Annotated in this window: 130 protein-coding genes, 4 pseudogenes and 1 riboswitch (2 of these 135 cut by a window edge); of the genes and pseudogenes, 20 read left to right on the forward strand and 114 right to left on the reverse strand. The window is 44.0% G+C overall.

Going from position 1 to position 113,721, the window contains the following annotated elements; translation table 11 throughout:
- The 18 genes from ACYQ3Q_RS01290 to ACYQ3Q_RS01375 all read right to left on the reverse strand — a co-directional run.
- Positions 1–818: the 5' portion of a permease gene (locus ACYQ3Q_RS01290; RefSeq protein ID WP_459926868.1), read on the reverse strand. The gene continues 187 nt to the left of window position 1, outside the view; only the first 818 of its 1,005 coding nucleotides appear in the window; it begins with the start codon at positions 816–818; its stop codon lies beyond the left edge, outside the window.
- Between the two features lie 138 nt (positions 819–956).
- Complete coding sequence (locus ACYQ3Q_RS01295; RefSeq protein ID WP_459926869.1) at positions 957–2,126, reverse strand: MFS transporter; 1,170 nt, start codon at positions 2,124–2,126, stop codon at positions 957–959.
- Between the two features lie 57 nt (positions 2,127–2,183).
- Positions 2,184–2,498, reverse strand: coding sequence for an ArsR/SmtB family transcription factor (locus tag ACYQ3Q_RS01300; RefSeq protein ID WP_459926870.1), 315 nt, complete (start codon positions 2,496–2,498; stop codon positions 2,184–2,186).
- Positions 2,499–3,134: 636 nt separating this feature from the next.
- Entirely contained in the window at positions 3,135–3,323 is a 189-nt protein-coding gene (gene tatA / locus ACYQ3Q_RS01305) for a twin-arginine translocase TatA/TatE family subunit (protein ID WP_459926871.1), read from the reverse strand.
- A 75-nt stretch (positions 3,324–3,398) separates the two neighbouring features.
- The gene (locus ACYQ3Q_RS01310; protein ID WP_459926872.1) at positions 3,399–4,592 is read right to left on the reverse strand and encodes a molybdopterin molybdotransferase MoeA; all 1,194 of its coding nucleotides are present in this window, start codon (positions 4,590–4,592) and stop codon (positions 3,399–3,401) included.
- Positions 4,593–4,608: 16 nt separating this feature from the next.
- Positions 4,609–5,628: a molybdopterin-binding protein gene (locus ACYQ3Q_RS01315; protein ID WP_459926873.1), complete on the reverse strand. Its 1,020-nt coding sequence runs from the start codon at positions 5,626–5,628 to the stop codon at positions 4,609–4,611.
- A gap of 546 nt (positions 5,629–6,174) precedes the next feature.
- Positions 6,175–6,783, reverse strand: coding sequence for a TorD/DmsD family molecular chaperone (locus ACYQ3Q_RS01320; RefSeq protein ID WP_459926874.1), 609 nt, complete (start codon positions 6,781–6,783; stop codon positions 6,175–6,177).
- A 93-nt stretch (positions 6,784–6,876) separates the two neighbouring features.
- A complete protein-coding gene (locus tag ACYQ3Q_RS01325) occupies positions 6,877–9,693 on the reverse strand; it encodes a molybdopterin-containing oxidoreductase family protein (protein WP_459926875.1) in 2,817 nt (938 codons plus the stop codon).
- Positions 9,694–9,712: 19 nt separating this feature from the next.
- On the reverse strand, positions 9,713–10,645 hold the full coding sequence (nrfD, locus tag ACYQ3Q_RS01330) for an NrfD/PsrC family molybdoenzyme membrane anchor subunit (RefSeq protein ID WP_459926876.1): 933 nt from the start codon (positions 10,643–10,645) through the stop codon (positions 9,713–9,715).
- Positions 10,646–10,647: 2 nt separating this feature from the next.
- Positions 10,648–11,235: a 4Fe-4S dicluster domain-containing protein gene (locus ACYQ3Q_RS01335; protein ID WP_459926877.1), complete on the reverse strand. Its 588-nt coding sequence runs from the start codon at positions 11,233–11,235 to the stop codon at positions 10,648–10,650.
- A gap of 139 nt (positions 11,236–11,374) precedes the next feature.
- Positions 11,375–12,004 carry a response regulator gene (locus tag ACYQ3Q_RS01340; protein WP_459926878.1) on the reverse strand — a complete coding sequence of 210 codons (630 nt, stop codon included), beginning with the start codon at positions 12,002–12,004 and terminating at the stop codon, positions 11,375–11,377.
- Positions 11,991–13,880 carry a HAMP domain-containing protein gene (locus ACYQ3Q_RS01345; protein WP_459926879.1) on the reverse strand — a complete coding sequence of 630 codons (1,890 nt, stop codon included), beginning with the start codon at positions 13,878–13,880 and terminating at the stop codon, positions 11,991–11,993. Before ACYQ3Q_RS01345 ends, ACYQ3Q_RS01340 begins: the two co-directional genes overlap by 14 nt.
- The gene (phnD, locus tag ACYQ3Q_RS01350; protein WP_459926880.1) at positions 13,877–14,812 is read right to left on the reverse strand and encodes a phosphate/phosphite/phosphonate ABC transporter substrate-binding protein; all 936 of its coding nucleotides are present in this window, start codon (positions 14,810–14,812) and stop codon (positions 13,877–13,879) included. Before phnD ends, ACYQ3Q_RS01345 begins: the two co-directional genes overlap by 4 nt.
- 705 nt (positions 14,813–15,517) lie before the next feature.
- The gene (locus ACYQ3Q_RS01355; RefSeq protein ID WP_459926881.1) at positions 15,518–15,775 is read right to left on the reverse strand and encodes a helix-turn-helix domain-containing protein; all 258 of its coding nucleotides are present in this window, start codon (positions 15,773–15,775) and stop codon (positions 15,518–15,520) included.
- 67 nt (positions 15,776–15,842) lie between these two features.
- Positions 15,843–16,892, reverse strand: coding sequence for a hypothetical protein (locus tag ACYQ3Q_RS01360; RefSeq protein WP_459926882.1), 1,050 nt, complete (start codon positions 16,890–16,892; stop codon positions 15,843–15,845).
- Positions 16,870–17,019, reverse strand: a complete 150-nt coding sequence (locus ACYQ3Q_RS01365) for a hypothetical protein (RefSeq protein WP_459926883.1) — start codon at positions 17,017–17,019, stop codon at positions 16,870–16,872. Before ACYQ3Q_RS01365 ends, ACYQ3Q_RS01360 begins: the two co-directional genes overlap by 23 nt.
- 44 nt (positions 17,020–17,063) lie before the next feature.
- Positions 17,064–17,882 (reverse strand): C39 family peptidase, encoded by an 819-nt coding sequence (locus ACYQ3Q_RS01370; RefSeq protein WP_459926884.1) that lies wholly within the window; start codon positions 17,880–17,882, stop codon positions 17,064–17,066.
- 69 nt (positions 17,883–17,951) lie between these two features.
- The gene (locus ACYQ3Q_RS01375; RefSeq protein ID WP_459926885.1) at positions 17,952–18,509 is read right to left on the reverse strand and encodes an SLOG family protein; all 558 of its coding nucleotides are present in this window, start codon (positions 18,507–18,509) and stop codon (positions 17,952–17,954) included.
- A gap of 160 nt (positions 18,510–18,669) precedes the next feature.
- Here ACYQ3Q_RS01375 and ACYQ3Q_RS01380 point away from each other — a divergent pair, with 160 nt between their 5' ends.
- Positions 18,670–18,981, forward strand: coding sequence for a helix-turn-helix domain-containing protein (locus tag ACYQ3Q_RS01380; RefSeq protein ID WP_068962301.1), 312 nt, complete (start codon positions 18,670–18,672; stop codon positions 18,979–18,981).
- 39 nt (positions 18,982–19,020) lie between these two features.
- Here the strand turns inward: ACYQ3Q_RS01380 and ACYQ3Q_RS01385 are convergent, their stop codons facing one another.
- The 7 genes from ACYQ3Q_RS01385 to ACYQ3Q_RS01415 all read right to left on the reverse strand — a co-directional run bounded on the left by ACYQ3Q_RS01385 (position 19,021) and on the right by ACYQ3Q_RS01415 (position 26,671).
- A complete protein-coding gene (locus ACYQ3Q_RS01385; protein WP_459926886.1) occupies positions 19,021–20,862 on the reverse strand; it encodes a VirB4 family type IV secretion system protein in 1,842 nt (613 codons plus the stop codon).
- Positions 20,859–21,548, reverse strand: coding sequence for a TraC-like domain-containing protein (locus ACYQ3Q_RS01390; protein ID WP_459926887.1), 690 nt, complete (start codon positions 21,546–21,548; stop codon positions 20,859–20,861). The genes ACYQ3Q_RS01385 and ACYQ3Q_RS01390 overlap by 4 nt, the downstream gene beginning before the upstream one ends.
- Before the next feature lie 370 nt (positions 21,549–21,918).
- The gene (locus ACYQ3Q_RS01395; protein WP_459926888.1) at positions 21,919–22,890 is read right to left on the reverse strand and encodes a DUF4928 family protein; all 972 of its coding nucleotides are present in this window, start codon (positions 22,888–22,890) and stop codon (positions 21,919–21,921) included.
- Complete coding sequence (locus ACYQ3Q_RS01400) at positions 22,887–24,101, reverse strand: DNA cytosine methyltransferase (RefSeq protein WP_459926889.1); 1,215 nt, start codon at positions 24,099–24,101, stop codon at positions 22,887–22,889. The genes ACYQ3Q_RS01395 and ACYQ3Q_RS01400 overlap by 4 nt, the downstream gene beginning before the upstream one ends.
- Before the next feature lie 243 nt (positions 24,102–24,344).
- The gene (locus ACYQ3Q_RS01405; protein WP_459926890.1) at positions 24,345–25,184 is read right to left on the reverse strand and encodes a hypothetical protein; all 840 of its coding nucleotides are present in this window, start codon (positions 25,182–25,184) and stop codon (positions 24,345–24,347) included.
- 67 nt (positions 25,185–25,251) lie between these two features.
- Entirely contained in the window at positions 25,252–25,872 is a 621-nt protein-coding gene (locus ACYQ3Q_RS01410) for a hypothetical protein (RefSeq protein ID WP_459926891.1), read from the reverse strand.
- A gap of 103 nt (positions 25,873–25,975) precedes the next feature.
- Positions 25,976–26,671: a hypothetical protein gene (locus ACYQ3Q_RS01415; protein ID WP_459926892.1), complete on the reverse strand. Its 696-nt coding sequence runs from the start codon at positions 26,669–26,671 to the stop codon at positions 25,976–25,978.
- 254 nt (positions 26,672–26,925) lie between these two features.
- On the opposite strand from ACYQ3Q_RS01415, the gene ACYQ3Q_RS01420 reads away from it, so the two are divergent.
- The gene (locus tag ACYQ3Q_RS01420; protein WP_459926893.1) at positions 26,926–27,087 is read left to right on the forward strand and encodes a hypothetical protein; all 162 of its coding nucleotides are present in this window, start codon (positions 26,926–26,928) and stop codon (positions 27,085–27,087) included.
- Between the two features lie 237 nt (positions 27,088–27,324).
- Here the strand turns inward: ACYQ3Q_RS01420 and ACYQ3Q_RS01425 are convergent, their stop codons facing one another.
- The 41 genes from ACYQ3Q_RS01425 to ACYQ3Q_RS01625 all read right to left on the reverse strand — a co-directional run bounded on the left by ACYQ3Q_RS01425 (position 27,325) and on the right by ACYQ3Q_RS01625 (position 55,273).
- On the reverse strand, positions 27,325–27,777 hold the full coding sequence (locus tag ACYQ3Q_RS01425; RefSeq protein WP_459926894.1) for a DUF3846 domain-containing protein: 453 nt from the start codon (positions 27,775–27,777) through the stop codon (positions 27,325–27,327).
- 24 nt (positions 27,778–27,801) lie between these two features.
- Positions 27,802–29,529, reverse strand: a complete 1,728-nt coding sequence (locus ACYQ3Q_RS01430) for a DUF8193 domain-containing protein (protein WP_459926895.1) — start codon at positions 29,527–29,529, stop codon at positions 27,802–27,804.
- 74 nt (positions 29,530–29,603) lie between these two features.
- Complete coding sequence (locus ACYQ3Q_RS01435; protein ID WP_459926896.1) at positions 29,604–30,164, reverse strand: DUF6550 family protein; 561 nt, start codon at positions 30,162–30,164, stop codon at positions 29,604–29,606.
- A gap of 142 nt (positions 30,165–30,306) precedes the next feature.
- Positions 30,307–30,852, reverse strand: coding sequence for a hypothetical protein (locus ACYQ3Q_RS01440; protein ID WP_459926897.1), 546 nt, complete (start codon positions 30,850–30,852; stop codon positions 30,307–30,309).
- Positions 30,852–31,247 carry a DUF4320 family protein gene (locus tag ACYQ3Q_RS01445; RefSeq protein WP_459926898.1) on the reverse strand — a complete coding sequence of 132 codons (396 nt, stop codon included), beginning with the start codon at positions 31,245–31,247 and terminating at the stop codon, positions 30,852–30,854. Before ACYQ3Q_RS01445 ends, ACYQ3Q_RS01440 begins: the two co-directional genes overlap by 1 nt.
- 11 nt (positions 31,248–31,258) lie before the next feature.
- Positions 31,259–32,131 (reverse strand): secretion protein F, encoded by an 873-nt coding sequence (locus ACYQ3Q_RS01450; protein WP_459926899.1) that lies wholly within the window; start codon positions 32,129–32,131, stop codon positions 31,259–31,261.
- Between the two features lie 26 nt (positions 32,132–32,157).
- Positions 32,158–33,087: a type II secretion system F family protein gene (locus ACYQ3Q_RS01455; protein WP_459926900.1), complete on the reverse strand. Its 930-nt coding sequence runs from the start codon at positions 33,085–33,087 to the stop codon at positions 32,158–32,160.
- Positions 33,084–34,436 carry an ATPase, T2SS/T4P/T4SS family gene (locus ACYQ3Q_RS01460; RefSeq protein ID WP_459926901.1) on the reverse strand — a complete coding sequence of 451 codons (1,353 nt, stop codon included), beginning with the start codon at positions 34,434–34,436 and terminating at the stop codon, positions 33,084–33,086. The genes ACYQ3Q_RS01455 and ACYQ3Q_RS01460 overlap by 4 nt, the downstream gene beginning before the upstream one ends.
- Positions 34,429–35,181 (reverse strand): CpaE/TadZ family protein, encoded by a 753-nt coding sequence (locus ACYQ3Q_RS01465; protein ID WP_459926902.1) that lies wholly within the window; start codon positions 35,179–35,181, stop codon positions 34,429–34,431. The genes ACYQ3Q_RS01460 and ACYQ3Q_RS01465 overlap by 8 nt, the downstream gene beginning before the upstream one ends.
- The gene (gene cpaB, locus ACYQ3Q_RS01470) at positions 35,171–35,995 is read right to left on the reverse strand and encodes a Flp pilus assembly protein CpaB (RefSeq protein WP_459926903.1); all 825 of its coding nucleotides are present in this window, start codon (positions 35,993–35,995) and stop codon (positions 35,171–35,173) included. The genes ACYQ3Q_RS01465 and cpaB overlap by 11 nt, the downstream gene beginning before the upstream one ends.
- A gap of 21 nt (positions 35,996–36,016) precedes the next feature.
- Positions 36,017–36,472 (reverse strand): prepilin peptidase, encoded by a 456-nt coding sequence (locus ACYQ3Q_RS01475; protein ID WP_459926904.1) that lies wholly within the window; start codon positions 36,470–36,472, stop codon positions 36,017–36,019.
- 22 nt (positions 36,473–36,494) lie between these two features.
- Positions 36,495–36,716: a hypothetical protein gene (locus ACYQ3Q_RS01480; protein WP_459926905.1), complete on the reverse strand. Its 222-nt coding sequence runs from the start codon at positions 36,714–36,716 to the stop codon at positions 36,495–36,497.
- A gap of 46 nt (positions 36,717–36,762) precedes the next feature.
- Complete coding sequence (locus tag ACYQ3Q_RS01485) at positions 36,763–38,226, reverse strand: DNA cytosine methyltransferase (RefSeq protein WP_459926906.1); 1,464 nt, start codon at positions 38,224–38,226, stop codon at positions 36,763–36,765.
- A gap of 8 nt (positions 38,227–38,234) precedes the next feature.
- Positions 38,235–38,396, reverse strand: a complete 162-nt coding sequence (locus ACYQ3Q_RS01490; RefSeq protein WP_459926907.1) for a hypothetical protein — start codon at positions 38,394–38,396, stop codon at positions 38,235–38,237.
- Complete coding sequence (locus ACYQ3Q_RS01495; RefSeq protein WP_034106312.1) at positions 38,396–38,716, reverse strand: hypothetical protein; 321 nt, start codon at positions 38,714–38,716, stop codon at positions 38,396–38,398. The genes ACYQ3Q_RS01490 and ACYQ3Q_RS01495 overlap by 1 nt, the downstream gene beginning before the upstream one ends.
- Positions 38,717–38,768: 52 nt before the next feature.
- Positions 38,769–38,984 carry a mercury transporter gene (locus tag ACYQ3Q_RS01500; protein ID WP_459927181.1) on the reverse strand — a complete coding sequence of 72 codons (216 nt, stop codon included), beginning with the start codon at positions 38,982–38,984 and terminating at the stop codon, positions 38,769–38,771.
- 13 nt (positions 38,985–38,997) lie between these two features.
- Positions 38,998–39,825 (reverse strand): conjugal transfer protein TrbL family protein, encoded by an 828-nt coding sequence (locus tag ACYQ3Q_RS01505; RefSeq protein ID WP_459927182.1) that lies wholly within the window; start codon positions 39,823–39,825, stop codon positions 38,998–39,000.
- Between the two features lie 69 nt (positions 39,826–39,894).
- On the reverse strand, positions 39,895–40,194 hold the full coding sequence (locus tag ACYQ3Q_RS01510; protein WP_459926908.1) for a septation protein SpoVG family protein: 300 nt from the start codon (positions 40,192–40,194) through the stop codon (positions 39,895–39,897).
- 79 nt (positions 40,195–40,273) lie between these two features.
- Positions 40,274–40,504 carry a DUF6133 family protein gene (locus ACYQ3Q_RS01515; RefSeq protein WP_459926909.1) on the reverse strand — a complete coding sequence of 77 codons (231 nt, stop codon included), beginning with the start codon at positions 40,502–40,504 and terminating at the stop codon, positions 40,274–40,276.
- Positions 40,505–40,576: 72 nt separating this feature from the next.
- Positions 40,577–40,936: an Mbov_0395 family pilin-like conjugal transfer protein gene (locus ACYQ3Q_RS01520; protein WP_459926910.1), complete on the reverse strand. Its 360-nt coding sequence runs from the start codon at positions 40,934–40,936 to the stop codon at positions 40,577–40,579.
- A 15-nt stretch (positions 40,937–40,951) separates the two neighbouring features.
- Entirely contained in the window at positions 40,952–42,541 is a 1,590-nt protein-coding gene (locus ACYQ3Q_RS01525; protein WP_459926911.1) for a VirD4-like conjugal transfer protein, CD1115 family, read from the reverse strand.
- Positions 42,507–43,007: a TRAG family protein gene (locus tag ACYQ3Q_RS01530; protein WP_459926912.1), complete on the reverse strand. Its 501-nt coding sequence runs from the start codon at positions 43,005–43,007 to the stop codon at positions 42,507–42,509. Before ACYQ3Q_RS01530 ends, ACYQ3Q_RS01525 begins: the two co-directional genes overlap by 35 nt.
- A gap of 9 nt (positions 43,008–43,016) precedes the next feature.
- Positions 43,017–43,373, reverse strand: coding sequence for a hypothetical protein (locus ACYQ3Q_RS01535; protein ID WP_459926913.1), 357 nt, complete (start codon positions 43,371–43,373; stop codon positions 43,017–43,019).
- Positions 43,348–43,647, reverse strand: a complete 300-nt coding sequence (locus tag ACYQ3Q_RS01540; RefSeq protein ID WP_459926914.1) for a hypothetical protein — start codon at positions 43,645–43,647, stop codon at positions 43,348–43,350. The genes ACYQ3Q_RS01535 and ACYQ3Q_RS01540 overlap by 26 nt, the downstream gene beginning before the upstream one ends.
- 3 nt (positions 43,648–43,650) lie before the next feature.
- On the reverse strand, positions 43,651–44,334 hold the full coding sequence (locus tag ACYQ3Q_RS01545; RefSeq protein ID WP_459926915.1) for a hypothetical protein: 684 nt from the start codon (positions 44,332–44,334) through the stop codon (positions 43,651–43,653).
- Positions 44,318–44,503 carry a hypothetical protein gene (locus ACYQ3Q_RS01550; protein WP_009613747.1) on the reverse strand — a complete coding sequence of 62 codons (186 nt, stop codon included), beginning with the start codon at positions 44,501–44,503 and terminating at the stop codon, positions 44,318–44,320. The genes ACYQ3Q_RS01545 and ACYQ3Q_RS01550 overlap by 17 nt, the downstream gene beginning before the upstream one ends.
- A gap of 217 nt (positions 44,504–44,720) precedes the next feature.
- Positions 44,721–45,170 (reverse strand): HEPN domain-containing protein, encoded by a 450-nt coding sequence (locus tag ACYQ3Q_RS01555; RefSeq protein WP_459926916.1) that lies wholly within the window; start codon positions 45,168–45,170, stop codon positions 44,721–44,723.
- Positions 45,163–45,504: a nucleotidyltransferase domain-containing protein gene (locus ACYQ3Q_RS01560; RefSeq protein WP_009613742.1), complete on the reverse strand. Its 342-nt coding sequence runs from the start codon at positions 45,502–45,504 to the stop codon at positions 45,163–45,165. The genes ACYQ3Q_RS01555 and ACYQ3Q_RS01560 overlap by 8 nt, the downstream gene beginning before the upstream one ends.
- Before the next feature lie 77 nt (positions 45,505–45,581).
- Complete coding sequence (locus tag ACYQ3Q_RS01565) at positions 45,582–45,884, reverse strand: hypothetical protein (RefSeq protein WP_459926917.1); 303 nt, start codon at positions 45,882–45,884, stop codon at positions 45,582–45,584.
- Positions 45,856–46,563 (reverse strand): DUF6710 family protein, encoded by a 708-nt coding sequence (locus ACYQ3Q_RS01570; protein WP_459926918.1) that lies wholly within the window; start codon positions 46,561–46,563, stop codon positions 45,856–45,858. The genes ACYQ3Q_RS01565 and ACYQ3Q_RS01570 overlap by 29 nt, the downstream gene beginning before the upstream one ends.
- Positions 46,557–46,997, reverse strand: a complete 441-nt coding sequence (locus tag ACYQ3Q_RS01575; protein WP_459926919.1) for a hypothetical protein — start codon at positions 46,995–46,997, stop codon at positions 46,557–46,559. Before ACYQ3Q_RS01575 ends, ACYQ3Q_RS01570 begins: the two co-directional genes overlap by 7 nt.
- Before the next feature lie 10 nt (positions 46,998–47,007).
- Entirely contained in the window at positions 47,008–48,243 is a 1,236-nt protein-coding gene (gene mobP3, locus ACYQ3Q_RS01580) for a MobP3 family relaxase (RefSeq protein WP_459926920.1), read from the reverse strand.
- On the reverse strand, positions 48,224–48,721 hold the full coding sequence (locus tag ACYQ3Q_RS01585) for a ribbon-helix-helix protein, CopG family (RefSeq protein WP_459926921.1): 498 nt from the start codon (positions 48,719–48,721) through the stop codon (positions 48,224–48,226). Before ACYQ3Q_RS01585 ends, mobP3 begins: the two co-directional genes overlap by 20 nt.
- Before the next feature lie 31 nt (positions 48,722–48,752).
- Complete coding sequence (locus tag ACYQ3Q_RS01590) at positions 48,753–49,538, reverse strand: JAB domain-containing protein (protein ID WP_459926922.1); 786 nt, start codon at positions 49,536–49,538, stop codon at positions 48,753–48,755.
- Positions 49,539–49,540: 2 nt separating this feature from the next.
- Complete coding sequence (locus ACYQ3Q_RS01595) at positions 49,541–49,816, reverse strand: hypothetical protein (RefSeq protein ID WP_459926923.1); 276 nt, start codon at positions 49,814–49,816, stop codon at positions 49,541–49,543.
- An 18-nt stretch (positions 49,817–49,834) separates the two neighbouring features.
- Positions 49,835–50,800: a phosphoadenosine phosphosulfate reductase domain-containing protein gene (locus tag ACYQ3Q_RS01600; RefSeq protein WP_459926924.1), complete on the reverse strand. Its 966-nt coding sequence runs from the start codon at positions 50,798–50,800 to the stop codon at positions 49,835–49,837.
- 208 nt (positions 50,801–51,008) lie between these two features.
- Entirely contained in the window at positions 51,009–52,070 is a 1,062-nt protein-coding gene (locus tag ACYQ3Q_RS01605; RefSeq protein WP_459926925.1) for a DUF3991 domain-containing protein, read from the reverse strand.
- A gap of 8 nt (positions 52,071–52,078) precedes the next feature.
- Entirely contained in the window at positions 52,079–53,131 is a 1,053-nt protein-coding gene (locus ACYQ3Q_RS01610; RefSeq protein ID WP_459926926.1) for a hypothetical protein, read from the reverse strand.
- Positions 53,109–53,948 (reverse strand): hypothetical protein, encoded by an 840-nt coding sequence (locus tag ACYQ3Q_RS01615; protein ID WP_459926927.1) that lies wholly within the window; start codon positions 53,946–53,948, stop codon positions 53,109–53,111. The genes ACYQ3Q_RS01610 and ACYQ3Q_RS01615 overlap by 23 nt, the downstream gene beginning before the upstream one ends.
- A gap of 48 nt (positions 53,949–53,996) precedes the next feature.
- Positions 53,997–54,365, reverse strand: a complete 369-nt coding sequence (locus ACYQ3Q_RS01620) for a hypothetical protein (RefSeq protein WP_459926928.1) — start codon at positions 54,363–54,365, stop codon at positions 53,997–53,999.
- A gap of 14 nt (positions 54,366–54,379) precedes the next feature.
- Entirely contained in the window at positions 54,380–55,273 is an 894-nt protein-coding gene (locus ACYQ3Q_RS01625; protein ID WP_459926929.1) for a hypothetical protein, read from the reverse strand.
- A gap of 589 nt (positions 55,274–55,862) precedes the next feature.
- Between ACYQ3Q_RS01625 and ACYQ3Q_RS01630 the strand changes: the two genes are divergently transcribed.
- The 10 genes from ACYQ3Q_RS01630 (at position 55,863) to ACYQ3Q_RS01675 (ending at position 64,706) form a co-directional block, all read left to right on the forward strand.
- The gene (locus ACYQ3Q_RS01630; protein ID WP_459926930.1) at positions 55,863–57,356 is read left to right on the forward strand and encodes a metallophosphoesterase family protein; all 1,494 of its coding nucleotides are present in this window, start codon (positions 55,863–55,865) and stop codon (positions 57,354–57,356) included.
- A gap of 399 nt (positions 57,357–57,755) precedes the next feature.
- The gene (locus ACYQ3Q_RS01635) at positions 57,756–59,039 is read left to right on the forward strand and encodes a VTT domain-containing protein (RefSeq protein ID WP_459926931.1); all 1,284 of its coding nucleotides are present in this window, start codon (positions 57,756–57,758) and stop codon (positions 59,037–59,039) included.
- 46 nt (positions 59,040–59,085) lie between these two features.
- The gene (locus ACYQ3Q_RS01640; protein WP_459926932.1) at positions 59,086–59,637 is read left to right on the forward strand and encodes an RNA polymerase sigma factor; all 552 of its coding nucleotides are present in this window, start codon (positions 59,086–59,088) and stop codon (positions 59,635–59,637) included.
- Positions 59,634–59,921 (forward strand): hypothetical protein, encoded by a 288-nt coding sequence (locus ACYQ3Q_RS01645; protein WP_459926933.1) that lies wholly within the window; start codon positions 59,634–59,636, stop codon positions 59,919–59,921. The genes ACYQ3Q_RS01640 and ACYQ3Q_RS01645 overlap by 4 nt, the downstream gene beginning before the upstream one ends.
- On the forward strand, positions 59,918–60,847 hold the full coding sequence (locus ACYQ3Q_RS01650; protein ID WP_459926934.1) for a zinc ribbon domain-containing protein: 930 nt from the start codon (positions 59,918–59,920) through the stop codon (positions 60,845–60,847). Before ACYQ3Q_RS01645 ends, ACYQ3Q_RS01650 begins: the two co-directional genes overlap by 4 nt.
- A gap of 14 nt (positions 60,848–60,861) precedes the next feature.
- Positions 60,862–61,515, forward strand: coding sequence for a DedA family protein (locus tag ACYQ3Q_RS01655; protein WP_459926935.1), 654 nt, complete (start codon positions 60,862–60,864; stop codon positions 61,513–61,515).
- Positions 61,512–62,084 (forward strand): phosphatase PAP2 family protein, encoded by a 573-nt coding sequence (locus tag ACYQ3Q_RS01660; protein ID WP_459926936.1) that lies wholly within the window; start codon positions 61,512–61,514, stop codon positions 62,082–62,084. Before ACYQ3Q_RS01655 ends, ACYQ3Q_RS01660 begins: the two co-directional genes overlap by 4 nt.
- A 172-nt stretch (positions 62,085–62,256) precedes the next feature.
- Complete coding sequence (locus ACYQ3Q_RS01665; RefSeq protein ID WP_459926937.1) at positions 62,257–62,832, forward strand: undecaprenyl-diphosphatase; 576 nt, start codon at positions 62,257–62,259, stop codon at positions 62,830–62,832.
- A gap of 103 nt (positions 62,833–62,935) precedes the next feature.
- Complete coding sequence (locus tag ACYQ3Q_RS01670) at positions 62,936–63,478, forward strand: Chromate resistance protein ChrB (RefSeq protein WP_459926938.1); 543 nt, start codon at positions 62,936–62,938, stop codon at positions 63,476–63,478.
- A gap of 22 nt (positions 63,479–63,500) precedes the next feature.
- The gene (locus tag ACYQ3Q_RS01675; protein WP_459926939.1) at positions 63,501–64,706 is read left to right on the forward strand and encodes an MFS transporter; all 1,206 of its coding nucleotides are present in this window, start codon (positions 63,501–63,503) and stop codon (positions 64,704–64,706) included.
- A gap of 557 nt (positions 64,707–65,263) precedes the next feature.
- Here ACYQ3Q_RS01675 and ACYQ3Q_RS01680 read toward each other — a convergent pair.
- From ACYQ3Q_RS01680 to ACYQ3Q_RS01705, 6 genes are all read right to left on the reverse strand, one after another.
- Positions 65,264–74,161, reverse strand: coding sequence for a GNAT family N-acetyltransferase (locus ACYQ3Q_RS01680; RefSeq protein ID WP_459926940.1), 8,898 nt, complete (start codon positions 74,159–74,161; stop codon positions 65,264–65,266).
- Between the two features lie 206 nt (positions 74,162–74,367).
- The gene (locus ACYQ3Q_RS01685) at positions 74,368–75,378 is read right to left on the reverse strand and encodes a ParB N-terminal domain-containing protein (RefSeq protein ID WP_459926941.1); all 1,011 of its coding nucleotides are present in this window, start codon (positions 75,376–75,378) and stop codon (positions 74,368–74,370) included.
- Positions 75,368–76,165: a ParA family protein gene (locus tag ACYQ3Q_RS01690; RefSeq protein ID WP_459926942.1), complete on the reverse strand. Its 798-nt coding sequence runs from the start codon at positions 76,163–76,165 to the stop codon at positions 75,368–75,370. The genes ACYQ3Q_RS01685 and ACYQ3Q_RS01690 overlap by 11 nt, the downstream gene beginning before the upstream one ends.
- Before the next feature lie 164 nt (positions 76,166–76,329).
- Positions 76,330–76,491, reverse strand: a complete 162-nt coding sequence (locus ACYQ3Q_RS01695) for a recombinase family protein (RefSeq protein ID WP_459926943.1) — start codon at positions 76,489–76,491, stop codon at positions 76,330–76,332.
- Positions 76,484–77,065: a recombinase family protein gene (locus tag ACYQ3Q_RS01700; protein ID WP_459926944.1), complete on the reverse strand. Its 582-nt coding sequence runs from the start codon at positions 77,063–77,065 to the stop codon at positions 76,484–76,486. The genes ACYQ3Q_RS01695 and ACYQ3Q_RS01700 overlap by 8 nt, the downstream gene beginning before the upstream one ends.
- A 68-nt stretch (positions 77,066–77,133) precedes the next feature.
- The gene (locus ACYQ3Q_RS01705) at positions 77,134–77,235 is read right to left on the reverse strand and encodes an SHOCT domain-containing protein (protein WP_459926945.1); all 102 of its coding nucleotides are present in this window, start codon (positions 77,233–77,235) and stop codon (positions 77,134–77,136) included.
- 205 nt (positions 77,236–77,440) lie between these two features.
- Between ACYQ3Q_RS01705 and ACYQ3Q_RS01710 the strand changes: the two genes are divergently transcribed.
- Positions 77,441–77,908, forward strand: a complete 468-nt coding sequence (locus tag ACYQ3Q_RS01710; protein ID WP_459926946.1) for a DUF6789 family protein — start codon at positions 77,441–77,443, stop codon at positions 77,906–77,908.
- Between the two features lies 1 nt (position 77,909).
- Here the strand turns inward: ACYQ3Q_RS01710 and ACYQ3Q_RS01715 are convergent, their stop codons facing one another.
- The 14 genes and pseudogenes from ACYQ3Q_RS01715 to ACYQ3Q_RS01780 all read right to left on the reverse strand — a co-directional run bounded on the left by ACYQ3Q_RS01715 (position 77,910) and on the right by ACYQ3Q_RS01780 (position 83,749).
- Positions 77,910–78,071: a hypothetical protein gene (locus ACYQ3Q_RS01715; RefSeq protein ID WP_459926947.1), complete on the reverse strand. Its 162-nt coding sequence runs from the start codon at positions 78,069–78,071 to the stop codon at positions 77,910–77,912.
- 28 nt (positions 78,072–78,099) lie between these two features.
- A complete protein-coding gene (locus tag ACYQ3Q_RS01720; RefSeq protein ID WP_459926948.1) occupies positions 78,100–78,975 on the reverse strand; it encodes an N-acetylmuramoyl-L-alanine amidase in 876 nt (291 codons plus the stop codon).
- Between the two features lie 15 nt (positions 78,976–78,990).
- Positions 78,991–79,215, reverse strand: coding sequence for a hypothetical protein (locus ACYQ3Q_RS01725; RefSeq protein WP_459926949.1), 225 nt, complete (start codon positions 79,213–79,215; stop codon positions 78,991–78,993).
- Between the two features lie 87 nt (positions 79,216–79,302).
- On the reverse strand, positions 79,303–79,470 hold the full coding sequence (locus tag ACYQ3Q_RS01730) for a hypothetical protein (RefSeq protein WP_459926950.1): 168 nt from the start codon (positions 79,468–79,470) through the stop codon (positions 79,303–79,305).
- Between the two features lie 17 nt (positions 79,471–79,487).
- Entirely contained in the window at positions 79,488–79,763 is a 276-nt protein-coding gene (locus tag ACYQ3Q_RS01735; RefSeq protein WP_459926951.1) for a hypothetical protein, read from the reverse strand.
- Positions 79,764–79,778: 15 nt separating this feature from the next.
- Positions 79,779–79,904, reverse strand: a complete 126-nt coding sequence (locus ACYQ3Q_RS01740) for a hypothetical protein (protein ID WP_459926952.1) — start codon at positions 79,902–79,904, stop codon at positions 79,779–79,781.
- A 31-nt stretch (positions 79,905–79,935) separates the two neighbouring features.
- Positions 79,936–80,664: a hypothetical protein gene (locus ACYQ3Q_RS01745; RefSeq protein ID WP_459926953.1), complete on the reverse strand. Its 729-nt coding sequence runs from the start codon at positions 80,662–80,664 to the stop codon at positions 79,936–79,938.
- A complete protein-coding gene (locus tag ACYQ3Q_RS01750) occupies positions 80,583–80,984 on the reverse strand; it encodes a hypothetical protein (protein ID WP_459926954.1) in 402 nt (133 codons plus the stop codon). The genes ACYQ3Q_RS01745 and ACYQ3Q_RS01750 overlap by 82 nt, the downstream gene beginning before the upstream one ends.
- On the reverse strand, positions 80,968–81,900 hold the full coding sequence (locus tag ACYQ3Q_RS01755) for a DNA polymerase (protein WP_459926955.1): 933 nt from the start codon (positions 81,898–81,900) through the stop codon (positions 80,968–80,970). The genes ACYQ3Q_RS01750 and ACYQ3Q_RS01755 overlap by 17 nt, the downstream gene beginning before the upstream one ends.
- On the reverse strand, positions 81,900–82,376 hold the full coding sequence (locus ACYQ3Q_RS01760; protein ID WP_459926956.1) for an ssDNA-binding protein: 477 nt from the start codon (positions 82,374–82,376) through the stop codon (positions 81,900–81,902). The genes ACYQ3Q_RS01755 and ACYQ3Q_RS01760 overlap by 1 nt, the downstream gene beginning before the upstream one ends.
- A gap of 85 nt (positions 82,377–82,461) precedes the next feature.
- Positions 82,462–82,611: a hypothetical protein gene (locus ACYQ3Q_RS01765; protein WP_459926957.1), complete on the reverse strand. Its 150-nt coding sequence runs from the start codon at positions 82,609–82,611 to the stop codon at positions 82,462–82,464.
- Positions 82,601–83,188: pseudogene (locus ACYQ3Q_RS01770) on the reverse strand (DUF2800 domain-containing protein). The gene ACYQ3Q_RS01765 and the pseudogene ACYQ3Q_RS01770 overlap by 11 nt, the downstream one beginning before the upstream one ends.
- Positions 83,173–83,661, reverse strand: coding sequence for a DUF2800 domain-containing protein (locus ACYQ3Q_RS01775; protein ID WP_459926958.1), 489 nt, complete (start codon positions 83,659–83,661; stop codon positions 83,173–83,175). Before ACYQ3Q_RS01775 ends, ACYQ3Q_RS01770 begins: the two are co-directional and overlap by 16 nt.
- Positions 83,597–83,749 (reverse strand): DUF2800 domain-containing protein, encoded by a 153-nt coding sequence (locus tag ACYQ3Q_RS01780; RefSeq protein WP_459927183.1) that lies wholly within the window; start codon positions 83,747–83,749, stop codon positions 83,597–83,599. Before ACYQ3Q_RS01780 ends, ACYQ3Q_RS01775 begins: the two co-directional genes overlap by 65 nt.
- On the opposite strand from ACYQ3Q_RS01780, the gene ACYQ3Q_RS01785 reads away from it, so the two are divergent.
- Entirely contained in the window at positions 83,702–84,052 is a 351-nt protein-coding gene (locus ACYQ3Q_RS01785; RefSeq protein ID WP_459927194.1) for a hypothetical protein, read from the forward strand. The two genes, ACYQ3Q_RS01780 and ACYQ3Q_RS01785, sit on opposite strands and share 48 nt — an antisense overlap.
- 285 nt (positions 84,053–84,337) lie before the next feature.
- Here the strand turns inward: ACYQ3Q_RS01785 and ACYQ3Q_RS01790 are convergent, their stop codons facing one another.
- From ACYQ3Q_RS01790 to ACYQ3Q_RS01815, 6 genes and pseudogenes are all read right to left on the reverse strand, one after another.
- Positions 84,338–84,862, reverse strand: coding sequence for a hypothetical protein (locus ACYQ3Q_RS01790; protein WP_459926959.1), 525 nt, complete (start codon positions 84,860–84,862; stop codon positions 84,338–84,340).
- Positions 84,863–84,938: 76 nt separating this feature from the next.
- Positions 84,939–85,118, reverse strand: a complete 180-nt coding sequence (locus tag ACYQ3Q_RS01795; RefSeq protein WP_459926960.1) for a hypothetical protein — start codon at positions 85,116–85,118, stop codon at positions 84,939–84,941.
- A 169-nt stretch (positions 85,119–85,287) separates the two neighbouring features.
- Positions 85,288–85,635 carry a thioredoxin family protein gene (locus ACYQ3Q_RS01800; protein WP_459926961.1) on the reverse strand — a complete coding sequence of 116 codons (348 nt, stop codon included), beginning with the start codon at positions 85,633–85,635 and terminating at the stop codon, positions 85,288–85,290.
- Between the two features lie 37 nt (positions 85,636–85,672).
- Positions 85,673–85,969: pseudogene (locus ACYQ3Q_RS01805) on the reverse strand (arsenate reductase family protein); the annotation flags it as partial.
- 384 nt (positions 85,970–86,353) lie between these two features.
- Positions 86,354–86,749 (reverse strand): annotated as a pseudogene (locus tag ACYQ3Q_RS01810) (type I restriction enzyme endonuclease domain-containing protein); the annotation flags it as partial.
- 296 nt (positions 86,750–87,045) lie between these two features.
- Positions 87,046–87,564, reverse strand: a complete 519-nt coding sequence (locus tag ACYQ3Q_RS01815; RefSeq protein ID WP_459926962.1) for a hypothetical protein — start codon at positions 87,562–87,564, stop codon at positions 87,046–87,048.
- A gap of 75 nt (positions 87,565–87,639) precedes the next feature.
- Between ACYQ3Q_RS01815 and ACYQ3Q_RS01820 the strand changes: the two genes are divergently transcribed.
- The gene (locus tag ACYQ3Q_RS01820) at positions 87,640–88,590 is read left to right on the forward strand and encodes a ParB/RepB/Spo0J family partition protein (protein WP_459926963.1); all 951 of its coding nucleotides are present in this window, start codon (positions 87,640–87,642) and stop codon (positions 88,588–88,590) included.
- Positions 88,591–89,435: 845 nt separating this feature from the next.
- On the opposite strand, the gene dapA is transcribed toward ACYQ3Q_RS01820, so the two are convergent.
- Positions 89,436–90,311, reverse strand: a complete 876-nt coding sequence (gene dapA, locus ACYQ3Q_RS01825) for a 4-hydroxy-tetrahydrodipicolinate synthase (RefSeq protein WP_459926964.1) — start codon at positions 90,309–90,311, stop codon at positions 89,436–89,438.
- Between the two features lie 261 nt (positions 90,312–90,572).
- A riboswitch (Lysine riboswitch) is annotated at positions 90,573–90,747 on the reverse strand.
- A gap of 430 nt (positions 90,748–91,177) precedes the next feature.
- Here dapA and sfsA point away from each other — a divergent pair.
- The gene (gene sfsA, locus ACYQ3Q_RS01830) at positions 91,178–91,864 is read left to right on the forward strand and encodes a DNA/RNA nuclease SfsA (RefSeq protein ID WP_459926965.1); all 687 of its coding nucleotides are present in this window, start codon (positions 91,178–91,180) and stop codon (positions 91,862–91,864) included.
- Between the two features lie 356 nt (positions 91,865–92,220).
- Here the strand turns inward: sfsA and ACYQ3Q_RS01835 are convergent, their stop codons facing one another.
- The 4 genes and pseudogenes from ACYQ3Q_RS01835 to ACYQ3Q_RS01850 form a co-directional block, all read right to left on the reverse strand.
- Entirely contained in the window at positions 92,221–92,607 is a 387-nt protein-coding gene (locus ACYQ3Q_RS01835; RefSeq protein WP_459926966.1) for a MerR family transcriptional regulator, read from the reverse strand.
- 323 nt (positions 92,608–92,930) lie between these two features.
- On the reverse strand, positions 92,931–94,097 hold the full coding sequence (locus ACYQ3Q_RS01840) for an iron-containing alcohol dehydrogenase (RefSeq protein ID WP_459926967.1): 1,167 nt from the start codon (positions 94,095–94,097) through the stop codon (positions 92,931–92,933).
- Positions 94,098–94,582: 485 nt separating this feature from the next.
- On the reverse strand, positions 94,583–95,056 hold the full coding sequence (locus ACYQ3Q_RS01845; protein ID WP_459926968.1) for a (2Fe-2S)-binding protein: 474 nt from the start codon (positions 95,054–95,056) through the stop codon (positions 94,583–94,585).
- A gap of 30 nt (positions 95,057–95,086) precedes the next feature.
- Positions 95,087–95,731 (reverse strand): annotated as a pseudogene (locus tag ACYQ3Q_RS01850) (arsenic resistance protein); the annotation flags it as partial.
- Positions 95,732–95,928: 197 nt separating this feature from the next.
- On the opposite strand from ACYQ3Q_RS01850, the gene ACYQ3Q_RS01855 reads away from it, so the two are divergent.
- The 3 genes from ACYQ3Q_RS01855 to ACYQ3Q_RS01865 are packed head-to-tail and all read left to right on the forward strand — an operon-like array spanning position 95,929 to position 97,561.
- A complete protein-coding gene (locus ACYQ3Q_RS01855) occupies positions 95,929–96,135 on the forward strand; it encodes a DUF2703 domain-containing protein (RefSeq protein WP_459927184.1) in 207 nt (68 codons plus the stop codon).
- A 44-nt stretch (positions 96,136–96,179) separates the two neighbouring features.
- On the forward strand, positions 96,180–96,530 hold the full coding sequence (locus tag ACYQ3Q_RS01860; protein WP_459926969.1) for an ArsR/SmtB family transcription factor: 351 nt from the start codon (positions 96,180–96,182) through the stop codon (positions 96,528–96,530).
- A gap of 26 nt (positions 96,531–96,556) precedes the next feature.
- Positions 96,557–97,561 carry a permease gene (locus tag ACYQ3Q_RS01865; protein WP_459926970.1) on the forward strand — a complete coding sequence of 335 codons (1,005 nt, stop codon included), beginning with the start codon at positions 96,557–96,559 and terminating at the stop codon, positions 97,559–97,561.
- Positions 97,562–97,638: 77 nt separating this feature from the next.
- Here ACYQ3Q_RS01865 and ACYQ3Q_RS01870 read toward each other — a convergent pair whose 3' ends face one another.
- From ACYQ3Q_RS01870 to ACYQ3Q_RS01910, 9 genes are all read right to left on the reverse strand, one after another.
- Positions 97,639–98,172 (reverse strand): permease, encoded by a 534-nt coding sequence (locus ACYQ3Q_RS01870; protein WP_459926971.1) that lies wholly within the window; start codon positions 98,170–98,172, stop codon positions 97,639–97,641.
- Complete coding sequence (locus tag ACYQ3Q_RS01875) at positions 98,169–98,648, reverse strand: permease (protein ID WP_459926972.1); 480 nt, start codon at positions 98,646–98,648, stop codon at positions 98,169–98,171. Before ACYQ3Q_RS01875 ends, ACYQ3Q_RS01870 begins: the two co-directional genes overlap by 4 nt.
- A gap of 278 nt (positions 98,649–98,926) precedes the next feature.
- A complete protein-coding gene (locus ACYQ3Q_RS01880) occupies positions 98,927–100,039 on the reverse strand; it encodes a two-component system sensor histidine kinase NtrB (protein WP_459926973.1) in 1,113 nt (370 codons plus the stop codon).
- Between the two features lie 151 nt (positions 100,040–100,190).
- The gene (locus ACYQ3Q_RS01885; protein ID WP_459926974.1) at positions 100,191–100,445 is read right to left on the reverse strand and encodes a RidA family protein; all 255 of its coding nucleotides are present in this window, start codon (positions 100,443–100,445) and stop codon (positions 100,191–100,193) included.
- A gap of 148 nt (positions 100,446–100,593) precedes the next feature.
- Positions 100,594–100,851: a M24 family metallopeptidase gene (locus ACYQ3Q_RS01890; RefSeq protein ID WP_459926975.1), complete on the reverse strand. Its 258-nt coding sequence runs from the start codon at positions 100,849–100,851 to the stop codon at positions 100,594–100,596.
- Positions 100,848–100,955 carry an aminopeptidase P family N-terminal domain-containing protein gene (locus ACYQ3Q_RS01895; protein ID WP_459927185.1) on the reverse strand — a complete coding sequence of 36 codons (108 nt, stop codon included), beginning with the start codon at positions 100,953–100,955 and terminating at the stop codon, positions 100,848–100,850. The genes ACYQ3Q_RS01890 and ACYQ3Q_RS01895 overlap by 4 nt, the downstream gene beginning before the upstream one ends.
- Before the next feature lie 549 nt (positions 100,956–101,504).
- Positions 101,505–101,687 carry a hypothetical protein gene (locus tag ACYQ3Q_RS01900; protein WP_459926976.1) on the reverse strand — a complete coding sequence of 61 codons (183 nt, stop codon included), beginning with the start codon at positions 101,685–101,687 and terminating at the stop codon, positions 101,505–101,507.
- Positions 101,688–101,727: 40 nt separating this feature from the next.
- Entirely contained in the window at positions 101,728–102,795 is a 1,068-nt protein-coding gene (locus tag ACYQ3Q_RS01905; protein WP_459926977.1) for a D-alanyl-D-alanine carboxypeptidase family protein, read from the reverse strand.
- Positions 102,796–103,109: 314 nt separating this feature from the next.
- Entirely contained in the window at positions 103,110–103,898 is a 789-nt protein-coding gene (locus ACYQ3Q_RS01910) for a M23 family metallopeptidase (protein ID WP_459926978.1), read from the reverse strand.
- Positions 103,899–104,040: 142 nt separating this feature from the next.
- On the opposite strand from ACYQ3Q_RS01910, the gene lexA reads away from it, so the two are divergent.
- Positions 104,041–104,655, forward strand: a complete 615-nt coding sequence (lexA, locus tag ACYQ3Q_RS01915; RefSeq protein ID WP_459926979.1) for a transcriptional repressor LexA — start codon at positions 104,041–104,043, stop codon at positions 104,653–104,655.
- Between the two features lie 212 nt (positions 104,656–104,867).
- Here lexA and ACYQ3Q_RS01920 read toward each other — a convergent pair whose 3' ends face one another.
- From ACYQ3Q_RS01920 to miaA, 8 genes are all read right to left on the reverse strand, one after another.
- A complete protein-coding gene (locus ACYQ3Q_RS01920) occupies positions 104,868–105,971 on the reverse strand; it encodes a D-alanine--D-alanine ligase family protein (RefSeq protein WP_459926980.1) in 1,104 nt (367 codons plus the stop codon).
- 132 nt (positions 105,972–106,103) lie between these two features.
- A complete protein-coding gene (gene lepB, locus ACYQ3Q_RS01925) occupies positions 106,104–106,649 on the reverse strand; it encodes a signal peptidase I (RefSeq protein ID WP_459926981.1) in 546 nt (181 codons plus the stop codon).
- A 135-nt stretch (positions 106,650–106,784) separates the two neighbouring features.
- Positions 106,785–108,050, reverse strand: coding sequence for a methionine gamma-lyase family protein (locus ACYQ3Q_RS01930; protein ID WP_459926982.1), 1,266 nt, complete (start codon positions 108,048–108,050; stop codon positions 106,785–106,787).
- A gap of 88 nt (positions 108,051–108,138) precedes the next feature.
- Entirely contained in the window at positions 108,139–109,749 is a 1,611-nt protein-coding gene (gene hflX, locus ACYQ3Q_RS01935) for a GTPase HflX (RefSeq protein ID WP_459927186.1), read from the reverse strand.
- Positions 109,750–109,828: 79 nt separating this feature from the next.
- Positions 109,829–110,806 (reverse strand): AAA family ATPase, encoded by a 978-nt coding sequence (locus ACYQ3Q_RS01940; RefSeq protein ID WP_459926983.1) that lies wholly within the window; start codon positions 110,804–110,806, stop codon positions 109,829–109,831.
- A gap of 74 nt (positions 110,807–110,880) precedes the next feature.
- The gene (gene typA, locus ACYQ3Q_RS01945) at positions 110,881–112,704 is read right to left on the reverse strand and encodes a translational GTPase TypA (RefSeq protein ID WP_459926984.1); all 1,824 of its coding nucleotides are present in this window, start codon (positions 112,702–112,704) and stop codon (positions 110,881–110,883) included.
- 154 nt (positions 112,705–112,858) lie between these two features.
- The gene (hfq, locus tag ACYQ3Q_RS01950) at positions 112,859–113,107 is read right to left on the reverse strand and encodes an RNA chaperone Hfq (RefSeq protein ID WP_034142241.1); all 249 of its coding nucleotides are present in this window, start codon (positions 113,105–113,107) and stop codon (positions 112,859–112,861) included.
- Positions 113,108–113,142: 35 nt separating this feature from the next.
- Positions 113,143–113,721, reverse strand: partial view of a tRNA (adenosine(37)-N6)-dimethylallyltransferase MiaA gene (miaA, locus tag ACYQ3Q_RS01955; protein WP_459926985.1) — the 3' portion only. It continues 363 nt past the right edge of the window; the window shows 579 of its 942 coding nt (coding positions 364–942); its start codon lies beyond the right edge, outside the window — the gene reads right to left on this strand; the stop codon is at positions 113,143–113,145.

Raw genomic sequence — 113,721 nt, forward strand, 5'->3', positions numbered from 1 at the left:
AATACTAAGGCTTCAGCGATGGGCAAGGTTCCAAAGATATCCGCATACATTGGCACACCAACAAGGGTGGCTAATAAAACCGAATACCATTTATCCTGGCCAAGTACAGCTGAAATGATGTTTTCAGGAATCCAATTGTGGATGGCAGCACCTATTCCAACGCCGATGAGAATATATAGCCATACTTTTTTAATGATCTCTAAGACCTGGTCTCTTGCATATTCCATTCTTTCCCGAGTCGTCAGCTCTTCTTGTTCAACTTCAAGTACCTTATTGCCAAAAACAAACGATTCGACATACTTTTCAAGCTTTGCTTTACTAATGATTGTACCGCCAATAACTGCAAGGACAATCCCAACAACCACATAGGCTATGGCTATTTTCCAGTTAAAGATACTGGCAAGTAAAATAACCGATGCTAAATCGACAAGAGGAGACGATATTAAAAATGAAAATGTCACACCAATCGGCAGACCTGCACTGGTAAAGCCTATAAACAATGGTATGGAAGAGCATGAACAAAATGGTGTAACAGTTCCAAGTAAAGCACCTAATATATTTGCTGAAACTCCCTTGTATCTACCTAATATTTTTCTCGTTCTCTCCGGTGGGAAAAAACTTTGGATGCATGAAATCGTATAGATTAAGACTGAAAGCAATATGAAGATTTTTATGACGTCATAAATATAAAAATGAATGCTTCCACCTAATCGATCCTGAATGCTTAACCCAAAAACGTTTTCTACCAAAAGCTTTACTAAATTATAAAGCCACTCCATTCTAAGTAATTGATTATTTAACCATTCAAAAATAAACAAACGCACATCTCCTTGAGATTAATCACAACCTTTTGGGGCCTCCTCATACAACATCGTTCATTCTCTCCTAAAGTTCTTGTAGACTCATTTTTGTGATATTCCATTCCAATATTCATAATTGCTCCTCCAATTCTGCTTTTATCCTTGAATGCTTGCTTTAAAGCTGCTTTTTACGAGGAATGTACTAATTGTTACGAGCAATAGGCCTATACCGTAAATTATAAACAGGGTTTCAAAGCTGGACGCAGCTACAATGCTACCACCAATAGCAGTTCCAATTCCACCACCACCCATAAAGCAGAAAGCAACTAGCGACATGGCTATACCCCTTGCTTTAGCGGCAAACTCTGTAGCAATCGTCAAGAATGTAGAATGAGCCATCATGAAACCAAGTCCCATTAAGCCAACAGCAATTACTACAATAGGAAGAAAACCTCCCATAGAAGCCAATAATATATCTGCTAAAAAGGCAAAACTTAATCCAATTGCAGCAGTTTTTTTACGGCCTATCTTTGCAGCAGTAGTACCGGATTTTCTACCTGCAAGCAGGGCCATAATACCAAAAGCTGTCATAACCATACCTACAGCAAAATTATTAAGATTAAATGTTGTCTTTATAAAACCCCCGAGAAATGAAAAAGAACCTAGCAGAAAAAAACCTTCAAATACAACTAAAACATAAATGATAAGACTGGAAGGATTCCTTAATAAGTTTATGTATGGCATTAATGCTTTACTTTCTTTATTCTTTGTAGATGGTATCTTTCTACCTATGGTAAACAGCGATACTGAAGAAATGACAGCTAGACCTGCATAAACTGCAAATACCCCTCTCCAATTGAGGAAATGAGCAATTGAGCCACCAATTGCCATACTAAGACCTTGACCAAGGAAAGAGATCCCCATAAAAGAGCCAATAGCAGACTGTCTTTCCTCCATAGGGAAAATGTCTCCGATAAGTGCAAGAGAGACTGGCATGACAGCAGCAGCAAACATTCCAGTCAATGCCCTATATACTGCTAGGTCAGTAATGGAAAATGCAAATGCGCATAGTGCAGTGGCTATCGTAAACACTGAAATTGAAACGGTTATAACCTGTCTCTTTCCTAGGCGCTCTGCAAGATACCCATAAAGTAACTGAAAAAGACCAAAAGGTAGCATATACGCAGTAATAACAATTGACGCTGAAGCAACATCCACATTTAAGTCCTGTGCGATGGATGGAAGTATTGGAGAAACCACCCAATTATCTGCCATTGCTACAAACCCTGCAAAACCAAGTATCAGAATAATTGTTCTCTTATCCATACAATCCTCCCCAAATTACAATAGTTAGAAATACTATAGCATCCAAAACAACCTCATTTATTTAGATAATGAAGTCTTTGTTTCTTCTATTTGACGTAGAATAATTGCTTCGACGAGATCAATCATCTCGTAAACTTCCTTGTTTTTTATTGAATAGATAACCTTAGATCCATCTTTTCTGCTTTCAACAACACCCTGATTTTTTAACACTGTAAGATGCTGAGAAGTATTCGATTGTTCAGAATCAAGATTAGGTAGTATATCACAAACGCACAGTTCACCTTTTCTTAAGAGCTTAATTATTTGGATTCTTGTAGGATGACCCAAAGCCTTAAATACATTTGAAATAAGTTGGTTACCCATATTTGACATTTTAACACCTCATATAATTATTATATTAGAAATTTCTAATATAATAATTATATGAGGTGAGTCTATTTTTGTCAATGAAAACAACAAAAAACTCTCAGATCAATTCTGAGAATTAAAATCAGTTATTTACAGCAATTATTGAGCCTGAGGCCATTTTCCGTATATTGAAAAAGGAATTAAACCACATTAAAAGTATCAAATAAGATAAATCATTAATTAAAAATTATTCTAAATTCCTAACATAATTATATATCCCCATATGTAGTACAAAATTTCCAGCACTTCATTTTTGAATAAGGGATTTAGTAATTATATTCATCTATTTACTGTGAATCAATTAGTCTTTGCTCGCTCCTCAGAAATGACAGACTGCACTACTTTTCGATCTGAGTGATTATCCTATCTACGTTAACTATTAATAACGAAAAAGTTTAGTGCCTGTTCAAATGGACAAGCATTAAACTTTTTTTATTTACGTAGAAGTTCCGCCAGAAGAGCAATAAAAAGCCAGAGTGAAGAACAATCCACAAACTGGTTTTAGCATTTATAACGGTTACGATAAGGATACCAGACACCCCGCCCCACCCATACGCCTCTGCAGTTATGCTTTCAATGACCCTCTCTGACTATATTATCCTAACCTTTATTTAAATCCTTGGTACTTTCAACATGCTCCAGATCAGTAGTCGCTGATCTGAACTCCTTAATCCCCCGGCCTAAGGACTTACCCAACTCTGGTAATTTTCCAGGTCCAAAAATAACGACAGCAACAACTAGCAGGACCACGGCAGTCGTCGGTGTGAGTAATCCAAACGTTGTTAACATACTAATCGCTTCCTTTCACGTTGAACGTAAGAAGATACTTTTATCATGGTTTTCTGCCCTTGAAGATGCTTCAAGTTAAAACAGAATCACTTTATGCTGTTCCCCATCTTTAACTAATTCATTAGGGCCCAGATCCAAAACCCCATTACATTCGGCAAGGGACTTCAAGATACCGGATTTTTGTTTTAAAGCAAGAATAGCGATCCTACCCGATGATGTTTCCTCGACTCGTACACGTATCATTCTACGAATCCCACATGCCTTGTGAACTTCTCCGCTAGCCACTGCGTTCACTATTTTTAAGTTTGTATTGGTATGACCAAGCATTTTTCTTAGGAGTGGGGCCACAAGTAATTCAGCTCCAATCAATGCAGCAGCCGGATTCCCAGATAGCCCAATAACTAGTTTATTTTTACAGTTACCAGCGATTATCGGTGTCCCAGGTTTAATGGCTACTCGCCAAAATAGAAGCTTTCCGCCGATATGGGTTATTGCGTCTGTGATAACATCATAGTCTCCAACGGATGCTCCACCGGTCGTTATTACCAAATCAACTTGTTCTAAAGCTTTATCCAAGGTTGCAGAAATTGTATCAATCGAATCTGTTACTATCCTCAGAGGTACAGCTTCTGCCCCTAATTCTTCGACCAGAGCAACAATTGAATACAAATTACTGTTATATATTTTACCTGGTCCTAGCGGTTCACCCGGTATTACTAGTTCATCGCCTGTCGATAAAATTCCAACCTTGGGCCGTCGAAATACAGGTATTTTCGTGAAACCTTGACAAGCGAGCAACCCTACACACGCTGGTGTAATGACGGTTCCTTGATTAAGCAACTGTTCGCCTTCATGAATATCTTCTCCACATAAAGCAATATTGTCGCCCAAGGACCAGGGCTTCTTAAGCATTATATTACTGCCTAGAACCTCGACATCTTCCTGACGAACGACTGCTGTTATTTCAGGGGGGACGTGCGCTCCCGTAAAAATTCTAATACCTTTGCCACTGGTGACAAACCTAGTATAAACATGACCTGCAGGGATTTCGCCCTCGATTGAGAATTGCCTGTCCCCAGTATCGTTGGAGTTTACTGCGTAACCGTCAACTGCCGCTCGATTAAAAGGGGGAATGTTAAGTTTAGCTATCAAATTTTCTGCTAGTACCCTCCCCCGAGAGTGTTGCAAAAGGACAACATCAATTTCTGATAACTTATAGTTTTTCATGATAATGCGATTTGCCTCTTCAAGTGAAATGAATTCTAGCATCTTGTACACTCCTTCTTTAGGCCTTCCCTAATGGGCAAACTGGATATCTGCACTCTGAACATTGCAGACAAAGTCCACCATGTGCTAGTTCAAGCAAATCTTGCTTCTCTAATTTCTCTCCAACTAAAATTCGGGGGAGAATGATATCAAAGGCTGAAGCTTTACTGTACATCACACATCCAGGAAGACCCATGATAGGAATCTCGCCATAGTAAGCTAATAAAAACATTGAACCGGGCAAGACTGGTAACCCGTACGTAATCAAGTTTGCACCAGTTTGTCTAATTCCAACAGGTGTTACATCATCAGGATCTACAGACATTCCACCAGTTACTGCGATAGCTTCTGCACCTTTGGCTATGAGAGTTTGAATTGCCTTAGAGATTTCCGTTGAATCGTCAGGAACACATATTTGTTCAATAATCTGACTTCCTAACGCCTCAAACTTTTTACTTACAACAGGTCCAAAACCGTCAACAATTCTTTGATGGAAAACTTCACTCCCAGTAACTACCAAGCCAACTTTATAGTGTTTCAGTGGTAGTATGGACATTAAATCTGATCGTTGAAGTAACTCTTCAGCCTGAATAATCTTCTTTTCTTCAATAACTAACGGTATTACCCGTGTACCCGCAACGACATCACCCTTACCAACTAAACTGTTGTTATGTCTAGTTGCAAAGCTAATTTGATCAATCGAATTCAGCGAATAAAGAAGGTCCTTATTAACTTTTAGCAAACCTACTGTCTCAGAAATTAGATTTACTTTTCCTTCTGAAGGCTCAGATAAGGTTAGATTTTTCCCGCATGCACCCTCTGCTAATCGATATGCGGCTTCATTTTCATGAATTTCATCTTCTTTTTGCTCCCAGACATAGATATTTTCTTTACCAATCCTAAGAAGTTCATCAACATCTTCCACTCTGATGATGTGTCCTTTCTTAAAAGCTCTTCCTTTGAACTTACCTGGAACAATTTTGGTTATATCATGAAACAGTATTGTCCCCACGGCTTCAGTCACTTGAATCATTCTCATTTATGTCGACCTCCAAACACTATTTATTCTTTAAATTGAGAGACCCTTACAATACTCATATGAAAACTGCCCTTGCTTAAACAATTTAAAAAGCAAAAAAGTGCAAGTAATATTAGCTGTATTTGTATCCCGGCGGATATTGTTACCATAAATAAATAATACACTTAAACTTGTCCGAAATATCTAGTATATTGGAGGAGATTATGGATATAAAGCCTAAGCTTGAGAATCCAGAAAGAGTCCCATTACTCAGGCAATTAGATGCTGGACAGCATCTAAAAGATCAAGATACCACCTTCATGCGGATGAAAAAGATCCCATGAACAGAAGATACCTAAGCCGGGTTACAACGTTGAAATCGAGACAGAAAATCAACTTATGGTTGTTTTCAAGATCAATGACTACAACCTTTTATAACAAAGACAAGAAGGGGGCGTAGTGAAACAAAAGTTTAGTTACGTCCCCTTGATACTATAAGCTTTATAAGTGGGGACACGCTGAAACCTGAATCGCGTTTGTTACAGATACTATCGTTTTAATGATCTACTACTCTTCCACTAGGGATTCCAGTCCAATACTTATGAGTTGGAAAAAAGGTTCCGTTGAGTATGCCCTCATAGTTTCAGCTAACGTCGGAATCCATTGCTGAAGGTGTTCACTTATGAACTCATTTTGCCAGACCATAATTTCCTTAATATCATCTTCAGCGCCATCTTGTTGAACAAGCCCTAATATCCTTTGTGCGAGAAACTGCATAAACTCTAACTCTGTAGAGACATGATCATCAGGAATGGAATACAAAGATTTCACGACCAGACCCGCTCGAAGATAGTGTTGCCGGACATTAACGGTGGTTTCTTGCATGAGCAAACCACTTCCACAGTAAACCGACTCATAAAGATTAACAGGCACCTGCCCAGGAGCAAAAAAGAGTCGTTCATACTCCTGCGTTAAACTATTAAGGTAATGATCAAGACCAGTCTTCTGAACGTTCTCAATTAATTGCTGATGGAGCGGAGAGTTCGTGTCACCCCAACTGCCCACAAGTTCAAGGGCGGATTTTAGCCACTCCTTGCTCGGTTTTTCTCGAAAGAACGTAGAAAAGAAATTATAGAAATTAATTTGAGCTTTCAAGTCCTGGATCGACAAATCCATACAGAGTCCTCCTTTGAGCTAAGTCGAAACAGTATCAACATCTAAAAAGAAGCGTCTAGAGGCTGACGAATCAGCCCCTTTTCGTTTGGTAATTTAGATCTTTTTAATCTTGACGATCATATCTGCATAGGTAGGCATTCCCATAAGCGGGCTTAAGCTATCCGGGTCTACTAACATATTATGGCTCGGTGTGTAATCCTTATGCTTATAAGTCCCACCAAGTCCAGGACTGAACCGACCACCCGTACCGAAGCCCATTTTTACGACTCCAGGCCGGATACCTTCACTGACGTAGACCTTACTCTTAACAGACCGCTTTAAGGGATTCTCAATTTCGATCATATCCCCAGTTTTCAGTCCCAGCTTCTCTGCATCTTGCGAGTGCATGAGCAGGGTTCCGACACACCAGGTATTGGCTTTAAACTTTTTGTTCTTAAGCTCAAAGCCTTCTTTTTTCGCAGGGTTTGCCTCGAGAATTTCATGTTCAAACGCATTGTTGAGCGGCATATAAATACCTTCGCAGGGGGTTTGGGCTAACCACGGGATCATTTGAGTTCCGCTCATTGCCTGATGTACCCGGCCGACAATGAGTTGGAACGGAAATTCTTCGGCATACTTTTTATATTTCGGGTTCGTATGGGGGTTCCAGGTGGTTTCGAACCAATAGAAGGTTGATGGCAGATGATCCCAACCAATCTCCTTCATTCCTCTCGGTAGATCCAATCCCTCCTGAATCTTTTTATCAATGCCAGAGTACAAATTAAACTTAAACTCAATAAGCTTGGTTTTTGTATTCGGGAAGGCTTTGTTCGCTACATAGTCCATACTCGTTGCATCAAACTTACGATAACGGTACCAGCTCATCGGCCAAACAGCAACACCCTTGTTTTTCCTGAGCCACTCGACAGTCACCGCGTCTCCTTTAATTTCTTTCTTTTCATTGTCAATGGTAACTCGACCAGCCTCTAGCGAATCGGGAGTTCCGATCAGCTTGTAGCCTTCTGGAAGCTTTGGATAAGGAAGCGGTTGTCCGACATTATACTTGCCCGGAGAGGGTTTTAGCATTTCATTGACAAAGTCCTCTTGACTCTTGTATTTCTCCCAGAAGTCTTTGGGTTGAATATCCTTATCTCCAAGCTCATACAGCTTTTTGGCAATGAGATTCATAATCTCTGTCGGGGGTTTAGATTCGTGAAGTGGCTTAATCACTTCATCCCTTAAATAAATCATAGGATGGGGCGGATAAATGTCACTTAGACTCATTCGTTCTGCGTAACTAGCCTCAGGTAGAATGACATCCGCATAAAGAGCACTTTCCAGATAGATGGTATCAATCGTCACCATGAGCTCGACCTTATAAACACCAGAAGGCTCTTTGGCGGTCAGTGCTTCTTGCCAACGATAGGGCGCGCTTCCTGTAACCACCGCATTTCCCGTACGCTGCAGAAACGCTTTGATGGGATATTTATGGCCTTTGAACGCTCCGTATTTTAACGAAACTCCTTCCATGAAAAGCTTTGGAAAGTCCCCAACGACATCATCCCAAGCAACAGGCCAGTCACCAAAAAGATCCATGTGGAGCTGCTCAACGTCGCCCTCTACCTCAACACCATTCACTGTGCGCATAATTTTTTTCTTTTTAAAGTCTTTACCGGTTGCACTTCCGCCCTTATCGGACTTGGTGATTTCAGTATCGACAACGCCTCCAGGCACATCGAAATTTCCAGTAATCACGTTAAGCGTTGCCATCAAGATTGAGGCCACATAACCGTTGTAATGATGTCCCGGACTTTGCATACCACAAACCAGGGCAGCCGGTTTCGTGCTGCCATACATATGGCTAAGCTCAATAATTTGTTCCTTTTCAATACCTGTTCGTGCCGCACACCACTCAAGACTGAAATAAGGCAAGTTTGTGATCGGATCAATTTTGGTCCACCAAGCTTTGAAGGCTTCTAAATACTCGTCCCATCCTTCGCTGTACTTTTTGAAGTCCCAATCAATATAACGGCGATCAATACTATTAGGGTTATCGTTTTCTAAGATATAACGTAACATCCCAGCAAAAAGCTCACCATCTGTTCCCGGACGAATCGGCAACCACAGATCAGCTTGAGAGCCGGTATTTGTTAAAGCTGGGTCAACGACAACGATTTTACACCCATTGTCCACTTTTGCGGCGAGTGTTCCCCGACTTTCATAGTTAATCCGGGTCGCCACAAAGGGGTTCCAGCCGACATAGATTATCAACTTATTTTTGTAAGTCAGGTCCTTTTTCAGGCTTCCGTCAGGTTGACGGACAAATACGGGACGCATGACATCGGGCTCAACTCGTTTCCCTCCAAACATCAACTTGGGTCCGTGGCGGCGAGGAGTATCACAAATGGCACCATGTTCCACAACATTAGGTGTCCCAAAGGCAAAGAATAGGCGCCAATACTGGTCTCGGTCTGTGACATCCCCAGCATCCATAATGACACTTTCCGGGCCATGCTCTTTTTTAATCTTGGTTAATTTATTACCAATATAGTCAATGGCCTCATCCCAAGTGGCTTTGCGGAACTTACCTTCGCCTCTTTCTCCTTCACGGATCATGGGGTACTTGATGCGATCAGGCGAGTAGACCAGCTGGACTCCAGAAGCACCCTTAGCACAACACGTGCCATCATTAAACGGTACCGCCTTATTGCCATATATCTTGGTCAGACGACCATCCTTCACCCACATTTCCAGGCCACATTCACTCGGACACATTACGTCTGCTGTATATTTAACGTCTACACCTTGGTTTTTTAGACTTTCTAGTTCATCTGCTTTGACTGGGCGTAGTTGAAAGAGCCCAGCCGATCCTAATGTCACTGCCGCAGCCCCTGCGCCAGTCCATTTTAAGAACGAACGTCTGTTCATCATACCTTTAACCTCCTTCATTTTAGTTCCACAAGCCCGCCGCTTGGATTCCAACTCCAACAATGCTAAAGCGCAGCAAGAGTCCTCCCAGTATTACGAGTAGAGCTCCAATCATTAACACAGGTTTTTTGTTGAGTGAGGGTTTATTTAACAAGACTAAGGGAACCAGAATCCCGAGCAGAATATCTCCGACCAAATACACGGGATCTTTCCATAAAAGTTCTAAGGCTTTTTGTCCTTGCAAGCTCGTAGCACCGAGTGTAATCCACTGAGAGATCACGAAGAAGATTTCTAAGGCTAAGGCACCTTGGATAATTCTCACTATCGTGCGAACAGTCTTCTCTTCAGGCTTCTTGTTCAAATACACGATCAGCACGAGCGCTGCGCCCGTGACAATAGCCGAGGTCAGGAAATAACCGGGTAATAGCGCACTGTTCCACAAGACATTTCCTTTCACAACTCCCAGCAGGAAAGCCGTGTAGATATCAGCAAGTAACGCTAAACTTAAGGTTAGGATCGATAGCCCACGGAACCCAAATCCCGAAGTGCTTTGACTTGCGCTGGCACTTTCTTGTACTCCTTTGAGAATTGGAATTGAGATTCCTTGACTCATTGCCAAACGGGCAATATACCATAGTAAGCAGAGCGGATAGAGAATGATCAGCCAAGTCCCCCAAGAAATGACGGACATAGGATTAAAATTAACTAACAAATGCCAAAACCTTAACGGCTGATGCAAATCAGCGAGCAATAAAAAAGGTACAGGGATAAAAGCTAATAAACTTGTGATAGCGGCAGGAAAAGCAAGAGTTTTAAACCGTTCCGATCGAAAAACTGTGTAAAGTGCTGATATGCACAAAGCGCCGACGCTTAACCCTTTGAAGAATATATATAAGGGAACCAAATAATTCCACGGACTAGCATTCACAACAACATATACATCATGTGTGCTCACTCTTATTTACCCCCTTTATTAGGCAGTTTGTTAATTTCCGCATCAATATAGAAGACATGCGGGTTCGTACCTAAGTCTGGTCGGAGGGTTTGAACCCCATTTAGAGTAATATACTGAGAAATTTCACTCAATGGATCATTGAGATCTCCGAATATGCGTGCCTTTCCCATACAGTTATGGACACAGGCCGGTTCTAATCCCATTTCCACGCGGTGGTCACAAAACGTACACTTATCCGCAACTTTTAACCCCTCATGTAAGTAACGAGCAGAATAAGGACAAGCTACGATGCAGTATCCGCACCCAATACATCGTTTTTGATTCACCAGCACAATTCCATCCTCATTCTTGTAACTGGCTTTAACCGGACAGACAGTAACACAAGGCGCATTTTCACAATGGTTACATAGCTTTGGAATAAAATTGCGTTTGACCTTCGGAAACACTCCCCGTTCCGTCATGTCAACCCAAGACCGGAATCCATCATAAGTGACTCCATTTTCCATTTTGCAGCTAATGGTACAAGACATGCAGCCAACACACTTCCGTGTGTCAATAACCATACCATAGCGCTTTTTCTCTGTTGGCATCTTGGCATCTCCTCCTTAAGAAAATACTTTGTTTCACATATAAGTATATGAAAAAGGAATCTCCTCGTATATCAAGGAGATTCCTAGTCTTCTTTCCTAAATCCCTAGTATTACTTCTAGGGATTTCCCTAGTTAATACCTATACCAGACCTTGCTTAATAGCATAAGCTACCAACTCCGATTTATTCTTCAGTCCTAGCTTTTGGGTTAAACGAGCACGATGAAATTCAACTGTTTTAGGGCTAATATTTAATAACTCCGCGATTATCTTCATCGTTTTCCCTTGAGCAGTTAAGATGAGAACCTCCGTTTCACGATCAGTCAATGATTCTTCCCCTTGTTCGCCTGCCTGCCAGGCGTCCATTAAGACTTGGGTAACGGTTGCATCTAAATATTTGCGTCCGCTATGAACCGCTCTTATAGCGGTTACTAATTCGTCAGCCGCAGCACTCTTCAGGAGATACCCCGCAACGCCTACCTTGGTGGCGCGCAGGATATATTCCCGGTTTTCATGCTGAGTCACCATTAAGAGTTTAGCGTTCGGCAAGCGATCGAGTACGCTACGAGCCACAGTAATGCCATCAAGACCAGGCATAGATATATCAAGGACGACCACATCTGGTCTACATTTGAGGATTAATTCTAAGGCTAGATGCCCATCACTAGCCTCTCCTACGACCTGCATATCCGACTCCATTTGTAATAACATGGTGACTCCGGCCCTAAAGAGGGTATGATCATCCACCAGCATAACCTTAATTTTCTCCATTACTGTTATCCTCCTTATTCAGCGGAATAACCGCTACAATGGTAGTGCCGCGCTCAACTTCAGAATGAATTTCCACACGTCCACCGATTAAGGATGCCCTCTCCATCATGCCAATTAACCCTAAAGGTTTCTTCCCTTGCTCAAATTCAAACATATTTTCGTCCCAAATGAACCCTTTTCCATTGTCCTGTATTTTTAGTATTGCTTTAGTCTCTTCAACCCTAAATTCTATAACTAGGTGAGTTGCTTGCGAGTATTTTGCAGCGTTGGTAATCGCCTCTTGCCCAATGCGATATAAGGTCGTTTCCACTTGGGAATCGATTCTTTCTTTAGACCAGCTTCCCTGAACATCGACTTCGAGCGGTTCTTTCCAATCCCGACTTTCAGCGAGCCATCTTAAGGCTGGAACAAGCCCTAAATCATCCAACAAGGTGGGACGTAAATGAAAGACGATATTATGCAGTTCTCTCATAATCCGCACTGCTTCATCCTTGGATTCCTCTAATAAAGCTTCTGCTTTGCGGGTGTCTTTGTGAATCCAACCCATTGAGACTTTTAAACGCATGGCTAAAGCAGCAAGGGACTGGCTTGTTTCGTCATGTAACTCTCTGGCAATCCGTTTACGTTCATCCTCTTGCGCCACAATGACTTTTTCTAGCAGTTGGCTCACTTTGGCTTCCCGAGCCTTTAGTTCTTGCCAAAGGTTTACATTTTCAATCATGGTTCCAAGCTGACCGCCAATCATTTGCAGAGTTTCCAAATCAGCGGCAATGAGCTCTTTGTCACTGAGGAGATATATCGCTCCTAAAATACGATCACTGACAAAGATCGGGACCCCTGTAACCTGGTAGTTTCGCCCGTCCTTAAGTAAGGAACTTTTTGATAGGCATTGACCTTGCTTAATCCTTGAAAGGTCACATCCACAGAATTCACATTCCGCACAAGGGATGATATGTTCTTCGATTCCAAGGGTAATTATGTTCTCAATCCCTGTTGTCTCTCTAACACGCAGCTGAACCCAGCCTCCACTTAAAGCGAGGTTTTCTACAATCTGAACGAGTGCGTCTTTGAGGACTGTGTTGATATCTTGCCCCAATCGAATCGTTTCCGCGACTCCGTTGAGTGCCGAAAGCTCTCGGTTTTTAATGCGTTGCTCTTCCTCGGCAACTCTGATTTTCGACATACTTTCTTCTAGAGCAGTCAGCATTCGATTGAAACTATGAGCTAATTCTCCGACTTCATCCTTGGTAGTAATGTCTACTCGGTGATCCAGTTGACCATTCGTAATTTTACGGGTTAAAGTCGTCAGTGTTTCAATCGGGGACGAGAGATATTTACCTAAAAAGCCTGCGGCTAAACTACCAAAAATTACTCCAACCAGAGTTAGCGCTATGATCGTTTTAAAAATACGTGTTAAGGTTGCCTGGATATAGTCCTCTTTATACCCTATATGGAGTTCACTCTTTAAGCCATCAAGGAGAAATACTCCCACATCTTCGACTCTTTCTTCGTCAGCGGAGAAGGACTTTATGGCATGGGATTGATTAGGCGTCAGGCGATTGAGTTCTACAAGTTCGGAGGAGATGTTGCCCTTAAAGGTATGTAATATACTGCCATCCGGTAGTATGAGAAAGGCATACAACAATTGTCGATCTTCTTTTAATCCCTCCAAATTTCTTTGGACGGTTAAATAATTCCCAGTCAACACTGGGTTCGCGAGGTTACTGGCAACGACTTTAGCCAAGGAGATTTCCTTGTCTTGCACAGTCTCGTGCAAGGTATTTCCGACAAAATGACTGATCAGGGGTACGGTCGTCAAACCCAGCACTGCTATAATGGCGACAATAACTATGGATATCTTTTTGCTAAGTTTCATTCTGGCCCTCCGTCAAATAAGCCGAGACGAACAGCCCACGTTCTTGCTTTTTCGAAGTCTTGATCATCCGTTGAAACAAAGCCAAGTGGCATTTCAGTTTGATCCCAATGGTATAGTATTCCCTTATCCTTACCTTCGGGTGCAAACTCTAACAAGGCTTCCTGGACCTTTTTTACTACATCCGCTGGAAGAGAAGGCGAGACTGAAATGGTACTGCTGGGAAATTCATCAGACTCCGCCAGGATCCGAACCAGTCCTTTGTTTGCTAATTCTCGTCCCAAGGTATCTTGTATTCCGCCTGCGGCGTATCGTCCACTAATAACCGCATTGGCTGTGTCGAAATGAGAACCGGCAAACGTATAGCCTGTAAGGTCTGTTAAGTTAACCCCCGCTTCGGTAAGCATGATCAGCGGAATGAGGTAACCTTGCGTAGAGGTATCTGAACCGAAGGTAAAGGTTTTCCCCTGTAAATCATGAAGGGAGCGGAGTTTGCTATTGGACGAAGTAATAATTAGAGCTCTGTACTCAGCTTTACCTTGTTCCGTTATGCCTCGAACAACAGCACGAACTCCATACTTTTGATGAGCTTTTAAGTAACTAAGCGTACCTATTGCCGCAATATCCACCCGTCCTGCTCCCAGTTCCTCAATTAGGTTTTGGTTTGGAGCCATGGGTCGAAGTTCGAAATTATAACCTGTTGCTGTTTCTAAGTACTTCAGGAAAGTCGCATACATTTTCACATCCTCTGCTGGATCCATCCTACGGTCATAGCTAAACGTATAGACTGGTGAAGTCACATCCATCTTGGCAGTAACCGGGTTTTGATCTTCCTGAGTGAGAGGAATGACGTTTTCTTTTGTTAATGTTGAACATCCCGTTATAGGCCAGAGAAAAAGAATCGCACTAAAGATTATTAATAGTGCCTTTGGCATGTGTGTTTGCTCCTAACCATTAATCTAAGTCTCTTTATCCTTACTAGTTCACTCCATGATTGTGCATAAATGACCTAAAGTCACGTATGGTTATCTTGTCAGTGAGTGTAGTGCTTACACTCTAGTTTATCTAATTTGTAGTCGTTTGCAATCTTTGCCACTTGTTCAATAAAAATAAACCTTAACAAAGATGGAAACAAACCCCTCCTCTGCGCCACAATTGCAATTTCGCCTAATAATATCATCCTTTCAATTTTCATCTAGGAAAACACAAAAACCAGTAACCTCCTCAACATTCGTTGAAGGAGCGTTGGGTTATTCCCTTCGCCAAAATTTTCCATATCTACTATAAAAATAACGTTATTACTGATACTAATCAAATACTTTTGTAAAATTAGTTTAATACATGTTCAATCTTTGAGTATTCCCGACGCTGTGTTCAAATGTTCCCTTTATATGTTCGCCCATCAATTACTTTAATCCAAAGTTATCTCTAGAAAGTCGCATAAAACTAGCTTTTATAGCCAATTATCCGTTTTGATCCCTTAGCCAATAGTTATATGACTTAGTAATATGACTATTGTTTCTTTTTCTGATGTTAAGTTATATCTTCGAGTGGGTGGTTCACTGCATAGCTCACTGTGAACTGTACTATAGTTCATCAAATGAGCAGACCACGCCCTTGGTTTATAAAAGTAAGTTTTTTTAGAGCTTCACATAATACATGTTACTGCTTCTGCCGCCGTTTTCCCGCCATCTATTTTCCTTGCGAAGATGTCCCGTCCTTTCAAGATCTGTGATGGCTCGTTTTACGGTACTTCTTGACAGCTTCAGCTCCTTGGCGATGGTACCAATCGCCGGATAACACTTGCCGTCCTTGTCAGCCCGATCATGCAAGTACATATAAACAGCAACAGCTCGATGTGGAAGCTCTGATGCATAAAGTGATGAAAAGTATCCCATTTCATCCCTCCTTAGTCTGTGCGCAGCGGTGGTTCCTATTCCTGTAGATCCCGAAATCGTGAACCCTTTATACTCGAACAGCGGGGGGATGAGCAGTAACTTGGTGCCATTCAGTATACCGCTCCACCATCGGCAGATAGATATGTCCGTTAATATTGTTCTCATACAGGTCATGGGAGGATTCTGCTATCAGAATATCCTTGTTTAACGATTCTCTGCAAAATTCCTGCAAAGGCTTCGGCACACACAAACCTAATTTATGGATGTCCATATCCTTACAGGCATTTAACACTTGCAGATAGTCTTTTGCCTCATGGGGCAGGATGCTTCCGCAGAGCAGACGGATGTCCGCCTCCCTGAATATCGTGGGTGGTTCTTTGATTTCCCCGCAGTCGTAGATGATAAAGTTGTAATCCTTATCCAGCTCATTGGTAAAATAGCAGTCGATACCGCCGACGGGATAAGCTTCTCCGTCTTTTTCTGCATCATAGATATTGACGATCCAGTTCAAATGCCGGTTGGTATTGGCCTCTACATAGCAGGCGGAAGCCCCACGCGCAATGAGCCAGGCCGCTAGGTTAAAGGCGGTGACGGTAACGCCGCTGCGCCGCTGTGTGCCGGCAACGGCAATCTTCACATTCCGGGCGTCCCACTTGTATTTGACTATCTCTTTCGGCTTCGGGGCTTCTTCAAAGGCGGTATCCTGCTTAAAGCTTTCCGGTGGCCGCTTATAACTCTGCATACCGTCCTCCGAGAGACACTCGGCAAGCTCATCCCTGATGCCGTCCAGGCTGTCGGCGGTCACAATATCCGTCACTCCGATATCCACCAGCCTGCCGGTATAGGCGTCTGCATTTGCCATATCTGAAAGGATGGGGATGATTCTCACATTGAGCATCATTTGCATGGATTGGAGGGCAACGATGAAATCATCAAGCTGTTCCTCTATACAGGAAACATCCACAAGGAAATACTTGCAGCCTATATAATTCCGCATGTCCTTTGCGGCAAAAAGCTTCAAGGAAAACCTGCCGATGAGCTTCTTTATCACAAGCTCCTGCCCCTCCATAAAGTCTGTCAGTCCGCTTTTCCCATTACTTGAAAGATACAGCAGCAACGCTAACACCTCCGTCATAGGGCTTGTTTTCCCGCTCTTTGAGATTTGCAGTAAGGAGCAGGATGATCCCGATCACCACAATCAGTACATAGATAAACAGTTCCATCAGTTTTTTGCGGTTATTCATGTTCTACCTCCGCTCTATAATGCTCACTCAAAATAAAGGGCTTTTTATTGTGATATAATCCAGAATGGGCCGCTCGCTCCGGCGCTTTTATGGGCTTCGTTCAGTATGATAGATAAATCCCACGCCTGTTCGCTGCGTTTTTTGCTGGCCGGGTCGGCCACTAGGATTTTTCCCCCGGCGATCACGCCCCTAAGTACGATGAAATGCCCGCTGGACGTAAAATGCCCCTTGCCCATCAGGGCGACCACCAGCTTGCCGGAAGACAGCGCGTCAACAATTTTTTGCGGTTCCTTTGCTGGGCAGCCTTCCACCTGCAAGCCAAAGGCTTTCGCTGCGCCCGGAATAAGGGAATGATAGGAACCGCCGCCGGGAGCCCAATACCCATTATCATAAGACCATTCTGCCATTTCCACCGGGTCAACCGTTTTATCCGTCAGGCTGGATACTACTATAGCCATTGCGGTGGGACCGCAGCCATACCCGCCGATGTTATCTGTCCCGTAAGGCACGTCTTTATATCGTTCATCTCTCTGGTTGTAGTACACCACCGCCGTGGCTCCATCGGTGAAGATCACGCCCTCATAGGAGGTTACGCCGCTTTCATAATTCGTTGCCGCAAGGTATTGGTACATCCCGTAGTCGTTTTGCAGTCGCTCTACCTCGGTAATGGCCCGGCTATCGAAAAACTCACCCAAAAATTCCAGCGGGTGAGTAAGGATATAAACGAAGGCCGTCAGGATAAGAATTACACACAGCAAGGGTGTAAGAATAATAATCAGCAGCCTTTTTCTTGCTTCCTCATCGGATGCAAGCTTTAAGGCCGCCTGTGCAAGAAGCTTTGCCGATGCCGGATCAATTGCCATAAAATCAAATCACCTCCATTTAAAGGCGCTCCTGTCAGGAGCGCCTTTACGGTTCATTGGGCTGTGTCGCTAGTGTTTATTAGAATCAGTTCGCACTTCAAAGGTATTGGGGTCAATCAGAATCACAGTCTTTCCCAAGGTGCGGGCAAAAGAAAGGATGTTGCCCGCGCCGCCGGGCTTGCCGTTCCATACCGCAAGCACATAATTACTTTGCTTGACCATGTATTCCTTTTTCTTTTTGATGCAATCCTTAGTATAATGACGCTGCAAAAGGGTTTCCTTATCGCATCGTTCCACAATAGAGAAGTACCTGTCACGCTGCGCTATCGTCCATTTTGCCGCCTGATCCTCACAGGGAATAACGCACTCCAGGGTAATTTCGGGATAGTCTCTTTTGAGGTTAAGGACGATTTCTGCGGTAAACTGGCCGACACCTAAATCGACACCGCTGATGAAATGGGTAACTCCCAAAGCTTCAATCAAATAGACCGCCTGTTCCTTCAGTACCTGCTTCAACCGCAGGCAACCGGCGTTTTCTTCGTCAAACCCAAGGGGAAGGCTTTGAGGGCGGGGTCCCGCAAAGCAGCAAGCAGGCCTTATATTGGCTTCTTTAATAAGCATCGTCATTTTAGGCAACCACCTTTCTCATAATAATAAGGAATTAAGGCATATATTTTCTTACATTATATGGAATACGTTTCCCTATGTCAATAGAAACATATACTGTAATTCCGTATAATGAACCGATGTATTGTCTATAATCATATATACAAGGTGGTGAATTGTAATGTATGAGGATTTGTTTTACGAAAGATTAACTAGGCTCCGCACACAAAAAGGGGTTTCCGCAAGGGATATGAGCCTGTCTTTAGGTCAAAGCGAAAGCTATATCAATAAAATTGAGAACAAAAAGTCGCTGCCGTCCATGACAGGATTTTTTTATATCTGCGAATATCTGAATGTCCCTCCAAAGGATTTCTTTGATGACGAAGTAAGCTTTCCGACAAAATTAAATAGCTTGATGGGTGAGTTAAAGAAGCTAAACGATGGCCAGTTGGAGCATCTTCTGGCTATCATTAAGGACTTAAAGACAAAGTGAGAAAAGCAGGCTGCATGAGATATACAGCCTGCTTCTTTTTTATCTTCCTCCAGCCTTACCCATATAGTCAAACTTGTATTCAGGTATCTCAAAATTGACGTGCAGACGCTTGGAACCGATCACAAATAAGGCGTGGCCTCGTTTCTTGCTTTCCAGCAATTCTTCCTCCGCTTCGGTAAGATTGTAAAGTTCCTTTGTTTCCTGCAAATTCTTTCCGTCCGTACCCATAATGATTTTGATACAGGGGATGTCCAGCAGGGCCTGCCCATACATCTTGATTTCAGGGGAAAGAAAATCCACGACGCTGTGGGAGATGATGATTAGTCCTGCTTCATATTTTCTGGCCCGTTTTTCCACATTGCGCAAAAACACAAGGCTCTGCGGCACCTGGGGGTCGATCATCAGGTAGGCTTCATCGCAAATGAGCAGTACCCGCTCGCTTCTGTCTTTGGACATCTGCTCCCAGCACCAGGTCAACAGGTTGAAGTATTGCGTCCTTTTGATGTTTTCGCTTGTGTTTTGCAGGGAATGGGTGTCCAAACAAATGCAGCGGGAATGGGTTTCAACGGCAGTGTGGCCGTTCCACAAAAAGCTGTCGCTGCCGTTGGCTACATCATAGAGCAACAAGGCCAGGTCACGATAGTCGGGATTGTTGCTGTCCTTCTCCGCTTTTTCGGAAATCAGCTTGTGCAGATTACTGAAGGTGGGAAACTGTGTGTTGGACAGGGTGGTGATATCCGTGTTCCAATAGATGCCGAAGCGGTTGTAAAGCTCGATGACGCTCTGTTTCAGGATGGCCTTCTGCATGTCCGTGAGGCTGGGCAGGTAGAGATTGAAGAAGATCTCCAGATTCTTAACGTGGAGCGCCATGTCCGACATGCCGTTGCCCTCGTCCCGATACAGCTTACCGCCCTTTTCGTCCGGCTCATCCTCACTGTCCCTCGGCGCTGGCCGGATTTGCAGAGGATTGATTTTGCCGTTGGCACCGCCTCCTGCGTTAATCCAGTCGCCATTCAAATTCAGGCACAGGTCCCGGTATTCCGATTCGGGGTCGATGAAAATCAGCTTGGTGCCTTTCATGTATTCGGCCAGGGCAATATGCTTGACGGCGGTGGACTTACCCACACCGGCAACACCCATGATGACCATATTGGAATTGGTGCGGTCATTGCCGCGCTTCCAGGTGTCTACTATGATCAATCCGCCGTTGTTGTCCTTCGCAAAATAGTACCCGGTGCCGTCATTAAAGCCGCTGGACGCAAACGGAAAGCCGCCCACAAAGGTGCTCATGGGGATAATCCTCTGTACAATGCTCTCCACAACCGGATTGGAGGGATAGGTGGGGGAAATGCTCTGCAAGCCCTCTTTTTGCAGGTTGGCAAGGGTTCTGACCTTGCATTTCATCACGTTGACGACACTCTCCACCCTTCGGCACCCCTTGACAAAGCTTTTTTCGTCATGGGCCACTGGCATGATGACAAGGCTCATCAACGCCACAGTTTCGCCGTTTTGGTCGATCTGGAGCATAATCCGCTCCCCGTCCTCTGCGGCTTTTTCGCTTCTCTGTCGGGTCAAGGGGTCCTTGGCGCCGTCGGCGGCAGCCCGGTTTTGAATAATGCTCTTGGATATGGCTGAAATCAAAGCACTGTTGTCCACCGGCTGGATGCTGATGGAAACAAGGGTACCCGGTATGTTGGTGATTTTACTCAGCCAACCCGTATCCACCTTTTGCGGATAGCGAACAACGCCGTAAATCTTTCCTGTGTTTTCACCGATCACCAGGCTATTTCTCTTGATTTCAAGCCCCATCGGAGAAATGACGTTTAACAGGGCCTCATTAACCGGTACAAACTCGGTCTTTTTTCTTGAGATTCCTATCAAAATACCACACCTCCGCCTAAAATGGGAATGGAAGGCGTAAAGTCCGTGTCCTCCAAGTGCATGTAGGCGGGGTTGTTGATGAGGTTGCAGAGCCGTACAATATTCTGCTGTTCCAGGATTTCGCTGCCAATCCCGCAGTCGTCGAGGTTTCCCGCAAAATCCTTGGCCTTCACCAGCAACTCCTTTTCTGCGCCCTCGTCGGCTTTTTCCCAGAGAACGATGTAAAATTGTCGCTCCACCACCTCGCCGGACAGGGCAAAGGTGGTCATCTCCAGGATTTCCTGTTTGAGAAGTTCTTTTTGCTTGGGGTCGGAGGTGGCAAGCGCCGCCGACAGCTCGGAGATCAGGGGCGTAATGTCCACCGGACGGGATACGGCAAGAAATTTAAAGGGGTGCTGTATGCCGGACATATTCGCTGTGAGCTGCTTGATCAACTGCTGTTTTTCGCCCTTGCTGAACAGGTCGATGGTGATGGGGTTTATTTTCAGATAACAGAGGACAAGCTGGTCTCTTGTGTAGAGATATTTGCCTTTGATGTCCTTGACGTTGACAAACTCATTGGCTGTCTTTTGCTGGCCGTCCGCTGCCGCAACCTGTTTTTTCCTTTTGTCCGACAGCCTGATGAAAAGAAAAGCGCCGCCCCCCAGGGCAGCGCACACCATAATCATAATGATTGGGAAAATCAAGCCATTTCCACCTCGCTTTCTTCGATTTCCTGAATGCCTTCGCAATCTACAGATTTGAATAGGCAGTTGTACCCCAGGCGTAACCGCCTCCAGATAAAAAAAGAGCGGCACCCGTTTAGGTACAGCCCCGAAAGCCCTGCTAATTATAGCTCCATTTCGTCTTCCTCCTCATCTTCGTCATTAAAAAGAGCCTTAAAGAAGTCGTCACTGCTATGGTAAAATTTAACGCTGTTGTACCTTTAGAAGAACCAGCTACTACTGATCAACCAGCAAAATAGTACGGTTTAATGACAACGCCCTCCTACGCAACAACGTGGGAGGGCATCTTTCTTCATTCTGTATACATGCTTTGTTTAAATGGCACTTAACACTATTGAAGATTTGCCGGAATTTCTATCAATAGGGAACGATCCGTTTCTACTGCTAATACGCGCTCATTGTACATTTCTAAGAGGTTACGCCAGCCATGGGATAATGAAATCCTACCAAATTCGTTCATTTCTTCTATGTTTTGTCCGACAAACGCTTCTATCGCATATAGACCAATACGATTCAATATCCCTCTCATTTCTGCCATTTGTTTAGCTGCTTGAGTTTTAGAATCAGTTACTAACAAAATAGCTCTATAATTGTTTCGCAAGTTTTGGTCACATTTCTCGACAACTGCAGGCATAGGAGCCACAGTCACATGAAACACCGTATCCCCAACAACAAAATCTCCTGGTCTACCTAACTGAATATCAGCAGTTGTATATGAATGGTTTTCAATTTCCATATGGGGATAACGCAAGGCAAGTTTTGCTCCTATAATATGCTGTGCAACGGCTCCAGCAACTCCTTTTTCATTTGCTGCATCTAGAATGTCTGCAACAATTTGTTGTCCAGATCGGTCTAAAGAAATTTCAACTTCAATTTTTCTCCGCTCAAAATATTCTCTTACTCGTTGAACCAACCATCGTTGAAGACTTTCCATAACATCCTGTCGTTCAGAATTGGAAAGCCTAGAGAGAACTTCAAGTGAATTCAATCGCCTGACCAATTCTTCTGCAGAGGTTCTGGTTCCTCTTGTTGTCCTACCACCTTCCCGAGCATATTCGCGTGTTTCACCAAATCTCAGCAATAGAGCCTTTATAGTTGGCCCCCCGGTTTTACGAACTTGATTCTTCTCTGTTATGTAATCTCCTAACGACAGAGGAAAGGTGTCCTTTATTAGCTCAGTAATAGCAAGTCCAGCACAAACTACATAACGTTTTGGTTCCTGGTCTGGGCTAGGTTTTTGACTCTCATACCAAGACCTGAGTGCTTCTAAAGCCACTTCCATATGAGAATTTGTCGTATTCAACCTGTTCTCCACCTTTCTACAAGTCGTTGCGTAGAACGATACGAAGCAATAACATCCTGTCTCTCGATCATTTGACTACCTCCGCGAGCAAGACTTCCTAATGCATTACATGCTGACTGTAATGGTTCAAGTAATTGTCGTGACAACCAAGATACGACTGGTACAACGAGACCATCACCCATAGCTTCATAGGCATGGTTGTAAGCATCTGGTAACCAAAACGTGTCTTCGACCCCCATTAGCCTTGCTGCCTCCCGAGGTGAAAGTAAACGTGTACGAATTACCCCATTCTCAACAACGACAACAGTTTGTCTACTTGAACCTCCTCTGGGTGTCCGTAGACATCCCGCGATACCGTCAAAACGAACCTCAGCTCGCTGTACCCCTTGCCTAATACGTTTATAAAGAAAGCCGACTTGAACACCACCAGCTAAACGTGCAGCTTCAACTTTATTACGATTTCGATCCGTCATCATCGAGAGCAATCGTTGCGTTTCTTCATCCGAATTCCATGATACCCCGGTTGGTTCACGTTCGATAATTTCGGTGATATTTGGTATATAATTGTTCTCTGGAACTGGTACATTCCACCATCTCCATACAGCTTGAAGATGGGCTGGAAGCTTTGATTTTGCCTTTAATAAAGCTTCCGGGAACCAAATTGAGTTTGCAGCTCCGTTAATTGTAAAGTTGTCAACAGGAACAGTTAGATCTACAGCAACAAGAAATACTCTTTGGCGAGATTGAGGCACAAAGTGTGATGCGTCAATTACCAATGTTCCAAACTGCATTCCTAATGAAAGCAAAGATTCACATAGACCTTCAAAATCACCGCTGTGAATCAACCCAACCACATTCTCAATAACTATTAGTGGTGGTCTATTACCCAACTGTAAAAGACAAAACATATGGTTCCAGAAAGGCCAAAATGCTCCACTTCGACGTGCTAGCATTCCACTTCGCCAACCGGCTAGAGATAGGTCTTGACAAGGGAAAGAAGCCCAAGCCATATCAGCATTTATCGGAATGTTTGATACGTCAGCAACATCTCCAAGTACAAAATGACTTGCTTCGTGGTTCATTCGATAGATTTCTGCTTTTTTGGAGCTGATGTCATTAGCCCAAATACATTCCCAATTATGGCCTAATCCCAATTTGGCTAAGCCTACTCCGGCAAAGAATTCAAGAAATTTATATTTTTGCCGAATCAAATAAAAACCCCCATTTGCGAAATTATATATCATTTTCTTGCCAAGAAACCCTAATTGTTTTTATTATAGCATAGTAGTTAAACGTAGCAATTTTTTTGTATGAGGTGTACGTAAGATGTAGGGCCGATTGTCCGAATCTAATTCCACTAAACCACTCCCATTCTTAATTCTCTGTACAACTAACTTGATAAGAAAAAGCCATTCTAACCCATGTGCTTGAATTATTACAAAAAATCCTATTTCTTATAATCCGAGTCTTTTGACCTCAAGGTTATGTCTAGATTTCATAGACTCCAATATAACTTTTCCATTCTTGTCGGGGTAACCAATTGATCTGTTCAATAACATATCAATAGAACTATTGGGGTCATGAAACAATAAACTGTATTTACCACATAGTTCTGGTTCCCGTGTTTTTTCTGCATATACAACACGAATTAAAGTATGCCAATCAGCAATTTTTGCAGAGAGAAACTTTACATCTTCCTTTTTTGATACTGGTAATTCTAAGAGTTCTCCATTTAGGCTTTTGTCGAAAATCGTTATATCTGCAATAAAATAGAATACCGATAAGCTAACTCTTGAAACGAAATCGTCATAATTAACCCCTCTTGGCAAAACAAAGAAGTCAATTCTCACGTTACATTCTTTATTTACCTCTACGACAAAATTGTCTTCTCTATTTGAAATTGTTGGGATATATGATAGCTCCATATTAGCTGGGATATAACAACTACAAATTGGAAATAGAAAAACATTTTTCTTCTGAACTACCCCCGCATGACGAGGGCACCAAACTTTATTCTTATTATCCTTGAAATTAATGACCGGTAGTTTTATTCGCTCTTCACTTTCGTCATAGAAACCGTGCCATGATACAGCGTTAATATGTCTATCACAGTAAATTCGGCCTTGTTTTGTTTGTAAACATGCGATATCAAAATATGTGTTTTTAGCTGCATCAAATAATATATCTACCTCACCCATATGTGAATTGTATCGTTTATGAGTTTCCTTTAACTTAATTCTCAAAATCTTATGACCATTTTTACTTATGATAATGAACTTATTGTGTTTTTCCAATAAATTTAGTCTCCCCTTACCGAGCCAACTTATTGCCTTCCATGTTATTAATTGAGACTCTAGGTTATCATCCAATACGTTCATCAACATATTTCTTGAGAACCTTTATAAACTTCTTCCATGCGGGTGGATATTCATTGCTTCCAGATTTATAAATTTCATGCCCTTCGGGAAGCCCAATTTCAATATGCCACTGCGTCCCGTCTAAAATCGTACTATTAAAATAGTTATTATTCCAGTATTCAACTTCACAAGCGACAATCTCATCAATCAAGTTATACCATTGTTCATTTGACAACTCTTTTTCAGTTAGAACGACATCTTCCATAGCATAATACTCGGAAGGGATTTCATTTTTCAAGTCCAATAGATTATATCCATTGGATGTTTGTCCGTATCTAAGCCACTTCTTCTCACGTCTGCCGTCTATGTAAACATGGTACGATGTACCGAAATAACCGCCAACATAAAAGTCAAAGGAACACATATTTTTTAGTTCAGAGTTATTACCACCAAACCGTTGTCCGCAATTCTTACAAGCTCGGTTTGGACTGTTAGGAGAGATACAGCACCCGCCAAGCATAATTTCCCTACGCTGCTCATCCCGATAAGCCTCTTGATTCGGCATACCGTATAATAACTTAACAGTTTCTGTTGACCCGCAAGCAGGGCATTTGCGTTTTGCCATATATTATCCCCCTATTACAGCCAAAATCCGAAAGCCTATTTTATCCATTCTTCTCAAAAATCAACGTAAATTTCCTTCATGTAAATATGTTGCACGGTTATGGTTATTTTCTGTTGATTACGTCCCTTAATGTGACAGCCCTGGAACCACACTTAGGGCAACGTTCCAGATCGCGAATTTGTTCATTTGGTATAAGTGCCAACGGTAGAAATCCTAATGCCAATAGATCTTTTCCCGTATCTTTCATTCGTTTTCCTTTTTCTCTTAGTATATCGGCCATATTAAAATACCAGTTGTGTTTACATACGCTGCAAGTACCCTGAGTTTCTCTCACATATCTGTTTAATTCGAAATAAATTTGTTCAAATTGAGATAGATTTTGTTTGCTAAAATAAGTGAAAAATTCCTTCTTTTTATTATCAATCAAACAGATAATCCTCATTTTTCCTGGTTGCAGCAGTCCGGGTTTGTTATACTCACTTATAAACAGGTCGGGTATTCCTACTAATATTTCTTTTTTAACTAATCCTTTCTTCTTGATAAGTACGTCTCCGGGATGAAGTTCAATATCAAATGAGTTCCCATGTGCAATGATGTTTATAACAGGTATACCAGGAGAAAGGCTCTTTGCAACGCCATTAATTAGATTAAATTCCTGACCGCAGACACATTTACGAGTGTTCTTAGTCTTCAAGCCCTCTGTAGTTTGCACACAGATATCTTTTGGTACTTTTACGACTTTTTCACAAAATTTGCATTCAGCCAAAACATAGGTCTCGTCTTCACCAAAATAATCCAAGAGTATATCACCTCCTACCGAGTCCAAGCCAATCTCAAGTAACATTCTACATGTTTCCTGAATATTCCTCCCAAAACAAACAGGCTGACATTCGATATTCTTATTAGGACAGAGAAGTAAGTGATTTCATGCGTGAAAATGATTGTGATATTGAAGACGCATGCAATGCTCTGGGAATTAACTATACCGAAGCTTATGACTATCACTTTAGTAAATGATAATTAAATTGTAGGATTATGGAGGGAGAAATGTATATGTTTGACCCTAAAGTAAATCTTGATTTAGACCATTTGGATGATAAAACTATAAGCAATATTTACGAGGATAGTGTATTCACAAGGGATTGGGATACTGTTTCAGATATTGAAGATTATGTAAGGGATAATGACAAGTGGGATATCCTGAATGATAATTGATTAGATTACCGGAAGCTTTTTATAGCTTCCTTTTTTTATCAACATTCTAGCCCCCCCTTTTGATTCACCGTAAGGGGGTAAAATAAAAAAGACAAGTGCCGGAATACTGATAGAACTTGCCTTTTATGCTTCAGCTCTGACCCATTTTATCTCAGGATCTTTGGCAAAAAATCATAACCACCTCCAGATAAAAGAAGAGCTGCACCCGTTTAGGTACAGCCCCGAAAGCCCTGCTTATTATAGCTCCATTTCGTCTTCGTCCTCATCTTCGTCATTAAAAAGAGCCTTAAAGAAGTCGTCACTGCTATTGTAAGATTTAACGCTGACATAGCTCGTGTCCTCGACCTCTTGGACTGTATATAATTCCGGCTCCCAAAATCGTCTCATGTATTTTTCGATTTGTTCATCCGTAAGAGAAGCTTCTTCACCTGTTCCATCTTCACGGCAGATGATAAAAGTCCCCGCCACAATATCACCGTTATCCAGCTTGCGATTTCCTGGAAGCCCCAACAGCTTGCCTTCCTCATTGCAGTAGAAGAAGGTGTCCCTGTCAAGTCCGACATACTGTATATTTCCGCCCACCATCTCCTGCAAGGACCGGAGATTGTTTTCAATTTCAGCAACATAAGGCGGCTTTTCAGGCTCTACAATCAAAACACGAAGTTTTTTCAGATCCGTTTCGTTTTCCATAAAAATATAAACCTCCTTCCGTACTTATGGGTTAAGGGGCGCAAGGTGCCAATCGTCATAGAGTGAGCCGGAAATGCTTACATCATCCCTTATGCTGATTGACAGCATACCGGCAGGGGTCCAGGCGTCCTGAATGTAGGTATCCACTGTGTATTGTCCGTTGGGATACCAAATCGGAAGAAAATGCACCCTGCGGTTGTAGGTGGAATACCTGTTTGTCTTAAACTGAAACTGCGCGGAGTATCCGTTGGCCGTCCGGTCCAGCAAGCGCCAGTAATCCTTGTAATGGAATTCGGGAAAATAGGCTGTCGCCGTCTGCGCACCCGTCACATGGGAGGGCGGCGCGTTGGTTGTAAACTGTGCATTGACGGTGGTTTTTAGCCCATAGCCCGATTTCATGGTGCTGCCGCTGGCGGTGGGTACTTTATCATCCGGCAAAAGGCTCATGCTGCCGGAAAGGGATGTAGAATAGTTGTCTCTGAAAAAATCATACCAGCCGTGGTCCTCCCACCGGCCATGATCTTCCCAGCTTCCATCCTCACCGCCAACCCACACCCAATGAGATATCCAGACCCAATAGGGATGCCACTGCGCCCACCAAACTCCCCAGGAGGCCGAGGCTTTTACTGTCCTTGATGGAATACCGACTGTCGAAAAACCGTCATTTCTGTCCGTTGCCGTCGGATTCGGCGGTTCATTTTCGTCCAGACGGATAATCTTTGCATGAATTGACGTTTGGCTTAATGTGCCTTTTGAACTGCTTACCGTAATGGTGATTTCCTCAGGGCTGGAGGGTGTGTGCCATTTGCACCACACAAGCTGGCTTTCGCCTGCGGGTATGACGATATTGCTGACGGTGTACGTACTGCCCTTGATCGTAAAAGTCACTTTTGCAGGACTGTCGGGATTAATTTCCCCGGAAGCGTAGAGCGTGACCGGAGTGATTACGTCCGTATCAACCCTGTATTGATAATCATAGCTTGTCACAGGAGGCGGGGTTGGCGGTTGTCCGGCAAACCGTACGATACCCATTCCGAGACAGGCGATAATGGTATCGTTAGACTGGCTTTGGCCCGTCACCCCGGAGTAGACGGTAAAACCCAAATCCGAGGTTTCCAGGAACATCGATAAAGGCAGGTTTTTATGGGTCAGAGAGCCCATCTTGGAGCCCAGACCACCGCTTATCAAATTGTCGTACATGGCGGCTTCCGTTGCAGTCATGGCTACTTTCTGCCCTTGAAAAGTAAAATAGGCAATAGGCTCTAAGAAGAGTTTGTATTCTCCGCTAATGAGTGTGTCATAGGAAATTCCTGTTGTTTCTGCAATAGTTTGTACTGCATATTCAGAACAGAAATATGCTTTAATTGCGTCAATATTTACGCTACCGTCTGCGCTGACAATTCTTGGCATAGTTATATCGGGATTTTTATAGTTGTATGTCCCGGTAATGACAGATAGTGATGTTCCACTTAGGTATTGGATTTTGCTGACTTTCCCGAAATGATATTGTACTGTCGGCGTTATATTGGTAATGTCAATAGACGTTGTCACTGGTGAGCCTGTGTTCGCATTGACAACCGTTACACGAACCCCGTCATTACCGCCGTTCCAATAGTTTTCACCGCTTCCTCCTCCAAGGCCGCCGCCACCGCCATCCAGGTTCCCACTGCCACCCGTATCGGCAAGAGCAGCAGTTGGCAAAAGGCTGCACAGCAGCACAAGGCAAAGCATGAAGGACATAATTCTTTTCAAATGAGCACCTCCAGTCAAAATAAAAAGGAGTACGGTTTTTTACACCATACTCCTTGCACTTTATTCATTTCTTATCAATTCATTTGGCCTACCTGTTTATTGATGTCACCATTAGAGCCAATTATTTCGCCCTGACTGCCGCCGCCTTCATCCTTCACCCATCCAAAGCCGGGGATATATACCTGGCCGTCCTTTTTGTCCCCGCTTTTGGGCTCACTGCTTTTTTTCTCCACAGTGGTCTGCTCTTTATCATATACAGGCGGCATATCGGGATTTTTCAGGGCACCTGCATCCTTGACCACAGGTTTTTCCGGTTCAGCCGGTTTTTGTGGGGTTTCGGCAATCGGTACTTCAACGTTCTGCTGCTTGCTTATATCAAGGGCTACATTGCTTGATGTTTGGCTTTCCGTCCCGTTGGTGGGGGCCGTAATATTAGGGACGGATACCCCGGCCTTGTCGTCGGTTTTTATATCATCTACTGTTACGTTATTGCTTATGTTATTTGCGACATTTGATTTATCCTTTTCACCGCTACCTCCGACAAGGGAGAAAACGGCAACGGCCAGAACGACACATATGGCGGCAAGTCCTGAAATCAGCAGCCTCTTTTGGGTTTTGGCACTTAGTTTGCTCATAAGATCAACCTCCTTTATAGGGTTTATCAATAAAAAACGAAGTATATTTTCATACATATTATACCATTACAATTTGGGCCGCGTCCAGCGGCCATTAGTCCTATAATTTTTTAATTCCTCCGGGATAAAATGCATAATGTTTTTAGAATTTTGGTGTAAATCCTCCTTTCAGCTTCATGGTAATTTTTAAGGGTGGAAGATGTCCCCACCCAAAGGATAGGGGCACTTCCACATCCACCGTCCCCGTCGCGGATAGCTGCGGAATGCCGCTGGTACTGGTCGGGGCAAGGGGCGCGTTCTGCATACTGACGGAAAGGTCGGACAGGGTGTATTCCACATCGGGGCCTGTGTATTTTACATATTTTCCGCTTTCCGTTTTTACGCCCAAGGTGCTCTCCAGGCGGGAGTATACATCCCCGCTGTCCAGCTTGACCACCCAATTCGTCCCGCTTAAGGTATAGCCTCCGCTGTAGCCCTCGCGCAGTCCGTTGTAGGCGTCGTCCCAATTCTCGGTGGCAACGTCAATCATTGCGGATTGAACCGCGTCCCGCACACCGCTCGCTATGACCATCAGCCGCATATATTCAAAGACCGTGCAGGACAGGATAATCACGACAAGGACAATCGCCAGAGTCAAAGGGGCAGAATTGCCGGAGGTGTGCCGGAGGATTTTCTTGATTCCTACCATTATTTGTAATACACCTCCGATACACCTGTCGCCTTTGCGATCAGGGTAATGGGAAAGGAGGAAAAATCACCGAACAGGCCGATATTGACCGTATTGGAAAGGGTTACTGAAAATTCTTCATTAAGCTGGATGTCGCCGGTTTTCGACCAACTGATGGCCGGGTCCAAGCCGGTCTCATCTTTCAGCCGGTTGGCTCTTGCCGTGGTTTCGCTCCCCACGCGCCCGGCGATTTCAGCCGTGCGGCAAAGCTCCGCCGCAAAGGTGTCAAGTTGCTGTTTGGCGACAAACACCGGCGCAACCCTGACCACCAGAGCAAGTACCATCATTACCGCAAGGACCACCACGACCGCATCAATATATCCTTTTCCGCTTCTGGATTTAAGCACTTTTAGCATGACTCCACCTCCTAGAACAGCTTTCCAAAGGCGTTCATAATTTCATATCCGAGAACGCCGAGATACATCAGGAGAAAGCAGCCCAGCAAAAAGAAGGAATACTTCCGCACCTTGCCCGGCTGCTTCATGGCGATGAGCTTCAGCCGCTGCAATTCCAGCAGCTTAAAATCGTGGCTCAACATTTCAAAGTAGACTGCGCCGTTGTCGCCGCGCTTGACGGAAATAAGCCCCCGAACCACATCGGACAGCATGGTGCTCCCGATTCTTGCCTCCAATCTTGTCAGCGCCGTTTCCTCATTGCCTGATTTCATGTCGGCGATGGTGATTTCAAGCTCCTGACGAAAGCTCTCCCCCGAATTCTTTTGATAGGAATTCAAAATGGACAGCACATCGCGGGAAACCTTTAGCTCCTGGGATACAGTAGAAACGAACCTCGGCAGCTCATATTCTATCCTTTCACGTTTCTGCCTCACAATTTCGTCGGCCACCTGCTGTTCTCTGAAAAAGACCGCCACCGCCAAAAACAAAATGACAGGGCACAAAAGCGGGAAGATAGGCAGCAGGGGGAAAATCAAAAGCGCTATCAGCCCCGCCTTTAACCAGGCCCTGGCGATATAGGTTTCGGGAGTCAGCTTCATCCCCGCGGATTTCAAAGCGGCCTCCAGCTTGCGGCGCTTGTAGCCATCCAGTCTGATAAGCCCGGAAAACCTGGATGAAAGCTCAAAGACAACTGTTTCAAGGTTCATGGTCTGTTTTTTATCCTGCCTTGCCACCGTCAAGACCGCCTTTGTAGTTGCAAGGGTCGGCAGCTTCAATACGTCGGCAAGGACAAGATACGCCCCTGTCGCGAAGAACAGGACGAAGAAAAATAGAATGGCGTACAAGGGTTTCACCTCATTTCAGAATTCTATTATCGCTTATACTCAACCGGCTTTGTCAATCGGATCACCGCGGCCAGGGACACGAAGATCACCGCGCCGCAGACCGCCAGGATCGCCTTGCCGAAGGACGTGTCCACCAGCACGGAATACCAGTCCTTGTTCAAGAAATAAATCAGCGGTATGTTGCCGACCAGCAGCAGCACCATCGTGATAAACTCCTTTAAGGGCTCATACATCATATAATCCAGCTCCCCCGATACCACCCGCACGTCTGACAGCTTGGAAATTATAGGGGTCAATGTGGTTTTCAAGGTTTTATCCTCCTGGCAGGCGGTCATGGCGTCCAGCCACTCATGGAACACATCGTTGTTCAGCCGGGACTTCATGGCTTGAAGGGCCTGCTTCACATTGACGCTGATCAATTTGGTGTCGGCGAGAAAGCCCTGGAAAACATCCGCGACCGGCGGGTTCAAATAGCTGAGGTTTTCCTCCACCGCCGTGATGACGCTCTCATTTCGGATATAGGAGGTCGTAATAATCGACAGCGCCGTTTCAAGCTCGGCGTTCATCTGCTTTTTATAGGAGTGAGACGTGAACAGGATGTACCAGAAAGGCAGCAGCGCCATCCCCGCCGCCGCCACGGGCACCATAAAGAAATTTTCCATCAGCAGGGAAACCAGTACGCCAACCACAAGCAGGAAAAAGGAAAGGACGCACAACGCTCCAAATTTTGTGCTTTTGCCTGTGAGCGCCAGCACTTCTTTGGTTTCCTGGATGGTCTTACGAATGCCCCGTGCCTGCCTGGGGAATTTTGCTTCCTCAATCTGCTTTCCGATGGGTTTTTTCCGGCTTTGCAGCGGCTTGATGATGCTTTCGGCAAACTCAAAGGGGGAAAGCCTTAGAAGCAGGAAACTACCGGCGATCAGGCCGATGAACGCCACCATAATGAGAAAGGTCATGCAGCATCGTCTCCTTTCGTGATTTTGTTCAGAAGGCTCACCGGCATCCCGTTTTCCAGCAGCCTTTTCTGCAAGCTCTCGGACAGGGTGTTCACCCTCTGGAATTCCCCGCGGACGCTTACCTTGCCGCCCACCACCGCATTTTCCTCAACATGAAAACGGAAAAGCGTATGAATCTTTCTTTCTCCGTCCGGCAAAATCTCACATTCGGTTATTTCCATGCACTTCCTTGAGCTGTCCTCCAGCTTTTTTACAAACAGGACAATGGGGAACGCCTCGGTGACAAGGTTATACAGTGTCCGATCGCCCAGGTCGTATTTTTGCGTGCAAAGCGTCACCATGCGGTAGTAGGTGGCATTGCAGCTATTGGCGTGGGTAGTGGTAATGACGGCGTGACCGGTCCGGGCCGCCTCCTGCGCGGCAAACGCTTCGGCTGATTTCATTTCGCCCACGCACACCACGTCAGGGTTGCAGGTCAGGGCATACTCCAGCAGTTTTTCCTGGTCGATATTCTGCCTTTTGTCCTCGGAATACCGGGTGACGGTATGCACCACGTTATTGACCACATGGCCGTTTTCGTCCTCTTTAACAAGGTCGAATTCACGGCAGCCGTTTTCAATCGTAAACACACGCTTATCATTGGGAATGGTGGACAAAAGCCAGCTCATCAGCGTGGTTTTTCCGCTGCCCGTGGAGCCAGTGACGCACATGGAAAGTCCGTACCGCAGGCAGACGCTTAAAAAGTCCAGCATTTCGACGGTCGAGGTCCCATTGCGGATAAAGTCCTCCCGCGCCAGTTTCTGCGGGTTGACAATCCGGATGGAAGCCGCAACCCCCTTGCCTTGGTCGGTCAGCGGGTTACCCAGGACGGTGATGCGGATTTTGTTGCTCAAATGCCCCACGACGGCAGGCTGCGAATGGTCCAGAATCATGCCGGATTTATGCAGCAGGCGCCGCACCACATCAACGGCATGTTCAGGACTGTTGAATTTTTCATCGGAGGGAACCACCCTGCCGTCGGCATAGGTGATTTTTACGTCCTTCCAGGAATTGATGTTAATTTCCTCAATATTTGTGGCAAAAAGGTAGGGAGTCAAAAACGAAAACTCTGCCATTTCACTGTAGAGCCTTTCCATAAGCTCATCCGGCGTCAAGCCCTCCACACCCAGGCAGTAATCGGTCAGATACTTGGAGATGTAGGCGATGATCTGCTGTTTTTGCTCCGCCGGATTGCCCGCAATCACAGTGGCATACTTGCTGGAGATGTATTCCTGCACCTCCTGTAGAATCTCGGAAAACAGCTTTTGGTGCTTTGCCGTGTTGAAGAAAAGACCGATGTTCTTAGCCATTTCCAAACACCCCCTCTGCAATTTCCCGGATAACGAGCTCATACTCTTTTGCCTCTTTGCCGGGAAGACCGTCCAGCAGGGAAAGAGAATAAAACTGTTCCTCGATGGCATCCACATGGGGCAGTTTGTAGGAAACGCCACCGTAGGCGTTTTCGTACCCGCCCGAATCCTGCCGGCACTTTACATTGGACAGCACCCTGATGTGCTTCTCCGGTTTGAACCGGCGGTCAGCAATGAGGGGCAGGCTGGACATGAAGTAGGACACGCCTTTTAAATCACAGCTTCCCAACCGCAGTACCGCGTCGGCCACCTCCAGGGCTGCCGTGGACAGGATGCTGTCGGTGAGGCTGCTTGCGCAGTCTACCACCACACAGTCGGCAATGTGGCGCAGCAGCACCAGCAGGTCCACCGCGCGTTCCTTCGCATAGTCCGCGTAGGTAAAGACATTTTCTCCCGCCTTGTAGCCGAGAAAGCTGATATATGGATTTTTGGCGGGGCATACACAGTTTTTCAAGATAAGCTCCTGCGTTACGCTGGGTGCGGCCAGCACTTCGCCGATGGAGCCCTCCACCGGCTTTTTGGTTTTCAGCACCGTGGGCAGGGCGGGGCACACCCCGTCACAGAAAACCACCGCCACATTTTTTCTGTTCATGGATAGCTCCCTTGCGATTTTCACAGCCGTTACAGTTTTGCCGCTGGACGGGCTGCCCCAGACCGCCAGAATCTGCTTTCCCTTATTTGGCATTGCTGTTATCCTCCTGGGCTGCGTTTTCTGCTTTTTCCGGCTGCGGGCTGCTTTCAATGATGGCGGCAGCCGCGATTTTACCCGTTTCAAAGTACCGGTCCTGCGCCGTTAAAAATTTATCCGCATTGGCCTTTGCCCCGCGATAGACAAGGGTTACATGGAGGTTGCCGTTTTGCTCAAGTCCGGCCAGCACCTTTGTCTGGGCGGAATTTACCAGCAGGGTCAGGGTGGCGGGGAGTTTCTTTTCCTCGTCGCCGCTCTTTTCCTCAACCGCCTTGTATTCCCTGTCCACCCCCGTGCCCAACGTGACCGCCAGCACCTCGACATATTTTAGCTCCGGTGGCGTCACGATAATCCCCGTATTGCCGGAACTCGCGGAAATCAGAGATATGATGTCGCCCGGTTCCAGCTTGCCGGACAGTCCCGCCGCAAAGGATTTGATGGTGATGGACATAGCCTGTTTTGCACCGTCAAGTCCGGTCAGGTATTCAAATTCGGCAAGGGGCGTCCCGGATAATTTGGTGGAAAGGATGTAATCCCCCTTTTGCAAGTCAGTGGAGGCATATTTGCCGATGGCCTCATTTTTGTTTTTCACCAGGTTGCTCGGCAGGTTGTATGCGCCAACCTGTACCGTTTCCAGCTTGTTGGCGGTGAGCACCTCGCCCTTTTTAACGGTATCCGTAATCCGCACGATTTCCGTTTGGGCGCGTACTGCGCTGCCCCAAAGCGGTGTCAGACCAAAACAAATGATCAGGGAAAGGATGATGCAGCCCAGGCCGATCACGGTCCTGTTTTTGAAAATGCTTAATTTCATAATCGCTAGTCCTCCTGTTTTTTAGATTGAGGCGCTAATGAGAAGCGCACAGTAAACAAAGATACCCCCTGCACAGAAAAACGGTGCAAGGGGCAGTGTAACGGTATTCAGCTTTTTTGTTCCCCGGTAAAGGCAGATGCTGATACCGACGGCAAGGGAAAGGGTCAGGGCTGCAATGCTTTGAAGGATACCACCCCAAACACCCAAAACAAAGCCGCAGGCGGCCATCAGCTTGATGTCGCCGCCGCCTATGGAAAAGTCTTCTCCTTTATAGGAAAGAACTGCCGCAAGCAGATACGGCAGCCCTGTTACCACAAGCCCGGAAAAAGCGTCCAGCGGATTCATTTGTGGAATACCTGTTAGAAAGATGAGCAGCGGTATCCAATCAGGGATCTCACGCCTGCGGATATCCCAAACCGCCGCTGTAAGGAGCAAAGCCGAAAACAGCGCGCCTTTCCATATCAGTCCGTCCATCATGGCTCCGTATATACACCCCCTGTCACTTTAAAATATACTTGTTCGCAAGCTTGCCGCCGTCATCGGTAAATTGGGGCACGATTTCAATCAGCCCGTTTTGCCGCTGAAGGTGCTTATTGCGGCTGACAGCGGTTCTTGAAATGCCGACGGCGGCCCCTGTTTTTTTAGATGACCTGGCAAGCCCCCACTTGCGGCCTACGGTATCCGTAAGATAGCAGTAAAGGAGCTTTGCCGTGCTCGTCATAGGAAGCCTGCCGTACAGCATGTATTTAGCCGTCTAAACCATTTTTTTACCCTCCCATCTTATTTTGTGCTTCCAAAATCCTCATGCCGATGGTGTATACCACCGTTACGGTGACGGAGTTTCCAGCCTGCTTATAAAGCTGGCTGTCTGAATTGACCGCCTTGGCCCTGTCAAACATCCCGTCCGAAAAGCCCTGCAAGCGCCAGCATTCCCTTGGCGTCAGGCGTCGTATCCGTCCGCAGACTAGGACAATCCCCTGACTGCAACTTGTATCCAGGGTTTGCGCCAATCCTTTGCCGTCCCGTCCGCGCCGTGTTTTGCTGCCGGGGAAGGCAAGGCTGATACTGTCGCCGTAGCCCTCTGTTTGATCCTCCCGTATTTTTAATTTCGGGCAGCAGTCGGCCGCCTTGCAGTCCATGAGCAAAACTCCGTGCCTGTCCTGTGCCGTAAGGGTAAAGCTTGGCTGACCGCACGCCTTGTTGCTGGGACTGTTCTGCCGATTTTCCGCACGGTCCGGCGTTAAAACCGCCCTTGCGCACAAATGCAGAACGCCGGAGTTATCCGAGCCTCTGCTGGTAACTCCGGCGTTATAATGGGCCTTGATGCACCGGGCAATGTTGGTCAGCTTCGGGTTTTTATTCAGGTCGATAAAAGAGAAGGGGCAGCCGTTTTTATCCTCCGGCTGCATGCAGGCTTCACAGCCCTCCAGCACAGCGTTTTGCGTCTGGTTCCGGTCCAGTCCCCGGTAGTCTCCGGCAGTGATGGTATGGGCAAACTCCAGCCTTTCTTTGATGCCGTTAATGCGGTTTACGCCCACACACATGCAGTAAAGGCCCGTTTTGGTGCCACCACCGCCGCCCTGTGCGGTGAGGGTGGCGCTGATGCCTTCGGGACAGTAAACCCTCCGTCCCTGCATCCCGCCTATGATTTGGATAAGAGCTTTTCCATTGCCGCTTGGGAGAGGAAATATCCTTCCGGTACATCCGTCTCCAGTATGTCGATGAGCGACAATGTAGACCCGTTCTCTGTTTTGGGGGACTCCGAAATCCCGTGAATTAACAAGTCCGTACTGCAAATCATAGCCGAGTGAGGCCATTTCAAAGAGAACGGTCGCAAAGTCCCATCCTCCATGAACGGAAAACAGGTTTTTAACATTTTCAAGGATAACCCATTGGGGGCGATCTTCGGCAGCTTTGCCTTCGATGAGCCTAACAATCTCAAAAAAGAGGCTGCTTCGTTCTCCGGCAAGCCCCCGCTGGCTGCCAGCGATGCTGATATCCTGGCAAGGGAAGCCGGCAGTCCAGAGATGGGCGCAGGGCACATCTCCCGGTTGGATTTTGGTGATGTCGCTTGCAAACCATTCATCCTCCTTCACATCAAATATAGCCCGATAGCTTTTATCCGCATATTTGTTGATTTCACAATGTCCGATGCATTTCATGCCGCAGGCTTCAAGTCCCGCGCGAAAGCCCCCGATACCTGAGAAATAGTCTATGAAGGTCGTCTGCATGGGCGGCCTCACATTTCCTGTCCGATACCCTCATTAAGCTCCATATTCAGCTCGTTTTCTTCCTCAATATTTTTTTGCTTTTCTATTTTCATCAGCTCTTTGAAAATATCGTTAACACTACAGGGGGGTACCTCGATAGACGGGTAATATACGGGTATCATTGCGTACATCAGCCCAACCTCCATTCATCGCCGTACCGGTACGGATAAATCTTCTGGCTTTTCGCAAACCGGGTCATATTCTGCACCTGATCCACCACCGATAGATTGGTCTGGTCCTTGGTGGTCATCATCACCGAGCCGACAATTCCGACCAGCACGCCGATGACGGTGAAGGTGACGCTTTGCGAAAGCAGCCATACAAAAGCAGAAACAACTCCCGCACCCAGCGAACCAATCACCGATTGCAGGAGCTGCTTTTTTCCGAAGCCGGGGAAAAGCTCGGCTTCAGCCTTTACCCCCATGGGGATATACAGCTTTTCATCCTCCATAAAAACCTCCTTTTCCAATAATCATCATTATGCCGTTACGTTGCATAATGCGTCATGGGGTATAGTAATACAGCACCAGGTCCTTAATCTGCCAAATACACTCTACCAGCACATAGAAAATGACGGTGTTTTTCGCCCGCTTCTTATACTGCGTCTGTTCTTCCTCTGCACCTGAGAGCCTGATCATGCAGTAAATAAACCTTGCGACGGCGCCCAGGCGAACAAGGATGATAATCGCCTCGGAAATGTCGTCCATCGTAACCAATATCCATCCACCGCCTTTACTTCGCTAATTTTTGCGCCATGCCGATCAGCCTTACGGAATGGTACACATTGTTGATAACCCCACCACCACCGCCGCCCGTCGTGATGAGGAAGTCCTGCAAGAAGCGCGGTGTCCGTATAGCAAGCATCATGCAGGCCAGGCCCCAAAAGACGTGCATGTTGAGCATTAGCCCCACACCGAGCTTGGAGAGGACAATCTGCACCACCACGGCCAGCATGGACTGGAAAAACTTGTTGAGATACGCCTTGAAAACGCCTTTGTCGTTGTCCAGGAGTCCCACGCAGGCAAGGGGAACGCCCACCCGCAGGATAAAGATTTCAAGGCCCCGCATGAGAAACTGGAAGTACAGCATGAAATAGCAGATGATAAAAATCAGCCCGAAGATGGCTGTCACAAGCCCCATCGAGGAAATACCATTCACCCATGCCTGCCAGCCATAATCCGTTGTCACCCCGATGGCGGTCAGCAGTTGGTTGGTCATATCCTCCACAATGTCTGCCATCCACTGATACAGAGTGGGAAAGCAGACGGCCACCGCCAGCGCCTTAAAAAAGTTGGTCAGCAAAGAAAGGGGTTCTTCGTCCGCGTCTCCGTCGCTCCAAAGTATATAGGTTTCAAAGCCTTTTTTAAGAAACTTCAATACGATGAGAGACACGCCGAAGCCGAACAGGATGTTAAAAAGCGTAGCCGCGATATTGGAGCCGGACACGGTGGTCATGTACTGCTCCGCATACAGGGTCATGGGCACAATCCCGGTCAAAAGGTCGTTGATATAGGCAATGGCTCCGTTTAACAGCGCGACGATAAGCAATACCAGGAGCACTTCCAAATTGGTTTCACCTCCCTTTCGGGGGAGTACCACACAGCGCGGTACTCCCTCCAGGATTTTGCTTTACGAAGCGTCGCTGTCCGACCTGTCCCCGTCCTGTTTGCCTTTGGCAAGCGCCTCCTGGTAGGCGTCCAGCACTTCTTTTTCGATTTGCTCCCGCACCTCGGATCGGATGGGGAAGCAGATGTCGGAATATTTTCCGTCGGCATTTTGACGGCTCGGCATGGACACAAACAGGCCGTTTTTGCCGTCGATCACCCGCACGTTTTTCACGACAAAGCAATCCTCGATCACAAGGTTGGATACGGCTTTCAACTTGCCGCTGTCCTGAAAAATGCTCCTGATTTCAGCTTTAATCTTCATTTTCAAAATCCTCCGTAAAATAAAATAAGCAGGAGCAACGTGCCCCTGCGATCAGATACAATAATTCTACTGCTGGTAATCATCCATGATAGTTAAACATATCCTTGATGCGGTCCGTGATGGTGGGGAGCACCGTAGCATTTAAAATGAGATACAGGCCGCCAAGGATAAGGGCTCCCAATACAATCGAAATTAAAACTTGGATAGCCGTGTCAAGGGCTCCCTGGCCGCTCTGGTTGGAAAGGGCGGTCTTCGCCCTGTCAAGAGCCACCGCCGTTTTTACCTGTACCTTATAAATAAGGTTTTGCATAGAAAAATCCTCCTTCAATATGTTTGATAAAAGCAGTGTACAAAACACTGCTTTTTCAGATTTCTGCCTGGACTACTTATAGTAACCGATAATCAGGTTCAGGGTGGCCGAGCCGAGTACGGCACCTATGCAGGAAACAATGGCTACCACAATACGGTTGTTCCATTTTTTCGTGTCCATCTCGTCGGCGGCGCTACGGCGGATGAAGAAATAAATGATAAGCAGGCCTGCCACCACCGGAGCTAGCACCATCAGCCAGGTGGTGACATCGCCGATCAGCTTTTCCGTCCCCGTGACAATCTTGCTGCCCTGAACGCCGTCAGCGGCGTAAGCCGGCACCGCCATCATTGCCTTTGCCGCTAAGACGGCAGCGGAGAGCCGGACTTTCTTTAAATGCCTTGCGGCTCTTTGGGTTGCGTTTTTCGGTTTCATAAAGTCCTCCTTTCCTCAATCCATATCCGCTTCACTGGCCACTGATTGTCCTTTACCCTCCACGGCCTTTTGCTGGAGCTTGCGCATGATGTCCTTCTGGTAGTAGACCCAGATATTCCACAGGGCGATTTCCTTGCCCACGTCGGTGATGACCGGGCGTTTCTGCTCCCGTTCCACCCGCAGCTTCCGGTTATGCTCCTTGTCCCCCAGGCCCAGCATCTTGTTGAAATACCACTCCGACAGGTCGGGGGAAAACATGATAGCGGGATGGGTCCGGGACGTGACGATCTGGTAGGGACGGGAAACCCGCCGCACTTCGTCCACATTCAAAAGCTTGCGCTCAATCAGGCTGATGCTTTGGGAGCTTGACGGAGTGGTATACTTCGCGTGATTGGCCGATAGCTGATAGCTGGAAACGGTGTAGGTCCCCAGCTTTTCGCTGATCTCCCGCAGAGTGTCCATGTCATCAGCCTGTAGATAAGCCCAGGTCTGGCAGTTGGCCTTGATGGTATCCGAGATGTTCTCATCGTACTTTTCTTTCAGTTGGGAGAAGGACTGGATAAACAGGTTGAACCGCATCCCGCGCCCGCCGCCGACTGTGAGTTTGTTCGTAAAATCACTTATGGTGGTGAAATTTCCGAATTCGTCCAGCATGAAGTTGACCCGCTGCTTGAGCCGTCCACCTCTTGTATCTGCCAGATTCGCCAAAAGCTCATACTGCTGCGACACGATGAGGGAGGCAACTGGATAAAAGGTGGTCTTTTCGTCCGGCAATATGATGAACAATGCCTGCTTTTCCTGCCCGATGTCCTGCAATTCAAAGTCGCTGGCATGAGTGACGGAATAGATGGATCTTGAAGTGAACAATCTGAGGGTTGTCAAGGCGGAGGTGTAGAAGCTGCCCCTTGTCCTTGACGGTGCCACATCGGAAATGGAAAGCAGCGCCTTGGCGGGATGGGAGGGCGGCAGTTTTTTGACGTACTCTAAGAGGGGCATTTTGTTCCCGATCATCTTTACCATTTCAGCGATAAACCAGTAGACATTGGTGAGGTTCTGGTAATCGGGCCGGCGTTTGTTGTCGCACACCACGCAAAGGATAGCAGCGGCAATAATGGAACATTCGCCGTTTGTCCAGATTTTTTCGCCCTCCGGCTTGCCGACAAAGTTGTTGGTCAGATCCCAGGCCAGCATTTCCGCTCTGTCAGTGTCGTCACGGTTGACAGCATTGATAATAGGCTGCAACAGGTTGTAGCGCATACTTTTGGACGGGGTTTTGAAATCCAGCACCAGCACCCGGTAGCCGAGTTTTTTGAGAAACTCCGCGGTGTAGTCGTACAACTCCGCTTTCGGGTCACTGACCACGATGGATTCCCCGGCCAATCCCAGTGTGCAGATGGACTGCACCACCAAGTTGCGGGTCTTGCCGCTGCGGGTGGCGCCGATACACAGCAGATGGCTGTCCTCGCCCACATAATAGATGTGCTCGTTATCGCCCTCCTTTTTCATGCCAAGCACAACGCCGCCCTCGCGTAAAGCAAAGGCGGCGTCTTCATCGGTATCCGGTTTTGGTTTAGGGATTGTCTTGGGATGAAATATCGTCCTCAACCTCCTTTTCCTTCTCCTTTTTGTTTTTTAGGAAGTCTATATTATCATAGCCGCCTTTGATAAGCGTCTTGATAACCTTGTTGTGGGGATTCAAGGCAAAGCTTGCAAAGGCTTTGTCCTTTTCCCCGTCTTTGAGCCATCGCGCCGAGCCGTGCTGGTACTGCCCCACCGCAACGGGCGTTTTGATATCCGGGGTAATTTCCGTCAAATCCGACTGATAGGGCCGCAGGTTAGTGAGAAAGTACATCACCGCCAGAATCAGTATGAAGCCCTGCAAGCAAAGATAAAGAAGAAAATGCTGTTTGCTTGAAAAAAGACTGGCAAGGCATTCACCGATGGGCAGCAGCTTCAATACCGTCATCTGCCTTGACAGCAGCCCATGGATGGCTGTTGAGAAAAAGAGATTGACAAAACCGCCGGTCAAAAATATCAGGGAGCAGATCATCAGTTTTGGTCTTGTTTTCATAGCTCCACCTCACAGTTCCAGTTCAAATTCGATCTCGTTGAAGGTTTCAAAACCCGTATCGTATTCCGCGTCATCAAGCTGCTTCAGGGCTTCCTGCCTTGCAATAAACTCCGGGTCGGTGACCAGTCCCTGCCGGACCAGCTCGTCTCCCACAAGGGAGGTAGAAAGCTCATTGGTAAAGCACAGGTTTTCGCCCTCCGGCTCACCTCTGGCGGCAACTGCTTCGGGCAGTATTTTTTCGGCATCCGTCTTTGACATCATAATGCCCTTGTTTTTATCGCCCACAATCTCATAGATGCCAAAAGCGATTTCACCACAGGTGATGATATTGCCCCATAGGTTAGCGTTGGGCCTGCTGTCCGGCATGGATTCCGCCTCCCTCCGCATACGGCATAAAGGCGACAATGCTCAGATAATCCTCGCCCAGCCGCAAAATCAAATCTTCCTGATGCTTTAACACCGTATCCACCGTACTTTCGGGGCAGTATTTCAACAGATCCTCCACATACTGCCCCACCTCAAGACCGATGGGCTTTTTCATATACTGCTCGTCTGTCATGGCCTCCAGCCGCTTGTTCAAATCGTTCTTATAGGCCAAAAACCGCGCTATGGCAATGGTCTGGTTTCTTTTGCTGCCCATGCTTCACCCTCCAATCTCCGCATCCATGTCCTGCCGGAATTCGCCTTCAAAGTCGAAGTCATAGTCCCTGCCTTTCAGTTCGGGCACAATGTCCTCGATTTTGTCAATCATCTGCCCGACGAAAATCATGTCGTCATTGGCAAGATTGTTGTCCAGCAGCGTCAGCTTTACTAGGTTAGAGTGAAGCACCATCAGTTCAGTTTCGGAAAACAGAGCCTTTTCGTCCACCAAACCGCTTCGGATGGCAAAATCCTGTGTGGCGGCCTCCTTGTTGTAGAAAAACTGCCGCTGCACCGCCTGGTCGTTTTCGGGGGCTAGGCGGTAGGTGGAAAACACATAGTCAAACAGATGGTGGAATTTACAGGCCAGCACCGCGCCGTTGTACTCGGCCAGCTTGTAGGAGCCGTTGGGGAGTTTTTCATTGGCGTCGGTGTAGGGGCGCTCGGAGCAAATGCCGGCTCTGACCGCAGTGGTCCTCGCGGTGTCGTTGATGAGGTTCAAAACCTTGTCTTTGACCGCTACAAAGGGATTTTTCTCAAGGGTGTCGGCTTTGGTGTAAAAGGCAATAAGCTGCTTTTTATAGTAGATGTCGGCAAGGTAGTCGGAGGAATCGGAACGCTTCACCTCAAAGCCCCGTCTTGAAAGCTGTTCAAAAAACTGCTTGTAAAAATCAATCTTGCTGCGCATGGTCACACCTCCAATTCGTTTTCGGATTCCTGTTCAAGCTCCGATTCTTGAGCTGCATGTCAACAACAAGCTTTTCAAGCCTTTGGGTCATATTTTTCAAGTCCGTATAACCCAGCTTCTGCACCCTCCTGACAAACGCTCTAAAAAGCGGTTCGCTCAGTTCTTTCATGGCAAGTATCACTCCTTTCGCAATTGCTCTCACGGTTTTTCAGGTTTTTAGAAAAATAAAATACCCCGGCTTTTACGCCAGGGCATATTCTGTGGTGGTGAAGGCCAGGATCGGGGTATCGTCGTTAAGATAAAAGATGATCACCGGTTCATAATGGTGAGCCAAGGAACTTTGTTGACGTACTGACCATCCACTTTTGTCTCAATTGTCTAAAAATTTATCGTTCCATTTCTTCTTCATTTGCCTGATCCGCCGTTAGCTCTCTTTGCTCTGTTTTCTGCATGATGAAAGGTTGCATGGTATTGTAAAAAGCTACCGCGTTATCAATCTGGCTTTTTGCTTCTTCCTGGCTGATTTGTATAAAATCATCATAGTCGCTTTTCTCTCTGAGCCTGCTGGCATCCCCAATCATGCTGGAGTAGGTGGAGTCAAAAACACCGGTTTTAATATAGTTCTTTCGAAAATTTGCAATAACTGCAGAGTGTTTCTTAAAATCCATACCGTCGAGAATCAATAAGGCGCGAATGGTGTGGAACATGGAGTAATAAGCCCTGTTTATACAGGCTAAAAAATGACCGGCACTAAAATCATGTTTTGCTGTTTCTAAATCCTCTTTAGCCTTTTGCAGCCTATACCGTGATAATTCTTCTTTACTATAATCAGGCATTAACTACAACTCCCTCGTTTTGCACGTTTGCATAGAAAGGCAATACATTTTTCCAGTTTTGGAAATGATTATAGTCCTTTACTATGACGGATAGGACAACATCATAGTTTAGTTCTAAATCATTACAGTATTTCCACAGCTCCTGTTCAAAAAGTTTAGTTGTATGATCATCGCCATTGACAAGGACCATGACATCAATGTCCGACCATTCTTCATAATCGCCACGCGCATAGGAACCGTATAGTATAACTTTAACAAGTTTATCGCTAGCAATTTCTTTCGCTTTATTTGCCAATAGGGCAACTATTTTATTGATAGTTGTTGGCGTGTGCATTTTTGAGCCCCCCATTTCTATCAAATCAGCTACTTTCCAAAGCCTGTTTTAAATCCACAATCAATTCCGGAAATTACTCACAGCAATGCTATCTTCTTCAGCATAGAGCAACACTTCTTCACCGTGAATTTTTTTAAGAAGCTTTCACTCAAAGCACCGGTTGTCAGCAGATCAACCTGGACCTCTCCGGATGAGATAGTCTTGTCGCCACAAGTAGAAGATATTCTTACAGTCATTATACATTGCCATGTTTTTACAGTAAAGATCACATTCAGATACTCGTGATAGTTATTCCTGCGATCTGTCTGGAAATCATCTCCTTTTTTGTTCTGTCTTTTTGGCGGATTGGCTTCATCCCAGCTCGGCAGTATCTTCTTCATTTTCGAGCCTGTATTTTATCTTGGAAATCTCATAAATAACCCCCACCCGGAAGTCATATAATTCTCCGAGCCTATTCCCGTTGTGCTGGTTGTACCAGCAGTCCCCATCCGTGTAAACATGGTCTAACATTGGAATTATATCAACTGTTTTTGCTTCAATAAATCCTTTTTTATGCCCAATGCCTGCTGATATAGAGTGAGTGCCATTGTATGCAAAGCATAGATCTACACCCGTATAATAATACGCTAAATGGTTTCCTTTAATATATTCAAATGAGTTCTTAGCTATAATTTTTATGATATTTCTCATTCTATCCCTATGCCAGGCTAAAACCAAAACGCAGTCATTCGCTAAATCAACCTTTTTCATTTTCTCTTCATCTGGTTTAGCCCAGATTTTGTTTCCTGCTTCATCTTCATAATATATGGGAAATGGATGACTGATTTTCTTATCGAAGTTCTCTTTGTTATAGAGAATTGTCGTCAGTAAATCATTTTTCAAGTCTTCCTTAATGATTCCCAACATATATTCCAAGATGATAATCTGATCCTGTTTGCTCTGCTCATATTGTAAGGTTTGCCGTACAAAGTCCATGGCATAATTGAATTCCCAGCCAGATTGTTCCGGTTTCTGCACATCTTCTTTACCAAGAATCTTTCCCCAAAAGCTTCTTAACATCTATCGTTCTCCTCTATCTGTAAAAAGGTTTCCAGAATTTTCACGGTATTATTATAAACTCTTTTCTGGAAAAAAGGTACATAATGCATGAGGGAAAGCAATTCATTACATACTCTCAAATACTTGTCTTCCTCAAATGCTTTTTTAATGTCTACAAAAAAATGCAGATATCGAAAATGCGCTATATTATCTTTTTCATAGTTTGTTGCCGGTTTTCGTTTTAATAAAGTTTTATAAAAATCATGTAGTGCTTCCTTTGCCCGCAGATTCGTTTCTTCATCTACGTCATTATCCCATATGTCATAGGGCTTTAATATCGCTTGAAGTTCCCTATCCATGTCCTCATCTCCCATAATAAAATAATCGAAAAAGAGTGGTTCTTTGTCCAAGTGCCTTAGAGTTCCAGTTTTTCTATAGATTTTATCTTGATTCATTGAAGCTTTATTACCGTTCCATGCCCCTGTCCTTATGCTGCAAGTACCATTCCTTTTTTGCCGCTTTTGAAAGCTCGGTGCTCATGGCTTTCTGCTTGTCGCCATATTCCATATCAAGGCTTACGATGTTCTGTTCCAGCATCATCAGGATTTCACAGATCATCTGCTCGGTACAGTAGTGCTTCCTCGCCTCAGTATACTCCATATGGGACAATTCCCGTTCCTTGTTCAGCATGGCTTTGATTACGCCCAGCAGTTTGTTGGCAACCAGCTTTTCCACTTCCTTGACTGCCTTTTGCCGGTGTTTTTCCGTATTCTCCGGGTCGGTGTCGTAGAGCATTGCCAGAGCGCATTTGCTACCCGCGTATTCGTCAATCATCTTGCGGATATACTCGTTGCCGTTTTTCAATTCCTCGACAAAGGCGTCGACCTCCGCTTTGACTTCTTCGGGCAGCAGCTTGTAATACAGGCGGCCTTTCTTCGGCATTTTATCTTTCAGGTCGAACAATCTGACAATCAGCGGGGTTAAATCGGTGTCTCCCAGGATACCGTCCAGGGGAGCCGCGCCCAGTTCGTCCGCGTCAATCCGTCCCACCAGCTCCTTTAACCGTTTGTATTCCTTCGGATGGGCCGCCTTGACGTACTCATCAAATTCGGATACCAATTCATCGGTGACGGCCTTGATGTCGCCTTTGGCTTTGTCCTTCGCCCTGCAATACTGCTCGATCTTATCCGCAAAGGTTTCTTTGATGAGCTGTATGCGGATGCTGTCGGGGATTTTGGGGTGGACGTAGTTTTTCATCACCCTCTGGTTTTTGTCCCAAAAGACAACGTGGCTATGGGGATGGCTTCGCTCGTTGTGATGGGCGCATACCCAGGACAGGTTTTTTACGCTGATGCCGTTTTTTTGTGACAAGGTTTGGATATGCCGCTCGATGTACTGCTCCCATGCCTTGTGGTCGTTTAGCCCCAACTCCGCGGCGGTTTCGGGAGCAAAGGAAATGATGCTGCGAAAGATGTTGACCTTCTTGTAGGAAAGCTCTCGGACTTCTCTGGCGACTTCCTGCCAGGTTTCAAACTCCACCAGCTCGCCGGGGGAAAGCTTGCCGAACAGCCCGTGCCGCATTTCCTCGTTTTTGGAGGCGCCGGGGCGGGTGGCGATATAGCCGATATGGGCGTAGTTGCATTTGGGGGTCTTCCGGTAATTGGGGTTTCTGAACCGCTGCTTATACATCAAAATCGACATAGGCCGGGGTCCCTCCCTTGAGCTCGCTGACCGCCTTTTTCATTTCCTCGTCATCCAGAAAGGCTTTGAGCGCGTCGCCGCTTTTCAGGTTGGCATAGGCCAGGGCGCGTTTTCGGGCAAGACGTTCGATTTTTTCAAAGGAGGAATAGCGGTCGGTGTCGATGAGGTCGGCAATCAGGGCGATATTAGCGTAGTAGCCTGCCGCCGATATAATGGTCATGCGGTTGATCATCCCGGCCAGGCGATTGCCCAGCGCCTTGATGGACACGTCGATTTCCTGGTGGATAATAGCGGTGATGAAGTCGATGTTTTCCTCGTAGCTTTCAATCGCCAGGCCCTTTTCTATATACTTGCGGATTTGCTCGTTGCGGGAAATATGCTCCCGGTCCGCCTTTTTATCAATTTCATCGCACATATTTTTTGTAAGATAGATGGACGTGGTGATTTTTTCGACCTGTTGTTTGCTGGCTTTTGCCATAGGACACGCTCCTTTCCTTATTGTTAGTCAATCAAAGCTCCCATTCGTCCTCATCTTCCTGGTCGTCCGGTTCTATTAGATTAAACTCATCCAGGTCTGATTCATCAAAATCCGAAATGTCTGCATGAAAATCTGCTTTATCCTCCCCGAGCCCCTTATTGTTATCCAGAGGAATAACATCGTAGCTTACATCCCTGGAGGGCTGCGGCATACCCTCCTTCTCGGCCATGGAGTGATATTGGCTATTAGCGACAATAATATGGTCCAATACGCTGATCTGGAGCGGCGCAAAAATGGATATCAGTCTTTCGGTGATATCCCTGTCTTGAATTGACGGAATCCGACTTCCCCCAGGATGATTGTGTGCCAGGAGGATGGACGTGCAATCGCAGTCAAGGGCTGCTTTCAAGATCATTCTCGGATAAACGGCTGCTTCTCCAATGCTTCCCTCGGAGAAGATCCTAGTCTCGATGATGTTGTTGCCGGTATCCAGAAAAGCAGCCATAAACTTCTCCCTATCCTTAATGCCGCCCAATAAGGATGCAAAGTATTCTCCCGCCACCTTAGAGGAATCAAGTACCAGCTTGTTTTCATTCTCCTGTAGCTTGAGAAGCCGATAAATAGAGATAAATTCGTTCAGGACATGGATTTTTTCAAGCTGCTGTTTATTAGGGTCAATGGTCTTGGGATGCTCCAGCACGTTAAAGAGATTGTTTTCGGCGGCGTATTTTTTCAGCTTGCTTTCGGCAATTCCCGTAAGGCGAGTGATACTTTTTATGAAGCTGGAGGCGTGAGCCTCATCATAGTTTTTCTTCACTGTTATGCACCCCATTCCGGCTTTTCAAGCTTTTGTAAATCGGGTACTGCTTCTTCGCCCATTCCAAACAGCACCATTCTGACAGCCTTCAGTTTTTCAAAAACATCTTCTGAAAAATCGAAGGTCCCAAGGTTTCTGAAAAATCCATTGGCTCCGTAATCTAGGAGGCATCTGTTGATTTGTTCCGTAATATCCGAATCAACGTCAAAGAGCCTCCCTAAAAGTTGGGAAGCCCTTTCATAGTCTTTCTGCTTGATTGCAGGTTCTTGTTCCATCATCGTGAAAACTCCTTTGGTTTATTCGATTTTTACGCCATAGGCAAACAACACCGGCCTCATCCCCAGCCCGCCTGTTTCCACAGGCTTCATACAATACTTCCACAGCTTCGGGTGCGTCACTTTCAGCCGTTGAAATCGGTTCGGCTCTTTCTCAAGATGGCAGCCAAAACCGCAGAAGATGCAGCCGGTACGCTTGCACAGGGTTGTTTCCAGCTTTGGAGGGTCAAATAAAGAATGCTGCCCGATTGCCGGTACGACTTCGCCGTAGCATCTAGCAATGGGCAGTTTTTCTATGACGATATACTGTAAAACATCCTGCTCCGTCCAGATGGAGATGGGGCGGGACTGGGGCCGCTTGAGCTGAAAGGCGTTGCAGCCGTCTTTCAGATAATTCTGTTCCCGGCGTTTGCTCTCAGCCGCCATAATACCAAGAATGGGAAACACGCCGTTTTTCTTTTCAAACGATTTCAGCGGCGATTTCTTCATTACTCCGCAGCAGTCCGCGCTGATTTTAATTCCGCTGTCAATGAGATAATGCCACTTTTGCGGGAGCTTAAAACTGGTTGGCCGTCCGCTGACGCAGATCCCGTTAATCACTTTATTGCGGATCGCCTCATTGTCCGGCGAACGCTGCAGCCGGTGGATATAGTCGGCATACTCCTTGGAGATAATGGGATAGCCATATTTCTGCAAAACTTCCTTAAAAGGGACTTTAGCTTTCAACCATTCCACGTTGGGCATCTGCTTTACATGCTCCCGCACTTCGGGATACTCCAGACCCGTATCGCAAAACGCTGCTGTCATGGACGGATACAAGCGGCGGCAAATATCCAGGAGAACAGTGGAATCCTTGCCGCCGGAATAGCTTACATAGGTTCCGTAAATGCCATAGTAATCCACCCACTCCCGGATTCTTTGCTCTGTTAATATTATCTTTGCTTCAAGCGGGAGACTCTGGCGCTGTACCAACTGCCAGCGTTCCATGAACACCGCCTTTCGCTTTAACAAAAAACTAACAATCTATATAGGGTTTTAACAACGTTGCCGACACTGTCGGCAAGCCGTTTTAACGATTTGTTCAACAAATCTATTCCTGCCTTAACTGAAAAAAACGAGGGTCTTGCGACCTTCGTTTTTTTCGTTTCGGGCTTCCCCGAATGGGGAAGAGGTGTACCAATGAAAAGAAAATTAGTCAGGGTTCCAGTTCGTCCTCCGATTCTTCCTCCGGCTCGTCCCGTGCCTCGCTTTCAAATTCGGCTTCCAGAATGGAAAACCGCATGGCGTCCAGTTCCTTCGGACTTTTGCCTTTACGGGTCTCCGTCAGGTCCTGGTTGAAATCTTTGAGGTGGGGCCGGTGGATGGCGCAGGCATAGCCCTGTTCGCCGTATTTTTCGCAGTATTTTTCTGCCGCCACCTGTCCGTAATTGGGAGCCCGTTTTCCGTCCTTGTCCCTGGCGTTATAGTCGTTGTCCAGGGCAAAGACAATTTTTTTGATTTCAGGGTGGTCCTTCATGTATCTCTCCAGGGCGCCGTCCCAGGTACAGCCGAGGGATATGCGGTGATCCTGCTTCCAGTCCATACCGTGCATTTTGGCAAGGGTGGCATGGCTCATCAGGTCGATAGGGCTTTCGGAAACGATGACGGTATCGCTTTCGCCCTCCACATAGAAGGGGTAGCTCTTGTCGGAATTCTCTTTATCCTGCTTAAAATTACTTTCCGTGCGGGCCGCCCGCATGGAGCAGTATTTCGGGTTTTTGTCCCTGTCATAGCCTACAAATACGCAGTTGCCGTATTTCGCTTCCTGGTAGATTTTTCGCTCGTTCATCAGCAGAGAGACAACCTCCGGTGCAATTCCCCGGATACTCACCAGATACCAATAAGCCCGTTTGAAGTTGGCGGCCTTGTCGGGTAGGACAAGGGGACCTTTTTCTGCTTTTACGTAGGGGATACGCTCCCGGACATACGGCTCGTAGCTTTCACCAATTAGCTGTGCCACCGCTTCGGTAAAGGTTTTGCCGTCATACTTCATCACAAAATCAATGGCACCGCCCTTTGAATTAGAGGTCCAGTGGTAAAAGCGGTTGCTGTCCTTGAAGATGTAGAGACCGCCGGAATTTTGGGCATGGAAGGCTTTGCGCCCTCCCTTTTCCAGCTTAAAGCCGTACTGCTGGGCAAGCTCCACCAGGCTGACCCGGTTGGCCTGTTCGATCTGTTCCTCTGTGAAGCGAAGGGGTTTTGTTGCCGTTTGTGCCATAGGCTGCGTCACACCTCCAGTTCGTGATCAATCTCCCGCACATTTTCCGCAGGTTCAAGAGGGGCAGGAAGCACCCTGTCCAGCTTATATACGATAGCTTCCAGGGTTTTAAGCGCAGTTTTATCCAGGTCGCCCGATTGTCCGGCGGCAATGACCAGGGTGTAAATCTGATTTAACTCTGTCCGATTAAAAAGCTCTGCCCGGTTTTCAGGCAGAGCCAACAGATATTCCAGCAGCCGTTTGTCTTCCGTCGCCATGCCAAAAATACCCTTGTGAAAGATATGATAGCTGATTTCATCGGTGCTGGTGACAGGTTCCCTGATGTTGTCTTTGGACAGCATGTAAACAGGAACCTTATGCTCCAGAGAGTCAAAGGCGTCTTTGGGTGTGGTGAATACCATATCGTCATGGGTGTAGCCGTAGCTGTGGAAGCGTTCCTTTACCATGGCGGCAAGGTATTCGTCCAGGATTCCGGCGGTGGTATTTAATATTCGTATCTGCCTTGCTTTGCACAGAACATCTTGCAGCCGCTGTTCATCACCCACCTCATAGCGCAGGGTTTCAATCTCACCGTAACGCTGGCCGATGCTGTACCAGTTAGTGTTGTACTCGTCGATGTCAAACCTGCGGATGTATCCGTTGCTGCTGTCGGGATGCTTGAAAACCGCCTCAACCGCCTGTGCGTTGAAGCAGTTTTTCCGCACATCCTCGATATGCGTTTTGTAGTCCAGCTCAAAAACATGGCCGACGACAGTTTTGTCCTGCAAGGCTTCGATCTCTACCGCGAAGGCTTTTACGTTTTCGCTGGAATGATTATAGTAGTCCCAGGTGTTAAAGGCGTGGGTGTTTCGGATATAGACGTCCCGTTCTTCAAAACACCAGGTGCCGAACCCTCGGGACAGCCACAGGAAATGTCGGCTGCCGCGGCTGTCCTCCACGGCTCTTTGCAGCCTTTCGACGTCAAACTCAAAATCGGATTGATAATGCTCAGTGTTGTGCTGCATGATTTTCCGCAGGGTGTCTATCACATCCACATTCTCAAATCTCATCATCGTACTCATCCTGTTCCTCCTGTTCCTCTGAAAGCTCGGGATCATCTTCATAAAAACGGCTGTATCCCTTTGAGCCATATTCACTGACGGCTTCTGCTTTCAAAAGGTCTTTGCCTTTCAGATAATTGAAGCAGGAGAGGATGATTTTCATCTCATCCTCTCCTGCTTCCCGTTCTTCACCTTTACCATAGGAAAAGGTATGGGACTGAACAAAGAAGTCTTTTCCGCCGTTGTCGCAGTGGCGCTCCATAAAGTCGATGTAATCATCTGTGTTATAAATCATCGTGTCATGGGGATTTCCAGGTATAAAAAAGGTTACAATCTGACTATCGTTGTTGTTCAGGGTGATTTCAGAAAATACAATTTTACTGTTATCTGCGGTAATCAAATCGTCTAACTTTGCTTTTTGGTACTCGCCGAATTCGTTATCATCTTTCCAGCGCCATACAATGTTCATACTGTCAGGTGTAATGCCCTTACTCTCCAGAAACAGGCATTGCTGTTGAATCTTTAAAAGCGAATTTCTGGCGTCAAGTGAATGTATCCACGGGCTTGAATAATGCTCAACTGCTTTCCCTTTGAACAGGATGTATCCCTCATGGTCCTGCGTCATGTGTTCGACGCCGTGAAGAAACGGCTGTTTATATTCGCCGCTTATAACTTCCTCATACAGCTTGTTAAATGCCTCGATGCCTCTGTCATTCAAAAAACCGTTCACAGCCATTTCGGTAAGCTTTAAATGAGTTGGACAGAGCAGATTGCCGTCTTGCGTGTTGTGTATGATTGCGATTGCTTTATCGAAAATGCTTAGATTTGTTTCAGACATTATATTCCTCCTTCCTTTCATAAAGCTGGAACCTGACACTTGTTGCCATTAGTCCACCTCCAGTTCTTCTTCAATTTCGGTATCAGGCTCCGAGGCGAGTTCACTTTCCGACAACAGGCGGGGAATATCGGCGCAGTGCTCCGGCAGGCTCTGAGGCTCACTGGTTTGTGCGTTACAGGTTTCGATGACCATGCCGTAATTAAGCTTGGACAGATTGACTTCGCCGTTTGCATAATCTTCCTTGAATTTCATAAAGCCGACCGTAGCGGTTTCGCTGTCATAATCCATATTGCCCGCCCTGATTTCACCGCCGATAACTGCATACATCGCTTCCGCATCGGTGGTAGCGGCAATCAGTCTGCCGCTTGCGTATTCCTTCCACTGGTTGCAGTTGAAAATCAAATGAATTGTTTGCACACTATCCCTCCCGTTTACATTTCCATTTCATCGTCAAGCTCATCATCCAAGCCGCAATCAAGCTCGTCCTTCTCTTCATGTTCCTGAATTTCCTCCAGGATGTCCTCCACGCTGGCGTTGTCCCAACGTTCTTGCAGAATTTCCACAATATCCTTGCACTCATCAGGCAGGTGCTCTTTGATACTGGCCTGCACGTCCCTGAAATTGCCCATAAACCCCCAGCAGCTATCCACTTCCTCGGCGTTTTCGTACAACTTAAAGCCATAACATTGGCCGGTAAGGTAGTAGTCATATTCTTTTACTTCACCGTCCAATAACTTTTCAGCCTTTTTAATGGTTTCAGGCGTGACCTCTCCGAATTCCTCCTTTATCTTATCGTGGGGAGCATAAATCCACCCTAAGAGGCCGCTGTCCCAAGGGCAGCTAAACCCAGTCGTGTTTACTGTCAAGCCGCTATGGTCGTACATATAGACAGGAAGAATACAATATGCTTCTTCAGATAGTGTTTTCAAGTCCTGCCACTGCATTTGCTCAAGGATCGCTTCGCTCAGTTCGGTTTCGCTGCCTTTTATCGGCTCGGAGAGGGTATATTCGGTATACCACTTCTTGAAAAAATCAGCGTAAGAATTAAGCTCCCATTCATGAGCGGACTTGTTATATTCCAACTTCAAACCATCCACATTGCCATTCTTAATATAGGAAATAACATCTTGATCCGGGATACTCTCCTGCACCAGTTTTTGAAAGAACTCTTCCGCGTCGTCGTAGTGATGTTCGTCGCCCAGCGTGTACCGCCTGTGGAAGCAAACCATTGTACCGAAATTCTCCCATTCTTCGCGCGGATTTGTCGGCTCGTCATCGGGCACAACAAACAGGGTGTAGGGCCTCTGTGTTGCCACCATCGGCATGGGTATCACATCCTTTCTAAGAGATATAGTTACAGATCTTTATTAACTTTGAATACAAAAAGCCGCCCACATGGTAGCAGCTTAGTTCGTTGAAAAAATTTATATTTGATATTTATGTAATTATCCTCAAAAACAATAAAGAAAAAACAAGCTTTTTACCAAAGAATTGGTAAACGGATAAGTTATGCAGCATCGAATTGGCTGGGAATTTCCTTCTTCTTTACTCGAAGTATTGCCGACATGATTCGAATACCTTTTGCCGTGGGTCTGTAGCGATACGAACGAGGGATTTTCGCAATTAACCCATGGGCTCTCAACTTCGCTAGAAGCCGAGTTGTTTTACCAACTAGGCGGGGGTTATACTGCATGCTACGCGGATAGATAATCCTTCGAATATCAGCATTGCTGAATCCTTTAATGTGATTTTTACCGTCGAGAATAGCGGCAAAAATTATTTTTTTGGCTCTATTTCAGAGAATCTTATTCTCGCACCATACTATAATTGGTATAGAAATGGTAGACATGTTTAATTTTCCATAAAGTAATGAAGAATATAATAAGGAGCGGGAGACAAAGAAAGGGGTATGAAATGAAAATAAAAAAGATTATTAATTTTACAATAATTATCTTATGTTTATGTCTTGTCGTAGGTGTTGGTACGTTTATCTACAATACCATAAGTAGTTATGAAATCAGTAACGATTTTGTAAGTGTTCCACTTCAATTCAACCCCGATGACTCGTCTTCAACTTATCAAATGAAGAATGCTCAGGTCACAGTTTATGGCGGTTTTGTAAAAGGCATCCAAAAGGGTAAAAATGGTACTGAAAGCCTTGTCATAAGAGCATTATCCCCCCTACCGACGATACAAGTAAAGGGTAGTAATGCTGCTGACATCTTGTTATTGATTGAAAATATAAACCCTGATTTTTATGTAAAGAGCATTAGCGGTAATAACCAACCCATGACGAAGGAGACGGTCAACACCTTACAGTTAAGCATTGCAGTGAGTGCCGAGAAAACTATAAAAATTGAACCGGTACAGCCAAGCGACGCAGACAACACAGGAAAATATAAATACATCATCCTCGGTGATAATAGGGATGGCTATGATACCTTTGAGCAGATTATCCAGCAGATAAATGGAGAAAATCCTGTGTTTGTTATTGACAATGGGGACCTTGTGTTCAGTGGAAAACCGAACCAATATAGACTGTTTGACCAGACGGTATCAAAAGTCTCCACAACCCTCTCCACAACTCTCGGCAATCACGATATTCGTGGCAATGGGCGCAGCACCTATACAATGCTGTATGGCCCGGCGTATTATTCCTTTGATTTTGCAGATAGCCATTTTGCGTTTTTGGATTCATCTCCCGGATGGTCTGAAAAACAGGCGATTACAGACGAACAATACACATGGCTAGAAAAGGATTTGAAAAAGGCCCAGGGAAAACGCATTTTTGTTATTACGCATATACCACCCCATGACCCAAGAAGCGGTGTAACCGCCAATGAAATTCCAAACTATGTAAACGCAGTGAAAAGCGGCGAAAATTGGGCGGAGCAGAAATTAGATAATTACAATGAAAGCAAGGATATGGAGCATGGCTTCCAAGACCCACAGGAAGCGGTAAAGTTTGAAAATCTTATGAGTGCCTACCATGTAGATACCGTGTATTTATCCCATATCCATAGCTATTTGGAATACACTAAAGATGGTGTGCGCTATCTGATTTCAGGCGGTGCAGGTGCAGAGCTATTAACCAAAAACAGCTATTACCACTATATGATTGCAAAAATTGATGTTAATACAGCCACAATCGTGGAATTGCCCTCACCTGCAAACAACTATCTAACGAGATATGGGGCAACGGTGCAACTCTTTGCCATTGCAATGTATGAAGAAAATCCGGTTGCGGTTGTATTAGTCATTGCGGGATTCGTATTACTTATATTTTTGTTGATTGTCAAGGTTTATTTACGCAAAAAGCAGCCAATTGATACTCTGTGGAAATGGTTGAGTGATATCGGCAAATATGCTGTGAAACGGTTTAAGGAGTTGTTTGGTAACAGAAGTTAAAAATTGAGGCAGTAATCGAGCTATAACGAAATTAAAAGAGCAAATCAGTCTGAAGGATAAAAGCATATCAAAACTAACCACCCTTGGGACTATCACGGTCATATGTCTTTCGCTGGTGGCTATTGTAGCGACCTCTTGGATAGAACTGCGCAAGCACCAGAGTAAGCAAGATTAGAATAAACTATAAACGCTCCAATATAAACGAGACCTCCACCCATTTTTACGGATGGAGGCCTTTTATTGTGATCTCATTGAATAAATGAGATATTATTTACGAATAAGCTAAAACTTTTTCTGATTATAAACGTGTAATCATTAAAGGCTTAAATAGAATATGGCTCACCAGAAAATGGTAGCCTATAAAGAGAGTTAGTTAAGTTGACTCATCAGGAGGTTAAAATGAATTTCATAACGGATCTATTCAATCAATATGGATATATCGTATTATTTGTTGCACTCATGCTGGAACTTATAGCTTTTCCGACACCAGGGGAAGCCTTAATGACCTACTGTGGGTTTCTTGTATTTCAAGGAAAGTTAAATTTGGGGATCAGTATTATTGTTGCAACCCTGGGAGTTATATTGGGCATTACGATTTCTTACTTTATTGGCCGCACTTTAGGGACTCCATTTTTTCAAAAATACGGTTCTTACATTCATTTAGGGCCAGATAAATTGGAGAAGACGTCACAATGGTTTGAAATGTACGGCAATGGTTTGCTGGTTATTGCTTACTTTATACCTGGGGTAAGGCATATTACAGGCTATTTTTCAGGAATTGCCAAGATCCCTTATGAAAAATTTGCTTTAAATGCATATATTGGTGCTTTTATTTGGACAGGTACTTTTATTTCCTTAGGCAAGATTTTAGGATCGAATTGGGAAAAATTCCACGGTGCGATTAAGAAATATCTGATTATAGGTGGAATTGTTCTTGCGATCGTTTTGTTATGTATCTATTTCTATCGGAAATATAAGGTATCCATCATTGACTTTATCTTTAAATCGTTAGAAAACGGAATCCAAATATTTCATTCTCTTGGGAAGATAAAAGTAGCTATCGTTGGAGTTGCTGCAATTTTTTTTGGCTTATCGATTGTCTTGATTGGACTCATTCAGGACCTTTTAGCCCATGAATTTAGCCAATTTGATACAGTTGTTACGTATTTAGTGAGCTTGATCTTTCCAGAAAACTGGTCCTCTGTAATGGGATTGTTTAAGCTTTCAACGGCTCCGGAAGTGTTGCTTGCCTTGACGTTGCTGATATTGACGTGGATTATCCTCAAAGGCAGGAATCGACTTCTGGAAACAGGGTTTCTTTTCATTACCGTTTTTGGGGGAGCGCTATTGGAAGTGGGATTGAGACTTATTTTTCATCGCGTGGGTCCGAGTGGAATTATCTCCACCTTTCCCAGTCAAGAAACCTTATTAGCCGTAGTTGTCTATGGCTTTGCCTCGTTTATGGTATTGCGTCATGCCAAAAACAGGTGGATTGGCACATTGCTGTTCATCATGACATTAGGTGTTTGTATAGTCACGGGCCTAACGGTCATCTTCTTAAAGATACAATATCCGAGTGATGCTGTCGCTGGTTATGTTTTTGGTGGAGTCTGGTTAATTTTAAATATTGTGGTGATGGAAGTTTATCGTGTCTTACCCAAAATCCCGCGTGATCCAAAGTAGAACATATTACCCTAATGCTGGCCGAAGATTGAGGTGATCGTGAATTGTGGAGGAGAGCAACTTAATAAAAAAGTGTCAGCGAGGGGACAAAGAAGCATTTCAATTATTGATAAGCCAGTATCACCCTTTAGTCTATAAATTCCTCGTAAAAACAACCGATAATGAACAGACTGCCGAGGATTTAACCCAGGAAACTTTTATAAAGGTTATCCGGAATATTGACAAATTTGACACGGCTGGTCAGGCGAAGTTCTCAACCTACGTTATCGCGATTGCCAAAAACGCCTATATTGATTATTTAAGAAAAGAAAAAAGGCTCAAGCAGAATGTTCCTCTTCCTGAAAACTTCAATGTAGAAAATGTCAATATCCAGGTTGAGGATATCGTTATTGATAAGTTATACGGGCAAGGAATTTTAGCGAAAGTGGAAAATTTACCTGAAGAACAAAGAATAGCCATCAAGTTGAAATATATCGAAGGTCTAACCCTGAAGGAAATTGCTGGTCAGCTCAATCTTGAAGCCAAAACCGTAAAAAGCAGGATTCATAACGGTATTGTTAGGTTAAGAAAATTATTAGAGAAGGGTGATGAAAGATGAATATAAAAGAAATTGATCAAAGGGCGACAGCCGTTTTATTAGCTTTATTGGACAGGGAGCTCGATCTGAAGTGTATGCAGCTTAAAGAAAAACAGAAGGAAACGAAATTACAAAAGATATTCTTTTTAAGCTGTCTCTTTATTTTATTTTCTTTTTTATTACAAGCCTTGTTTAATGTCATTAACTTAAATTTCTTATGGATCTTTTTGATTTATCAGGCTTTGGCCTTATCTCTTTTAACACCTTTCGTGCTTAATTTTAATAGAGGGGGTATATCGCGATGAATAGGCTGGAGGAGTTCATCCGTAAGCTGAACTTTAAAAAGGCAACTATAACCTATATTGTCATTTCGGGGGTACTTTTGCTACTCTGCTTATCGAGCATAGCGTATGTATCGATGGATAAAATTTTCATGGTCATAGATTATCAAAGAGTTTCCGATACCTTTGCCAAAGAGGGTGTGACCGATAAGTTAAAAACCCAATTACAGAAGTTAGCCTCTGACTCAAAGGATATCAATAATGTGGTTGTTTTGGATAAGGATAAAACGATTGTTTTTAAAGCCTATAATAACCTTATCGGCGACAAGACAAAGCTACAATTGATACCGTATGGAGTGGGCAGTGGATACCTCCAGGACAGAGACAATCCAGATCAACTTTATAAGGTTGTTAAACAAGAAAACATGATTCTAAACAAAGACTATATTCCAAATGATCAACAGGTAAGGCAGTCTATTGAGGATGAATTGTCTTACGAAGCGGATTTTACCTCGAAAGAGGTCTATTTACTGAACTATTTAATGGACAGAAGCACTCAAAGCAAAGTTCTTATGATAAGGACGGTAAATCCCATACCCTATGCGGAAAGACTCCTTGAAATTACAGGGGTGGTATTAGGATTGATCATGGCAATCTACTGGATAGGTTTAGCTCTTTGGGTCTACAAAGATGCGGGTAGAAAGAAGTTGAATGCTTCGTTATGGGGATTACTGATTTTAATTACAAATTTGGTTGGGTTTATTGTTTATCTGATCTATAAACAAAATAATCTAACCTGTTACAAGTGTGGAGCTTTGCAGAGCAAGTTCAATTCTTTCTGCAGCAATTGTGGGAGCGAGATTAATGAATCTTGTCATAATTGCAAGGCGATGATCAGTAAAGAGGATAACTATTGCAGTCGATGCGGGAGCAAGGTTGACCGATTTTGAGGAGGCAATGAAACGTGAATTTTATAAACTATGGCATTGATGTTTTACTTCATCTTGATAAGTATTTGAGTGTGATTATTCAGAACTATGGCTATGGTACTTATTTGATCCTATTCTTAATCATCTTTTGCGAAACAGGGTTGGTAGTCACTCCGTTTCTCCCAGGGGACTCGCTCTTATTTGCGGCAGGTGCCTTTGCGGCGATAGGTTCCCTGGATATTAAGCTATTGCTTTTGATCATAAGTATAGCTGCAGTGTTCGGAGATACCGTTAACTATGCCATTGGTAAATCGATAGGTCACAAGATCTATGAGATGGAAAATGTTAAATTGATTAAAAAGGAGCACTTGTTAAAAGCACGTGATTTCTACGAAAAATACGGAGCTGTAACGATCATCATAGCCCGATTCATCCCTATTATTCGTACCTTTGCTCCCTTTGTCGCTGGTATAGGGGAAATGCGATATATGAAATTCCTTTCTTATAATATAATTGGCGCGCTGTCTTGGGCGGTCTTGGTTTCGTTGGTAGGCTACTATTTTGGGAACCTGCCTGTGGTTAAACATAACTTTTCGTTAGTTATCTTTGCCATAATCTTCATTTCGATTATGCCAGCAGTTTTTGGACTTATGAAGCAAAAACTGAAGATCGGAGAAGACAAAGCATGACCGTTATACAGAGTTTAGATTTGGTGTTTTTGAACTTTATTAATAATAACTTCTTTCACAATTCTTTTATGGATAAGTTAATGATTATACTCACTTCCTTGGGCGATATGGGACTCATTTGGATTCTAATATCTATAGGCTTATTGATTACTCCCAAATATAGAAAGGTTGGCTTCATGACCATTTGTGCATTAATATTAAGCTCGATTTTAGGTGAGGGATTATTGAAGCATCTCATACAAAGGCCAAGGCCTTTTATAGCTGATCCAACAGTTCAGCTTCTTATCACAAAGCCTCTATCCTATTCCTTCCCATCAGGACATACTACTTCCGCGTTTGCAGCGGCAGGAATACTTGTGAGGATGGTAAAGAAATACAGAGGCTATGTGATCGCCTTGGCTTTGATGATCGCTTTTTCGAGGATGTACCTCTTCGTTCACTATCTTTCAGATATAATCGGAGGGATTATCGTAGGACTTATTTGTTCAAAAGTTGTATTGTACTTCTTTGAGCTTGGGAGTCAATGGGCTACTCATAAGGATGAGGGCAAAGGGGGTATTAGTATATAAGTTTCAGGTACCCTTATACTGAAAACTTACCAGAATTGGTATATTACCTTCACCCTAATATTTGTAAGTCAAAATTCATAAAGGTTAAAAAGGAGTTAGGTTTTGCAACCTAACTCCTTTTTTAACGTGTAATAGACATGACCGAAAATAATCAAAAGGGGCAGATGGATAAATGTTTATGAATGTACCTGTATTTAATGCAATTAACGGGGTTGCCCAGGTGAATGGAACGCTTGACGAGATCATGATTTTGTTTTCAAACTATAGTCCACTTTTCTTTGTGGCTGCACTTACAGCACTCTATCTTTATGGAGTTTATCGTAAAGATAAAATGTTTAGATATGCAGCAGTCGATGCATTGGCCATAACTCTAATGAGTTTATTTTTAGGCTTTGTAATCGGCATATTTTATTATGAACCAAGACCTTTTGTCACTGATCATGTTAATTTACTAACACCCCATGCTCCAGATGCTTCTTTCCCTAGTGACCATTCTTTAGGAACAATGAGTATAGCGTTGGGGATTAATAACAGCTATAAAGTTTTTGGGGCAATATTGATTATCTTATCTTTACTCGTAGGTGTCTCAAGAGTCTATGTCGGCGTTCATTATCCAATGGATGTGCTTGGAAGCTACTTGATCGTGTTGGTAGTAAACTTCACTTTCCGGCGTTTATTATGCGAAAAAATAAGAGGCTTATATTCTAAAGTAGAAGAGTATTTATTGAAGCGTATTAAACGTGTTTAACAAAAGCAGCTTTTAACACTTTTTAAAAAAGCTTGATATTGTAACGAATATTACAACGTGATAATATGTGAGTGTAACGAATATTACAAAGGAGTATTGCTTTATGGAAAAAGGGAAATGGCTAGTCTTAAATTATAATCTACCCACAGAACCCTCAAGATATAGGGTTGCAACCTGGCGTGGACTAAAAAAATTAGGAGCTGTGAATCTCCACCAATCCATGTGGATTTTGCCTTGCAATGAAGAGAATTACTCTGCCTTAGCGAGATTAGCCGAAGACATCGAAGATAAGAGTGGAGATGCTCTCCTGATGGAAAGCGTATGTGCGGATGAGAGATACGAAGAAAAGATAATCACAACATTCAATACAATTCGAGATGAAGAGTATAGCGAATTTATTGATGAAAGTGAGAAATATCTTAAGGAAATAGAAAAGGAAATCTCCATTGAAAAGTTCACTTTCGCGGAGCTTGAAGAGGAAGAGGAAGAACTACAAAAGCTGATATCTTGGTTTCACAAGATTGAAGCACGGGATTTATTTCATGCTTCTGAGGGAGATAGTGCAAGGACAAAACAGGAGCAGATCGGCGAAGCTTTCGAAAAGTATAGCGAGTTAGTTTTTCAACATAACCAAAACGTAAACTGATAATGACAGGAGTGGGAGCTTCATGAAGGATGAAAAAGAAGGTAAAAAAATACTGGGAATCGAACGAAATATTTTCTTTGTGGGATTGACCAGCTTTCTTACGGATACGGCAACCAAGATGATCTATGCGATCATGCCTTTGTTTTTAATGACCCTTGGCGCGACGAAAACCGAACTTTCATTAATCGAAGGTATAGCAGAAAGTACGGCCTCGGTTCTTAAAGCTTTGTCTGGTTGGTGGAGTGACAAAATTGGAAAGAACAAGCCCTTTATGATTATCGGATATGCGTTTACAGCTTTGCTTTCACCCTTATTTGCTTTTGTGACGACTCCGCTGCAAGTTCTAATCGTTAGATTCACTGAAAGAATTGGGAAGGGAATTAGAACGGCTCCCAGAGATAGTTTAGTTGCAGGTTCGTCGGAAGCGAATACAAAAGGGAAAAATTTTGGTTTCCATAAAGCGATGGATAATAGTGGGGCAATCCTAGGACCTCTTTTGGCTACCGGAGTTTTACTTCTTTTTCCCAGAGATTATCGTAAAGTATTTCTTTTGGCTGCTATACCGGGTTTATTAGGCTTGGCTTCGATTATTTTCTTTGTGAAAGAGGCAAAAAGAGATAAAACAGAGCGCCTGGGAAAAATTTCTCTAAAGGACTTTTCACCTCGATATTATGCGTTTATGGTTATTATTTTTATTTTTACCCTAGGTAACTCGACAGATGCTTTGCTCCTAATCAAAGCTAGTGATATTGGAATTCTCGATTCATTTATTCCCATGATCTATCTTATCTTTAATGCAGTTTCTGTGCTCTTCGCGATTCCAGCAGGAATGTTATCAGACAAAATAGGCCGCGAAAGATTGATCATCTTTGGCTATCTCCTTTATTCAGTGATCTATTTTGGCTTCGGCAGAACAAGCAGTCCAGTTGTACTTATTCTCTTATTTGCCTTCTATGGTCTTTACAGTGCGGCAACGGATGGAGTTCAGAAGGCAATGGTTTCAGACCTTATTGACAAAAATAAGAGCGGCACAGGCCTTGGACTATACAATAGTATTGTAGGTATTACACTCCTTCCGGCCAGTGTTATTGCAGGTTTACTTTATGATAATGTCAATAATCAGGCCCCGTTTTATTACGGATCGGTTATGGCTCTCGTTGCAACATTTCTAATGATAATTTTTCATTGGAGTGGGAAAAGAACTTTAAAACAATGCAGCAACAATTAGAGTATTTCCTGGGTGCGATACTCCCAAAAATGATTAGCAAGAAGACGGAGGCAGAAGGGTGCTGGCTCTACTGGTCGATTTCATCTAAAGAAAGTATTACGGCATACGCTTGTCGACACGTCCCGAGTAAGGGGTAGTTTTTCGCTAGATAGGCAAGGACAGAGAGAATAGCCTGCTGCGCTCTGGATGGAAGATATTTTCAAATAACGTCGACTGATTTGGCTTAATTTAGGATAACTTTTTAGTTGATAGCTAAAGTTTAGTACATAATATTCGTATTTAGTGCATTAATACAGTTCGGGGGAAGTTCAAAGGGACTCCCGTCCCTGGTCGTCTCTGAATAAAGGGGCATAGTCCGCCGCCTAACGTTAGACGCCATTTCGGAGGTGGAAAGATGAATGTGTTAATTTTGAATATAGGTTTTCAAAATTGAGGGTTGCTTTAGAGGATGCTCTGAAGAACCAGAACAGCGTCTAACAACGATCTAATTACAAGAGGGGGATGGACATGGCAATACTATCTGGATTGGCAATAAAAGCAAAGCCTGGGAAAGCGGTTTAAGCATATTCCGCCTCCCAGGCTTCTTTATTACGGGCCTTCTCTGTCTCAGCCGCGGTGTTTTCGTCAAAAATGACTTCCTCTTGCTTTTGGAGTTCCTTAAACTCCAGCTTGGTATTGATCTCCGCCTGCCGCGCCGAATACTCGTTCAGGCGCTGTTCAAATTCAAAGGGCTTTTGGACTTCCTTCCTGGCTTCTTCAAGCTGAGTTTGGGTATCCGCCAGCTTTTGCTCCATATTCATCAGCACCGCCGGTATCTTTTCAACCACGTTTTCAAGCCTTGTGATATCGCCGAGCGGTGAGTCGCCAAGGTGCGTGCTGTAGACGTTATCACCCTTTATCAGCAGTTCCAGTTGGTCAAAAGCGTTTCGGATGAGGAAAAGGTGGAAGCCTCTATATTCACCAACCGCTAAAGGTTCGCCTTTTACCGCAAGGTCGTTCAGCTTTGCAAGCAACATGAGCTGCTCTCCGGCCTTGACACGCTCATCATAGGTTTTGCCATCAATCACCGCCGAAAAGTCTTTCCCCTCGGTTTTCTCCCGCAATTCCATGTCTTTGCGGATGCTCGCAATCTTCTTTTCACAATAGGCAATGGTATCGGGGTATTGATCCTTAATATTTCGTTCCAGGGTCAGACGTTCATTGTTCCAGTTGCCTTTTAACAGCTTCAGTCGTATAACCTCGTTGTCCACTTCCATTTTTTCTGCCAGCAGAGGATTTGAGGTCGCAATCGCCTTGACCTCGGCAGCGGAAAGCACCGTTTCATCCATATCCTCACAGGAGCGGGAAATGCTCTTACCCGTCATCACCTGTGAGATGTACTTCAATTTTTGCTCCTGAATCTGCCAGAGATAAGCATCAAACGTACCCTTCGTGACATACCGCAGGATTTTGACAACAGGGTTTTGATTGCCCTGGCGAAGTATCCTGCCGTCGCGCTGCTCGATATCCGATGGGCGCCACGGGCAGTCCAGGTGATGGACCGCAACCAGTCTGTCCTGCACATTGGTCCCGGTGCCAAGCTTGCTTGTGCTGCCCAGCAGGATTCGGATTTCACCCATGCGCACCTTTTCAAACAGGTTTTCTCTTTGCTCGTCAGTTTTGGCATCGTGGACAAAGGCGATTTCATCGGCCGGCACACCTTTTTCCGTCAAACATCTTTTCATTTCATCGTAGACGTTAAACTGTCCGGGCTTTGGCGTACCGCTGTCGCAGAACACAAGCTGTGTCAGTCTTTGCTCAGAGCTTTCCTGCCAGATATCAAGGACGTTTCCAATGGCTATATTCAATTTGCTGTCCGGGTCATTAGGTGCATCTTCGTAAACTAGGCGGGGATCAATGGACATCAGTTTCGCTTCACCGGTGAGTTTAAGCATGTTATCTTCATCCGGCTCAACTTCACGCTTGCGGATTTTCTCCGCACGCTCCACAAAGCTTTCCATAATCATCTTCTGGAAGGGTGTAGCTTCGGTGGCAATAATGGTGGCCTTGCCGTCCTTGATTTCGGGAACAGGCAGATTCAACATATCGGCAGTCTGGATATCCGCCACAAGCTGAAAGATGTTCATCAACTCCGGTAGGTTGTGGAATTTCGCGAAGCGATTCCGCATACGGTAGCCAGAGCCTTCCGGCGTGATTTCCAGAGACGATATCACTTCACCAAAGGTGGCCGCCCAGGAATCGAAATAGTTGAGTCCCAATCTCGCCAGCATCTGCGGCTGCAAATACCGCTGCAGGACGAACATTTCACTCATGCTGTTGGAGATAGGTGTGCCGGTAGCGAATACCACGCCTTTACCGCTGCCCATTTCCTGCAAATACTGGCATTTCAAAAGCATATCCGTCGCCCGCTGACTTGCAGACCGGCCAATACCTGCCACATTGCGCATTTTAGTATAGGTAAAGCAGTTCTTATAGGCATGGGCCTCGTCCACAAACATATAATCCACGCCAAGTTGCTCAAAATTCAAAAGGTCATCCTTCTTTCCCTCTGCCGCCAGCCTGTCGAGGCGAGCTTTGAGGTTGTTCTGAAAGATGACCATTTGCTTGATCGCCCAATTTTCTCCCTTTTCTTCTTTTATCTTTTTGATGATATAGGAAAGCTGGTTGATCTCGTTATTGATCTGCGCTTCCTGCCGTTCCTTGGAAATAGGTATTTTTTCAAACTGGGAATGGCCGATGATCACAGCGTCATACTCACCCATAGCGATTTTGGAAACAAACTTGTTCCGGTTCTTCGCTTCAAAATCTTTTTTGGTAGTAACAAGGATGTTGGCCTGCGGGAAGAACCGGTAAAACTCCTTTGCCCACTGCTCCGTCAGGTGGTTGGGCACCACATAGACGGGTTTCTTGATGGCGTCGATATTTTTGAGATACATGCTCGCCGCAATCATCGCCGCCGTTTTCCCTGCACCCACAACATGACCGGCCAGTCCCGTTCCGGAGTAGATAACCCGTGCCGCAAAGTTCTTTTGATGGGGCCTTAGCTCCATTTCCTCGCTCATGCCGGGAAAGATAAGGTGGCTGCCGTCATAGACACGGGGGCGGATGGTATTGAATTTCTCATTGTATATTTTAAGCAGGATATCAGTTCTGTCCTTATCCTTAAACAGCCATGAGGCAAAAGCTTCCTTGATTTGAGTCTGCTTTGCCCGTGCAATCATGGTCTCATTGGCATTGACCACGTACCGCACCTGGCTTTTACCGTTATTGTCCACATAGGGGACCGGATCGCGCACCGTGGTGGATTGGAGATTGAGGCAATCCTCGAAAATCTGATAAGCATTGACCCGCTTTGTGCCGTAGGTGTTGTTGACCTTGACGGAGGTGGGCTCCCTTGTCTTTCCGTTGACGCGCCAGGTGGTGGTGTATTCCATATAGTCAACCGTAATTGAGTCCCTTAGATAATCCGTAGTGCCAAAGGTCTCGTGCATGAAATGCTGGAAATACTCGATGGTTATCCAGGGACTTCCGATGCGGAAGTCGATGTCGGAGGGTTCCAGCCATTTGGGCTGCACCGCTTCAAGGGCCTGCACGTTTCTCTCCAACAGTTCGGGATATTCTTCAGCCTTCTGTTTGGCATAGAGCAGCTTATCCCGCACCTGTCCGCTCAGATATTCCTCATTCAGTTCCCAGCCTTCATAATAATTGCCGTAGTATTTCTGCGGATTGAGATAGATGCGATCCCCAAGCTCATTGATAAGTTCATCTGCCGATTTGCCGGTCAACTTTTCCATATACGGCAAATCAACCTTCATTTTTTGGTTCAACGATATTTCAAGAGCTTCCTTAGCTGTTTCGGCATGGGTGGGACGGTGATAGGACTTGATGGTGGCCTTATGGAAAATGGGGGCCTTGTTCCATGATTTTTTATCCTTGCTCTGATCCTCAATGGAACGGAGCAGAGGAAACTGGTCGTCATCGGAGAATACGGCGATGTTGGCCTTGTCATTGATGGCGCCGCATTGTCTAACAAAACGGTCGTACATCTCATTCAAAGTTTTCTGCGCCTGCTGCAATTCGTCAGGTGCGTAATCATGGGTCTGAATTCGGATGACTTCCAGCAGCGCCTTTCTGATTTCACACAAGCCCTTGATGCGCTCGGCGCGTTTGCCAGTGTAGTCCTGCGGTATCAGCTTGTTTCGCTCGCAGTAGTAAATCTTATCGTCTTGCACCACATAGGTATAGTTTTTCGTCCCTTCGGGTGCGTCCAGCTCGCCAGCGTTTCCATCTTCGGCTTCCTCTATTTCCTCAAAGGACTGGTCTGCTTCGGCGGTAAAGGCGGCGTGCAAATTTCCGATGGCTCTGTCAAGCTCCGCATAAAGGTCCTGGCCTTCGGGAGCGATACAGGCCGTGCTATCCTCGCGCCCATACATATTTCTGCTAAACTGCATTTCACCCAATACCATCTCCGTATGGTCGATGAAATACTGGTTCATATTCATGTAATCGGGCTTTCTGGAATTGACGAACACCCAATCGGGCAGAGAATATTTATCTACTGTACGCTGAGACTCCAGCTTTTGAAAGAACAGGATGTCCGCCGTAACCTCCGTCCCGGCAAGAGCCTTAAACGCTGTGTTCGGCAGCCGGATGGCGCCGATCAGGTCGGCTCTGCGGGCAATGTATTCACGGACGCTGGTATCTTTTTTATCCATCGTGCCTTTACTTGTGATAAAGCCGATGATGCCGCCGGGCTTTACAAGGTCAAGGGATTTGGCAATAAAATAATCATGGATCAGAAAATCCTCGTTATCATATCGCTTATCATAGAGCTTGATGTTGTTAAAGGGAATGTTCCCGATGGCAATGTCAAAGGAGTTGTCCTCAAAACGGGTGGTTTCATAGCCCTGTACCTGGATATTCGCCGTTTGATAAAGCTGCCTTGCGATCCTGCCTGTGATGCTGTCCAACTCCACGCCATACAGGGGCGTTCCCTCATAGCCTTCGGGAAGAACGGAAAAAAAGTTTCCCGTTCCCATGGCAGGGTCAAGTATTTTCCTGTTTCCCCCCCCTGTAAAGCCAAAGCTCTCAAAGGCTTTATAAATTCGTGTGATAAGCTCCGGCTCTGTATAGTAGGCGGTGACAACCGAATTCAAGGCATCTGCATATTCCTTATCATCCAGCAAGTGCTTCAATTCGTGGTATTCCTTTTCCCAGCCGCTGGCCGTATCGGAAAAGGCATTGGCAAGACCGCCCCAGCCCACATACCGGGCGAGGACAATCTGTTCATCAGTTGTGGTAAGCCTTTTTTCGCTTTCAATTTTGTTTAGCAGCTTGATGGCTTCCACATTGTTTTTGTACTTGGTTTTCACACCGTTTGGATAGAGGGCATAATCCTCGGAATAGCGGAAATTGATTTTGACAGGACGGGGTTTTGAAACAGGCTCCGACACCGGCTCGGTTTCTGATTGGGGTACAACCGTTTGCACAAAGCTTTTATACGGCTTTTTGTCATACTGTGTTTCTTCAATATCCTGCTGCCGATCATGCAGGCCGTTCCAATGCGCTGAAATATCATCGGGTACTGGCTTATCTGCCCACTCGGCTTCCAACTGTGAAAGCTGGTCGGCAATCCAGTCATATTCCTGTTGCAGTTCGGTGTACGACTCATTCTCCACCTCATAGATGACGGCATCTTTCAGGGCGGCACCGTCCTGCGTTGTCATGCCCCATTCAATCTCCTTGTCGGGATATTTGCTTTGGAGCGCTTGAAGAAGCTGGGTTGCTACACTCCGGCGGCGATAATCCTCAAGCACTTCAATATGGCTGATATGAGGAATTCCTTCATACTCGCTGTATTGTAAGGCTCCAACGGGAAAACCGTTATATATTGCTTCACAAAGGAAATCATGCTGTCCGTTGTGATAGTCAAGATGGGTTTCCCTGATTTCAACCTGTATTTTATCGGGAGCATTGGAAGGGCTTTCTTCATTTTCATCTGTTCTCTCAATATCAAATGAACGGGCAGAATTGAGGTCCTCAAGATATCTCCCCTGGTCAATGAGCTTCTGAATATCAATGGCTGCCCGAAGCCAGGTGATTTTTGTTTCGTGCTTTTCTCCTGTATCATCAGTCCAGTCAAACACGATTCCTTTACCGTCGTAGTTTTCAAAGCCGATGCCATGCCTGCCGACAGTATGACCGCCAATACCGTATTCGTTCTTTAACATTTTCTCAAAAGCAGAGCCAGTGGGATGGGTCATGGCAAATTTATAGATGCGCTGTTTGCCTCCGGCGACTCGGCTGCCCTCTAGTAGCACATATTGAATGAGTTCCGCTTCTTTATCCTTCGGGATAGCTTCCATATCGAACAGGTTCATTTGCTGATTGGCAACAGGCTTCGGCATAAAGGGTTCTATTTCGTCAGACCTAGATATATCCTCAATTTGTGTAAAGTCAGCACTGCCGCGGACATTAGGTTCTTCCTCATAACCTGGCTGCTTTTTCGCGGGCTGCGGGGGATAAAAGCCCGTCGCTTCAATATCCGGCTCCGCGTCTTCCTGCGCCGCTTCCATTTCCTCATACTCCGCAACCAGTCTGGTAATGTCCACAAGCGGGGTGGCGAATTTAGCCATGTACTTTTGGATATCGGTGTCTTGCAGGGATTCATATTTGCCTGTACTGTAATCCACCCGAGCCACAACAAAGGTGCCGAAGATGGGTTGGCCGTTTATCATGCGGTTGATGGGCGTGGTTTCAAAGTCGGCATCATCGGCGCAGACGGCATCTATGCCGTCCCCGATTTCAAGGGTGGTAATCAGACCGCCGACTTTTTCCTGTAAGGCATTGTTTCCTCTTGGGATGGCGGTGAGATAGGGCTTTTTCTCCGGCTCCACCACTAGGACATTGATCAATGGCTGCGGTTCGTCCTCTGTCTTTTCTATGGTTTGCGGCACGAGGAAAGCGCCAGTTTCGACCAGTATTTTTATCCTTTCAGCCAGCTCCGTCCAGGACAGCCCGACAACATAGTGGTCAATCAGGAATTCAACGCCGTTATCCTCTACAGCACAGGTGACAACGTGATCGTCAATCCGCGTTTCGCGTTCATCCAGGTCCCGGAAATAGTTGGCCATCAGATATTCATCTATTTCATTGTTATTGGCATGCTCCGCTGCTATTTCATCATGCCAGCCTTTATACACGACTTGCGTATTGCAAAGATAGCTGTCCACACAGGTATACAATTCTTTTTCGCTTGGTTCATTTTTTTCATCGGCGATGGGAGAAGTATCCTCGTCTGCAATGTGCATTTCATCGATCTCATCGGGGATGTTGAAATCTCCGATTTTGTCCGCAAGGCTTTTCTCCGGGATAGGAACCGGATATTCGCCTTCGTCAATAAGAATTTCAATGATGTGGGCAATGGTATGCCAGGGTATGTGTGTATAGCCGTCCCCGAAGTAAAACGACATCCCGTTCACGCCGCGGTGAGTGGTTTTCAGCAGCACATCCATCTGATATTCCGCGTTGCCGTAGTCCTCGTAAATTTTGGACAAGGCGACCGCCTTGTCTTCGAGAGGCATGTTGGTTGCGAATAGCGCTTGAATTTTTTCATACATTTCAATGGGGTAGAGATCGGTGCTTTTTAAAATACCTTCGTAATATTCCCTTACCTGTTCATCCGTGAATTCTACATTTATATAGGAAGCTTTTAGCTCGGCCTGCTTGGTTGCCTCATCCTTGGAATTGCTGTATGCCTCATAGTCAAAGACTTTAATCTGCCACAGCGCGATAGCGCCCTTTACTCTTGCTCCACCACCATATACGATGCTTTCGGCAAGACTGTTGCCCACTTTTTTACCCGTGGCTCTCTGATTGTTTAATTGGTCAATGTCTGCCAGCAGCTTGTGGATGGGGACGATAACCTCATAAACCGTCGAATCCGACATATTTCCGAGGTCGCCGAAGTTTTTTGCCCGTTCAGGGGTATTGGCAAGGTAAACATACCCGCTTGTGCTTTGATAGGACCGACGCCTTGCCTCGCTGGTGGGCAGCAGACCCTCGTCCAAAATCGGAAGCTTTGAGCCTGTGGCATGATACATCACAGCATAGACAGGGAGATAGATATCGCTGTTTGTTTGCAGCCACTCTCTAACAGCCGCCACTTTTTCCGGTGTGGGCACCCCTTCCTCAATGGGAATTGGGAGCACCTTTTCCTTTAGCCTGTCGGCCCACCGCTCCTGTAAGCTCTGTGCTTTTTGCACAAAAAAAGAGCCGTCCGGCGGCGAATCCTGTTCGCTTTCGGACGGCTCTGCATTTTCATTATTTAGGGGCGGCGGGCTTACCTCACCTTGAATACTATCTCGTTCAGCACGATTTCCTCCGCTGCCGACTGCAGGCTGTTCAAGTGGCGGGTCTTCTCCAGGATGTCCTCCGTATCCGGCATCGGTTTGGCCTCCAGCATTTGCTGGGTGATGTACTCGATTTTCTCCACCGCTTCCCTGTATACCCGGTGCATTTTCTCCATCAGAGTGCCATCCATTTTCAAAATCATAAACCGCTGCGGATGGTTTTCGTGCAGGTACTCCATCGCCATTCTGCCGTACTTGCCTAGTGGCTGGTTGTCGTCCTCGCTGTTGTTGGAAATTTGAAGGTTCGGGAGCAGCACTCCGTCCTTCTCGGTGTAGCTCATCTCGATTTTGCTCATGCGTCATCCTCCTTTCCCGTTCAATGATTCTGATTGTCCGTTCTATTTCCAAGAGTATGCCTTTGGAGATGTCGGTTACGGTGTGTCCGAGCCTTGCGATCAGCGGAATACTGTCGAAATGGGCAATGGTCATCATCCCGTCGCCGATATGGATTTCATCGTCCGCAAGGCTGCATCGCTTGCCGATAAAATAGATTACGCTGTCTTTGACAATCTCCTGGATTTGACTGAGCAGTCCGTCCTGGGGCAACTGTGAAAACAGGTGGCCTTCAATGTCAAAGTCGAAATCTTGCAGATAATCGTCTAGGCGCTCGGCAACCGCTTCTTTCGCTAATTGGTTCAGGCACTCGGTAAAATCGGAGGATGTAAGATTATGAGCATAGGAAAGGCGGCTGGTCAGCTCTGCTTTCATCTTATCATCAAGCTGCCAGTTTGTTGGTATGATTTCCCGGCCATTGGTCTGAGAGATATCAAACAGGTGCTTGATGGTCAGCCTGGCATTGTCATACTCGCAGACCGCCAGTCCTATCGCGCCTTTATTGATGTATCTGCCGAATTTGTTCCATATTGGTGTGGTGGCAAGCATGGTGACGTTAGGATTCTGAGCGTATACCAACAGGGCGTTGTCAAAGCTGTATTTATATAACCTTGCCGCAAAACCGAGATAATCCCGCCACGCACCCTCGGTTCGGGTAATGTGGGGCGCGATGGTTTCATAGACCGTCCTCAGTCTTTCATCCTTTCTCAAAATTTCACCTCCTTTTAGTTGACTGGCTCGATTTCCGCTTTGTATCCCCTTGTGCGAGCTATAGTTGTCATGTATCCAAAGTAGTTGCAGGTCAGCCCCAGCTCCCAATTTTAATTTCCTTTTTTGTCGTGGGAGCAGTCGGTGCCGTAGGATATCTCAAAGTCATTGCCTCTGCACTTCGTACAGGTCGAGACATTTCTTGTCATTTAGGCCGTCTCCTCTTTAAGCTTATTGGAAAAATACCATCCCAGGGCCTCATCAACGATTCTTTCGATCTCGCTGGCCTTTGTGTCTGCAGGAAAATACTTGGAATAGACCTTGTGCTTGATTTTAACAGGCGGAGGTGTGGTTGACTTCGGCTTTTTATTGACTTCACCCGATAGGAATTGATAGGCAGTTTTCTCGTTCAGCTTGCTGCTTTCGGAGTAGCTGCGGAGCATTTCCGCCTTTTTCATATCCACCTTGAATTCATTTTCAGAAAGCACCTTTTCAATATCCTGCTGCTCCGCTTCGGCAAGGTAGGAGAGGGCAACGGCAGGGTAGATTCCGAATTCCCCACTATCCACACGTTTTTTTAGGGGTGCGGTCAGTTTGTCCACCCTTAAAAGCCGAGCCACGGTATTCTTAGATAATCCATATTCATCTGCGACCTTTTCCCGGCTCGTTAACTTCTGCCCTATTAGGGCAGAAGTTCCAGTTTCCTTGATATACTGCGGATTTTCAAGCATTCTAAGCTCTGCTATAATGTCGTTGCGCTTGCCCTGTGAGAACATTTTTGAGTGCCGCAAAGCAAGTACCGCCGCCTTTTCAGATGACAGCATGTCGGCAAATGAGCGCTGCATAACATTGGTTTCAATGACATACATCCACGCTTCTTCGTCCGAAAGGTTTTCCTTGATAATAAAGTCGCCTTCGTCAAGTCCTGCCAGTGTTCCGGCGTTCATGCGGTTGTGCCCCGCAAGCATTTCATATCTGCCATTGTCTTTTATACGGGTAATCATCGGAGTCAGGATGCCATAATTGCTGATGCTTGCAATCATATCGTCCAACCGCTCACCGCTGTACAGGCGAAAAGGATGATTGGGGTATGGGTCTAGCTGAGAAAACTTCAAGCGGACCACACCGTTTTTTACATTGGTTATTTGACTCTCCGGTTCCACTGCCATAAGCAGCTCGTCCATAGATTTAATCCGTTTCGGTGCGGGTCTATCCGGCATATCCAATCAACTCCTTTGCAAATTCCATATACGCAATCCCCGCCTTGGATTTGGGCTCAAATTCCAAAATGCTCAATCCACAGCGGTTGGCTTCGCCCACTCTGATAGAACGGGGAACGGAGGTTTTGAAAACTCTCATGCCTCCACGGTATGCTTCATTTACCTCCGCGCAGACTTCTTTGTGCAGATTGGTCTGCATATCGCACATGGTTAGCAGGATACCCTCAAATTCAATCTTGGGGTTAATCCTGCGCTTGATTTTAAGAATGGTTTTGGTCAGGTCTTGAAGCCCTATGGTAGCGTAGAATTCAGGGTTGATCGTGATGAGAACGCTATCGGCGGCGGAAAGAGCGTTGATTGTCAGCGGACCTAGGGAGGGATTTGTATCAATGAGGATATAGTCATAATCCCTACGTAAAGGCTCCAGGATACTGAAAAGCAATTTTTCGCTTCCCATCTCCATCCGCAGATTGGATTCTACCACCGACAAATGAATGTCGTTGGGGATAAAGTCAATCTTCCCGCGCTGCTGAATATACTCGCTCTTGGGCGGTAGTTCTTCCTCATCCATTGCCATTGTCATTAAGTTTGCAATCGTTGTATGAATTTTCGGGACATCTTCATTTTCATCTTCCAATACAAGAGAAGCCGTTAAGTTCGATTGGGGATCATAATCAACCACCAAAACTCGATAGCCTAACTCAGCCAGAGTGTAGCTAAGATTGCGGACACTTGTTGTTTTGGATACACCACCTTTCTGATTTGCAACAGTAATTATTTTGCACATTTTTCACCTTTCCTCCTTATCGTTTAAAATTGCTGATTTTTGCCTTTGAAAAAGGCGTAAAAAAATAGGCATAAATCGGTGGAAACCCGCTTGTTTACTGGGTTCTACTGATTTATGCCTATTATAACTCACGCATTTTCCAACATCCCGCTTATGGTTGAATCCTACCATTTTTCGTTTCCAGTAACAGTTTTAACTTTATCCTTCGTTAACCCTTTGGCGATTGCATTGTAGCTTTTCCCTTCAAGGTATTCCCTGAATACCCTGCGAACCAGTTCTGCTTGTTCTTCATTTATAACCAGTTCCCCATTGTCATTTTTATTCATAGCCGAGAAATCTTGTGGTATTGACTAGCACTCTGCCGCTTTCAAACTGTCTTAGAATTCCCCATTTTGTAACATCCGACTGATTTCTACTACTATCTTGTGCCATCCCGCTAAGAATGGTAAGCAAAAGTTCACCACCGGAACCAAGAGTGTCGATATTTTCCGTTTCAAAATAAACGGCTATTCCTTTATCTTTTAGCTTCCTTACAAAGTGTAGGCAGTCCTCGGTATTTCGAGCAAATCTTGATATCGATTTTGTAATAATCATATCTATTTTACCAGCCATACACTCATTAATCATTCTCAGAAATTCGGTTCTCTTTGTTGTAGTAGTTCCTGAGATCCCGTCATCTGCATATATATCAACCAGATCCCAATCTGTTCTTTTCCTAATGGTATCAGTATAGTGCTGTACCTGTGATTCGAAGCTCGTTTCCTGCTCTTTCAAATCTGTGCTCACCCTGCAGTAAGCGGCTACCCTTTTCTTTGCACCCAGGGCGAATCCTTTAACCACCTCGACTGGCTTTACCGGAATTACTGTAACGACCTTCTTTACTGCTGAATTTGAAGCCATATTATCCCCTCTCCCTTTTCCTTTATATTCCTTTTGTAGTGACATGATATAATTGCTTGGGACACTAATCAAGTCAAAAAGGACTTTCTATTTTCATTATCTATGGACATAAATTCTTCTTCGGTAATCAGATTTTCTCGTTTGAGCATCAGCAATATATGCAAACTCATCAGATAATTAATCAATTAATTTCTCCTCCCAAAATAAAAGGGCTCACCTCTTCGGCAAGCCCATTAACTCTTATAGATACTACTTATATAGAAGGAAATTACCGATTACTATTCAAACATAAATAATCCCTCTTATTATTGGAATAATATAGTCCATAGGAAATCAGTAACAAAACGAAAGTGAAATTTGAGAAGAGGTTAATAGATGATCAACGACCGGTTTACAAAAGGTGTTATTGGTGGTATGAGCGCTTCAATCCTACATTATATCTACGCATATTTTGCCAAACTTCTTGGGTTTACAAATGCAGATTACCTAGATGTTGCTCGCTCGGTATTATTAAACAGTACTGACCAAGGATTCTATGCAATCCTAGTCAGTTTCTTAGGTCAACTCGTAATAGATAGTTTTTGGGGAGTTATCTTTGTATTTTTGACCATTAAAATTTCTGAAGAATACTTTGTTTTTAAAGGAATCGTATTTGGCTTGGGGATTTGGTTTTTAGTAAGAGTAATTATAACAAAATTCTTTAAACTTCCAGTCCTATCCGACAATACACCTGAGATCGCATTCTTTTTCTTTATTGGAGCAGCTTTATTCGGACTTACACTAGCACTTGTACTTAAATTGCTCAATACTTTCTCCCGAAGAAACCGGGGTTCGATCTGCTAGATTACCCACACATCGACCAATCCCCAGAAATACACTCTGTACATCCCCCAACACGAATGAGTTTGTTTTGGCACACTGGGCATTTGTCGTGCTCGATTAGCCATTGTTCACATGGCTCCATACAATAGGCCTTTCGGTTGCAATCAATGCATACCTCTTTCATCAAATAGCCTCCCAGTACATGTATTTGATTATTTCCAAGTTACTCTATCTTTTGTCAGTAGTCTTAATCCCACATTAATAACTGCAATAACAGATGCCTGAACATCTGGGGTTAAAATGTCTTTTCCCGTTGCTTGTTGAGCGAACATAGCGGCCAACATCACAGCGTTGACCCAGAGGGTCTTAGAGTTATACCATACTTTTTCTGTTGGAACAATGACAGACTCCGGTATCGTATTAGGTTTTGGCAGTTCAATCGGCTTGGTCGTTTCAGCAGGTTTCGGCGGTTCTGGTACGAACACTGGTTCCGGCTTAGGTATAGTCGTTTGAGATGGTGTCGGTTCTACCAACTGCTTAACTGTTACTCCAAAGAAATCACAAATACCCTTGGCATGGGCTTCAGCAATAACCTGAAGGAACTTAAAGTCAGCGAGTTTAGCTGAATCTCCGGAATCAATAAAGCCATTCTCCGTAAGGATTGCTGGCATATTGGTGTGAACCAAGACGTAAAACTCCCGGTCAGTTTTAACTCCCCGATTAGACCAGCCACAAGCATAGACTAAGCGGTCAAGGAGTCTTTGAGCAGCTACTACCGCCCGTCCACCAGGGAGAGCATAGACCTCTGTCCCTGTTCCCCCACCTGCATTAATATGGATACTTATAAATAAATCTGCACCGAAGACGTTTGCTATGTCGCAGCGAGCCTTGAGTGATTCAGTCACGGTGCTGCCCCCAACGGAATCACCTTCCCTAGTTAGCTTTACCTCAAAGCCATTAAGCTGTAGAATATCGCTTAGTTTTCGTGCAATATTTAATGTTAAATCTTGCTCTCTTAGTCCGTTAGCCTGCGCTCCAGTATCCGCTCCGGATGAGTTATGTCCTGGATCAATACATACTTTTGGCATTTCTAAAAACCCTCCTTAATGTTGTGTAACTTGAAAAACGATAAGTCCATTTGAGATGGTTAATAAACTAGACAAAATGATTGTCATTGCCCACGTGGGTCTTCCCGTTAGGGCATCATCAAGTTTTTTCTCCAAGCGGTCAAATTTCTGTTGCACATCAAGCTCTAAGGATCCTAGTCTGTCTCTTAGCGCACTGACTTGTTCCTGTAAGACCGCTATTGCAGTTTCTTGCTCCCCCAAATGTTACCCCCTACTTTCTTTCCGTTCTATCTGTTAAAACCCATAAAAAAATAAGCCACTTGGCTTTTTAGGGATTTTATTATTTATTTATACTTGCGGAATTTCTGCAAAAAGTGGTGAAACTTGTGGTGTTATTAGGATTGCGTCACGTTCCAACTGAGTGATATATTTCGGAACATAAGACTGAACCTTTACAGGGTCGATCTTGCCCATTACCCACATATTCAGTATAAAAGGGTACATCGGACTATTCATTCAAATTCCTTCTTTCTTTAAATTAAACTCATGTCCAGCAGGTTCATAATCGCGTTTTCCGCTAGGTCAATTCTAGCTTTGAGTTGCTCCTCCTTCTCCTCGGGTGTGGGGGGGAGCTTCAGCGATGGATCTTTTTTGTAAGTATCCACCTCCCATCTATATTCCCCGCTTTTAATATCCAAAGGGAGTGGGACATCGGGAAGCTGAACTTCCAAATGCCCCAGTACAAACTGGTCACACACGTCTAGGATAATGCCCCCCGATTGACTCAATTTCAGCCATTTTCTTACCACGATTTCTCCTCCTTATCAAGTATAAGTTACTTCAAGAACTGGGCCATACGCTATTACATAGTTAGGATTACCGTCATACAGTGCTAACCCTCCGATAGTACCCACGTTGTAGTCGACTATTGCTTGATTAGGAATAGTCATCCATGCGGATTAACCCCAAGCAAGCGAGCCTTTAATCTTTTATAATCGTACAACCCCCACCTGTTCCTGTTTCGGCTACTCCTCTAAGATAAATATCCTGAGATGCGCTAGTTCCTCCCGCACTGTACCTGCTTAAATACAGCCTTGCAGATTTAACCGTAGTTACAACCGCGGCGATAAATCCTGAGAACCACATACAGCCTGTGTAGCAAGGATAAGCGCTACCTGTATATTGGCCTTGATATACGTCCGTAGATGAGTGCCAACCAACCGTTGCCCTATACGATTTAGTAGCATCATTGCAACGCGATATGTCGCAGTGATACACCCAGCCAACCGTTCCTGTGTCGTATGCTACTCCGTTACCCAAACCAGAAACACCATAGCTTCCGACGATGACAAAGCCTACCACCTCCACATATTTACTTCGTGAAGCCACAACAATATCGTAGGTGGCATAATTTATTCGACAACCATCCGTAGTGTTGTAGGTAGTTCTACCCCCGAATAGCTTGATCGCAGCTGTACAGTCTTGTATTATAATACACCCATTTAGGAACGATGTTGTAGTAGCAGATGGGAAGTTTATGGCTATTGTCCCGCCCGAAAAGTTTCTTATGCTGAGTGACTCATTATATGTGCCTGCTGCTACATTGATAGTTACAACTGCATTTTCCTCTAGGATTTTGTTAAGAATGTTAATTGCTTTTTGAATCGTCTTAAAAGCAGTACCCGCAGCCAAACCAGTATTATCTCGCACACTTCTTCTAGTAATCCACTACCCACTGGTGCGGTGATGACCAATTCGTCATGGACGTGCATCGCGATCTTGTATCCAGCCTTATCGACCCGCAGCATGGCATCGGCGAGACAGTCTCTAGCCACTGCCTGGACAATATTTTCTACGAGCCTACCCCCATAGGTGCTCATGCGGCACCATTGTTTATTCTCACCGATGCCTTCATAGGAGATGGCCTCGCGACCGAATTTATTAAGCTCCATATTAGGCTTGATGTAGGAGAGCCCTCTACCTGACGGTAGCGTAATAAATAGGATTCCGCTTTCAACATGGAACTTCACATTGCCAACAACATGGCTGTTTATTTGTAACTGCTTTCTTTGCGGCATCATCTACGGCATACCAGTATTTAACGATCTTGTTATTAGCCCGCCTCCAAGCCTTAACCAGTCCGTCAAGTTCTTCTTCCTTAAGTCCCTTGTCCAAGGCCCCCATAGCTACGAGGGCATTTGCTCCCCCTTGGTAGCCGAGGGCCAATTCAGATATTTTATCTTTTTGCCTAAGCTCGTACTCTGGATTCCCTTTGACGATGCGTTCCACAGGTACACTGAACATCTGTGAAGCAGAGGCTTCGTAAATTTTGCCATGGCCTTTAAACACATCGAGTCGCCATTTCTCTCCAGCGAGCCAGCCTAACACACGCGCTTCAATGGCCGAGAAGTCGGCTACGATAATTCGATGACCTTGCGGTGGAATAAAGGCGGTTCGGATGAGTTCAGAAAGCACGCCCGGCACACTATCGTAGAGCATTTCTAAAAGATTAAAGTCTCCGGCCTTTACGATCTCACGCGCCAGTTCCAAGTCTGGTAGGTGATTTTGTGGTAGATTATGAATTTGTATAAGCCTTCCAGCCCACCGGCCTGTCCTATTCGCACCGTAAAACTGTAACAGTCCACGTACATGCTTGTCCGGGCAGATGGCTCTTTGGATGGCGTTATATTTCTTGATGGACGTTTTAGCCATTTCTTGTCGTAGCTGGAGTAGCCTTTGGACCCCACCTTCTGTGGTACTCTCTAAATCGGCCACAACCTTTTTGGATAAGTTATCGATCTCAAGTCCGTTGCCTAAAAACCATTCTTTAAGCTGAGCCACACTGTTGGGATTGTCCAGCCCGGTTAGTTCCTTGGCTTCTTCGAAGATGCCTGATCGGTACTGTTTAACACACCGGATAGCGTTTTTCACAAGTTCGATATCCACTAAAATTCCTCGGTCGTTGATCTATTGGTCGAGCACCCAAAGTGCCTGCTCATTGTCGGATATGGGATACTTCTCAAGTTTCTTCCGTATAGACTGCTCAACTTCAACGTCTCTTTTGCAATAATCCTTAAATGTGGCCCACTTCTCTGGCGCATGGCTTGGCAAGTTCCTCGTCCTACTACCGTTGGTTTTTGTGTCGCGTAGTTATCATCATCCGATCGGTCAATATCTCCATCTCGAAGTGGTCGTTTGAAACCAGCACCACTCGTGAACTTTGCGCCATGCTTGGCAACTCCTACTTTTTCGGCTTCTTTTATGCCAGCGTTAATTTTTTCGATTGTTTCTTTGTCCTTTTTAGATATTACGAGGCTCACAGAGTATTTTTCGTCTCCCCCATTAATGCTCTTTGGTGTCCATACATTACAAAATGAGAATCTTACTTTCCCTGTGATTACCTTTGTCGTTTCGTTTGCCATTATTTTCATGTCCCCTTTATGCTTTTACTACGCTGCGGACCGAGGTCTTTGAATTCCTTACAACCTCTGACCTGAATCTTTTTTGTTACAAAGTCGATGATAACTTTTCCATCAACTGTACGAATACCAGAATATCCAGTCTGCGGTTAAGCACGATTCCTTGGTAATCATATTTATTGACGTAAATGATTTCCCCGTCGCCTTTAATTTGCAAACGCTCCATATTAAATGGCATCCGCAAAATCACTCCTTGCGGCATCGAATGGATTCCATTCCTGATGCTTGTCCGACTCTAGCACCAGCGAGGGTTTGCCTGGAGGTGCGATACACAAACCTCCCAGTAGTTCCCTAAACCGTTGCTTGCCAAGAAGCTGTGTCATAGCCGTTATGCCGAGAAGATGCTAGGTATAAATCTGGGCCTCGTCGAAGTCGCCAGTCGCCAACACCTGCTCTGCGATCTTGGCTTCATCCGTATATTTCCGTCGACTCACACCTTCGATCAATTTGTAGCCCGACCATTTTTTTCGACCAGCCATCGCTTCCTTCTCGGCAAACTCCCAGACATCCTTTACCCAAGATTTCAGCTCGTTTGCTTGGGCTAGAACCTTTGACATCTCGTCATCATTCAATAATTCAGGCAGCTTGAAGTCCAGTTTAGCAAGTTCTAAATTGGTATTGGCTCGCTCTCGGCATTGACTCCTTGCCCGGCAAAAGCGACAATGCTCGCCGGATATAAATTCGCCTTTACCTCTAAAGGCGAGTGTGGCCTTGGGTTTTAACTCCGTCTCTGCCCATTTCAAAAGTTCGTCCACTGAGAGCTCAAAGGTAGATATATTGTCGAGTCTGGGTTGGCAGATCGTCTACGTACTTTTTCGATGTCATACAAGAGGTTAAATAGTTCCAGTGCCCCTAGTGCGTAGAGCATCATTTGGGTATTGTGTTTTGCTGATACTAGAACCCCTTTACCATATTTAAGATCAATCACATCGAGAATGTCATCCGACACGATCACAAAATCGCCTGTCCCGAAGCCCTCCGGTGCATAGTGGGAGTAGTCTAATCGTTGTTCGACCAGGGCTAGTGAATCACTTGACCTTGTTTTAGCCTCAGCGATCAATTCACAGACGTAGTCGACGTAGGCATCCGTGTAGAATTCTAACTCCTGAGAGTTATACTTACTGATTGGCTTTTTTGTTTTGATTTTAAGAAACTTGCGAAGCTTATGCTCTGATAAGGCATGTTGCAGCAGTACCTTCTTCCATAAAGGTGCTAGTTTTGTCTGCAAACGATTCCTCAAGTCTGACCGAGGGCGTACAGTTAAAGTAATGTTTTATAATGCATTTTTGGACATCATGGGCTGTTTGGCCCAGCATTTTGGCTATAAGTGTGCCATCCAAATTAAAGATTCTTTTGGTTACGTAGTGGGTGGTGTCTTTGGGGCATTAGTCATGGTATGGTTAATGGCTGATTTCTATCTAAAGGTGGATGTTGGGGATGAAGAGGAAGTGCCCCCCTATTCAGCTATAGTTAGGGCAGGTGCCGGAAAAAAAGCTAAATATTATGCAAACCCGCAGAACCTGACCGAAGTAGTAGAAGTGTTTATTAGCTATGTTTTTATCAAAATCTTTCCTAAACATAAATCTCTGGCTTATAAAAATGCGAAAGTCATTCATTAATATTGGGTCTTGCTAACGCTACTTATATTGATTCTCGGGGTATTACTCGCGACGTGGTCGTACATCCCTTAACAAATAATGCAAAAAACCCGCTACCTTGATAGCGGGTTTTTAATGTTAGAGAAAATTACGGTTAATTAATTTAAAAGACATGACAGGGGAGTTCCTAGATTTGGGCAGAAAATGTTTAGTGCTTCCGCCACATCAAAAACGGTCAATATTCTCCACCTAACCTAAGACGATCCAATCCAGCAACATCGATTCAATGCCGCCGGGTGTTTGGGACTACTTAAGTAAACTTCTAAAGTGTTCATAATATCCCCGATGGAAATACTGAATACCGGGAGGATAAAGATAGTCGTGCAATTTCTCTAACTCCCGACGACTTTGATAGTAGAGGATGCCACTAAACTCCGAAAGATTGGTCGCCTTTTGGACGCGCTTAGGAGTTACTTCAACTTGTGAACTCAACATCTCTGTAAGCTGTTCAAGAAAATATCGATTGCCGTAGATTCGCAAACGCTGTGATCTTCGTTCTTTACTGCGTTGCCGGATAGTGAGAGTATCCACTGAACTATGCAATTCAATGTAGGCGCGGATAAAATTGGCATGTTCCCGAATATTTGGGTAGCTGCGCTGCTCACTGAGGCGAGTTTGCCAACCATATTGTGTTAATTGGTTTAGATCAAAGTTAAATAACTTAAGTTTGTACTGTGCACGAGTTAGGGATTCTCCGGCAAAAACACTGGTTGGAATATTCAAGGCTTTGCGAACAACGTCCAGAAAATATCTGTCATGGTGTCTAAGCATAAAATAAGGATATCTGTCTTCGATAGGGCTACCAATTGACCATAGAATGCCGAGAACGTATATGTCCATCATGTTTTCAAGGCTTTCTATAGATATTTAGGCCGATCTTTATTTCCTCTTTTTCAGGTATTGACACATTTCCTTCAGTCGAGGCAAGGATTATACTTTTCCCCGAAGCAGATTTGCCAAATTCCTTTGAGATATCGACCGTTATAGTCAATATATTGCCATCCAACTTCATTTCACAATTCTTCACAGGAATGCCCCTCCTTATTGGTTCATTATTTCCATTCTCTGTCTACAGTGATAGTCTCTCTTTGTATGATTTTTCGATTGTAGTCTTTATTCAATTTATGGGGGCGTGTAGCTGTATTGAAGAGCGAACTTTGTTCTTGGCTGCCATCATCCGCAGATACCAACACTTCCTATTTTGACTCTATTAGTATAATCTCATCCTTAATAAGGATTAAGGTTCTCTCGATTTTCTCAAAATCAATAAATCGGCTTTCTCTAAGAATTTCTCGGCCTTCATGCATCATAAGAATCGTCGGTACTGTGAAAACCAATAATTGCCCTGCAATTTCTACATGCTCATCGATATTTATTTTTACCACCTTGATTGGATGATCATTGACTAGATTCATCAGCCTTGGGAAAACAGCATGGCAAACATTACAGTCCTGGGAGCTAAAATAAAGAATAACCTGTCCCTCTTCTGCTATGAACTGTTTGAGATGATCATATGATTGAAAAATAGCTGGTTCATTGTTCATAATAATTGAATCTTCCATTCTAAAATAATAATCTTTTTCATTTATTCTTCATTTCTAACTTGAACCCAATAATCAACTCATTGTTCCTTACAACCAAGGGTCTGATCATTGCCTTTGGATTGGTCTCAAGAAAACTGGCAACGGCCAATTCGTTTGACTCCTCAAGTTCCTTCCCAAGATCCTTGTAAGTTTTGCTTTTCTTGTTAAGCAGGCCCTGAATGGCAATTCCCCCAAGTTTCGATAATTCGAGCAGCTCATCGACTGAGAGAGGGTTTTTTACAATGTTCCGGTACTCGAACATAACATTTTCTTGCAGAAGGCCCGCTTCTGCTTTACGACAAGTCGTTCACTGGGGAAAACAATAAAATGTGAGCATTCTTTCTCCTCCAAGTCCATGATGTTTATAAGTTAGCCCCTTTTTAGTAGCAATTCTCTTCACGAAAATTGACCTCTTACGAACTTATTCAGCATCACTACTTCGAACAAACCGACAAAGGTTAGCATCCCACTTCCATCCTGATTGATCTTCGGAATTGCTACTCAGAAGCTTTGGTCAAAACGTCATGCTCGTGATTCGATCAACGCCGTCCCAAACCATTCTTCTAGGGAAATGTTGAGCGATTTACAAATAGCGTCTAGTCGCGCCTTGACCTTTTCATCTGCTGGGAAAGTTATGTACATAACAATTACCTCTATTTAGTCGTAAAAAGGCCTACCATTCTGTTGTAGCACATAGCGAATAGGCTCTAGCCATTTCAGTAACTAGCTTGATATAATCATCTTTTCTATTTTCACGAAGCTCAATAATAAAGTCCATCGTTTCAACGATTGCTTGCATTTTCTCGCTTGGTTTACCCGTAAAGAATTTGCTGTAGTCATGCCCATGAAGCATTTCCTTAATCAGATCGTGCCTTTCAAGCATGGCATATGCTGCTTCTTCTGTATCTACACCAGTTGTTTTCTTATCGCTCTCCGTATATTAGGATAGTGCTTCTTTTAATTTTTCTGCAATACCAATATAGTCGACAATAAGTCCACCTTGTTTCTCTCGAAATACTCGATTGACTCTTGCAATGGCTTGCATCAGGTTATGCCCCTGCATGGGCTTATCGATGGATTCGCTCACTTCAAAGGATACCAAAATGGTACCCAATGCTCATTCAATCGGAGACCACAAAGTGGTCTTTTTTCTTTTTATGCTCATTAATATGGGGACCAAAGCTGTGATATAAAAAAACTGATGGAAAATTCGGTAGAAAAATGGTAGATTTTTGTTGCGAGCAAAAAATCCATTATCACCCAATAAAACCATCAGCAAGATGAATATAACACTTAAAATATCGACCGTCAATTTAAATAATCGTCTTCCCCAAGAAGTAAGTGTATTCAGCGATGAGGAACTGAAAGAGTTCATGGCACGGTCAGCGTAGCCCCAAGGAGTTCATTCAATTGTCCAGCCAATACGCACAGTTGCTTATCCCAATGTTTTCGAGGAACAACTCGAGAAGTGGTAGCGCCCCAGTCCTTGATGATCTGGGCCCCATACTGAATAAGGTAGGGCATGATCGGGTAAAGCTTTGGCAAAAAACGACAAAGGGTGGAGTGGCTGAAGGTGGATAGCCCAAAGAAATGAACGACCTTTTGGGCAGTTGATCGCATACTTTCCCCACTAGAGAGATACCATGCTACAGCATTGAGATACACAAACACAGGATAGGGACGATTGGGGAGTTTGAAGGACGGCCAGATCATCTGGTAGCTACCATTGTCTATACGTAGAATGGGACACTCGATGGTAATCTGACGATGATGGATTATTAGAAGATACTGCTTCTTCTTTTTGATGACCGTTCCCTGCTCCGCCAGAATTCGGCAGTTGGTTAGCGTATCAATACTGGACAGATACAAATCGCTTTCTTGTATAGGCAAAATCGCCTTAATATTTTTGTAAAATAGAGCGTTGCACCAAGTTACTTGCTAATTTAAAGCTAAGGAGGTGCAACAATGGATATAGAGCGTAGTAAACTTGAAGAAATCCCCGTAAAAGCCATCCAAGGAAACAATGTCCTCGCAATTTCGGTGGGCAATCGAGAACTGGAACGCTGTGAGAAGGCAATACGCGAGTATGGACTCATCCACCCGTTGGTGGTACGCCGTTGTGATGATGGGCATTACCACGTCATAGCGGGTGAATGCGAACGAATGGTCCTGACGAGGATGAGACAGAACACAGTCCGGGCGGTGGTAATGGAACGCTTAGAGGCACCAGAAGCAACCAGCCTAGCTTTGCTATTGTCGTCTCTTAAGCAAAGCCCGAATGCTCTGAGTGAAGGACTCTTACTCAAAGAACTCTGCTTGAAGCATCGGCAGACCCAGACCGAGGTAGCCTTTATGCTTGGGCGTTCGGTCAGTTGGGTTAACAAACGCCTAGCTTTGACCGATCGACTCGTCACCAGTGTCGTGGAGTTAGTTCAGGCGGGACAGATGTGCTCCCATACTGCACAGGAAATCGCTCGAATGCCTGGCGATGTGCAGCAAACCTTTGCGTGCAAAGTGATCACAGAGCATTTGCCAAAATCCGCCGTTGAACGACTCGTTACAACCTACAACAACCCTCAGACTCCCCATGAAGTAAAAAGAGCCGTCTTGGAAAACCCTCAGGACACTCTCGGATGGCTGGCGACCACCGAGAAATCTAGGCGTTCTAAAGCTCAAGACTTAAGCCCCAAGTTAGTGGCGTTACAAAAACTACGCCATCTTTTAACCATGCTCTTTAGACTGACGGGCGAGGCAGAAGGTCTGTTAGCGACACTTACATTAGAAGACAGGCAGATAATCTTACCGATGCTTAGGCAGTGTACACAGTCTCTTTTGAGATTTGCAGGATTCGCTAAAGCTAGTTGGGACCCTGTTTCCCCGGGGAAAACAGAGGAGGTCGGAGAGCATGGCCATTGAACTCGACCAATACAAACGAATCCGGCGGCTGTATAACGAAGGCCATAGCCAACTCTAGCTCTTGATTATCACTTGCCACTTATATTTCCTCCAATTTAACTCCGTTTAAGACTCTTATCATTCTACCACAACTAATTGACATTTTTATGGAATAAGCTTTGCCCCATATACTTCCTTTATAGCATAACCCCATAAGACCTATTAGTATAGATAATTCAATACTCTTTTGACAAATCCTTTTAATATCACCCATATTAAAAAGCACCTGCCTTAATAATCCAGCAGATGCCCTTTAATATAAATGGATTATTCAACTTTACTTATTCATTCCAACCTCAACCGAAACCTTCTTGCCCTTTTCCCCTACCGAATAATCCTTGTGATATAGCAGTACACAGGTCTCCACGTGCTGCGTTCGAGGAAACTTATAACTCCAAAAACTCACATTGAAGTAACACCATCGTGCCCTGTCACGTTGAAAGAGCTATAAATTACTATGTAGGGTGAATTGATAGAATAATAAAGACCGGCTTATAGGCCACCTTGTCGCGAGAAACACCCCACGCCAAGCATACGTCTGTACACGATATTCGGCCCTAAGGCTGCTAAACGTGCCATAACGTCCCTCTACTTCAGTAAAATCTTCCCCTGCCACCCCATTTGCAAATAAGTATCTACAATCTCTACGTAAAAGGTTTTCAGTTGCAGCTAAAACCCCTATTTACCAACTTCGCATTACAGATAAACACTCACCTTTTACTCAAAAAGGTGAGTGTTTATTTATGGGTTGGGATAGACTTAACAAGGAAGTATATTGACTGGCATTAGTTGATGGATAAAGGGTATTAACCTTTAATTTGGCAGTATAAATCATCTAAAAAAGCTTTTTCTTTTTCGATAGCATCGACCAAAGGGAGTCTTACTCCGCCAGCCTTAATCCCGTGATACTTTAACAGGTATTTGATCGGTACAGGGTTTGTGGTAACGAAAATTCCCTTGAACATGGGAAGAAGCTTCAAATGCCATTTTAAAGCCGTTTGAGTATCCCCCGCAAACCACGCGTCGAGCATGCTTTTCATTTCGTCACCAATGACGTGTCCTGCCACGCTGATGATACCAGTGCAGCCCAAAGCCAGCATCGGCAAAGTTTGAGAGTCATCGCCGCTATAGATGGCAAAGTTCTCAGGCAGAATGCGTTTTAGTTCGCTGACCTGATCCATCATTCCGCACGCTTCCTTAAGCGCTGTTATGTTGGGGATTTCGCTGAGTCTGAGCACGGTTTCCGGGAGCATATTGACGGAAGATCTGCTCGGAATATTGTAAAGCATTAGGGGTAGCGGGGTCGCATCGGCTATTTTACGGAAATGCTGATATAAACCCTCTTGTGACGGTTTGTTATAATAGGGTACGACCGCCATCAGCCCGTCTACTCCGACTGCTGCAGCTTTTTTGGCTAACGCTACACTTGCCTCAGTCGTATTTGAGCCTATTCCTGCAATAACCATAGCCCGTGATCCAACGGTCTCTTTAACCACCTTGAATAATTCAATTTTTTCTTCAGTTGAAATTGTCGGAGACTCCCCAGTTGTCCCTGCGACGACAATACCATCATTCCCATGTTTAACCAAGTGTAAAGCTAAATGCTTTGCTTCTTCATAATCAACTTCTAAACACTCATTCATGGGTGTGACCATAGCAGTTAGAATTCTTCCAAATGACATATTCCCACTCCTTACCTTTTATTACTCTTAATATGTTTTTGCTTTATTCGAGCGTCTAACTTATCAGCTTAGGTTTTATCAGTATTCAGCCAGATTAGTTATATTTACGGACAACCCCCACCAACTACGATACGTTTGCCATGATAACCTCCATACTATAATTTTTGTTACAAAACATAAAAAACAAGGCGTAGATTAAACTAACGCCTTGTTTTAAACAAAATTAAATAATTAAAATAATTAATAATTAAATAATGCACACAAAACGATAGCTCTTCACCGAAAAACGGTGACAGTTCAAGGACTCTTAATCCGGGAACCAGGCATGGATTTAAGAGAAATCCACCCTTCGGAGCCATCCCCTTTCGCTAAGGATCAAAGGTTTCTCTCCAACCTCATCTTAGCTACTCTTGTTTGACCCACCTCTATCTTCTGTTATTCAACTAGTTTGATTATAGCGAAAATCAGCATGATGTGCAAATGTTTATTTGAATACTTTGGATTATATTTCCAATAGATCATTATCCTATTCAGTAGGATCAGCGATACACTAACTCCAAAAATAAAGACCAGCTTCTTGTAATTGTGGAATCTGATACAATATTATAAAGGTAATCCACCCTTTCTTAAAGGGATATTACTCAAATTACTCCTGATGAATCAGTCGTAAGTCAAGAAGAATACTAATACATTTATGAACGCTTGGATCACAAAGGTATGGGTTGGAATGAAGTAGCAACAAAAGTCCCTTCTTTGATACATAATCTTTCATCAACAACGGAAGTTAATAGCGGTATTCTCATTCTAGAAAAAATACAAGAATATCAGGGAAGGCCATGATTTAATAGATAAAGGGGGTGCAAGCATTGAAGTATACATCCGCTAAAGTTGCTAAATTTATAAGACGGCCTAATAGATTTATTGCTCATGTGATAGTTGACAATAAGGAAGAAATTGTTCATGTTAAAAATACGGGACGGTGCAGAGAGATACTACAGGAAGGAACTACGGTGATTTTGGAAGAAGCAAAAAGCTCGATGCGGAAGACAAAGTACTCAATTATAGCCGCATATAAAGGAGATGTCCTGATCAATATCGATTCACAAATCCCCAATATGGTTGTATATCATGGTATAAAGGATGGAAAAATCAAGGAAATTCGTTATGTTACAAAGCTGTCCAAAGAGATTGTTTACGGTAATTCAAGATTTGATTTGTACTTTGAAACTAAAGATCAGAGAGGGTTTATAGAAGTAAAAGGTGTAACTCTTGAAACCGATGGTATTGCCATGTTCCCAGATGCTCCTACTCAGAGGGGCTGCAAGCATATTTATGAAATGATCAAAGCTGTTGAAGAAGGGTATGCAGGTTTCATTTTCTTTCTCATTCAGATGAAGGGCATAAAATATTTTACACCCTATGAGTTAAGGGATCCGGGCTTTGCAAAGGCGCTGAAGCTTGCAATTGAAAAAGGAGTGACGGTCCTGGCCTATGATTCTATAGTCTATGAAGACGCGATAACCATAGGAACTCCGGTAGAAGTTCGTTATTAATAAAAAACAAATTGCCATTATCAGTTAAAGGAAGTGAAACATTAATAAAATGACAGTCTCTGCTCATATTTCCACTCCTTCAAATCGATTGTTAGCCTTTGCTCACTACTATAGATTTATTAGTTTACAATATGGGTCCCGCCCAGGATTCCATTTGAACATTATTCTCTTTCATAAGTTTGGCACTTTCTATTTGCTGACAGAATGGATTCGTTCTCGAAGGCCTTCTTTGTACTTACTAAATCCTCCTTTGATTTTGCAAGCTGCATCGCTTGATTGCTCATTACCCACTTTACTCAGAATTTCCGCCTCTCCTTGAACTTGCAGATAATATCAATACATTTTTGCCCATAAAACTAATCCTCCGACCTTCTTAGCTCTTTTTCTTTTTCAACCACCGACTGTTCATAACTTTCGATTTTATAATTCAGGCGTTCTAGCGTTTTCTTCATATCTTCCATTTTTGCCATTAACTGCTTACGCTGCTCGGCCAAAAGTTCTTTTCTGGCCTTACTGGTCGCATCACCCTGTTGGAACAGCGTAACGTACTCAATCAACATTTCAATCGGAAGACCTGCATTTCTCATACATTTAATAAATTCGACCCACCTGCAGTCTTCTTCCGTATAATCCCTGATTCCGCTTTTATTGCGGTTCACACGGGGAATCAGTCCGATGCGTTCATAATAGCGGAGTGTATCCTGTGAAAGATCAAATTCTTTACTTACTTCTGCAATTGTCATACGATTTACCTCCTGATATTTGATACCATTACACTTGGAGTCAGCTCTAAGTCAAGAGTTTTAAATAGTAGCACTAATCCATGCTGCCATTTAAAAAGTCAGAGTGTTATATGCGTTCATCTTATAAGAGTACGAAGGCAAGCTGTTTGTCCAGCATCTTTTTCTCGTCCATGAAAAAACTGCTGTCTTTCCAGATGGCAAAACAGCAGTACAGGCTATTCATAGCCACCAATATATAGAAAATATGCACGATAACGTACGCGAAGTTATCTTATAGCTTGCGTACGTTACTGGCAGACAAGGTCATACGTTATGGAAGATGATCACACTGCTCCTTCAAGAATCTTTTGGCTTATATCCAATGTAAGATCCTGAGTTTCCGAGAGTGCTGTCATCCCATGAGCCTTCAGCTGATCAACAATAAATGGTATTTTATCAGCTCCAACGCCATATTGGGACAGATGAGTTTTTACACCAAGGCTTTCAAAGAATTCTCTAGTTTTCAGAATTGCCAAGTCTACTTTCTCATCTTCGCTGCCACTCTCTATATGCCATACACGTTCTGCATATTGCAGAAGTTTAGCGCGTTTTTGTTCGCGTCTTACCTCTAGTAATGATGGCAATACAATCGCTAAACTCTGTCCATGATCAATGCCAAATAGTGCGGTAAGTTCATGTCCGATCATATGAGTCGCCCAATCCTGTGGAACCCCTGCACCAACTACCCCATTCAATGCAAGAGTTGCACACCAGACATGATTAGCACGTGCATCAAAATTTCCGGGTTCAGCAACTGTAGTTTCACTTATTTCTATCAATGTTTGTAAAATACCCTCGGCTATACGATCCTGCAACTTACCATCCACAGGATATGTGAGATATTGCTCAGTTGTATGCACAAATGCATCAATTACTCCATTGGCAACCTGAGTCTTGGGAAGCGTAAAAGTAAGGGTCGGATCTAATATTGAAAACTTAGGAAAAGCTAACTCACTCATAACGGCATATTTTCCGTGCTCATAGCTGATTACAGCTCCGCTATTCATTTCAGACCCGGTTGCAGGTAAAGTGAGCACGGTACCGAATGGAACCACTTTTCCTACTACATCCAAAGGAATAGACATCATGCCGTACTTCAACAAATCATGCGAATCTCCCTCGTAATAAGAAGCAAGTGTTATGAATTTAGTTCCGTCGATAACAGACCCCCCACCAACTGCAAGCAAAAAATCAATATTCTCATTCCGTACAACTTCTACGGCTTTTACTAATGTTTCGTAACGAGGATTCGGTTCTATACCGCCGAATTCATAAACTTTCCTGTTACCAAGTATGGTTTTAACCTTATCGATAAGGCCACTTCTTTTAGCACTTCCACCTCCATAGGTTATTAAGACAGTCGCATCGGCTGGAACATACTTATCAATGCTCTCGAGTCTGTCCTTACCAAATACAATATGTGTTGGATTGTAAAAATCAAAGTTTAGCATAATGAACCTCCTTGAAATTATTTCATTGCCATTATAATACTTGGAGTTAACTCCAAGTCAAGTAAATTTAATTGTAAAGAGGACTTAATCATAATTTCCTATTTGGATGACAAAACACTAATCATCAGTCCTTTTTAGTTAATTTTATCCAACCAATTAGTGACATCTTTTTTAGCTGTATTCACACGAGTGCCATGGATAGCGTCCTAACCCGCTTCCTTCATGAGTACAAAACGGAATAATTGCAGGCATGAGGACAGGTTTTGGTGCTTCTATAGTTGTTGTTTTAGTTATTTTCATCAAAAACTTTAATCATCGGAATGCTCGGTATAACTCAAATTCTCTGGGGTGTCCGAACTGTTATTATCGAAGGTTTTAAAGTTTGTTCGCCTCTGGCGCACATCAGGGCGTAAAAACAGTTGTTCGGGTAGTACCTCTAGGTATGGATCAATTAACTACACTAGCCTGACCAATAAAAAAAATCCTTATGAGAAGTCTTTTTTATTTCTAATACTTAAACCTTTGGCAATCACCGATCGCACCACGGAAGCACATCAGCCACCTGCCGGGTTCTTTGTTATGCATTCACATCCTGTAATTGCACCTGTGTGTCTTTTTATATCATCTAAACTGGAACAACATTGTGCCTCAGCAACATGGTAAAGAATTTCTTCTTCCATAACGTTTGCACAATAACAAACAGGAATGGGGGAAGAAACATTTTTCTTAAACCAAATCTTGCTTTTTAATTGTCCTTGGCGAATTACTTTTCCGTCTTTTGAATAATAACCAGTCTCACATTCTGGCGTTAGGCATATAAAAAACTGGTCTCCATATAAACTTATATCTTTTTTACTTTCTAATTGATAATCCACAGTAATGTCTTTGACCCTTTGACCTATATTTCCGCATATTGGACATGAATTATTTACTTTTGGATTTACGTTAAGTTCTAGCAACTTATCTCCGCCCTCTGTAAGCTTTAACGTTTAATTCAGGCTATCCTTGGGAAACCAGTGGGTTGTATTATTTGCAAATTTAACCAACATCAACATAACGGGCACTTCTACGAGCACTCCTACTATAGTCGCTAAAGCAACCGGCGATGTCGCTCCGAAGAGAGCTATTGCAACAGCAACAGATAACTCGAAAAAATTTGAGGCTCCAATCATTCCGGCAGGAGCCGCAATGCAATGGGCCAACTTTAAACCTCTTGCTGTAAAGTAAGATATAAAGAAGATCAGGACCGTCTGAATTGTAAGTGGGATCGCGATCAAAAAGATGTGTAAGGGATTTTCTAGGATAACATTGCCTTGGAATGAGAAAATAATGACCAGCGTCAGCAACAACCCAGCGACTGTAATGTTGTTGAATTTCGGGAGAAACGAGTTAAGAAAGTAGTCTTCTCCTTTATTTTTAATCACGGAGATACGAGTCAATATTCCTGCCGTAAGAGGTATCACGACAAAGAGTACAACGGATAAAATAAGAGTCTCCCAGGGTATGCGTACTCCGCTAATGCCTAATAAAAAGGCCACGATTGGTGTGAACGCAACAAGGATGATTAGGTCATTCGTTGCAACTTGTACGACGGTATAAGATGGATTGCCTTTTGTTAATGCAGTGATTGTGAATTTTGTTGAAAAAGACGTAAAATATTGCGTCTTTTTTTCGCGTGCTGCGTCTTTATTTATGTAAAGTCGAATGACAATAACGATTGAGGAGTTGTTTCAAATGGTTGCTAATTTAAAATGTTGCTGCTGGCTGTTCCTGCGGCCCGGGTTGCTGAGATGTTTCAAAGGAAATCAAAATTTTTAAAAAAGCACTAGTCATTGATTTTTTGTTTCTTGATGTTAGCGTTTGCACACGCTGCCAGGGAGCGGATACAAGTCTTGACGAAGCTCTATCGGAAGTTTCGAAGGTTCTTGAAGCAACTTCTACTCATGGATCAACCATGTCAATGGCGTTTGAAAACATTAACTTCTTGACAAACAAACTTAGAAAGGAATATTATATACATATACTCATATGTGCATAGGTCAATAATACAAGTTGCAAATACTTATTTTAAGGAGCAGTAAAATGAATCAATTGACGAATATCTATAAACTTTTATCCGATGAAACCAGACTACGGATCATCGTACTTCTCTATCAGCAAGATCTTTGCGTTTGTGAACTTGGTGGTATCTTAGAGGTTCCACAGCCTAAGATATCCAAGAATCTGTCTAAATTAAGGGATATGAATTTAGTCCTCGATGAACGGAAAGAAAAATTTGTCTTCTATTCTTTAAAAACTGAAAATCTGGTCTTACTTAATACATTGAAATACATTATTGAAGAGCTTGAGTCGTACCCTCAGCTTGTCATCGATCAGAGCAGACTTGCTGATAAAGAAAAGTATTTGAATCAATGTTGTGTGAACTGCGATTAATAACCTAAATTTAGGAGCTGATCTAAATGTTTATCTTTGAATGGTTGAATAATCAAGTTCTAAGAATGGATTGGATTTCCAACTTAGTTAAACTATTAGTTGAAAATATATTCGGTCTGAATGTATCTGATCGCCTGGGTGGAAGTCTTCATTTTTTTATCTACGATGTTATTAAGATATTTATCTTGTTATCCGTCCTGATCTTTATCATCTCATATATCCAAAGCTTTTTCCCACCGGAAAGAACCCGCAAAATACTCGGCAACTTTAAGGGCATTACTGCAAATATATTAGGATCCTTACTTGGGACAGTTACGCCGTTTTGTTCCTGCTCTTCAATACCCTTATTCATAGGCTTTACAAGTGCCGGGCTACCGCTGGGCGTTACGTTTTCGTTCCTCATTTCATCCCCTCTGGTTGATCTGGCATCCGTCATATTGCTTGCCAGTATTTTTAATTGGAAAATCGCGATTGCGTATGTCGTGGTAGGTCTTATTCTCGCTGTCATTGGTGGAACAATCATCAGTAAATTAAAGCTTGAAAACTATGTGGAGCCTTTTGTTTACAGCAATAAGATGATGGAGTTAGAACAAGAAGAACTGACGGTCAAGGACAGACTTGAAATCTCAAAAGATCAAGTTCTTAATATCATCAAAAAAGTATGGCTGTATATCCTGATCGGTGTCGGTATCGGCGCAGCCATTCATAACTGGATCCCAGAATCCATAATTTCTACGGTACTTGGGCAGGACAAATGGTACTCTGTCCTAGTAGCAACGATGGTTGGCATACCCATGTATGCTGATATTTTCGGAACTTTACCCATTGCTGAAGCCTTAGTCTTAAAAGGGGTTGGAATAGGAACCGCTCTTTCCTTGATGATGGCTGTAACTGCACTGTCACTTCCGTCCATGATTATGCTTAAGAAGGTTGTAAAAACAAAGCTCCTTGTCATATTTGCTGGAATCGTAACCGTGGGAATCCTTATTATTGGATATACCTTTAATGCATTGGGCTATTTACTCTTATAATCGATTGAATTTGCTTTAACCAATGACACATTAAAACAATGAAAAAATGGAGGGGATTGACTATGTCCAAAGAGTAATTAGATACTACCAGCACTATTATATATATACTGCTTCTCTCTTTCATTTAATAGCTTTCCAGTGATATACGCAATTAGAATAATCACAGGAATATTAATCAGAAACCGAGTCATCATGAACTTCCACCCCATCGCAGAAGCCTCAAATAAAAGCATCGGTATTTTAGTCGTTGACCAGGCACCGAGAAAGATTAAGACATTAGAAAGCTTGCTCCCCTTCTGAAGGAGAACACCCGCTATAGGAAACGCTGCATATAACGGCCCAGCAGCTGCCGAACCTAAGAAAAATCCGATTAGAACCCCAAGGATTCCCGATTTCTCGCCCATCAATTTGATCATTGTTTCTCGTTTTACCCATACATCCAACAGCCCCAATAGAATAAATATGGGTGGAAGAATCGATATCATCTCTCTAGCATTACTCCATGTGATGTCGATTGACTTTTGACCCACTGATGGATACAAAGCATAGACGATGATATTAATGATGATCAGCCCCAAGAAATAGTTGTATCGTTTAAGTAACATTTTCATTCCAACACCACCCCGATTGCAATTGCGACGATAAACGAAAATACGAACGCTAAGCTATTCCTGAGTATTGTGGCCTTTCTGCCAAAATACTTTATCTCCAGAGGGATTGTCACGATTCCAACCATCATTAACGTTGAGATAAATACGGCGATTTGCATAAACCCTGCACCGCTGTTCAACAAGGCCGAAGCTAAAGGAAAGGCCACAAATCCGGGTATTAAGGTAACTGAACCGACAATAGAGGCCATAAGCATTCCCCACCACCCAGATTTATCCCCAATTAATCCAGAGATCACTTCAGGGCTCAAACCTGCGAGTATGATACCTATAATCACCAAGATCGACAAGAATTGTGGAAGAATATTTTCAAAAGACTTCCACGACTTCTTCAGGGCCATGAACGTCTTTTTCTTATCCTTTATAAACGAAAGAATAAGAAAGCCGAAAGCCACAATGTACATTAGAACAGTAAACATTTTCCAGACCTCACTTTTGGAATTTGAATAATAATATAAATATAATCTTGCAATATATATAATATTTTCGTTGATTTTCAGCAACTCGAAAAGATTGCTTGGTTTTTCAGCTGCTTTTAAAAAGAATGCTCCTACTGATTTGGAAAATCCAAAAAACCCCAGAAACCCAAAACGTACAGGGTTGACCATACTCAACCCATCCAAAGCATTCCTTAACTTCGCCAGTTCCTTTTAAGTAAGCCCTTACACCCTTCCCCAATCTTGGAACGATCCAGCGATTAGATATGAATGTCGTACTTTAGAGCATTATCATTCCGACTAACAAGGCTAATTTCCTTAAGGCTATCTAGGATAGGGAAAAGTATGCAGATCTTAGTCCCGCTATTACTAGAATTGATGAGAATCTTAGCATTATGAGTTTCTGCAATTTTGTAGCATGTTGCCAAACCCAACCCAGTCCCATAGTCTTTGGTTGTAAAGAAAGGCGTTCCTATCTTGTTAAGATTTTCTTGTGGAATACCACTTCCCTCATCTTCAATTGAAAGAACTACCCTCTTACCCTCAACACAAGTTTTAATAGTAAGGTATCCTCTTTCTTCCATTGCCTCAAACCCATTTCGGGTTAAATTAAGAACCAGTTGGGAAATTTCTTTTTCATTTAATTCTTGGTTGGGAATCACCCCTGGAATGAAAGAAATTTGTTTATTTTGGTTAAAGGCATCCGCCTCTATTAGTGGATATAAATTACTAATGATGTCGTTAAGGTTTTGGGATTTTAACTTTATTTTTTTTATTTGAGCCAGCGAGAGAAATTCTGTGATAATCTCATTAGCACGATCCAGCTCTGAAATCATTAGGTCGAAGGTTGGTTTTTCAGCTACATAAGCAGCTTTTACGCCCAACAACTGGAGATAACCACGCACCGTAGTCATAGGATTCCTTATTTCATGTCCTATACTAGCCGCTATTTGTCCTATTAAGTTCATTCTTTCTAGCTTTGAAACTTCCTTTTCGAAATTCCTTAGTTCAGTGACATCATTGGCTACACTTAAAATACATCTTTGGCCATTGAAATCGATTATTTCAGCTGAAAATAATCCTATACGGCTAATCCCATTCTTAGTTGTGAAATTAGCTTCTACGTTTTTTAAAGTTCCTTTATCTTTAAGTAATTCGGTAAATCTAATACGAGTTGCGGTATCGAGTATGTTAAGGTTAACTGAAGTCTGACCGATTGCTTCAACTGCAGAAATACCTATTGTTTCCTCAAAACATTTATTTACTTTTATATAACACCCATCTGAAATAGTGCTGATAGCCATTAAGCAAGGACTTGCATGGAATGCTTTATCCAATAGCTCATTTTCTTTTTCAACTGAATTGTTTATCATTCGACCACTCCGATTCCACTTGCAAACTTCTTGACAAAGAATATGCACCTTTCAATACCGATCTCAAGTATGCCTACTTAGCATCGATATTTTTCGCCTTTCATTCCTTTAACGATTGGTGGCTATACCACACCGAAATATACATCTCTTCTCAATAATTAAGATTTAGAATGCTTCTGACATTAATAATTGCGCAGGACTTTCCGTGTTGCTGTTGATGGGAACGGTGTGAAATATAGTATGTTTTCATTTTCACAATGTTCTGGGCACCTGCCCCTATTTCATTCAGAATGGCCTTAATGTTCTCGACGGCCTGCCTTGCCTGGGCAATAGGATCATCCTTGCCGACAAGTTTTCCGTCACGATCCAGACCTACCTGACCGGAAATATAGACCGTGTTACCCACCTGGATAGCTTAAGAATAGCCTCTCGTAACATGACTACTTGCGGGATTAATGGAACGTTTATTCGTCAATTTATTTCACCCTTTCTTGAATTATTATGTCTTACATTAAACATTAATTCCATGCATTGCCAGCAGACTTGACATTTCATTAAATGCCCATGACCTTCCTTATAATACGTCCCTTTAACCTCTTCAACGGTTTTAGGGACCTAATTATGAGACTCTCCAAGTCGGTTGGATTTTTTGTTAGTAGCTCATACCCATTATCTGTTACTAATACGGTATCTGAATGGCGAATACCTCCTACTCCTTCAATGTATATACCGGGCTCAATGCTTATGAACATATTCTTCTCAAGTGTGTTTATACTACCCTCGGCTATCCATGGCCCTTCATGAGCACTCATAATGGTTTGAATGTTGCACCTGTCAGATAATATATGCTCTCTTCTGAAGACACAATAAAACTATCTAAACTATTATCAGCCATCAGTTTTTGCACCTTTTTCATTCTTTGTAAATACTCGTCCCTGCCGATTTGCACCTATAATCCCATCCTTTCTTTGCTTTAAGTTAAGTCTTTAAGCATAACGTACCTAGAGTTTGCAACGGGTTCCAACCGCTTTACTTTTGCAAATTGTCGCAATAATATACAATAATTAACATTAGTATTCTGTTAATAATTCCATATTCCTCTATACCACGAAAGGAAAGTTTATAAATAACAAAGACGCTATAGCTAGCGTCAGATGTATCTAATTACTTTGTTAAGTCTGCTAAATCGGTCGCCAACCTGATCCATAACTTTTCGAATTTAGATCCTAAGCGTTCGCATATACTTGTACCATAATTGACCACATCTACAAATATTCTGCATTAGTTGCTAAATTCCTCCATAGAACAAAGTATGTATTAAGAAAACAAGAAAACTTGGCTAGCGCCAAGTCTCACTGAAGGCGGTCAAATTATACTTCTACAAGTATAAAAAGAAAGACGCTGATTTTTCAGCGTCAGAACGGGGGACAAATTTGACTTAATAAATCATCCACGTTTGGTCGGGTTACTCTTCAATATTCACTAATATATCATCGATCTCAATTTCAGCGAAGTCACCCTCTGGTGTTTTAATACACTGACAACAATTATCACATTGTTTGGTCGGATCTAGATCACAAAGATCACATTCTCCACATTCTGTGCAAACACGATCTTCTAATACGCAAGGCTCACCAAGGTTATTCAAATTCCTCAAACCTCCAAAGTACTAATTTAAATGGACTAAATTAAAATATTCCCGGACTCACAATCAACGATCTTGGGTCTTTAGATAGTCCTCGAAGCGCAGCCTTTGACCGTTGCTCCGCCCAAGCTTCATCCAATAAGTTGATGGTATCTTTGTAGCGTTGCTCACTCCCTAATAAGACTAGTAATAAATCTCCGTCTGCTCTTGTGACATAGGTTACAAGGCATTGACCAGCTTCTGTCGTGGTCCCAGTTTTTAGACCTTGGTCTCCAGGATAAACCCCTAGGAGGAGGTTCGTATTCTGTAACTCTGCGTTACGAATCTTACCCTGAGCGTCTTTCCACTGGACACGTGCTTGGTTTTTTTGAACATATTTCATAAGTTTTTCATTCTTGATAAAGTGATTGGCAATCACAGCAAAGTCGCTCGCAGTGGTATATTGGTCATGGTCGGGCATTCCATGTGGGTTCGTAAAGTGGGATTGTTGACACCCTAGAGCAGTGGCATAGTTATTCATTTTCTGAGCAAATTCAGGGATTGAACCGCTGATTTTGACGGCCAGAGCAGCTGCTGCGTCATTAGAACTGTTAACAAAGAGCGCAGTCAACAGGTCGTCCACCGATATTTCGTCTCCTGGACTGAGTCCAAGTCTGGAGCCTTCTATAGTTACTTCTGGGCCAACCTTTACGATATCCGTCTCTTTCAAGCTCTCTTCAGCGATTAAACCAGTGAGGAGTTTCAAGGTGCTGGCAGGGGCGCGTTGTAAGTCAGGATTTTGTGATTTAAGAATCTGGTTAGTTTGGGGATCAAGGAGTACGTAGCTTACCTTTGGAGCTATGAGCTCCGAAGCTAAAGATGAAGTATTAGTAGTTGTAGGATTATCTTTAGTTGTTGGTGTAGCAGATGCCATAGCAGTAGCTGGTGGTATAGGAGTAAGTGAGGTCTTAGACCTGAATATTTCTAGTTTAGTTTCTGCTAATGTAATAAGGTCTTTGACCTTGACAGGGCCTAGATCTAAATAGCGAAATCCTACCAACAATAATATTCCAACGAACATCACAAGTATTATTCCCTTTGATGTCAAATGTCTTCGCTTTCTATAGTTCAATGATTAACCCCTCTTTTTAGAATCACAGACGAAGTATTATTTCAAGACTCCCTCTTATTCTTAACATATAAGTACATAATTAGACTCATAAAAAAACTTGGCTGGTGCCCGAAGACACTGTCTTCGCACGTATTAGTCATTCTGTCAGCCTTGGCGAAGGCGGCGGATCAAATGCCAAGTCATCTATGGCGCATTCGACACTAGATACGTCCTGTGTCGTTGCCTTAGTTATCACTTTGCTTACCCGAAATTATACTTTCTGATTGTACAAACAAGGCCATTATAACTAATTTTGAGATATTGAGCAAGTTCTTCTATTTCATCCATAGTTGCCAAACTACTAAAAAAGGATAAGGATTGACCCATTCTCCATTGGGTAGTTCGATTCCAAAATGAAGATGATCGGGTGTAGTCAATGCGTCTCCAGTATGCCCCATCCCTCCTAATACCTCCCCTTTTTCGATTCGTTTTCCTTTGCTAAGTTGCGGAGAACTATATTGCAGATGGGCATAATAATAATAATTTCCATCATCCCCTCGTACTCCGACTCGTTCCCCACCCAGCCTGTTCCACCCTAACTGCTCAATCTTTCCCCCACAGATACTAACAATGGGAGTCCCTTCTTTTCCAAATAAATCCGTCCCTTCATGTCTGCGGAATCCTCCTTCTCGATCTGCACCAAAGCTATCATCGAACCAGGTCGCACCCTGCACAGGAAAGACATATTTTTCGGGATAATAATAGGTATATTGCTTCAGGATATCCCGATGCCTCCGAACTTTTTTAAGGGAAGCTGACGGAAGCATGCCCCAGTTTAAGTCTTTAAAAAGAACTTGATTGCGAAGTTGGTCAACAAGCGCCTGAGCTTCTTTTTCTGGTAGAGTCGAATGTATTGCTAATAAATCCTCCCATGTAGCAGTAGGGGATTTGAGGCTATCTTCTTGGCACTGTTTCACAAGGGTAGGTGTTATAGAACTCAAATAAGGATAGATATCTTCTGATATATTGGGTGGCTTATGAAGTATATGCCATGCAATCATGCCGAGTAAAATAAGAAATATGAGTTGAGCTAATCTGTGTTGGAGTCTGGTATAAATTTTCATCTTATTCCCCTACTTTCTTCAATGATCATTTCTATCCACATTCTCGTTTAAACTGAATATACAGGATTCATTGCGAACATTTGTTTGCACTTTACGACAATGGATGGTACAATATTCCTGAATAGATGGGGGTGTGATACTTATGTACCCGGATTTATCAATGCGCCAAACGAAGATCTTGGAATTTATTAAAGAAGAAATACGTAAAAAAGGATATCCTCCTGCCGTTCGGGAAATAGGCGAAGCTGTTGGTTTACTATCTAGCTCTACAGTACATGGACATCTTCAGACGTTAGAGGAAAAAGGGTATATCCGGCGCGATCCTACAAAGCCTCGGGCAATCGAGATCTTGGATAGTTCTATTGACCCAGTTGACAAGAAGAAAGCGATACATGTGCCCATTGTGGGTCGTGTAACTGCTGGACAGCCGATTTTAGCTGTTGAAAACATTGAAGGCACCTTTCCCCTTCCGGATGATCTGGTTCGTCAAGATAATGTTTTTATGCTTAAGGTTCAAGGAGATAGCATGATTGAAGCAGGCATTCTAGATGGAGACTTCATTATCGTTCGTCAACAAAACGTAGCTAGAAACGGTGAAATCGTTGTGGCATTGATAGGCGATGAAGCAACAGTAAAACGATTTTATAAAGAAAGAACGCTCATTCGGCTCCAGCCCGAAAACTCTGCTATGGAACCAATCTATTCCCAGGATGTCTCGATTTTAGGGAAAGTTGTCGGTGTTTTTCGTACCCTCTAATAAGACGCCCCCTAAACAATATGCACTAGAAAGAACCCTTACTATTACTCTTTCATTTTTTATCAGTAATTTTAAAAACACTAATTTTGGTAAATAAAATAAGGGGAGGAGAGATGGATTTCCATCTCTCCTCCCCTTTATGATCGGGAATACATGAAACCTAGAAGTAGGACTCTTTAGTAGCGGTTAGCCATCGGTTGCCATCGGATACCTTATTCAGGTGAGATTTTGGAGCTTTGTTTATCCTGAAATCGTTCTAATCCTAAAGTTACTAAGCGGTCAATCAAATCAGAGTACGGAATCCCGGTAACCTCCCAAAGCTTGGGGTACATTGAGATTTCCGTAAATCCTGGTAAGGTATTAATTTCGTTTAGGTAAATCTGGTTTTGAGGGGTTACAAAGAAATCAACACGACTCAATCCACAAGCTTCGACAGCACAGAAAGCTTCAACGGCCATCTTCTGTAAACGCTCTACGATAGATTGATCTAGGTTTGCCGGGATCAACAGTCTAGAACCAATATTGGAATACTTTGCTTCATAAGTATAGAATTCGTGCGCAGGTAAAACTTCTCCTGGAAGCGAGGCCTTTGGCGTGTCATTTCCCAGAACAGAGACTTCAATTTCTTGGCCAATAATTGTTTCTTCTACAACGATTTTACGATCGAAGTTCGCTGCAACCTTTAGCGCATTCTGCAATTCTAATCGATTATGGGCCTTCGAAATTCCCACACTTGAGCCTAGATTAGCTGGCTTTACAAAGCAAGGATAGCCTATCTTTTCCTCGATCTGATGAAGACTTGCTTCCACCTCGTTCAGTAAGCCTGAACGAAGTAACGTCAAGTAGCGTGCTTGGGGTAGCTCCTTTTCATGGAAGACGGCTTTCATCCGATCTTTGTCCATACCGAGTGAGGAACCTAAAACGCCTGATCCTACATAAGGGATATTGGCCATTTCGAGTAATCCTTGAAGAGTTCCATCTTCCCCATAGGGTCCATGAAGGACAGGAAAAATCAGATCAACTTTCCCTTGGTTTGGTAGAACACGACCATCTAAGGCTATAAAATGCGGGTTTGTCGGATCGATAACCAGCGTAACCTGACAAGCTTGATCTTGGGGAGGGAAGCCATCCTTGATTAATTCCCCTGGTAATTCCCCCCAAAACCATTGCCCAAGTTTATTAATGCCGATCGTTTCTACATTATAACGATTTCGATCAATGGCATTATAAATAGACTGGGCTGAATTTAATGAAACCTCATGTTCACCAGAGCGGCCTCCAAATAAAAGAGCCACATTTAGTTTGTGTTCACCCACTATGCCCCACCCTCTCAATTAATGTCTTTAGAACAAAAATTCATATGTTCTCTGTGTCCCAAAAAATTTCCTCATAAGAGAAGATAATCTTTCTCATAGAAGTATATGCTTATAAAAGAAAAAAGCTCCCGCCTAACGGGCAAGAGCACCAATTTGTCCTATAGGCCAGTAGCGAAAAAGAGTTCTGCCAGTAATATTTTCCATCGGTAAAAAGCCCCATTCCCTAGAATCAGCACTGTTATTGCGATTGTCTCCCATCACAAAGACTGAATTCTCAGGAACGTCTATCGGACCGAAGTTATTGTTAGGCTTCTCTAATAGATAGGGTTCATAAAGAGGCTGACCATTGACATAGGTTGTGCGATTTCGTATTTCGATTTTATCTCCTGGTAAGCCTACGACTCGTTTAATGTAGTCATCTGTCGCATGGGCACTGGCTGGTGGATGGAAAACAACAATATCACCAGGGCTAATCTGATCAAACCGTTTAAAGAAAAACTTATCTACAATTACCCGGTCTTCAAGTTGAATGGTAGGAAGCATTGAACCAGTAGGAATTTTGCGTGCTTCAATCACAAAGGTACGCAACAACCAAGAAAGCGCAAAGGCAATCAGGACAATTTCTATTAGTTCTATTAAAAATCGCGCAGTACTTTTTGGTGACTCCGAAGTATCCATAATTCACCTCTTTCCCCCTTAAATATTAACATATTTTTTTCAAGAAAGCTTATATAAGTGGAGTGGATTTTTTCCTTCAACGAGTTTAGTTAAACTTATCTGAGGAGAATAGCCATCGAATTAAGTATGAAAAAGTTAACTGAGAAGTCCTTGTTCAAATAAATTAAGAGCTGCTAAAATGTTGCCTAGTTGCACATAATGATGTGAAATTCCACCTTGCTGATAAACAATATAGGGTTCGCGGAGAGGACCGTCTGCAGAAAATTCACTGGTTGAACCTAAGATAAAGGTCCCACCTGCCATAATGACTTCATCTTCATAACCTGGCATACCAGAGGGTATAGGCGTGACGTGAGAATCAAGTGGAGAACCTTTTTGTATTCCCTGACAAAAGGCGATCAGCTTTTCTCTTGATCCGAGCCTAACGGCTTGGATAAGATCAGTTCTTAGCATTTCTGGTTCTGGATTTACTTCAAATCCTAAAGCTCGCCAAAATGCTGAGGAAAAAACCGCACCTTTAATAGATTCAGAAACGGTCAAGGGGCTCAAAAATAAGCCTTGATAAAACAGTCGTTGCCACTCTAAGGTCGCCCCCATGTGCTCACCGATGCCTGGTGCTGTTAAGCGCTGGGCAGCGAGTTTAACAAGATCTGAGCGCCCGGCTACATACCCACCGGTAGGAGCTAGACTGCCTCCTAGATTCTTAATTAGCGAACCAGCGAGCAAATCGACGCCAATATCACCGGGTTCTTGGATTTCGACTAGCTCTCCATAGCAGTTATCTACAAAAATAATCAGTTGAGGATAGTTTGTTTTGACATTTTCTACAAGTTCCTTTAACTGAGCTATCATCAGAGAGTTGCGCCAAGCATACCCTCGCGAACGCTGAACCATGAGTAAGCGGGTCTTATCTGTAATTCTCTCGCCTAAAAGAGAGTATTGTATTTTACCTTGTGAGTCTAAGGGGATGTCCTCATAGGATATTCCAAAATCTATGAGACTCCCCTGCCCTTTTCCCCTTAGCCCGATAACTTCTTCTAGCGTATCGTAAGGGGTTCCGCTGACCGAAATAATATGATCGCCAGGTCGTAGCACACCAAAAAGGGCTGCAGCAATTGCATGAGTCCCTGAAACAAACTGACCGCGGACAAGTGCCGCTTCGGTTCCTAAAATACGGGCTACTACACGATCGAGGACTTCTCGACCAGAATCACCGAGTCCATAACCCGTGGTTCCCTGTAAGTGATAAGTAGAAACTCGCTCTTCTTGAAATGCTCTCAGTACTTTCTCATGATTTTTGAGGGCAATTTCTTCTAGTACAGGAAGTTGGCGAAAGAGTGCTTCTTCGGCTTCGGCTATTGCTTTGTGAATCAACTCCGGCCAATCAGGATTCGAATACAAACTATTTCCTCCTTGTTCTCGCCTATCTTCGACCGCCCACAGCCAAAGGGTGTGAGCGCAGCAACATCACGCCCTCCCTTGTAAAGGTTTAGGTTAGTAACGAGCTGACATATTTCCAAACTGGCTTGAGAGAATCTCCACGCGTCAGGGACATTTTGATGGGATAAGGAAGTTGTTGAGCTAAATCATTCAAAGCATCTTCCTCTAAGGCTTTATCAACCTTATTTAGCAAGCTTATCATAGGTTTTTCAACGCATCCAAGTTGTTTTAGCACTTGATGTACCGCCTCAGCTTGTTGGAGTGCCTGAGGATGACTGGCATCTAAAACATGAATCAAAACATCCGCTTGTTGTACTTCTTCTAGGGTTGCAATAAAAGCATTAATCAACTGAGTGGGTAATTTTCTGATAAACCCAACCGTGTCGCTAAGCAGAACTTCCAAGGAAGAGCTTACTCTAATACTCCGAACGATCGGATCTAACGTAGCAAATAATTTATTTTCACCAAGCGGCAAATCGGAACGACTACCCGCTTGTTCCATGGCATTTTTCATGAACGTCGTTTTTCCTGCGTTAGTATAGCCTACTAAGGCAATGATGGGGAGGCCACTTCTACTTCTTTGACGGCGCTGAACTTCCCGGTGCTGAAGTACAAGTTTTAACTCTCTTTCAAGTTGGGTTATGCGATCCCGCATTCTCCGACGATCCAGCTCAAGTTTTGTTTCTCCAGGACCACGTGTGCCAACTCCTCCACCTAAACGAGAGAGTGCTTGTCCCTGACCTGTTAAATAGGGTAATAGATGCTTTAATTGAGCTAATTCAACTTGAAGTTTACCTTCCCGGGATTGAGCGCGCTGAGCAAAAATATCTAAGATCAATCCTGTACGGTCTAATACTTTTAGACCGGTTTCGGTCTCTAAGGTTCGCAACTGGGTGGTCGATAGTTCATCATCACAGATAATTACATTAGCGTCCGTTTCCTGTAAACGGTGGACAAGTTCTTCAAGTTTTCCGGTTCCAAAATAGCTGCGATTCTGGCTATAACGCCTTAATTGGACAAGTTGACCGACTACCTCAACCCCAGCTGATCGGGTTAGTTCGCGCAGTTCATCTAGATAATCTTGATTTTCTTGGTCACTTTCTTCCAGTGCAATAAGGAAAGCGCGCTCTCCCTTAGGAGGGTTCTGAGGTTTGGTCCCTCTCCATGTACCTTTGGAAAGTTCATTAAGAGCTTGGTTATAGTCAAATAAATTCCAGTTATTGGGGCTGAGATTAACGATATAAGGATTGTCCTCGTCTGTCCGATAGGCAATTTGAATTCCCGTGAGTTGCCCATCGAGAACCCCAAGTGAAGCCATACTTTCCAGCTGAAGAGATGATAAGGCACTATGATCTAGCGGACTTAGTGAGTAGTTCCCATTGGGATGTGTATGGATACAGCGCAAATGTTTTCCCACGGATCTTCCTTTAATCGGAGGAAGGGCTACAGTGGCATGACGACCAACAGCCCCGGCTAATAAGGTACCGGGACGGGAAAGATAGACAGCGATTTCCCGATTCCAAAGTTGGGTTAGGCGAATCAATTCTTCAAGAATTGTAGAATTGATAAGTTCAGTCCGTTCTGTTTTGATTTCAGAAAGATTCTTAAGTTCTTGAATCTGGCTTGCCCGAATCCCAGACAAGTCTCCCGAAATGTCCATAGCCATACAAAAAACCTCATGTTTCCAAATTTTCCTGACTGATTACACTTCAAATGCACTCTTGCAAACACTTTATCCACTAGAGATCTTCCAAATTTATATCTTCAGGCAAGATCTGAATTAGTTCTTCGCGACTTGAACTGGTTTTTTGGAACAGCCGAACAGCTTGTTTTCGAACTGTTTTTTCCACGAGGTTACGGACAAGCCGAGCATTCCCTGCATAACGATGGGTGTTCAGTAAATTTTGCAGGTGGAAGCGGAGCGCATCTTCCGCCTCAGACGTTAATTCATATTGCCGAGTTTTTAGCATCAGTTTACCGATAGCTAATAATTCATCGAGGGTATAATCTGGAAAATCAATATGTATAGGGAAGCGGGAACGAAGTCCAGGATTAGTCTGTAAAAACCATTCCATTTCTTGACGATATCCGGCCAAGATTAAGACAAGATTGTCTTTATTATCCTCCATGGCCTTGACTAAGGCATCGATGGCTTCCTTGCCAAAATCCTTCTCTCCCCCTCGAGCTAAAGAATAGGCTTCATCAATAAAGAGGACGCCACCTAAGGCCTTCTTAAGTTGCTCTCTTGTCTTTTGTGCAGTATGCCCAATATATTCACCGACTAAATCTGCCCGTTCACATTCGATCACATGTCCTTTTTGAAGAACTCCCATTTCTTTAAACAGTCGCCCGACCAAACGTGCCACTGTTGTTTTGCCGGTTCCTGGATTCCCTCTAAAAATCATATGTAGAACAAGGGGTTCTGCTATAAGTTTTTCCTGGAGTCTCCGTTTTTGGATTTCCACATAGGCTTGTAAATCTCGTATCAGACGTTTTACAATGATTAAACCGATATAGGTCTCTAATTCATCGAGAATTTCTCCGACTTTTTTATCCTTATCTTTATCTTTTTCTTGAGTAGAGTTATTCTTTCGTGCTCGGCCAATCCCCGCCAGTTCAGCTGTAGGAGTGGGTTCACTTACGTTTTTGGGGGGCAGGGGGATTTGAATGACCGGAGGTTGTGAATTGTCCGGTTTAAACGTGATACGGATTGTCATAAGTACAGGCACACCTCCCATCTTTACTAATATACGCAAGTAAAGATAAAAGGTGTCCTAGTTAAGTGTTGTTATTATTTCCCTGTTAAGCTTTTGGCGTAACGTACTCGAGAAGTATGATCTAAGAATTTCTTACGCAGTCGAACACTTTTAGGGGTGATTTCAACCAATTCATCGTCGTTAATAAATTCTAAGGATTGTTCTAAAGAAAGCTCTCTAGGCTTATCTAGGCGCAACGCTTCATCCGCTGAACTGGTACGCATATTCGTGAGTTGCTTTTTCTTACAAACGTTAACTTCAATATCCTGTTCACGTTTATTTTCTCCAACAATCATACCTCCATATACATGAAGGCCTGGATCAACAAACAATTGGCCGCGCTCTTGAGCAGAATAGAGACCGTAGGCGTTCGTTTCTCCTTCTTCGAAGGCAATCAGCGCGCCACGATTTCGGCCTGGGATATCCCCTTTATAAGGTTCATAACCCAAGAACATATGGCTCATCATCCCTTCACCCCTGGTTTGGGATAAGAACTCTCCGCGGAAACCGATGAGTCCACGAGCTGGAATTCTAAATTCGATGCGGAGTTGTGTTGCAGAGAGATTTGTCATATTAGTCATTTCTGCTTTGCGCTTACCTAATAGCTCCATGACAGCTCCCAAGGAACTCTCTTGTAAATCACAGATCAAGAATTCAATGGGTTCGCATTTGACACCGTCGATCATTTTATAGATAACTTCAGGTTTTGAAACTTGAAGTTCATACCCTTCGCGACGCATGTTTTCAATTAGAATTGAGAGGTGAAGCTCTCCCCTACCTGAAACTTGAAAACTATCAGCGGAGTCTGTCTCCTCGACTCTCAGGCTGACATTTGTCTCAACTTCTTTCCAGAGACGCTCCCGAATCTTACGCGAGGTAACAAAATGTCCTTCACGTCCGGCAAAGGGGCTATTATTAACCATAAAATTCATGGAAAGCGTAGGCTCATCCACTTCAATGGTCGGTAAAGCTTCAGGATTAAGGGCACAAGCAACGGTTTCCCCAATATTAGCACTCGTTAATCCCGTGAGGGCAACGATTTCTCCAGCAGACGCTTCTGGCACGATTTCTCGCTTTAATCCCTCGAAAAGCATAACTTTTCCAACTCGCGTCCGTTCAAAACTTTCATCCCGCTTGATTAATGTGATGTTTTCATTTTGATGAATTGTCCCACGAACGATTCGACCAATGACTATTTTACCAACATAATCGTCATAATCTAAAGTTGTAACAAGCATTTGAAAGGGAGCTTCGAGATCAACGACTGGAGCTGGAATATGCTCTAAAATAACGGAAAATAAAGGTGCCAAGGTGTCTTCTAGAGCATCAGGAGAGAGTCCTGCGATGCCTGAGCGCGCAGAGGCATAGACAACTGGAAAGTCTAATTGATGGTCTTCTGCCCCAAGCTCAATGAAGAGATCTAAGACTTCATCGACCACTTCAGCCGGTCGTGCATCCGGGCGGTCAATCTTATTGATGACAACAATGGGGATAAGCTTGAGTTCCAAGGCTTTTCGTAAAACGAAACGAGTTTGAGGCATCGGCCCCTCAAACGAATCGACGATCAAAAGAACTCCATTGACCATCTGTAAGACACGTTCAACCTCTCCACCGAAGTCGGCATGTCCTGGCGTGTCAATAATATTAATCTTTGTTCCCAGCCAATGGACGGCAGTGTTTTTTGATAAAATGGTAATACCACGTTCACGTTCTAAATCATTGGAATCCATGACGCGTTCTACAACTTGTTGGTTAGCACGGAAGGTTCCACTCTGTTTAAGCATAACGTCAACAAGGGTCGTTTTCCCATGATCAACGTGAGCGATAATTGCAATGTTTCTTAAATTTCGAGTTTCCATAGTTGGGTTGAGTTCCTTTCTTTCACTAAGATAAAAGCATATAACCTTAGGATAACATAGTCCAGTAATGAATTCAAGCATGAAGAACTAAGTTCGATCTAATACCGAACTTAGTTCTTCATGCTTAGAAAATCATCGTTGATCTTTATTTAGCTTAAGTATTTGAATCTCCTGCACTTGCGGTATTAAAGTTAATCGGCCGAATAGGCATTACCGTTGATATCGCGTGTTTATAAACCATTTGTTGTCTACCCTCAAATTCAATGACGACCGTAAAGTTGTCAAATCCTTTAATAAGTCCCTTAAGCTGAAACCCGTTGACCAAATAAATGGTCACCGGAAGGTTTTCTCTGCGTACCTGGTTTAAAAAGGTATCTTGTAAATTGATGGGCGATTTGTTCATAATTTTTCCTCCATCACCTTATATTCCTATAATAACTATATTACACGAGTTTCGCAGGCTCTGCAAGTTTGTACGACAATCTTGAGAATCTCGTTTAATTGAAGACTAATATCGTACCAGCTAATCCGAGGATCACGTCGGAACCACGTGAATTGACGTTTGGCAAAATGACGTGTATCACGTTGGAGTAATCTTAACATTTCTGGTTGGGTGACTCTCCCTTTTAAGAACCAAATTGCATGACGATAACCGATACTCTGTAAAGGTTTTAAGGTCGGGGCATAACCGTTCTTTAAAAGAGTTAGAGTTTCTTCAATTAAGCCATGCTTTAACATTGTAACGCAGCGTTGATTTATCCGATCATAGATTACGTCTCGTGGCGCAGTTAGCCCAATATAGACAATGGATGGATCAAGTGGCTGGTATTCATCATCTCGAAATTGACGCTGGCTGGAGAGGGTTTTTCCTGTTAGTTCAAAAACTTCAAGAGCTCTGATTATGCGCATAACGTTGTTGGGATGGAGCTGCTCAGCAGTGACAGGATCCTGTTTCTCCAGCTCTCTATGCAGTGCCTCGTTGCCATGTAAAATAGCGAACTCCTTCCATTTACTCCG

Source organism: Desulfosporosinus burensis, from assembly GCF_054657535.1.

Coding starts and splice junctions, on each gene's coding strand:
- ACYQ3Q_RS01295 (WP_459926869.1), bottom strand. CDS start 2,126: ATGGATAAGAGAACAATTATTCTGATACTTGGTTTTGCAGGGTTTGTA.
- ACYQ3Q_RS01300 (WP_459926870.1), bottom strand. CDS start 2,498: ATGTCAAATATGGGTAACCAACTTATTTCAAATGTATTTAAGGCTTTG.
- tatA (WP_459926871.1), bottom strand. CDS start 3,323: ATGTTAACAACGTTTGGATTACTCACACCGACGACTGCCGTGGTCCTG.
- ACYQ3Q_RS01310 (WP_459926872.1), bottom strand. CDS start 4,592: ATGCTAGAATTCATTTCACTTGAAGAGGCAAATCGCATTATCATGAAA.
- ACYQ3Q_RS01315 (WP_459926873.1), bottom strand. CDS start 5,628: ATGAGAATGATTCAAGTGACTGAAGCCGTGGGGACAATACTGTTTCAT.
- ACYQ3Q_RS01320 (WP_459926874.1), bottom strand. CDS start 6,783: ATGGATTTGTCGATCCAGGACTTGAAAGCTCAAATTAATTTCTATAAT.
- ACYQ3Q_RS01325 (WP_459926875.1), bottom strand. CDS start 9,693: ATGATGAACAGACGTTCGTTCTTAAAATGGACTGGCGCAGGGGCTGCG.
- ACYQ3Q_RS01335 (WP_459926877.1), bottom strand. CDS start 11,235: ATGCCAACAGAGAAAAAGCGCTATGGTATGGTTATTGACACACGGAAG.
- ACYQ3Q_RS01340 (WP_459926878.1), bottom strand. CDS start 12,004: ATGGAGAAAATTAAGGTTATGCTGGTGGATGATCATACCCTCTTTAGG.
- ACYQ3Q_RS01345 (WP_459926879.1), bottom strand. CDS start 13,880: ATGAAACTTAGCAAAAAGATATCCATAGTTATTGTCGCCATTATAGCA.
- phnD (WP_459926880.1), bottom strand. CDS start 14,812: ATGCCAAAGGCACTATTAATAATCTTTAGTGCGATTCTTTTTCTCTGG.
- ACYQ3Q_RS01355 (WP_459926881.1), bottom strand. CDS start 15,775: ATGGGATACTTTTCATCACTTTATGCATCAGAGCTTCCACATCGAGCT.
- ACYQ3Q_RS01365 (WP_459926883.1), bottom strand. CDS start 17,019: ATGAATAACCGCAAAAAACTGATGGAACTGTTTATCTATGTACTGATT.
- ACYQ3Q_RS01370 (WP_459926884.1), bottom strand. CDS start 17,882: ATGGCAATTGATCCGGCATCGGCAAAGCTTCTTGCACAGGCGGCCTTA.
- ACYQ3Q_RS01375 (WP_459926885.1), bottom strand. CDS start 18,509: ATGACGATGCTTATTAAAGAAGCCAATATAAGGCCTGCTTGCTGCTTT.
- ACYQ3Q_RS01380 (WP_068962301.1), top strand. CDS start 18,670: ATGTATGAGGATTTGTTTTACGAAAGATTAACTAGGCTCCGCACACAA.
- ACYQ3Q_RS01410 (WP_459926891.1), bottom strand. CDS start 25,872: ATGGCAAAACGCAAATGCCCTGCTTGCGGGTCAACAGAAACTGTTAAG.
- ACYQ3Q_RS01420 (WP_459926893.1), top strand. CDS start 26,926: ATGTTTGACCCTAAAGTAAATCTTGATTTAGACCATTTGGATGATAAA.
- ACYQ3Q_RS01425 (WP_459926894.1), bottom strand. CDS start 27,777: ATGGAAAACGAAACGGATCTGAAAAAACTTCGTGTTTTGATTGTAGAG.
- ACYQ3Q_RS01435 (WP_459926896.1), bottom strand. CDS start 30,164: ATGAGCAAACTAAGTGCCAAAACCCAAAAGAGGCTGCTGATTTCAGGA.
- ACYQ3Q_RS01440 (WP_459926897.1), bottom strand. CDS start 30,852: ATGGTAGGAATCAAGAAAATCCTCCGGCACACCTCCGGCAATTCTGCC.
- ACYQ3Q_RS01445 (WP_459926898.1), bottom strand. CDS start 31,247: ATGCTAAAAGTGCTTAAATCCAGAAGCGGAAAAGGATATATTGATGCG.
- ACYQ3Q_RS01455 (WP_459926900.1), bottom strand. CDS start 33,087: ATGACCTTTCTCATTATGGTGGCGTTCATCGGCCTGATCGCCGGTAGT.
- ACYQ3Q_RS01460 (WP_459926901.1), bottom strand. CDS start 34,436: ATGGCTAAGAACATCGGTCTTTTCTTCAACACGGCAAAGCACCAAAAG.
- ACYQ3Q_RS01465 (WP_459926902.1), bottom strand. CDS start 35,181: ATGCCAAATAAGGGAAAGCAGATTCTGGCGGTCTGGGGCAGCCCGTCC.
- cpaB (WP_459926903.1), bottom strand. CDS start 35,995: ATGAAATTAAGCATTTTCAAAAACAGGACCGTGATCGGCCTGGGCTGC.
- ACYQ3Q_RS01475 (WP_459926904.1), bottom strand. CDS start 36,472: ATGATGGACGGACTGATATGGAAAGGCGCGCTGTTTTCGGCTTTGCTC.
- ACYQ3Q_RS01480 (WP_459926905.1), bottom strand. CDS start 36,716: ATGACGAGCACGGCAAAGCTCCTTTACTGCTATCTTACGGATACCGTA.
- ACYQ3Q_RS01485 (WP_459926906.1), bottom strand. CDS start 38,226: ATGCAGACGACCTTCATAGACTATTTCTCAGGTATCGGGGGCTTTCGC.
- ACYQ3Q_RS01490 (WP_459926907.1), bottom strand. CDS start 38,396: ATGTACGCAATGATACCCGTATATTACCCGTCTATCGAGGTACCCCCC.
- ACYQ3Q_RS01495 (WP_034106312.1), bottom strand. CDS start 38,716: ATGGAGGATGAAAAGCTGTATATCCCCATGGGGGTAAAGGCTGAAGCC.
- ACYQ3Q_RS01510 (WP_459926908.1), bottom strand. CDS start 40,194: ATGAAGATTAAAGCTGAAATCAGGAGCATTTTTCAGGACAGCGGCAAG.
- ACYQ3Q_RS01515 (WP_459926909.1), bottom strand. CDS start 40,504: ATGCAAAACCTTATTTATAAGGTACAGGTAAAAACGGCGGTGGCTCTT.
- ACYQ3Q_RS01520 (WP_459926910.1), bottom strand. CDS start 40,936: ATGAAACCGAAAAACGCAACCCAAAGAGCCGCAAGGCATTTAAAGAAA.
- ACYQ3Q_RS01530 (WP_459926912.1), bottom strand. CDS start 43,007: ATGAAAACAAGACCAAAACTGATGATCTGCTCCCTGATATTTTTGACC.
- ACYQ3Q_RS01535 (WP_459926913.1), bottom strand. CDS start 43,373: ATGCCGGACAGCAGGCCCAACGCTAACCTATGGGGCAATATCATCACC.
- ACYQ3Q_RS01540 (WP_459926914.1), bottom strand. CDS start 43,647: ATGGGCAGCAAAAGAAACCAGACCATTGCCATAGCGCGGTTTTTGGCC.
- ACYQ3Q_RS01545 (WP_459926915.1), bottom strand. CDS start 44,334: ATGCGCAGCAAGATTGATTTTTACAAGCAGTTTTTTGAACAGCTTTCA.
- ACYQ3Q_RS01550 (WP_009613747.1), bottom strand. CDS start 44,503: ATGAAAGAACTGAGCGAACCGCTTTTTAGAGCGTTTGTCAGGAGGGTG.
- ACYQ3Q_RS01555 (WP_459926916.1), bottom strand. CDS start 45,170: ATGCCTGATTATAGTAAAGAAGAATTATCACGGTATAGGCTGCAAAAG.
- ACYQ3Q_RS01560 (WP_009613742.1), bottom strand. CDS start 45,504: ATGCACACGCCAACAACTATCAATAAAATAGTTGCCCTATTGGCAAAT.
- ACYQ3Q_RS01565 (WP_459926917.1), bottom strand. CDS start 45,884: ATGAAGAAGATACTGCCGAGCTGGGATGAAGCCAATCCGCCAAAAAGA.
- ACYQ3Q_RS01570 (WP_459926918.1), bottom strand. CDS start 46,563: ATGTTAAGAAGCTTTTGGGGAAAGATTCTTGGTAAAGAAGATGTGCAG.
- ACYQ3Q_RS01575 (WP_459926919.1), bottom strand. CDS start 46,997: ATGAATCAAGATAAAATCTATAGAAAAACTGGAACTCTAAGGCACTTG.
- mobP3 (WP_459926920.1), bottom strand. CDS start 48,243: ATGTCGATTTTGATGTATAAGCAGCGGTTCAGAAACCCCAATTACCGG.
- ACYQ3Q_RS01585 (WP_459926921.1), bottom strand. CDS start 48,721: ATGGCAAAAGCCAGCAAACAACAGGTCGAAAAAATCACCACGTCCATC.
- ACYQ3Q_RS01595 (WP_459926923.1), bottom strand. CDS start 49,816: ATGATGGAACAAGAACCTGCAATCAAGCAGAAAGACTATGAAAGGGCT.
- ACYQ3Q_RS01600 (WP_459926924.1), bottom strand. CDS start 50,800: ATGGAACGCTGGCAGTTGGTACAGCGCCAGAGTCTCCCGCTTGAAGCA.
- ACYQ3Q_RS01605 (WP_459926925.1), bottom strand. CDS start 52,070: ATGGCACAAACGGCAACAAAACCCCTTCGCTTCACAGAGGAACAGATC.
- ACYQ3Q_RS01610 (WP_459926926.1), bottom strand. CDS start 53,131: ATGAGTACGATGATGAGATTTGAGAATGTGGATGTGATAGACACCCTG.
- ACYQ3Q_RS01615 (WP_459926927.1), bottom strand. CDS start 53,948: ATGTCTGAAACAAATCTAAGCATTTTCGATAAAGCAATCGCAATCATA.
- ACYQ3Q_RS01625 (WP_459926929.1), bottom strand. CDS start 55,273: ATGCCGATGGTGGCAACACAGAGGCCCTACACCCTGTTTGTTGTGCCC.
- ACYQ3Q_RS01630 (WP_459926930.1), top strand. CDS start 55,863: ATGAAAATAAAAAAGATTATTAATTTTACAATAATTATCTTATGTTTA.
- ACYQ3Q_RS01635 (WP_459926931.1), top strand. CDS start 57,756: ATGAATTTCATAACGGATCTATTCAATCAATATGGATATATCGTATTA.
- ACYQ3Q_RS01645 (WP_459926933.1), top strand. CDS start 59,634: ATGAATATAAAAGAAATTGATCAAAGGGCGACAGCCGTTTTATTAGCT.
- ACYQ3Q_RS01650 (WP_459926934.1), top strand. CDS start 59,918: ATGAATAGGCTGGAGGAGTTCATCCGTAAGCTGAACTTTAAAAAGGCA.
- ACYQ3Q_RS01660 (WP_459926936.1), top strand. CDS start 61,512: ATGACCGTTATACAGAGTTTAGATTTGGTGTTTTTGAACTTTATTAAT.
- ACYQ3Q_RS01665 (WP_459926937.1), top strand. CDS start 62,257: ATGTTTATGAATGTACCTGTATTTAATGCAATTAACGGGGTTGCCCAG.
- ACYQ3Q_RS01670 (WP_459926938.1), top strand. CDS start 62,936: ATGGAAAAAGGGAAATGGCTAGTCTTAAATTATAATCTACCCACAGAA.
- ACYQ3Q_RS01675 (WP_459926939.1), top strand. CDS start 63,501: ATGAAGGATGAAAAAGAAGGTAAAAAAATACTGGGAATCGAACGAAAT.
- ACYQ3Q_RS01685 (WP_459926941.1), bottom strand. CDS start 75,378: ATGCCGGATAGACCCGCACCGAAACGGATTAAATCTATGGACGAGCTG.
- ACYQ3Q_RS01690 (WP_459926942.1), bottom strand. CDS start 76,165: ATGTGCAAAATAATTACTGTTGCAAATCAGAAAGGTGGTGTATCCAAA.
- ACYQ3Q_RS01695 (WP_459926943.1), bottom strand. CDS start 76,491: ATGAATAAAAATGACAATGGGGAACTGGTTATAAATGAAGAACAAGCA.
- ACYQ3Q_RS01700 (WP_459926944.1), bottom strand. CDS start 77,065: ATGGCTTCAAATTCAGCAGTAAAGAAGGTCGTTACAGTAATTCCGGTA.
- ACYQ3Q_RS01705 (WP_459926945.1), bottom strand. CDS start 77,235: ATGAGTTTGCATATATTGCTGATGCTCAAACGAGAAAATCTGATTACC.
- ACYQ3Q_RS01710 (WP_459926946.1), top strand. CDS start 77,441: ATGATCAACGACCGGTTTACAAAAGGTGTTATTGGTGGTATGAGCGCT.
- ACYQ3Q_RS01715 (WP_459926947.1), bottom strand. CDS start 78,071: ATGAAAGAGGTATGCATTGATTGCAACCGAAAGGCCTATTGTATGGAG.
- ACYQ3Q_RS01720 (WP_459926948.1), bottom strand. CDS start 78,975: ATGCCAAAAGTATGTATTGATCCAGGACATAACTCATCCGGAGCGGAT.
- ACYQ3Q_RS01730 (WP_459926950.1), bottom strand. CDS start 79,470: ATGAATAGTCCGATGTACCCTTTTATACTGAATATGTGGGTAATGGGC.
- ACYQ3Q_RS01740 (WP_459926952.1), bottom strand. CDS start 79,904: ATGACTATTCCTAATCAAGCAATAGTCGACTACAACGTGGGTACTATC.
- ACYQ3Q_RS01760 (WP_459926956.1), bottom strand. CDS start 82,376: ATGGCAAACGAAACGACAAAGGTAATCACAGGGAAAGTAAGATTCTCA.
- ACYQ3Q_RS01765 (WP_459926957.1), bottom strand. CDS start 82,611: ATGCCATTTAATATGGAGCGTTTGCAAATTAAAGGCGACGGGGAAATC.
- ACYQ3Q_RS01785 (WP_459927194.1), top strand. CDS start 83,702: ATGTTTTATAATGCATTTTTGGACATCATGGGCTGTTTGGCCCAGCAT.
- ACYQ3Q_RS01780 (WP_459927183.1), bottom strand. CDS start 83,749: ATGCTGGGCCAAACAGCCCATGATGTCCAAAAATGCATTATAAAACAT.
- ACYQ3Q_RS01790 (WP_459926959.1), bottom strand. CDS start 84,862: ATGCTTAGACACCATGACAGATATTTTCTGGACGTTGTTCGCAAAGCC.
- ACYQ3Q_RS01800 (WP_459926961.1), bottom strand. CDS start 85,635: ATGAACAATGAACCAGCTATTTTTCAATCATATGATCATCTCAAACAG.
- ACYQ3Q_RS01820 (WP_459926963.1), top strand. CDS start 87,640: ATGGATATAGAGCGTAGTAAACTTGAAGAAATCCCCGTAAAAGCCATC.
- dapA (WP_459926964.1), bottom strand. CDS start 90,311: ATGTCATTTGGAAGAATTCTAACTGCTATGGTCACACCCATGAATGAG.
- ACYQ3Q_RS01835 (WP_459926966.1), bottom strand. CDS start 92,607: ATGACAATTGCAGAAGTAAGTAAAGAATTTGATCTTTCACAGGATACA.
- ACYQ3Q_RS01840 (WP_459926967.1), bottom strand. CDS start 94,097: ATGCTAAACTTTGATTTTTACAATCCAACACATATTGTATTTGGTAAG.
- ACYQ3Q_RS01860 (WP_459926969.1), top strand. CDS start 96,180: ATGAATCAATTGACGAATATCTATAAACTTTTATCCGATGAAACCAGA.
- ACYQ3Q_RS01865 (WP_459926970.1), top strand. CDS start 96,557: ATGTTTATCTTTGAATGGTTGAATAATCAAGTTCTAAGAATGGATTGG.
- ACYQ3Q_RS01870 (WP_459926971.1), bottom strand. CDS start 98,172: ATGAAAATGTTACTTAAACGATACAACTATTTCTTGGGGCTGATCATC.
- ACYQ3Q_RS01875 (WP_459926972.1), bottom strand. CDS start 98,648: ATGTTTACTGTTCTAATGTACATTGTGGCTTTCGGCTTTCTTATTCTT.
- ACYQ3Q_RS01880 (WP_459926973.1), bottom strand. CDS start 100,039: ATGATAAACAATTCAGTTGAAAAAGAAAATGAGCTATTGGATAAAGCA.
- ACYQ3Q_RS01890 (WP_459926975.1), bottom strand. CDS start 100,851: ATGAGTGCTCATGAAGGGCCATGGATAGCCGAGGGTAGTATAAACACA.
- ACYQ3Q_RS01895 (WP_459927185.1), bottom strand. CDS start 100,955: ATGAAAAAGGTGCAAAAACTGATGGCTGATAATAGTTTAGATAGTTTT.
- ACYQ3Q_RS01910 (WP_459926978.1), bottom strand. CDS start 103,898: ATGAAAATTTATACCAGACTCCAACACAGATTAGCTCAACTCATATTT.
- lexA (WP_459926979.1), top strand. CDS start 104,041: ATGTACCCGGATTTATCAATGCGCCAAACGAAGATCTTGGAATTTATT.
- lepB (WP_459926981.1), bottom strand. CDS start 106,649: ATGGATACTTCGGAGTCACCAAAAAGTACTGCGCGATTTTTAATAGAA.
- hflX (WP_459927186.1), bottom strand. CDS start 109,749: ATGGACATTTCGGGAGACTTGTCTGGGATTCGGGCAAGCCAGATTCAA.
- ACYQ3Q_RS01940 (WP_459926983.1), bottom strand. CDS start 110,806: ATGACAATCCGTATCACGTTTAAACCGGACAATTCACAACCTCCGGTC.
- typA (WP_459926984.1), bottom strand. CDS start 112,704: ATGGAAACTCGAAATTTAAGAAACATTGCAATTATCGCTCACGTTGAT.
- hfq (WP_034142241.1), bottom strand. CDS start 113,107: ATGAACAAATCGCCCATCAATTTACAAGATACCTTTTTAAACCAGGTA.